The organism is Mesorhizobium sp. M0563, from assembly GCF_040321065.1.
Taxonomy (GTDB): domain Bacteria; phylum Pseudomonadota; class Alphaproteobacteria; order Rhizobiales; family Rhizobiaceae; genus Mesorhizobium.
Genome location: NZ_JAMYQV010000005.1, coordinates 1 through 114,791, shown reverse-complemented (window position 1 = coordinate 114,791; position 114,791 = coordinate 1). Strand labels below are relative to the sequence as shown.

General features: G+C 62.1%; 107 protein-coding genes and 4 pseudogenes (1 of these 111 running past the window's edge). 25 read left to right on the top strand and 86 right to left on the bottom strand.

Annotation, left to right across the window (positions count from 1 at the left end; translation table 11 throughout):
- Together NKI50_RS09505 and NKI50_RS09500 are read left to right on the top strand one after the other, a co-directional pair.
- Positions 1–1,684 carry the 3' portion of a glycine cleavage T C-terminal barrel domain-containing protein gene (locus tag NKI50_RS09505; RefSeq protein ID WP_352716326.1) on the top strand. Its footprint begins 236 nt before the window's first position, so 1,684 of the gene's 1,920 nt are visible here — the last part of the coding sequence; the start codon falls outside the window, past its left edge; the stop codon is at positions 1,682–1,684.
- Entirely contained in the window at positions 1,677–2,180 is a 504-nt protein-coding gene (locus NKI50_RS09500; protein ID WP_023717015.1) for a sarcosine oxidase subunit gamma family protein, read from the top strand. The genes NKI50_RS09505 and NKI50_RS09500 overlap by 8 nt, the downstream gene beginning before the upstream one ends.
- 66 nt (positions 2,181–2,246) lie before the next feature.
- Here NKI50_RS09500 and NKI50_RS09495 read toward each other — a convergent pair whose 3' ends face one another.
- The 10 genes from NKI50_RS09495 to NKI50_RS09450 all read right to left on the bottom strand — a co-directional run bounded on the left by NKI50_RS09495 (position 2,247) and on the right by NKI50_RS09450 (position 12,360).
- Positions 2,247–2,711, bottom strand: coding sequence for a cupin domain-containing protein (locus NKI50_RS09495; protein ID WP_352716324.1), 465 nt, complete (start codon positions 2,709–2,711; stop codon positions 2,247–2,249).
- A 214-nt stretch (positions 2,712–2,925) separates the two neighbouring features.
- On the bottom strand, positions 2,926–3,801 hold the full coding sequence (locus NKI50_RS09490) for an aldose 1-epimerase (RefSeq protein ID WP_023717013.1): 876 nt from the start codon (positions 3,799–3,801) through the stop codon (positions 2,926–2,928).
- Positions 3,802–3,806: 5 nt separating this feature from the next.
- On the bottom strand, positions 3,807–4,607 hold the full coding sequence (locus tag NKI50_RS09485) for a FadR/GntR family transcriptional regulator (RefSeq protein WP_352716322.1): 801 nt from the start codon (positions 4,605–4,607) through the stop codon (positions 3,807–3,809).
- 2 nt (positions 4,608–4,609) lie between these two features.
- The gene (locus NKI50_RS09480) at positions 4,610–5,611 is read right to left on the bottom strand and encodes an ABC transporter permease (protein ID WP_023717011.1); all 1,002 of its coding nucleotides are present in this window, start codon (positions 5,609–5,611) and stop codon (positions 4,610–4,612) included.
- Positions 5,608–7,128: a sugar ABC transporter ATP-binding protein gene (locus tag NKI50_RS09475; protein WP_352483848.1), complete on the bottom strand. Its 1,521-nt coding sequence runs from the start codon at positions 7,126–7,128 to the stop codon at positions 5,608–5,610. The genes NKI50_RS09480 and NKI50_RS09475 overlap by 4 nt, the downstream gene beginning before the upstream one ends.
- 94 nt (positions 7,129–7,222) lie before the next feature.
- Positions 7,223–8,206 carry a substrate-binding domain-containing protein gene (locus tag NKI50_RS09470; RefSeq protein WP_023717009.1) on the bottom strand — a complete coding sequence of 328 codons (984 nt, stop codon included), beginning with the start codon at positions 8,204–8,206 and terminating at the stop codon, positions 7,223–7,225.
- A gap of 32 nt (positions 8,207–8,238) precedes the next feature.
- Entirely contained in the window at positions 8,239–9,015 is a 777-nt protein-coding gene (locus NKI50_RS09465) for an SDR family oxidoreductase (protein ID WP_023717008.1), read from the bottom strand.
- Positions 9,016–9,020: 5 nt separating this feature from the next.
- Positions 9,021–10,193 (bottom strand): galactonate dehydratase, encoded by a 1,173-nt coding sequence (dgoD, locus tag NKI50_RS09460; RefSeq protein ID WP_023717007.1) that lies wholly within the window; start codon positions 10,191–10,193, stop codon positions 9,021–9,023.
- 187 nt (positions 10,194–10,380) lie between these two features.
- Positions 10,381–11,436 carry an alpha/beta fold hydrolase gene (locus NKI50_RS09455; RefSeq protein ID WP_352716319.1) on the bottom strand — a complete coding sequence of 352 codons (1,056 nt, stop codon included), beginning with the start codon at positions 11,434–11,436 and terminating at the stop codon, positions 10,381–10,383.
- A 339-nt stretch (positions 11,437–11,775) separates the two neighbouring features.
- Positions 11,776–12,360 (bottom strand): glutathione binding-like protein, encoded by a 585-nt coding sequence (locus NKI50_RS09450; protein ID WP_352716317.1) that lies wholly within the window; start codon positions 12,358–12,360, stop codon positions 11,776–11,778.
- A gap of 459 nt (positions 12,361–12,819) precedes the next feature.
- Here NKI50_RS09450 and petA point away from each other — a divergent pair, with 459 nt between their 5' ends.
- The 4 genes from petA to NKI50_RS09430 are packed head-to-tail and all read left to right on the top strand — an operon-like array spanning position 12,820 to position 17,087.
- Positions 12,820–13,296, top strand: a complete 477-nt coding sequence (petA, locus tag NKI50_RS09445) for a ubiquinol-cytochrome c reductase iron-sulfur subunit (RefSeq protein WP_352716315.1) — start codon at positions 12,820–12,822, stop codon at positions 13,294–13,296.
- 16 nt (positions 13,297–13,312) lie between these two features.
- A complete protein-coding gene (locus tag NKI50_RS09440) occupies positions 13,313–14,608 on the top strand; it encodes a cytochrome b (protein WP_352483846.1) in 1,296 nt (431 codons plus the stop codon).
- A 23-nt stretch (positions 14,609–14,631) separates the two neighbouring features.
- Positions 14,632–16,149 carry a mechanosensitive ion channel family protein gene (locus tag NKI50_RS09435; protein ID WP_023717001.1) on the top strand — a complete coding sequence of 506 codons (1,518 nt, stop codon included), beginning with the start codon at positions 14,632–14,634 and terminating at the stop codon, positions 16,147–16,149.
- A 26-nt stretch (positions 16,150–16,175) separates the two neighbouring features.
- Positions 16,176–17,087 carry a pirin family protein gene (locus NKI50_RS09430; RefSeq protein ID WP_023717000.1) on the top strand — a complete coding sequence of 304 codons (912 nt, stop codon included), beginning with the start codon at positions 16,176–16,178 and terminating at the stop codon, positions 17,085–17,087.
- Between the two features lie 66 nt (positions 17,088–17,153).
- On the opposite strand, the gene NKI50_RS09425 is transcribed toward NKI50_RS09430, so the two are convergent.
- The 27 genes and pseudogenes from NKI50_RS09425 to bglB all read right to left on the bottom strand — a co-directional run bounded on the left by NKI50_RS09425 (position 17,154) and on the right by bglB (position 46,476).
- A complete protein-coding gene (locus NKI50_RS09425) occupies positions 17,154–17,282 on the bottom strand; it encodes a DUF1810 domain-containing protein (protein ID WP_352716312.1) in 129 nt (42 codons plus the stop codon).
- Between the two features lie 16 nt (positions 17,283–17,298).
- Positions 17,299–17,583 (bottom strand): DUF1810 family protein, encoded by a 285-nt coding sequence (locus NKI50_RS09420; protein WP_352716310.1) that lies wholly within the window; start codon positions 17,581–17,583, stop codon positions 17,299–17,301.
- A 41-nt stretch (positions 17,584–17,624) separates the two neighbouring features.
- Positions 17,625–17,906: a GNAT family N-acetyltransferase gene (locus tag NKI50_RS09415; RefSeq protein WP_352716308.1), complete on the bottom strand. Its 282-nt coding sequence runs from the start codon at positions 17,904–17,906 to the stop codon at positions 17,625–17,627.
- A gap of 54 nt (positions 17,907–17,960) precedes the next feature.
- On the bottom strand, positions 17,961–18,695 hold the full coding sequence (locus tag NKI50_RS09410; protein ID WP_352716306.1) for a sensor histidine kinase: 735 nt from the start codon (positions 18,693–18,695) through the stop codon (positions 17,961–17,963).
- 128 nt (positions 18,696–18,823) lie between these two features.
- On the bottom strand, positions 18,824–19,261 hold the full coding sequence (locus NKI50_RS09405) for a CBS domain-containing protein (RefSeq protein WP_352483844.1): 438 nt from the start codon (positions 19,259–19,261) through the stop codon (positions 18,824–18,826).
- Positions 19,262–19,399: 138 nt separating this feature from the next.
- Positions 19,400–19,916, bottom strand: a pseudogene (locus NKI50_RS09400) (carboxymuconolactone decarboxylase family protein).
- 270 nt (positions 19,917–20,186) lie between these two features.
- Positions 20,187–20,834, bottom strand: a complete 648-nt coding sequence (locus tag NKI50_RS09395; protein ID WP_352716304.1) for an HD domain-containing protein — start codon at positions 20,832–20,834, stop codon at positions 20,187–20,189.
- 51 nt (positions 20,835–20,885) lie between these two features.
- A complete protein-coding gene (locus NKI50_RS09390) occupies positions 20,886–21,287 on the bottom strand; it encodes a cupin domain-containing protein (RefSeq protein ID WP_023716993.1) in 402 nt (133 codons plus the stop codon).
- Positions 21,288–21,336: 49 nt separating this feature from the next.
- Positions 21,337–22,095 carry an SDR family oxidoreductase gene (locus NKI50_RS09385; protein ID WP_352716302.1) on the bottom strand — a complete coding sequence of 253 codons (759 nt, stop codon included), beginning with the start codon at positions 22,093–22,095 and terminating at the stop codon, positions 21,337–21,339.
- 66 nt (positions 22,096–22,161) lie between these two features.
- Complete coding sequence (locus tag NKI50_RS09380; protein WP_352716300.1) at positions 22,162–22,953, bottom strand: alpha/beta fold hydrolase; 792 nt, start codon at positions 22,951–22,953, stop codon at positions 22,162–22,164.
- Between the two features lie 463 nt (positions 22,954–23,416).
- Positions 23,417–24,166, bottom strand: coding sequence for a glucose 1-dehydrogenase (locus NKI50_RS09375; protein WP_352716298.1), 750 nt, complete (start codon positions 24,164–24,166; stop codon positions 23,417–23,419).
- 500 nt (positions 24,167–24,666) lie between these two features.
- On the bottom strand, positions 24,667–25,488 hold the full coding sequence (locus NKI50_RS09370) for an alpha/beta fold hydrolase (RefSeq protein ID WP_352716296.1): 822 nt from the start codon (positions 25,486–25,488) through the stop codon (positions 24,667–24,669).
- A gap of 723 nt (positions 25,489–26,211) precedes the next feature.
- Positions 26,212–26,895, bottom strand: a complete 684-nt coding sequence (locus tag NKI50_RS09365; protein ID WP_352716414.1) for a response regulator transcription factor — start codon at positions 26,893–26,895, stop codon at positions 26,212–26,214.
- Positions 26,885–27,274, bottom strand: a complete 390-nt coding sequence (locus NKI50_RS09360; RefSeq protein ID WP_352483835.1) for a response regulator — start codon at positions 27,272–27,274, stop codon at positions 26,885–26,887. The genes NKI50_RS09365 and NKI50_RS09360 overlap by 11 nt, the downstream gene beginning before the upstream one ends.
- A 2-nt stretch (positions 27,275–27,276) precedes the next feature.
- Positions 27,277–27,918, bottom strand: coding sequence for a response regulator transcription factor (locus NKI50_RS09355; RefSeq protein WP_023716982.1), 642 nt, complete (start codon positions 27,916–27,918; stop codon positions 27,277–27,279).
- Positions 27,915–28,574 (bottom strand): annotated as a pseudogene (locus tag NKI50_RS30525) (sensor histidine kinase); the annotation flags it as partial. The gene NKI50_RS09355 and the pseudogene NKI50_RS30525, both read right to left, overlap by 4 nt.
- Before the next feature lie 30 nt (positions 28,575–28,604).
- Positions 28,605–30,377 (bottom strand): annotated as a pseudogene (locus NKI50_RS09350) (MASE1 domain-containing protein); the annotation flags it as partial.
- A gap of 404 nt (positions 30,378–30,781) precedes the next feature.
- Positions 30,782–33,907: a PAS domain-containing protein gene (locus NKI50_RS09345; RefSeq protein ID WP_352716294.1), complete on the bottom strand. Its 3,126-nt coding sequence runs from the start codon at positions 33,905–33,907 to the stop codon at positions 30,782–30,784.
- 423 nt (positions 33,908–34,330) lie between these two features.
- Positions 34,331–35,833 (bottom strand): MFS transporter, encoded by a 1,503-nt coding sequence (locus NKI50_RS09340; protein ID WP_352716292.1) that lies wholly within the window; start codon positions 35,831–35,833, stop codon positions 34,331–34,333.
- A gap of 74 nt (positions 35,834–35,907) precedes the next feature.
- The gene (locus NKI50_RS09335) at positions 35,908–37,002 is read right to left on the bottom strand and encodes an HlyD family secretion protein (RefSeq protein WP_352483676.1); all 1,095 of its coding nucleotides are present in this window, start codon (positions 37,000–37,002) and stop codon (positions 35,908–35,910) included.
- A gap of 507 nt (positions 37,003–37,509) precedes the next feature.
- The gene (locus tag NKI50_RS09330; protein WP_352483677.1) at positions 37,510–38,598 is read right to left on the bottom strand and encodes an ABC transporter ATP-binding protein; all 1,089 of its coding nucleotides are present in this window, start codon (positions 38,596–38,598) and stop codon (positions 37,510–37,512) included.
- A gap of 7 nt (positions 38,599–38,605) precedes the next feature.
- Complete coding sequence (locus NKI50_RS09325) at positions 38,606–39,658, bottom strand: carbohydrate ABC transporter permease (RefSeq protein WP_352716289.1); 1,053 nt, start codon at positions 39,656–39,658, stop codon at positions 38,606–38,608.
- Positions 39,655–40,677: a carbohydrate ABC transporter permease gene (locus NKI50_RS09320; RefSeq protein WP_023716975.1), complete on the bottom strand. Its 1,023-nt coding sequence runs from the start codon at positions 40,675–40,677 to the stop codon at positions 39,655–39,657. The genes NKI50_RS09325 and NKI50_RS09320 overlap by 4 nt, the downstream gene beginning before the upstream one ends.
- Complete coding sequence (locus NKI50_RS09315; protein WP_352494366.1) at positions 40,674–41,942, bottom strand: ABC transporter substrate-binding protein; 1,269 nt, start codon at positions 41,940–41,942, stop codon at positions 40,674–40,676. Before NKI50_RS09315 ends, NKI50_RS09320 begins: the two co-directional genes overlap by 4 nt.
- An 87-nt stretch (positions 41,943–42,029) precedes the next feature.
- Positions 42,030–44,549: a hypothetical protein gene (locus tag NKI50_RS09310; protein WP_352716287.1), complete on the bottom strand. Its 2,520-nt coding sequence runs from the start codon at positions 44,547–44,549 to the stop codon at positions 42,030–42,032.
- On the bottom strand, positions 44,546–45,379 hold the full coding sequence (gene kduI, locus NKI50_RS09305; protein WP_352716285.1) for a 5-dehydro-4-deoxy-D-glucuronate isomerase: 834 nt from the start codon (positions 45,377–45,379) through the stop codon (positions 44,546–44,548). The genes NKI50_RS09310 and kduI overlap by 4 nt, the downstream gene beginning before the upstream one ends.
- Positions 45,376–46,476: a beta-galactosidase BglB gene (gene bglB, locus NKI50_RS09300; protein ID WP_352494368.1), complete on the bottom strand. Its 1,101-nt coding sequence runs from the start codon at positions 46,474–46,476 to the stop codon at positions 45,376–45,378. The genes kduI and bglB overlap by 4 nt, the downstream gene beginning before the upstream one ends.
- Before the next feature lie 110 nt (positions 46,477–46,586).
- On the opposite strand from bglB, the gene NKI50_RS09295 reads away from it, so the two are divergent.
- Positions 46,587–47,654, top strand: a complete 1,068-nt coding sequence (locus tag NKI50_RS09295) for a LacI family DNA-binding transcriptional regulator (RefSeq protein WP_352494369.1) — start codon at positions 46,587–46,589, stop codon at positions 47,652–47,654.
- On the opposite strand, the gene NKI50_RS09290 is transcribed toward NKI50_RS09295, so the two are convergent.
- Positions 47,639–48,121, bottom strand: coding sequence for a flavin reductase family protein (locus NKI50_RS09290; protein WP_352494370.1), 483 nt, complete (start codon positions 48,119–48,121; stop codon positions 47,639–47,641). The genes NKI50_RS09295 and NKI50_RS09290 overlap by 16 nt on opposite strands.
- Positions 48,121–49,278 (bottom strand): LLM class flavin-dependent oxidoreductase, encoded by a 1,158-nt coding sequence (locus tag NKI50_RS09285; protein ID WP_352494371.1) that lies wholly within the window; start codon positions 49,276–49,278, stop codon positions 48,121–48,123. The genes NKI50_RS09290 and NKI50_RS09285 overlap by 1 nt, the downstream gene beginning before the upstream one ends.
- Positions 49,279–49,506: 228 nt before the next feature.
- Between NKI50_RS09285 and NKI50_RS09280 the strand changes: the two genes are divergently transcribed.
- Positions 49,507–50,163, top strand: a complete 657-nt coding sequence (locus NKI50_RS09280; RefSeq protein ID WP_352716283.1) for a GntR family transcriptional regulator — start codon at positions 49,507–49,509, stop codon at positions 50,161–50,163.
- A 60-nt stretch (positions 50,164–50,223) separates the two neighbouring features.
- Positions 50,224–51,297 (top strand): Gfo/Idh/MocA family protein, encoded by a 1,074-nt coding sequence (locus NKI50_RS09275; RefSeq protein ID WP_502900353.1) that lies wholly within the window; start codon positions 50,224–50,226, stop codon positions 51,295–51,297.
- A gap of 30 nt (positions 51,298–51,327) precedes the next feature.
- Here NKI50_RS09275 and NKI50_RS09270 read toward each other — a convergent pair whose 3' ends face one another.
- The 13 genes from NKI50_RS09270 to NKI50_RS09210 all read right to left on the bottom strand — a co-directional run bounded on the left by NKI50_RS09270 (position 51,328) and on the right by NKI50_RS09210 (position 65,303).
- Positions 51,328–52,386 (bottom strand): ABC transporter ATP-binding protein, encoded by a 1,059-nt coding sequence (locus NKI50_RS09270; protein WP_023716965.1) that lies wholly within the window; start codon positions 52,384–52,386, stop codon positions 51,328–51,330.
- Positions 52,387–52,425: 39 nt separating this feature from the next.
- On the bottom strand, positions 52,426–53,247 hold the full coding sequence (locus NKI50_RS09265) for a carbohydrate ABC transporter permease (protein WP_023674179.1): 822 nt from the start codon (positions 53,245–53,247) through the stop codon (positions 52,426–52,428).
- Complete coding sequence (locus tag NKI50_RS09260) at positions 53,248–54,150, bottom strand: carbohydrate ABC transporter permease (protein WP_245274609.1); 903 nt, start codon at positions 54,148–54,150, stop codon at positions 53,248–53,250.
- Positions 54,151–54,185: 35 nt separating this feature from the next.
- Complete coding sequence (locus NKI50_RS09255) at positions 54,186–55,523, bottom strand: extracellular solute-binding protein (RefSeq protein WP_023716964.1); 1,338 nt, start codon at positions 55,521–55,523, stop codon at positions 54,186–54,188.
- Between the two features lie 61 nt (positions 55,524–55,584).
- Positions 55,585–56,244, bottom strand: a complete 660-nt coding sequence (locus NKI50_RS09250; RefSeq protein WP_023716963.1) for a GntR family transcriptional regulator — start codon at positions 56,242–56,244, stop codon at positions 55,585–55,587.
- Between the two features lie 39 nt (positions 56,245–56,283).
- Complete coding sequence (locus tag NKI50_RS09245) at positions 56,284–57,168, bottom strand: dihydrodipicolinate synthase family protein (protein WP_352716278.1); 885 nt, start codon at positions 57,166–57,168, stop codon at positions 56,284–56,286.
- 202 nt (positions 57,169–57,370) lie between these two features.
- Positions 57,371–59,167, bottom strand: a complete 1,797-nt coding sequence (locus NKI50_RS09240) for an ABC transporter ATP-binding protein (protein WP_023716960.1) — start codon at positions 59,165–59,167, stop codon at positions 57,371–57,373.
- The gene (locus NKI50_RS09235) at positions 59,164–60,108 is read right to left on the bottom strand and encodes an acetamidase/formamidase family protein (protein WP_352716276.1); all 945 of its coding nucleotides are present in this window, start codon (positions 60,106–60,108) and stop codon (positions 59,164–59,166) included. Before NKI50_RS09235 ends, NKI50_RS09240 begins: the two co-directional genes overlap by 4 nt.
- Positions 60,098–61,741 (bottom strand): ABC transporter substrate-binding protein, encoded by a 1,644-nt coding sequence (locus NKI50_RS09230; protein WP_352483692.1) that lies wholly within the window; start codon positions 61,739–61,741, stop codon positions 60,098–60,100. Before NKI50_RS09230 ends, NKI50_RS09235 begins: the two co-directional genes overlap by 11 nt.
- Before the next feature lie 32 nt (positions 61,742–61,773).
- Complete coding sequence (locus NKI50_RS09225) at positions 61,774–62,694, bottom strand: ABC transporter permease (protein WP_352547582.1); 921 nt, start codon at positions 62,692–62,694, stop codon at positions 61,774–61,776.
- Positions 62,691–63,557, bottom strand: coding sequence for an ABC transporter permease (locus tag NKI50_RS09220; RefSeq protein WP_352716411.1), 867 nt, complete (start codon positions 63,555–63,557; stop codon positions 62,691–62,693). Before NKI50_RS09220 ends, NKI50_RS09225 begins: the two co-directional genes overlap by 4 nt.
- A gap of 19 nt (positions 63,558–63,576) precedes the next feature.
- A complete protein-coding gene (locus tag NKI50_RS09215; protein WP_023716955.1) occupies positions 63,577–64,179 on the bottom strand; it encodes an ANTAR domain-containing response regulator in 603 nt (200 codons plus the stop codon).
- Complete coding sequence (locus NKI50_RS09210) at positions 64,176–65,303, bottom strand: transporter substrate-binding protein (RefSeq protein ID WP_023716954.1); 1,128 nt, start codon at positions 65,301–65,303, stop codon at positions 64,176–64,178. The genes NKI50_RS09215 and NKI50_RS09210 overlap by 4 nt, the downstream gene beginning before the upstream one ends.
- 517 nt (positions 65,304–65,820) lie before the next feature.
- Here NKI50_RS09210 and NKI50_RS09205 point away from each other — a divergent pair.
- A complete protein-coding gene (locus tag NKI50_RS09205) occupies positions 65,821–66,936 on the top strand; it encodes a hypothetical protein (protein ID WP_352716273.1) in 1,116 nt (371 codons plus the stop codon).
- A gap of 54 nt (positions 66,937–66,990) precedes the next feature.
- Here the strand turns inward: NKI50_RS09205 and nadE are convergent, their stop codons facing one another.
- The 8 genes from nadE to NKI50_RS09165 form a co-directional block, all read right to left on the bottom strand.
- Complete coding sequence (gene nadE, locus NKI50_RS09200; protein ID WP_352483696.1) at positions 66,991–67,998, bottom strand: NAD(+) synthase; 1,008 nt, start codon at positions 67,996–67,998, stop codon at positions 66,991–66,993.
- Complete coding sequence (locus NKI50_RS09195; RefSeq protein WP_352483697.1) at positions 67,995–69,542, bottom strand: class I adenylate-forming enzyme family protein; 1,548 nt, start codon at positions 69,540–69,542, stop codon at positions 67,995–67,997. The genes nadE and NKI50_RS09195 overlap by 4 nt, the downstream gene beginning before the upstream one ends.
- A 22-nt stretch (positions 69,543–69,564) precedes the next feature.
- Positions 69,565–69,828: an acyl carrier protein gene (locus NKI50_RS09190; protein WP_156948004.1), complete on the bottom strand. Its 264-nt coding sequence runs from the start codon at positions 69,826–69,828 to the stop codon at positions 69,565–69,567.
- Between the two features lie 19 nt (positions 69,829–69,847).
- On the bottom strand, positions 69,848–71,785 hold the full coding sequence (gene asnB, locus NKI50_RS09185) for an asparagine synthase (glutamine-hydrolyzing) (RefSeq protein WP_352716271.1): 1,938 nt from the start codon (positions 71,783–71,785) through the stop codon (positions 69,848–69,850).
- 294 nt (positions 71,786–72,079) lie between these two features.
- Positions 72,080–73,048: an NAD-dependent epimerase/dehydratase family protein gene (locus NKI50_RS09180; RefSeq protein ID WP_023716947.1), complete on the bottom strand. Its 969-nt coding sequence runs from the start codon at positions 73,046–73,048 to the stop codon at positions 72,080–72,082.
- A 109-nt stretch (positions 73,049–73,157) separates the two neighbouring features.
- A complete protein-coding gene (gene smc / locus NKI50_RS09175; RefSeq protein ID WP_352716269.1) occupies positions 73,158–76,616 on the bottom strand; it encodes a chromosome segregation protein SMC in 3,459 nt (1,152 codons plus the stop codon).
- Between the two features lie 117 nt (positions 76,617–76,733).
- Positions 76,734–77,480: a DsbA family protein gene (locus tag NKI50_RS09170; protein ID WP_352716267.1), complete on the bottom strand. Its 747-nt coding sequence runs from the start codon at positions 77,478–77,480 to the stop codon at positions 76,734–76,736.
- Positions 77,481–77,609: 129 nt separating this feature from the next.
- Entirely contained in the window at positions 77,610–78,110 is a 501-nt protein-coding gene (locus NKI50_RS09165) for a DUF721 domain-containing protein (RefSeq protein ID WP_352716265.1), read from the bottom strand.
- A 56-nt stretch (positions 78,111–78,166) separates the two neighbouring features.
- Between NKI50_RS09165 and mutY the strand changes: the two genes are divergently transcribed.
- Positions 78,167–79,279, top strand: coding sequence for an A/G-specific adenine glycosylase (gene mutY / locus NKI50_RS09160; RefSeq protein WP_352716263.1), 1,113 nt, complete (start codon positions 78,167–78,169; stop codon positions 79,277–79,279).
- An 11-nt stretch (positions 79,280–79,290) separates the two neighbouring features.
- Complete coding sequence (locus NKI50_RS09155) at positions 79,291–79,902, top strand: HAD family hydrolase (RefSeq protein WP_023716942.1); 612 nt, start codon at positions 79,291–79,293, stop codon at positions 79,900–79,902.
- A 65-nt stretch (positions 79,903–79,967) separates the two neighbouring features.
- Here NKI50_RS09155 and NKI50_RS09150 read toward each other — a convergent pair whose 3' ends face one another.
- On the bottom strand, positions 79,968–81,101 hold the full coding sequence (locus NKI50_RS09150; RefSeq protein WP_023716941.1) for a site-specific DNA-methyltransferase: 1,134 nt from the start codon (positions 81,099–81,101) through the stop codon (positions 79,968–79,970).
- 180 nt (positions 81,102–81,281) lie between these two features.
- On the opposite strand from NKI50_RS09150, the gene NKI50_RS09145 reads away from it, so the two are divergent.
- On the top strand, positions 81,282–81,971 hold the full coding sequence (locus tag NKI50_RS09145) for an HAD family hydrolase (protein WP_352639125.1): 690 nt from the start codon (positions 81,282–81,284) through the stop codon (positions 81,969–81,971).
- 38 nt (positions 81,972–82,009) lie between these two features.
- On the opposite strand, the gene NKI50_RS09140 is transcribed toward NKI50_RS09145, so the two are convergent.
- Complete coding sequence (locus NKI50_RS09140) at positions 82,010–82,714, bottom strand: hypothetical protein (protein WP_352639123.1); 705 nt, start codon at positions 82,712–82,714, stop codon at positions 82,010–82,012.
- 128 nt (positions 82,715–82,842) lie between these two features.
- Between NKI50_RS09140 and thrC the strand changes: the two genes are divergently transcribed.
- From thrC to NKI50_RS09120, 4 genes are read left to right on the top strand one after another with little or no spacing between them, the layout of a single operon-like run.
- Entirely contained in the window at positions 82,843–84,240 is a 1,398-nt protein-coding gene (thrC, locus tag NKI50_RS09135; RefSeq protein WP_352716260.1) for a threonine synthase, read from the top strand.
- 14 nt (positions 84,241–84,254) lie between these two features.
- Complete coding sequence (locus tag NKI50_RS09130; RefSeq protein WP_352716258.1) at positions 84,255–85,547, top strand: M16 family metallopeptidase; 1,293 nt, start codon at positions 84,255–84,257, stop codon at positions 85,545–85,547.
- Between the two features lie 15 nt (positions 85,548–85,562).
- Positions 85,563–86,159 (top strand): GNAT family N-acetyltransferase, encoded by a 597-nt coding sequence (locus tag NKI50_RS09125; protein ID WP_023716936.1) that lies wholly within the window; start codon positions 85,563–85,565, stop codon positions 86,157–86,159.
- 2 nt (positions 86,160–86,161) lie between these two features.
- Complete coding sequence (locus tag NKI50_RS09120; RefSeq protein WP_023716935.1) at positions 86,162–89,050, top strand: EAL domain-containing protein; 2,889 nt, start codon at positions 86,162–86,164, stop codon at positions 89,048–89,050.
- 23 nt (positions 89,051–89,073) lie between these two features.
- Here the strand turns inward: NKI50_RS09120 and NKI50_RS09115 are convergent, their stop codons facing one another.
- The gene (locus NKI50_RS09115; RefSeq protein WP_023716934.1) at positions 89,074–89,682 is read right to left on the bottom strand and encodes a YqgE/AlgH family protein; all 609 of its coding nucleotides are present in this window, start codon (positions 89,680–89,682) and stop codon (positions 89,074–89,076) included.
- 147 nt (positions 89,683–89,829) lie between these two features.
- On the opposite strand from NKI50_RS09115, the gene NKI50_RS09110 reads away from it, so the two are divergent.
- The 3 genes from NKI50_RS09110 to NKI50_RS09100 all read left to right on the top strand — a co-directional run bounded on the left by NKI50_RS09110 (position 89,830) and on the right by NKI50_RS09100 (position 91,846).
- A complete protein-coding gene (locus NKI50_RS09110; RefSeq protein WP_023716933.1) occupies positions 89,830–90,636 on the top strand; it encodes a protein-disulfide reductase DsbD domain-containing protein in 807 nt (268 codons plus the stop codon).
- A gap of 83 nt (positions 90,637–90,719) precedes the next feature.
- Complete coding sequence (locus tag NKI50_RS09105; RefSeq protein ID WP_023716932.1) at positions 90,720–91,220, top strand: peroxiredoxin; 501 nt, start codon at positions 90,720–90,722, stop codon at positions 91,218–91,220.
- A gap of 146 nt (positions 91,221–91,366) precedes the next feature.
- On the top strand, positions 91,367–91,846 hold the full coding sequence (locus tag NKI50_RS09100; RefSeq protein WP_352483706.1) for a DUF2938 domain-containing protein: 480 nt from the start codon (positions 91,367–91,369) through the stop codon (positions 91,844–91,846).
- A gap of 5 nt (positions 91,847–91,851) precedes the next feature.
- On the opposite strand, the gene NKI50_RS09095 is transcribed toward NKI50_RS09100, so the two are convergent.
- The 12 genes from NKI50_RS09095 to coxB form a co-directional block, all read right to left on the bottom strand.
- Positions 91,852–92,445: a histidine phosphatase family protein gene (locus NKI50_RS09095; RefSeq protein WP_352639232.1), complete on the bottom strand. Its 594-nt coding sequence runs from the start codon at positions 92,443–92,445 to the stop codon at positions 91,852–91,854.
- A gap of 42 nt (positions 92,446–92,487) precedes the next feature.
- Entirely contained in the window at positions 92,488–93,015 is a 528-nt protein-coding gene (rnhA, locus tag NKI50_RS09090; protein WP_352483707.1) for a ribonuclease HI, read from the bottom strand.
- A complete protein-coding gene (locus NKI50_RS09085) occupies positions 93,012–93,974 on the bottom strand; it encodes a homoserine kinase (RefSeq protein ID WP_023716928.1) in 963 nt (320 codons plus the stop codon). The genes rnhA and NKI50_RS09085 overlap by 4 nt, the downstream gene beginning before the upstream one ends.
- A 5-nt stretch (positions 93,975–93,979) precedes the next feature.
- The gene (gene ispH, locus NKI50_RS09080) at positions 93,980–94,984 is read right to left on the bottom strand and encodes a 4-hydroxy-3-methylbut-2-enyl diphosphate reductase (RefSeq protein WP_352716255.1); all 1,005 of its coding nucleotides are present in this window, start codon (positions 94,982–94,984) and stop codon (positions 93,980–93,982) included.
- 107 nt (positions 94,985–95,091) lie between these two features.
- On the bottom strand, positions 95,092–95,847 hold the full coding sequence (locus NKI50_RS09075) for an SURF1 family protein (RefSeq protein ID WP_352547565.1): 756 nt from the start codon (positions 95,845–95,847) through the stop codon (positions 95,092–95,094).
- The gene (locus NKI50_RS09070; RefSeq protein WP_023716925.1) at positions 95,844–96,230 is read right to left on the bottom strand and encodes a DUF983 domain-containing protein; all 387 of its coding nucleotides are present in this window, start codon (positions 96,228–96,230) and stop codon (positions 95,844–95,846) included. Before NKI50_RS09070 ends, NKI50_RS09075 begins: the two co-directional genes overlap by 4 nt.
- A gap of 110 nt (positions 96,231–96,340) precedes the next feature.
- Positions 96,341–97,222 (bottom strand): cytochrome c oxidase subunit 3, encoded by an 882-nt coding sequence (locus NKI50_RS09065; RefSeq protein WP_023716924.1) that lies wholly within the window; start codon positions 97,220–97,222, stop codon positions 96,341–96,343.
- 1 nt (position 97,223) lies between these two features.
- Complete coding sequence (locus NKI50_RS09060; RefSeq protein ID WP_352547562.1) at positions 97,224–97,856, bottom strand: cytochrome c oxidase assembly protein; 633 nt, start codon at positions 97,854–97,856, stop codon at positions 97,224–97,226.
- Positions 97,857–97,863: 7 nt separating this feature from the next.
- Entirely contained in the window at positions 97,864–98,031 is a 168-nt protein-coding gene (locus NKI50_RS09055; RefSeq protein ID WP_023716922.1) for a cytochrome c oxidase system small membrane protein, read from the bottom strand.
- On the bottom strand, positions 98,028–98,972 hold the full coding sequence (locus NKI50_RS09050; RefSeq protein ID WP_352716253.1) for a heme o synthase: 945 nt from the start codon (positions 98,970–98,972) through the stop codon (positions 98,028–98,030). The genes NKI50_RS09055 and NKI50_RS09050 overlap by 4 nt, the downstream gene beginning before the upstream one ends.
- A gap of 76 nt (positions 98,973–99,048) precedes the next feature.
- Positions 99,049–100,701 carry a cytochrome c oxidase subunit I gene (gene ctaD, locus NKI50_RS09045; protein WP_023716920.1) on the bottom strand — a complete coding sequence of 551 codons (1,653 nt, stop codon included), beginning with the start codon at positions 100,699–100,701 and terminating at the stop codon, positions 99,049–99,051.
- A gap of 38 nt (positions 100,702–100,739) precedes the next feature.
- Positions 100,740–101,618 carry a cytochrome c oxidase subunit II gene (coxB, locus tag NKI50_RS09040; RefSeq protein WP_023716919.1) on the bottom strand — a complete coding sequence of 293 codons (879 nt, stop codon included), beginning with the start codon at positions 101,616–101,618 and terminating at the stop codon, positions 100,740–100,742.
- Between the two features lie 371 nt (positions 101,619–101,989).
- Between coxB and NKI50_RS09035 the strand changes: the two genes are divergently transcribed.
- The 3 genes from NKI50_RS09035 (at position 101,990) to NKI50_RS09025 (ending at position 104,829) form a co-directional block, all read left to right on the top strand.
- Positions 101,990–102,514, top strand: a complete 525-nt coding sequence (locus NKI50_RS09035) for an invasion associated locus B family protein (protein WP_023716918.1) — start codon at positions 101,990–101,992, stop codon at positions 102,512–102,514.
- Positions 102,515–102,642: 128 nt separating this feature from the next.
- Positions 102,643–104,055, top strand: coding sequence for a metalloprotease TldD (gene tldD, locus NKI50_RS09030; protein WP_352639105.1), 1,413 nt, complete (start codon positions 102,643–102,645; stop codon positions 104,053–104,055).
- 66 nt (positions 104,056–104,121) lie between these two features.
- Positions 104,122–104,829, top strand: coding sequence for an NAD-dependent deacylase (locus tag NKI50_RS09025; RefSeq protein ID WP_352716250.1), 708 nt, complete (start codon positions 104,122–104,124; stop codon positions 104,827–104,829).
- Between the two features lie 249 nt (positions 104,830–105,078).
- Here the strand turns inward: NKI50_RS09025 and NKI50_RS09020 are convergent, their stop codons facing one another.
- From NKI50_RS09020 to NKI50_RS09005, 4 genes are all read right to left on the bottom strand, one after another.
- Positions 105,079–105,612 carry an RES family NAD+ phosphorylase gene (locus tag NKI50_RS09020; RefSeq protein ID WP_502895932.1) on the bottom strand — a complete coding sequence of 178 codons (534 nt, stop codon included), beginning with the start codon at positions 105,610–105,612 and terminating at the stop codon, positions 105,079–105,081.
- Positions 105,578–105,949: an antitoxin Xre/MbcA/ParS toxin-binding domain-containing protein gene (locus NKI50_RS09015; RefSeq protein WP_023716914.1), complete on the bottom strand. Its 372-nt coding sequence runs from the start codon at positions 105,947–105,949 to the stop codon at positions 105,578–105,580. The genes NKI50_RS09020 and NKI50_RS09015 overlap by 35 nt, the downstream gene beginning before the upstream one ends.
- A gap of 75 nt (positions 105,950–106,024) precedes the next feature.
- Positions 106,025–107,266, bottom strand: a complete 1,242-nt coding sequence (locus NKI50_RS09010; RefSeq protein ID WP_023716913.1) for a class I SAM-dependent RNA methyltransferase — start codon at positions 107,264–107,266, stop codon at positions 106,025–106,027.
- A complete protein-coding gene (locus NKI50_RS09005) occupies positions 107,263–108,072 on the bottom strand; it encodes a TlyA family RNA methyltransferase (RefSeq protein ID WP_352547559.1) in 810 nt (269 codons plus the stop codon). Before NKI50_RS09005 ends, NKI50_RS09010 begins: the two co-directional genes overlap by 4 nt.
- A 174-nt stretch (positions 108,073–108,246) precedes the next feature.
- Here NKI50_RS09005 and NKI50_RS09000 point away from each other — a divergent pair, with 174 nt between their 5' ends.
- Positions 108,247–108,648 carry a GFA family protein gene (locus tag NKI50_RS09000; protein WP_352494381.1) on the top strand — a complete coding sequence of 134 codons (402 nt, stop codon included), beginning with the start codon at positions 108,247–108,249 and terminating at the stop codon, positions 108,646–108,648.
- A 3-nt stretch (positions 108,649–108,651) separates the two neighbouring features.
- Here the strand turns inward: NKI50_RS09000 and NKI50_RS08995 are convergent, their stop codons facing one another.
- From NKI50_RS08995 to NKI50_RS08965, 7 genes are all read right to left on the bottom strand, one after another.
- Positions 108,652–108,945 carry a hypothetical protein gene (locus NKI50_RS08995; protein ID WP_352716248.1) on the bottom strand — a complete coding sequence of 98 codons (294 nt, stop codon included), beginning with the start codon at positions 108,943–108,945 and terminating at the stop codon, positions 108,652–108,654.
- A 206-nt stretch (positions 108,946–109,151) separates the two neighbouring features.
- Positions 109,152–111,065 (bottom strand): 1-deoxy-D-xylulose-5-phosphate synthase, encoded by a 1,914-nt coding sequence (gene dxs, locus NKI50_RS08990; RefSeq protein WP_023716910.1) that lies wholly within the window; start codon positions 111,063–111,065, stop codon positions 109,152–109,154.
- An 81-nt stretch (positions 111,066–111,146) separates the two neighbouring features.
- Positions 111,147–112,067, bottom strand: coding sequence for a pirin family protein (locus tag NKI50_RS08985; RefSeq protein ID WP_352716246.1), 921 nt, complete (start codon positions 112,065–112,067; stop codon positions 111,147–111,149).
- Between the two features lie 9 nt (positions 112,068–112,076).
- Positions 112,077–112,343, bottom strand: coding sequence for a DUF2277 domain-containing protein (locus NKI50_RS08980; RefSeq protein ID WP_023716908.1), 267 nt, complete (start codon positions 112,341–112,343; stop codon positions 112,077–112,079).
- 107 nt (positions 112,344–112,450) lie between these two features.
- On the bottom strand, positions 112,451–112,702 hold the full coding sequence (locus NKI50_RS08975; protein WP_352716244.1) for an exodeoxyribonuclease VII small subunit: 252 nt from the start codon (positions 112,700–112,702) through the stop codon (positions 112,451–112,453).
- Between the two features lie 3 nt (positions 112,703–112,705).
- The gene (locus NKI50_RS08970; protein ID WP_023716906.1) at positions 112,706–113,632 is read right to left on the bottom strand and encodes a histone deacetylase family protein; all 927 of its coding nucleotides are present in this window, start codon (positions 113,630–113,632) and stop codon (positions 112,706–112,708) included.
- A 131-nt stretch (positions 113,633–113,763) separates the two neighbouring features.
- Positions 113,764–114,417: a TetR/AcrR family transcriptional regulator gene (locus tag NKI50_RS08965; protein WP_352716242.1), complete on the bottom strand. Its 654-nt coding sequence runs from the start codon at positions 114,415–114,417 to the stop codon at positions 113,764–113,766.
- Between the two features lie 118 nt (positions 114,418–114,535).
- On the opposite strand from NKI50_RS08965, the pseudogene NKI50_RS08960 reads away from it, so the two are divergent.
- A pseudogene (locus tag NKI50_RS08960) lies at positions 114,536–114,791 on the top strand (MFS transporter); the annotation flags it as partial.

Sequence of the window (114,791 nt, the reverse complement as noted above, 5' to 3'; positions counted from 1 at the left end):
TGTCTATCGCGACGATATCGGCGGCTTCGTGCCGGGCGCGTTTCCGGCCGGCCGGCTAGGTGCCGGCGCGATGATTGGGGCCTATGCAACTGCCGATGCCATCGAGGACGGTCATCGCGCCGGCATCGACGCGGCAGCCTCCGGCGGCAAGTCGGCGCCGGTTCCCGCTCCGGCCAAACTCGATCTCGGCGACACCGCCACGACGCTACTTCGCGAAGCGCCTTCCGTCGGACATGGAAAAGCCTTCGTCGATTTTCAGATGGATGTGACGACGAGGGATATCGAACTCGCCCATCGCGAGGGCTATGAATCGGTCGAGCATCTGAAGCGCTACACCACGCTCGGCATGGGTACCGATCAAGGCAAGACCAGCAATTTTCCGGCGCTTGCCGCGATGGCGGCGCTGCGCAACGCAACGATTCCCGAGACCGGCGTCACGACCTTCCGCCCGCCCTATACGCCGGTTGCCATCGGGGCGCTTGCCGGGCGCGCCATCGGCCATCATTTCAAGCCGATCCGCCGCACGCCAATGCACGACTGGCACATGGCCAACGGCGCCGAGATGCTCGAGGTGGGGCTCTGGATGCGGCCCTATTTCTACCGGCAGTCCGGAGATGACGTGAATGAAGCCTATGTCGCCGAAATGCGGAATGTACGTCAGGCCGCGGGGCTGATGGACATCTCCACGCTCGGCAAGATCGACGTCCAAGGCCCGGATGCGGCAATCTTCCTCGACCGCGTCTACGCCAACGGCTTTGCCAAGCTGGCGGTCGGCCGCGCCCGCTACGGCGTCATGCTGCGCGACGACGGCATCGTCTTCGACGACGGCACCACGACGCGGCTGGCGGAAAACCGGTTCTTCATGACCACTTCGACCGCCAAGGCCGCCGATGTGCTGTCGCGTCTCGAATTCCTGCTCGACACGGCCTGGCCGGATTTGCGCGTGGCCGTCACTTCGGTCAGCGACGAATGGGCGGCGATGTCGGTTGCCGGGCCTAACAGCCGCGCGATCCTGAATGCAGCGTTTCCCGCTCTCGACGTTTCCGACGCGGCGCTTTCGCATATGGGACTACTCGAAAGCGGATGGGGGGGCCGTGCGCTCCGCATCCTACGTCTCAGTTATTCCGGCGAGCGCGCTTACGAAGTCTATACCGGCGCCACTGCCGGTGAACAGCTCTGGAGCCGTCTGCTCGAAGCCGGCAGACCATTCGACCTGAAGCCTTACGGCGTCGAGGCGCTAGGTGCGCTGCGCGTCGAAAAGAGCCATGTCGCCGGACCTGAAATCGATGGACGCACGACGCTCGACGATCTCGGCCTCGGCCGCATGGCCGGCAAGCGCAGCGGCTTCGTCGGCGACGTCCTGCGACGGCGCCCTGCCCTCCGGGCGCCCAACCGGCAGCGCCTGGTCGGACTGGAATGCATCGAGGACGGAAAACGCCTGCGCGGCGGCGCCATCCTGTTCCTGCCGGATGAGAAACCCTATGGCCATGGGCGCGGTCGCATCACCTCCGTCACTTTCAGCCCCGAGCGCGGCCATTATGTCGGGCTGGCCCTGCTTGCCGGCGATGTCGCGGCAGAAGGAAGCGAGGTCGTGGCGGTCTATCCGATGAAGGCCGAAACAGTTCGCGCCCGCATTGTCTCGCCAGTATTCCTCGATCCACAGGGAGAACGGCTGCATGGCTAGCTTGACCTCTTCTCGGGATTTCAGCCTATCCGTGGCCGATTGTCCGCTTATCCAGATCGAGGGCTGGGACGGGACACTGAGACAATTCGAAAAGAGCGTCTCGGCGTCGCTCGGCACGAAACTTCCCGCTTCGGTCGGAGAGACCGTTCGCCACAAGGGGCTTCTAATCATCCGCATTGCACCTCGCCGCCTCTGGCTGGTTCTCGACGAAGGCACGCAAGCGCCCGCGCTTTCCGTCGACCCCGATCTCGGCTGTTCTGTTCCCCTCGGCGAAGGTCGTGTTCGTTTGAAAATGGCCGGCCCTGACATCGCAAGGCTTCTGTCCGGCTGCATTACCGTCGACTGGCACGCGCCGGCCGCCGCTCCGGGCCGCGCCGTGCAGACATCCTTCCATCATGTCTCCGTGCTCTTCCTGCGCACCGGCGAGGCCGCGTGCGAACTCATCGTGCCGCGAAGTTTTGCCCGCAGCCTCTCGGATTGGATTGCGGATGGCTAGCCAATGGTGGTTTCTCGGGCAAGGATCGGCTTTAGCGGCCGATCCAAGCCGCTATCACGAAACCGTTTACTCTCTTGCTGGCCAGTCTTGCAGAAGCGTAATCCCAAATTTCGGCGCGGCTGCTTTGAGCCGCTCGATATCGGCAGACGTCGGCGGCCCGACCACCTCTCCCTTGCCGAGTTCATGGCCACCTTCGGCGAGGAACTGCTCGAACACACTTGGCGTGTCTATCAGGATGTAGCGAACGGGCTGGTTGCCGGGATTCACGAGCTGGTGCGGGATGCCGCGCTTCAAAAACATGCTCTCACCGGGCGAGAGCGTTCGGACCTCGCCGGCCACAATTGCGGCCAACTGCCCTTCGATGACGTAGACTGTCTCGTCGTCATTCGCGTGAACATGGATTGGTGTTTTCGTCTGCCCGTCGCTTCGGTTTTCGAAGAGACTCAACAAGCCTCCCGTCTGTTCGCCGGAGACCAGTCGCTTCATGACGATGCCTGCGAGCACGAATTCCTTTGGGTCAACATCTGTCATTGATCCAATCTGCCAGGTACATTCGGAGTAGGCCCGTACCGTGCCGTCAAGCAGACAAACTGCGCAGCGACATCCGGCAAACGTCGAACGGGCTCACGGGTTCCCGGTCGCCGGAGTTCCCTCTTCCCAAGCTCACTTTGGACGAAAAGCCGGCTAACCGGACATGCTGGCCGACACCGACATACGCCAACTCGAGGGCGCCGCAGAGGTCCGTCTAATTGACGGCGAAGCTGCAACGGGCTGCCAGACTCTCGCCAGGGCCAAGCACCGACAGTCCATTCCATTTGTCGATCGAACCACGATTGTGAGCATCGACCGCATGACTGACCGGTTCAAAACAGAAGAAGTCGCTCTCGTCCGATGGCGAATAGACCAGGTAGAAGTTCAAGGGCGACGAAGCTTCAATCCGCAGGCTGCAACTGTGCTCCGGCCACGATATGGTAGCGACGCCGTCCCAGCCGGCAAACAGATTGTTTATCCATCCGCTCGGCAATACGGCCGGGGCGCCGAAATCCCAATCGGGACGGGTTTTGACATCCACAAACCGTTCGGGGAGATGGCTGGGCAGTTCGAGACAAACCTGCGAGGCCGGCGCATGAAGCGCGGTCCGTGCCGTTCTCGGGAACCATGGATGGATACCAAGCCCGAACGGCAGCCTGACCGAGGCCCGATTGACGATGCGAAGCTTCAGCTCGAGCCCTTGTCTGGCTAGCGCGTAGCTCACATCGGCGCGATATCGGTATGGGCCGGGTCCTTTGCTGATAAGGGACAGCTTTGCGTTATCTTGCGCTACGCTGTCGACGTCCCACTCGCTCGAAAATCCATTGCCGTGAACGGGAAATGGCTCGCCTGCAACATTGGCAGGCAGTTCGTGGAATTTGGAGTCGAATGTGAATCCGCCGCCCGAGATGCGATTCGACCACGGCAAAAGCAGGTTGCAGGCAAGGTCGAATGGGTTGCTGCTCCCGCCGTTTGGCCAAGGCCTGAAGATCGGCACGCGCCCATGGTCCAGTCTCGCAAGACCTGCCCCAAGCGACGGGACGATTTCAGCGGACAGGTCTCCGCTTCCGATTTTGATCGTTCGGACCATCAGTTTCAGACGGTATCGGCCTTGGCAGCGGCGATCGGCTGTGGATGGCGGCCTTTGCGAGCCACTGCAAAGAGGTCGTTCGACGCGATCCCGATGAGCGCCTTCATCTGATCGTGAGCGTCGTCGGCCCTGCGCATCCGGATTGCCTCCAGCACGTCGCCATGCGCGCTCAGCGTCTGCTGGTAATTAGCGGTGGCCGATGTGGTCAATCGGAAGGAGAAGCTGAGGGCGGCAGCAAGCATATTGCCGAGATTGGCGAACACCGGGTTGCGGCTGGCACGAAGGATGGCGGTATGAAACCTGACGTCGGCATCGAGACACGCAGCAAGGTCGTCCTGCGGAGCAATGCGCATGGCCTCATAGGCGGCTTCGATGACTGCGAGATCGCCTGACGTCGCCATCTTGGCCGCAAGGTGGGCGGCCGCGGGTTCAATGATCAGCCGCGCCTCGATCAATCCGCGGACGAAATCGAGATCGGGCTCGATATCGCGCATCCATTCCAGAACCTGTGCATCCAGCCTGTTCCATTCGCTCGACACGCGCACACGCGTCCCGGCCCGCTTGCGTGCCTCGATCAATCCTTTCGCCGAAAGCGTCAGAAGAGCATCGCGAAGCGCCGTGCGGCTCGCCCCGTAGATAACGCAAAGTTCAGCTTCCGTCGGCAAGACGGAGTGCTGCGCGTAGGAGCCGGCGAGGATTCGCTGTCCGAGATCGCGTGCGATGCGATCCTTGAGCGATGACGTGGCGCCATCTGCGGCAGGAATGTCCTGCTTGCCTTGGCCAGTCGAAGCGATCGCCGTGTCCATCGTCATGTCCTGTTCAAGTGGTACTCGGCAATTACCACAGCAAGTATCAGCAGCGAGCCCTTGGCAAGCAACTGATAGAAGGTTGGCACGGACGTCAGTATCATTCCGTTGTTGAGGACACCAATGATGGCGACGCCCAGTAGTGCGCCGACGATCGTGCCCTTACCGCCCTGCAAGGCGCAGCCACCCAGAACGGCCGCTGTGATGGCCTCGAGTTCCAGGCCTTGGGATCCGGATACGGGCTGCCCCGAGCCGGTACGGGCAGCCAACAGAATCCCGGCCAATCCGGCCGCCACTCCACTCATGATGTAGATGCCGACACGGTAGCGGTTGATGTTGATGCCGGAGAAGCGTGCAACAACGGGATTGCCGCCCAGGGCATAGATGTTGCGGCCAACGATCGAGCGGGCAAGGAAGAGATGGAACACGATCGCGGTCAGCAAAAGAATCCAGATCAGCAGAGGCAGGCCGAGGATTCGTCCGATCCCAATGAAGCGGAAAGTGTCGCTGAAAATCGCGATCGATTGCCCATCGGATATGATGAACGCGATGCCGCGGAAGATCGCCATCGTACCGAGAGTCGCGATGACAGCGTTGACCCGCCCGTAGGTGATGATGATGCCGTTCACGAGGCCGGCAAGACCACCCAGGACCAGGCCGGCAAGAATGCCCGCTGCCGGCGATCCGGTCGCCTGGATGGCCATTGCCGTCGATACTGTGGTCAGACCGACGATTGCGCCGACGGCAATATCAAGCCCGCCGGCGACGATGACCACGGTCTGGCTCATCGCCAGGACGCCCAGGATGGTAATGCCCAGACCGATGTTCAGCAGGTTTCGGCTCGAGAAGAACACGTCGCCTCTCAGAGTGCCGAAAATGAGCACGAGAATGGCGAGAGCAACCAGGAGGCTTATGTTGTGAATGCCGATGCGCTCTGCCATGCGCAAGGAAGGGCGTCTTTTGCCGGTTTGTGTTGTTGCTGTCCTGAGCTCAAGGCTGTTCACTGAATTTGTCCTCCGAGCGATGCTACAGATTGCGGCATGGCGTGCTTCAGGATCGTGGCCTCATCGATGTCTGGGCGGGAAAGTTCGGCCGTGATCCGGCCTCCAGCCATGACAAGCACCCTGTCGGCGAGCCCGATCAGTTCGGGCATTTCCGAGGAAATCAGGATTATGCCGATACCGCTTGCGGCGAGTTCATCGATCAGGCGATAGATTTCCGCCTTGGCGCCGATGTCGATGCCGCGGGTCGGCTCGTCGAGGATGAGAAGCATCGGCTGCCGGGCAAGCCAGCGCGCGAGAACGACCTTCTGTTGATTGCCACCCGACAATTTCGAAACCTGTTCGTCGAGGTTGGGCGCCTTGATCGACATCTTTGCTGCAAGCGGTGAGACGATCTCCAGTGCCTTGCGCCGGTTGAAGAAGCCGAAGGTCGACGTCTTGTCGGGCACGCAAAGCGAGGCGTTGTCAAGAATGCTTCGGAACAGCAGCAGGGCCTCGTGCTTGCGGTCTTCGGGGGCGAAGCCGATGCCTGCCACGATCGCTGCATGCGGACTGTTGGGGCCAACGGGCACGCCGCTCATCGTTATGGTTCCGTCGAGGCGCCGATCATAGCCGACAATCGCCTTTGCCAGCTCGGATCGACCCGCACCCATAAGGCCGGCAATGCCGAGCACCTCGCCGCGGCGGACCTTGAGGCTCACATCGGTGACGTGGTCGGTGGTCAAGCCCGCCACCTCCAGCAACGGTAGCCCCGATTGCCACGTCTCGCGCGTAAACAGATCGGCGATGTCACGGCCGACCATGAGTTTGGCTATGGTCTGCTCGCTGGCACCGTCCGCGCGGGAATCGTCGACCAGCCGGCCGTCCCGCAAAACGACAATGCGATCCGCAAGGTCGATGACCTCGTTCAGCCTATGAGAGATGTAGACGATCGAAGTGCCCTCTTCGCGCAGCCGCCGAATTACTGAAAACAGACGGCGCGCTTCGTCGTCGGTCAGCGACGAGGTCGGCTCATCGAATGCGATCAGCTGGCCGCCAGCACGTATGGCGCGCATGATTTCGATCATCTGGCGCTGTGCCGGACCGAGCGTGCTGCAGAGTTGACGCGCCCGCATATCCTGCTGCATGCCGAAGGTCGCAAGCACCTTGTCGGTCTGCTCCTCGAGCCTATGCCAGTCGAGCAGGACGCCTGCCAGCCGTGGCAGTTCGCCGACGAAAATGTTCTCGGCCACGGTCAGGTTCGGAACGATCTCCGGCTCCTGATGGATGACGCGTATTCCGGCTCTGTGGCTGTCGCGCGGTTCGCTGAAAACGATCGGCGTGGAGCCATACAGCACGGTGCCGGTGTCCGGTGCGAACACGCCCTCGAGAATTCGCATCATTGTCGATTTGCCGGCGCCATTCTCGCCAACCAGAGCGAGCACCTCTCCTGGCCGAAAGGCAATCGAGACATTGTCGAGCGCCTGCACGACGCCGAAGCGCTTCGATATCCTGTCGAGCGAGAAGAAATCCGATTGCATCAAAGCTCACTCCCGAGGATCGATCCCGTGTGCCTGCCGACGAACTGCCGGCCCAAAGAGCGTCATGCGCCCTGCGGCATGACGCATATCTGGTTCAGTGGCAGAGCTTGGCTTTGTAGTCCGACGCAAAATTTTCGGCGGTGATGTATTCCGGGTCCGTGAAGGACTGAACGGGAAGCTTCGTTCCGTCCTTGATGGAGGCCAAGAGAATCTTCACCGCCAGCGCGCCATGATTTTCCGAATTGAGCCACATCGTACCACGGAACGCCGAGGGCTTTCCGGATCCGAAAGCGTCACAAGCGCGGCTCCCGTCGATGCCGATCCCCATGCCCTGGTCTGCGGTATAGCCGGCGTTTTCCAGGGCTCGCGCACCACCCAGCACGCCATCATCGTTGCATGAATAGAATATCCAGTTCGTGACGCTGGGATTGGCCGTCAATGTGGTGGTCATCACGTCGATGGCGTTGACCATCGTATTGTCGTAGGGGACGCGAACGATATTGCCCGGCTTGAAATCGGACACCGCCTTCAGGAATGCTTCTTCCGCGCCCTTGTTGCGCTGCATGCAGGTATCCGCTTTGCGGTCCTCGATCGACGCGATGCGCACCTCTTTACCCGCCCAGCCGTCGGCCTTGTAGAGCTTGGCAAGCTCTTCGCCCACCCGCGCACCGATGTTGTAGGCATTCATGCCGACATAGGGGACCTGAGTGCCGTCCTCGTAGTAGATGTCGTCGTCGACCGCCACCAAGGGAATTTTTGCGGCCTTTGCTTTCTCGGCGATGACCGGTCCCAGCGCCTTGTCGGGGACGACAATGGCGATGCCTTTTACGCCATCGCCGACCATCGTATCGAAGGTCGTGATCGTCAAATTGGCGTCGAACTGAACGTCCTGCGACACGAACGCAGCCCCTGCCGCCTCGGCCGCTTTCTTGGCGCCGCCGACTTCGGCGACAAACCATGGATGGTCTCCCATCTTGTTGATGTAGCCGATCTTGATGTCGTCTGCGCTTGCTGCGCCACTCATCAGTCCGGCAGCCAGTACCGCAAATGTCGCCAAAGCCTTTGTTGTGGTTTTCATGAAGATCCTCCCTGAGAGCTCGATGGTCGTTGCTAGTCGTGGTAGAGAACCGAGCGCCCACCATCGATGGTGATCGTCTCGGCATTTATGAACGGCGCTTCGTCCGAAGCGAGGAAAACCGCCGTCATTGCAACCTCGTCCGGCCGGCCAATGCGCTTGGGCGGATGAAGGTCGTAGGCTCGCCGCTTCTCCTCGGCGGGGTTCGGGAATGTGTTCCAGTAGGCTTCCGCGATCGGCGTCTCGATATAGCCGGGGGCGATCGCGTTCACCCGGATACCGCGCGCGGCATATTCGATGGCCAGCGAACGGGTCAGGCCCAAAAGTGCATGCTTGGCGACCGGATACGGGAATGTATGGGGAATGATCTGGAACGCGTGACAGCTCGCTATGTTGACGATAGACCCCGAGCCCTTCGCCAGCATCGTCGGCAAGACTGCCTTGGCGCAGAACCATGCGGCCTGGAGGTCTAGCTTGAGACAGCGGTCCCATTCCTCATCCGGCATCGCCAGTGGTTCGTAGAAGACGTTGGCACCGGCATTGTTGACGAGAACGTCGACGCCGCCATAGCTCGTGATCGTGCGGGCGACCATGTCCGCGACCGCGGATGCGTCCGTGACATCCGTCTCGACGAACGATACGTCGGCGCCTCCGACACGCAGTTCGTCGGCGATCGCTTTGCCGCTTGCCGCATTCAGTTCGGCAATGACGGTCTTTGCCCCATGCATCGCAAAAGCCCGGGCGGTGGCGGCACCGATGCCTTGGCCGGCGCCTGTGACGATTGCGATCTTTCCTTGCAGCCGGCCTGCCATTGCATTCACCAGTCGACCACGGTGCCGTCCGGCATGACGGCGTTGCGGGCATGCAGCACTTCCTGCTTGAAGGGGTGGCGCGCGATAACGTCCTCCTTGACGGTGACGCCAAGGCCCGGCAGTTCGGGCAGATCCCAGCGGCCTGGCTTGCGCCGAATTGGCCAGGTAACGACATCGTCGTACCAGGCGACGGCACCGGACATCTCCTCCTGAATGACAACGTTTGGGGTCGATATGCCGAAATGAAGAGCAGCCACACCGGCGATCGGACCGAGCGGGTTGTGCGGCGCAAGGCCGATGCCTGCGGTTTCCGCCATGGCCGCGATCTTCTTTGTCTCGAGCAGACCGCCAGTGTGGCAAATATCCGGCTGGGCAATGTTGAAGGCGCGGGCTGCGATCGAGTGCGTGAATTCGCGGCGCCCGATCAGCCGTTCGCCGGACGCGATCGGCACGGCCGATCGCGCCGTGATATGCGCCAGTCCGGCAACATCTTCGGGCGGCACGGGCTCTTCCGCGAACATGATGCGGGCCGGCTCGATTGCCTTGAGGTAATCCATCGCCGCGTTAACCGATGCAGGGCGTCCGTGGAAATCAACCATGATGTCGATATCCGGGCCTACCGCCTCGCGAAGTGAGCCAACCATGTTGGCAACAGAATCGACTGCCTTCGCAGGAGACACGTAGTGGGTGTAGGGAATGCAGACGACCTTGACCGCATCGTAGCCTGCTTGCGTCACGATGCGTCCGCGTTCCACGATGGCATCCGCGGATCCGGTCTCATAGACCGCCTTCATGTCCCCGAGGCCGAGATGCGTATAGGTGCGCAGATAGTCGCGGACCCGACCGCCCAAAAGGCGCCAGACGGGGACGCCCAACGACTTGCCCAATATGTCCCAGAGCGCGATCTCGATGCCGCTGACGGCGGACATTCCCTCGACGCCAAGACGCCAAAAGCCGTGCCGCGTAAGTATCTGGTAGCACTGCTCCACATTGCGCGGATCTTGCCCGATGAGCAGGGCCTCAAGGTCCTGAAGCGCCCCAACGACGGCTCGGGTCTTCCATTCCAGCGTTGCCTCACCCCAGCCAAACAGCCCGGGCTCGTCGGTTTCGACGCGAACGAAGACCCAGTTGCGCATTTCCGCATTGCAGACGCGCGCCTTGATGGCCGTGATTTTCATTGGTCCTCCCAGACCTGCCGTCTTTTTTCGAGGCAATATGTATGATTTATTACGGATAATATGAACGAGTCAAGCGCAACATCGATGTGGACCAGCGCCTCGCCTCGACGTTCAGCGCAAATGCGCAACCATCATGTCCTCGCCACCCATCCAGCGCAGGCATCAGCAGCTCACTCAGCTTGCCTGATCAGTATTCGCTGACGTCGATGACAGCCTGGGCAAAGGCTTGCGGGGCTTCTTGAGGCAAGTTGTGGCCGATACCGCCGATGATGATCCGGTGCGTGTATCTGCCCGAGAATTTCTTGGCGTAGGAACTGCTGTCGGGATGGGGTGCACCATTGGCATCACCCTCAAGGGTAATGGTCGGCACTGTGATCACGGGAGCTTCGGCCAGCCGGTTTTCCAGAACGTCATATTCCGGCTCGCCCTGTGCCAAGCCAAGCCTCCAGCGGTAATTGTGAATGACGATGCTGACATGATCCGGGTTGTCCAAGGCTGCGGCGCTGCGCTGGAAGCTGTCATCGTCGAAATTCCACTGCGGCGAAGCGAGTTTCCAGATGAGTTTGGCGAAATCGCGCGTGTATCTCTCGTAGCCGGCGCGGCCGCGATCCGTGGCGAAGTAATACTGATACCACCATTGAAGCTCCACCTCCGGTGGCAGCGGCACCATGCCGACCTGCTGATTTCCGATGAGATAGCCGCTCACCGAGACGATCGCCTTGCAACGCTCCGGCCAGAGCGCGGCAACGACATTGGCCGTTCGGGCGCCCCAGTCGCAGCCGGCGATCGTGGCCTTTTCGATCCCCAGCGCATCCATCAGGGCAATCGTATCCGCAGCGAGAGCCGACTGCTGGCCGTTGCGCATCGTCTCGTCCGAAAGGAAGCGCGTAGTACCGTAGCCGCGCAGGTAGGGCACAATCACGCGGTACCCCTTTGCGGCAAGCAGGCGAGCGACGTCGGTGTAGGTGTGAATGTCATAAGGCCAGCCATGAAGCAGGATCACTGGGGCACCTTCGGCGGGCCCTAGCTCCGCATATCCGACGCTCAGCTTTCCGGCATTGACCTGCCTGAGCGAGCCGAATGATTTCTGCCTGGTTTGCATCGCGGATGCCTTCGCCTCGACCGTCCAAGTGGCTGCCGGTGCGTTCAAGCCGAGTTCGGTGGCGGCGAACGTCATTGCCGTTGCACCAACAATGCGTCGGCGGCGATGATCGACCGTCTCGGGAGCTTTATTCGCATTCATGATGAAGCCTCTATGATGACCAACAAGCGGGAGCGACCAGAACCCGCCGCCGTATCGGCCGACAGGAAATATTGCGCCTATTCCGACGGTGACTGCGACGAATCCAGGATTGTAACCGCTCGGCCAGGAGGCAGTGCGGCGAGTTCTGACCGGATGCCGGTAAGGTCCAGCGTTTCCTCGATTTCCCTCCTGAGAAATTCGAGACGTAGGCCGTCCCCGCGCTTGGAAGCGGCTGGATGTAGCATCCGCAGAAACGGCAGCATGAGAATGACTCCTGATCTTTGTTGGGGTGAGAGGATATATTGCGTCTGATCTTATGCTCGGAGCCACCCTCGGCTTTTAGACGAGGCCCTCACGATCCATTGCGATGCGCACGGCCGGTCGCGCAGCCATTCGGGCGCGAAGCGCTTGCAAAGGCGCGGGAACAGGGACGTGGAAGCGGGCCGCCCAAAGCAGCATCACGAAAAGATAAAAATCCGCCACGCTGGGTTTGTCGCCGAACAGATAGTCGGTCTCGAGCCCGTCAGCGAAGAACTCGAGTTGGCTCGTAATCGCCGCGCTCGCCTTGGCCTTTTCGGCATCGCTGCTTTGGTGCCACATCGGCTTGAAGCTTCGGTGTATTTCAGTTGAGACGTAGGCCAGCGCTTCGAGAAGGCGGGTACGGCCCAACGGCCCCGCCACTCCCAGTGCCGGGTATTGTGACGCAATCCAGTCGAGGACTGCGATATTTTCCGTCGGCGCTTCGCCGCTATCCAGCACGAGGGCTGGAACATAGCCCTTGCGCGTGACGGTGGTGAAATCATCCCCGGAGCTCGTTCGTTTGGTTTTGAGGTTCACGCTTTCGCGCTCGAAGGAAACACCGGCCTCTTCCAATGCGATGTGATCCGCCAGGCTACAGACGAGAGGGCTGTAGTAGAGTTTCACCGTTTTCCCTTTCTGACCCCGATTGAGTTCCGCAATTGGTCGTCGCCGGGCGAAAACCTGCCCAGCGCCACGCGAGACAACTGCTCCAAAAACTCGCACTTGGCGGGGACGACGACTACGACACCGACAGCTAGGCATGCCTATGCCGAGGTATGATCGGGCTGAAGTTCGGGATCGCCGTGCGCAATGCCGGACGGTATCTCAGCTCAGTGGCCAACGGTTACCTGGAGGAATTCAGAACCTTCCATGACGGCGTCATCGCCAGCCCGGCCAGTCCTTCGCTCAGGAAATCATAAACGAAAGTATTGGACGCACGCGCCGTTGGCACGATGGCTCACACCCGGCCACGGCCGGCATATTCCGCGCGGCATGAGCAGACTGGAAGGCGAAAGCTGTGGCCTGCTTTTGCTCGATTGCCACCAACGCGATGACGCAGCTTCCAACATAGGAGTCGCCATCATGGCCGACCTTTCCGAAACCTCCACAGCCGAGCACACATTGCACGTCGAAGCGCCCGACGCGATCGAGGTCGACGTCTCCTCGCTGAGGCCAGGAACGTCGCTGATCGTCGACTGGCACGGCAATCCGGTGGTCGTGCGCAACCGCACTGAGCAAGAGATGAAGGACGGCCAGTCAGTCAGTCTCGCCGAGCTCAAGGATCCAATCGCCCGCAACGCCAACCTGCCGGTCGACGCGCCGGCAACCGACGCTAACCGAACTATGCCGGGCAAGGAAGCCTGGGTGGTGATGGTCCAGGTCTGCACCCATCTCGGCTGCATCCCGCATGGTCAGGAAGGCGACTTCGATGGCTGGTTCTGTCCGTGCCACGGTTCACAACACGACACCGCCGGCCGCATCCGCAAAGGTCCGGCACCCGAGAACATGGCGGTACCGGTGTTCCAGTTCGTTTCCGACACCAAGATCCGCATTGGTTGAGGCAGGGGGCATTTCGATGAGCGGCGACAAACACTCGACCTATACGCCCAAAACCAGAATCGCACGTTGGTTCGATGCCCGCCTGCCGCTGCCGCGGCTGGTGCACGACAGCTTCATCGTCTATCCGGTGCCGCGCAACCTGAACTATGCCTATACGTTCGGCGGCATTCTCACGATCATGCTGGTTTCACAGATCCTGACCGGCATCGTGCTGGCCATGCATTACGCTCCTGATACGGGACTGGCCTTCAATTCAGTCGAGGAGATCATGCGCGACGTGAATTCGGGCTGGTTGCTGCGCTATCTCCATTCCAACGGCGCGTCGTTCTTCTTCATTGCCGTCTACATCCACATCTGCCGCGGGCTCTACTATGGTTCCTACAAGGCGCCGCGTGAGCTGCTGTGGGTGCTCGGTTGCACCAATCTCCTGCTGATGATGGCGACGGCCTTCATGGGCTACGTGCTGCCTTGGGGACAGATGTCGTTCTGGGGCGCTACTGTCATCACCAACTTCTTCACGGCCGTCCCACTGATCGGCGACTGGCTCCAGCAGCTTTTGCTCGGCGGGTTCGCGGTCGACAATCCGACGCTGAACCGCTTCTTTGCGCTGCATTACCTGCTGCCATTTGTGCTTGCGGGCGTGGTGACCTTGCATATCTGGGCGCTTCACGTCGTCGGCCAGAACAATCCGACCGGCATCGAGGTCAAATCGAAAACCGATGTCGTGGACTTCACGCCCTATGCCACCGTCAAAGATGCCTTCGGCATCCTCGTGTTCCTGTTCTTCTTCGCCTATTTCGTCTTCTACCTGCCGAACTATCTCGGCCATCCCGACAACAACACGATCGCCAATCCGCTGAAGACGCCGGCCCACATCGTGCCGGAATGGTATTTCTTGCCGTTTTACGCGATCCTGCGGGCCATCACCTTCAATATCGGGCCGATCGATTCCAAGCTCGGCGGCGTGCTCGCGATGTTCGGCTCGATCGCGGTGCTGTTCCTGGTGCCGTGGCTCGACACCTCGAAGGTGCGCTCGGCGGTCTACCGCCCCTGGTATAGGGTGCTCTTCTGGCTGTTCGTTGCCAATGCCCTCTTTCTCGGCTGGCTCGGCTCCCGACCGGCGGAAGGCGCCTACGTCGTCATGTCCCAACTGGCGACGCTTTACTATTTTGCGTTCTTCGTCATCGCCATGCCGGTGCTCGGGCTGATCGAAAAGCCGCGACGGCTGCCGAATTCGATCACCGAAGCAGTTCTCGAAAAAGACAAGGCCAGCGGCCGAGGCCCGATCGCCGGGCCGGAGGCCAAACATTGAACTGTGAATGGCGGTGATCGTTCATGAACTGGTGGAACTCTCCTCTGGTCTACATCGTGTTGCTCGGCCTCGCCGGGATCGTCGTTTGGACCCTCATCCCCAGACGCTTCGCCAATGCGAAGCTGGTCGTCCAACTCAGCTTTTTCCTCGCGATGTCGGCCATGGTTCTCGACCTGCGCGTCGTGCCATACGAGGCCGCAGGGGACAACGAGACAACCGGAGGAGCGATCCTCATGGGCTCGGTCAAGCTGCTCTGGTGGGTTCACCTTGCCTGGGCGCTAATCGGATTTGTCCGTATCTATCTCGTTTTTGAGCGAAAGCCGCGCGAGGCACGTCTCCTGCAGGACGTCGTGGTCGGTATCGTCTATGCTGGAATGTTCCTGTCGATCCTGGCGTTCGTCTTTGCGGTGCCGGTCGGAACGCTCATTGCCACGTCCGGCGTGTTTGCCGTCATCCTGGGACTGGCGCTCCAGAATACGCTCGGTGACGTATTTTCGGGGATCGCGCTTAACCTCGGCCGCCCTTACGTACTTGGAAACTGGATCATTCTGAGCGACGGAACCGAAGGCCGCGTTGTCGAGACCAACTGGCGGTCGACCCAACTCCTGACCCCGACCCACAATGTCGTCGCGCTTCCGAACAGCCTTCTCGCCAAGATCGGGGTAACAAATCTAAGCGGTCCGGACGAGAGCCATGGACTTGCCGTAACCGTCAAGATGGCGCCAACGAAGACGCCGGCGATCATCGTAGACCTCATGCGCACCGTCTTGCTGAGCTGCAATTCAATCCTCCAGGACCCTTCGCCTTTGGTCACAATCAGAAGCCTGGATGCGGCAGCTATCGAGATCGAGTTGTTTTTTCGCGTCGCAAATCTTGACCAGCGAAGTGCCGCTCGGAACGAAATCTTCGATCTCATTTATCGCCATTCAAAGTCGACCGGCATGCTGCTGGCGGAGCCACTTTCGGCTTCGATTGCCATGACCAACCGGCTGAGCGACGAGAAGGCAGCCTCCCAAAGCTTCACCCCGATCGAACTCATCAGGTCCATACCGGTATTCTCGGCGCTAACGGATACCGAGCAGGAGTCGCTCGCCGCAGCGGCCTCGGTTCGCACCTACCATAAGGGCGAGATCATCGCACGACGGGGAGAGATGCTGCCGTCGCTCATGATCGTACGGACGGGAGTTATCGTCCGGCAAATTGGCGAGGACGATGCTCACCTGCAGGAGATCGGCCGGCTTGCACCCGGCGATTTCTTCGGCGAGACCGGCTTGCTCGCCGGCATTGGCGAGATGTCGAGTTTGCGGGCAATGACCCCCGTCGAGGTTTACGAGATAGACCAGGAAAGCTTTGCGCCGCTGCTGCACGAAAGGCCCGAAATGGCTGAAGATCTTGCGGCGATCCTGTCGAAGAGGGTGTCGGCTCTTAATGAAAGCGGCATCGCCGGACAGAACCACGCGAGCTCCAAATTCGCGCTCCTCAAAGCCATTCAGACAGTCTTTCGCGCCGCTCCGTTCAAGCGGGTTCGAGCACCTGGCTGACAAGGCATGCAGAAGGACAGAGATCCATGACCATCCGCCAAAGCGATATCACAGGCATCGATACAATCATCCAGCCGGCTATCCGTGATTTTGCCGACGGACTGAAGATAAGGCGCGTATTGCCCTCCTCGAATCGCCTGATGATCGGGCCCTTCATCCTGTTCGACCATTTCGGCCCCGCTATATTCGACGCAGGTCACGGTTTCGATATGGGACCGCATCCGCATATCGGCGTTGCGGCCGTGACCTACCTGATCGACGGCGAGATCGTCCACCGCGACAATTTCGGTAAAGTGCAGACCATCCGTCCTGGCGAGGTCAACTGGATGACGGCCGGGTCGGGCATCGTCCATTCCGAGCGCACGCCACCGGAAGTCCGGGCGTCGGGAAGCAATCTCTTCGGCGCTCAGGCTTGGATCGCCCTCCCCTCCCGCTATGAAGAAATTGCCGCCGACGTCGCACATTTTGGCGCTCCCGAAATACCCAGGATCTGTGCCGACGGCGTCGAGCTTACGTTGATCGCCGGCGCGTCCGACGGGTTGGTCTCGCCGGTAAGGACGTTCTCCGACATGGTCTATGCCGAAATTGTGCTCACGAGCGGTGCGCGATACCAGGTGAAACCCGAACACCGTGAGCGTGCAATCTACATCGTCGCCGGTGAGGTTGGAATTGTCGGCCAGTTCGGGACGTTTCATGAGGCCGAATTGATAGCTCTGGCGCCCGGCGCTGAGATTGTGCTCCAGGCGCCTGCCTTCCATGCGGCGAGGCTGATGCTGATAGGAGGCGAGCCCTTTTCCGAGCCACGTCATATCTATTGGAACTTCGTCTCCTCTTCAGCCGAACGGATCGAGCAGGCAAAGGCGGATTGGCGCGAACGCCGCTTCTCCGGCGTGCCGGGAGACCACGAGTTCATGCCTCTGCCAGATCGCAGCGTGTGAGGGATAAGGCAGCGGATGGTGACCTCAGCGCCGCGACAGCTTTACGCCGGTGGCGTAGGCAGACCACTACGATATCAAGTAGAGATCGTTCATCGTTTCCTCGTCGAGCAAACCGTCGAACCAGACGTCGAAGATTGTCTCGAGCAGGAACTCGTCGTTGCTTGCTTCGGAAAACAGCGTGAGGGACGCGTGCAACTTCTTCGCATCAACCTCACCGAACAGCGCGAGCGATTAGGCCGGAGAGCCGCTGCAGGGTGCCAACACATTCCCGATAACGGCCTCCTAGGATCGGAAATGAGAGATAAGCGCTGGCTTCGTCGAGCGATGTGATTGAATATGGCTCAGGCGCAGTACAGCTTCGCCTGGTGGCCAACCTTGGGAAGATGAACTCCATATAGGGAGTGCACATCATTCCTTGACGGAGAATAGCCAGCGCGTCGTCGTAGACCGGATCCTGTGCGCTGACGAACCTCTGCAAATCATACTCGTCGTGCATTAGGATAGATCCCTGGGAAACCCTCAACATTCGTGCCCTGACTAGCCGTCGACGACATCTGCATAGTCCGGGTGCTTGGCGAAAAAGCGGCTCATGAAGGGACATTTCAAGATCGCTTTACGGCCGGTTTTGCGGAGCAGCTCGAAGGTGCCCTGCGCCAATCGCGACGCGATCCCTTGTCCGGAAAATTCCGACGGGACTTCGGTGTGTCTCAGCGCGACCTTCCCGCCCTCGAGCCGATAGTAGGCCGCCGCAAACATATCGCCGGCGATCGGCAGCTCGAAACGGTCCTGTTCGACGTTTTCAACGACTTGTGCATCCATCTTTATCTCTCGATTGTATGTCACGTTTGTCACCGGAGGGAGATTGGCCGGCCGCTATCGCACCGCAGGTAACCGCAGAGTGACGGTCGTGCCTGCCCCAAGTGTGCTCTGAATATCGATGCTTCCGCCTGACTGCTCGGCAAAGCGCTTCACCATCGGCAAACCGACGCCGCCGAGGCCTTCGCTTTTGGTGGTGAAGAACGGATCGAAGGCGCAGACCATCGTCTCGCTGGTCATCCCGATACCGCTGTCCGCGACACGGATATCTACCTGACCGGCGGTAGAGCTTTCAGAGGCCAAGCCGGCATCGATCGAGATGAAGCCGCCGTCAGGCATTGCATCGCGCGCGTTGAACAGAAGATTCAGAACCGCATTTTGCAATCCAAGGCGATCGCATCTCACCAAAGGCAGGTCCGATCCAACCCGAAGCTCAAGACCGAAATTGGCATCCAAGGCGCTCCGCACGAGGGTTTCGATCTCAGCCAGGCAAGCACCTACGTTTGTGTATTCGATTTCCGCGGGGCTCTCTCGGGCCAGGCTGATGGTTTGCCGGACAAGGCCACTAGCCCGTTCCAAAGCCGTTTTGGCGCCGGCAACTACAGGCCCAAGCGCCGGAGCCGCTTGGATGCTCGGATCGCGGGCCAGGTGGTTCAACGCCGACGAGGCGACCTGAATGAGATTGCCCAGGTCATGGACGATGCCGGCCGTCGACATTTGCACGGACATACCACTTCCAGGACCATCGGACAGGCTGTCGAAGACATCTTCTTTTATGTCCGGACGAAACATTTCATTACCCCGTTGGCTCAGCCGACGCCTATTTGCTTCAATACACCATAATTTATGGTATTTATTATCCATTATGTCTAAGAAGACTCCGATATATACTTCTGTATATCCAAACGCGAGACCATGATCTATTGATAGCCGATCCCGCTGATGTAGTTGGCAAGCAGCCGTTCCTGCAGTTCCTCTTGTTTGAAGAGCGCCTTCATCGCATCACGGATATCGAGGACGCCTAGCGGTTTCGAGTCAGCCCCGAGCACCGGCACATTCTGCAGGCCTTGCGCGGCCATGGTCTGCCAGACTGAATGAAGATCATCATCGGGACCACAAGACACGATGGACCGGCTCATCAATGCCGCAATCGGCGCTTCTGTTGGCCCTGAATTCGCCAGATGGCGGACAAGGTCGGACTTGCTCAGCACGCCTGCCGCCTCCCCACTGCCGTGGCACACCACGACCAGGCCTATTGCGGGCCTGGAAAGTGAGAGTGCTGCACTGCGGAGTGGAGCATCGACGTCGATCACCATGAGACGGGCCGATATTACTGGATGCAGACTGTCAATGCGCATGACGCCCTCCTGAGAGCGCCTCGCGGCCGCGGCCGGGAGGCTGGGATCGGTTCCAGGGTTTGGTCGCCGAGGTCGGCGCCTTTGCCTGGCCGGTCAGAATGGCGCGAAAACAAGCGCCATTCTGACCCATTCCAAAGATTAGCTTAGTGCTGCTTTGCTCAGGCCAAACTTCGCATCCCCCGAGCCCGGGACGGGTTTGAAGCCGATGTTCAGACGGTTCCAAGAATTGACTGCCAACGAAGGTCAGATCGGAGATTTCCTTCTCAGAAAGCTCCGACCTGACCCGATCGTAGATCTCGTCCGGGACACCCTGCTCGGGCAGCTTGGTCAAGACTTCCGTCCATGCCAAGGCTGCACGTTCGCGAGGAACGAACAAGGTCGAATCCCGCCAGGCTGCCAGGTGGTAAAGGCGCAGTTCGCGCTCGCCATGTATCTTCGCCTGTTTGACGTGCATATCGAGGCAGAAGGTGCACCCATTCAGCTGCGCGGCTCGGACTGCAACAAGGTCGCGGATTGGTTCTTCGATTGACCCCTCTCGCGTCGCACCAAGAAATTCAATAAATTTCTTCAGAAGTTCCGGCGACTGCTCCGCATAACTCGCGCGTTGGGCGACGGCTTTTCCTTTCGGAGCGACCGGTGACGCTGCAATATTCATTACTTATCTCCTTGAGGTGTTTGCAATCCATTGCAGCGTAAGGATGACCGGTGAGCTAAACTGTTGCTATCGTGCCGATGATATGTATTGCCACTCGATTGGTTTGGGGCGCCTAAACCGAAGTATAGGAGGTGGAAATTGGTACCCTGAACGCTGCCATCGGCAATTCGCTTTGCCGCAGGCATGCGACAGGCGCACAGCGTTTGGGTCATATGAAGGGCTCGGCTGAGCTGGCCAGCGTCGATCGAGAGACCTGGATCGAAACTGCGTTCACTCTTCGAAGGGAGCGTTCATCACAAGATCAACTGCCGAAGTCGCCTTGTAGCCTGAAACAAAGCGCTCGCCGAAGTCCCGGGCAAAGTTGTCGTAGGTGGTTTCCGGCCTGACCTCGGCGATATGGCAAAAGCATCGAGTCATCCGTCGCTTCATTTGGAGGCGTGGAAACTCACCGATGATCTTTGCAATCTCGGCTGACGAAACGAGGCTGTATTGCAAGCCGACGACGTCGAGGCAGATGCCGGCTGTGCAAAGCGCCACCTCAGCCTCCTTGTAGAGGCCGATCGACGGCGTCGAGTTGAGGGCGATGCTGTCCCAGATCAATTGGGCGCGCCGCTCGTCGAAGCCGCCTTCCCGAACGAAGGTGCGGGCGAGATCGGCGCCTTCCACTTCGAAACGGCGCGGCCCGGCGAAGTCCTCATTGAGCGTGACGTCATGCAACAGAGTTGCAACGGCAACAACCTCCGCGTCGTGCTGGATATTCTGAATCTGTCCGATCCGGGCCGCGAAAAGCCAGGATCGGACCACGTGGTTGAACAAGTAAGGTTCACATCGCTGGCGGGCATGCTCGATCGCCCGGCCAACAAGCGGTGTATCGGGGACCGAAATCCCCGCAAGTGTGCGGCTGGCGATCGAATTCATGTCACTGACCGTCCCTTCGCATACGCCCCGATGGTCCGGGGGGCCACGATTTCATTTCGCGTTCGTCGTCAGTTCCTTTTCGCTGGTGTCGACGACGAAAATAGCAAGCAGACGAGCGCCTTCCGTGTTGCTGGCGTTTTCGCTGACGGCATGACGGTCGCCCGGGAATTCCGAGAAACTCTCGCCGGCGCGATAAGTCTTCACCGGCCCATCGTTGACCTGGCTTCGGATCGTCCCCTCCAGGACCGTGGCATAGATGAACGCGGATTTGGGATGGGTATGGGCCGGCGACGTACCCCCCGGCGCGTACTCGACGAGCACGGCTTTCATGCTCTTGCCAGGCACGTTTGGAAGAGCCTGGTCGTAGACAAGCTTCACGCTGGCGGCGTCTTTGGCCATTGCTGCGGTGACGGAAGCGGCGGTGAGCGCGGCGCAGAGAAGTGTTTTGATCATGTCTGGTCTCCTTGTTGTAATGCGAATGGTGGGCCTATCCGATGATTGCTTACTTCGGTGGTGTGTATCGGCTGAGCCAATCATCGAAACGCACGGCGCCGATGCGCGCATTCTCGCCGGGCACAAGCGTTCGATCGTCGATTGCCACCTGGCCATAGTAGAGCGCGCCGGGATCCGAGACGACTTTGCGAGGGTCGTTGGTGGCCTTCAGGAAGCGCTCGACAAGTTCGCTCATGCGAACGCGCTCCGGGCCGGCAATTTCGATCATGCCGTTCAACGGCGCGGCAAGCGCGACGTCCGCCATCGCATCGGCAACATTGTCAGCCGCCATGGGTTGGAAGTAGGCCGGTGACATATGAATGGTATCCCCGACGGCGCCTGTGTTTGCGATGGCGGCGGTGAATTCGAAGAACTGAGTGGCGTGAACGATCGTGTAGGGAATTCCGGACTCCCTAATCAGCTTTTCCTGAAGCAATTTGCCGCGGAAATAGCCCACGCCCTGCAGCCGGTCGGTACCGACGACCGACAGCGCCACGTGATGACGGACACCGGCAGCCGTTTCGGCGGCAAAGAGATTACGCCCGGATGCCTCGAAGAACTCCAGGGCAACCTTTTCCTCGAACGACGGCGAGTTCGCGAGGTCGACGACGACCTGCGCACCGGAAAGCGCGGCGGCCAGACCCTCTCCCGTAACGGTGTTGACGCCCGAATTCGGCGACGCCGCAAGCACGTCGTGTCCTTTGTTTCGCAGTCTCTCCACGGTCTTTGAACCGATCAGCCCGGTTCCGCCTATGACGACGATCTTCATGTCTAGTCTCCTGGTGTTGCGTGTCTATTTTCGTTGCTCGATCGGATGCTGGGCGTTTCCGGCCTGCTACTGACTGACCGATGCAGCAGCATCCTCGATGAGTGACGTGACCTCGTCGGGATGCGAGACCATGAGCGCGTGGGACGCGCCCTCGATGACGACGGTCTTTACCGCGTGCGCACGCTTGGCCATGAAACTCATGACGGCTGCCGGGATGTTCCGGTCATCTGAGCCGTAGATCATGTAGGACGGCAGCGTCTTCCATGAGGCGACGCCCGAGGCTTCAGCCAGAGCTGCCTGCGCAACAGGGCGTTGAGTGGCAGCCATCAGCAAGGTCTGCTCTTCCGGAACGTCGGCGGCGAACTGGGCGCGGAACTTGGCCGGCTGGATGAAGAGGTCTTGTCCGCCGTCCGACAACGCGACTGGAGCAAGCGCGCTACCCAAGGTGCTGCCGGGAAACATGCTGGACAATGTAAGGCTCGATTCGCCGGTATCCGGCGCGAAACCCGCCACGTAGACCAACGCCTTTACATTGGGATTGCCATTGGCGGCCTCGGTGATGACAGGCCCGCCGTAGGAATGCCCCACCAGCACGACCGGCCCGGAAACCGACCGGACGATGGCTGAGACTGCTTTCGCATCGCTGGCAACGCCGCGGAGCGGATTAGCTGCGGCTATCGCTACATAACCGTCTTTGCTGAGCTTGGTGATGACTGCGTCCCAGCTCGACGATTCCGCGAAGGCGCCGTGCACCAGTACGATCGTCGGCTTGGGCTGAGAATTGGCGGCCTGCGCCATCCCGCCGCCCGACGCGGCCAGCGCTGCGGTGAGCGCCAGGGCTCGAGTTATGTTTCGCATTTGCTTTCTCCCGTGTGGCCTGTGGTGACCAATGCTCAGGAGAATGCGCCGATGCGGCCCGCCAACCTATTGTGCGGAAGGGTCTGTCATACAATGCCAAGGTGCAGGGTAGGTCACCGGGGAGATCAGGTGCCCTGCAGCATAATTGAGGTCTCTATGCCGGGTGTGCATTGTCGGCGGACGCCGGAACAGACACTGAGGGCGCGCGGCCGGAGAGCTGTGTTTGCAAGACGTCGCTGCCGCCGTGGCGAGAACCTGGCGAGCCGACTTCTCTCTTGCGCGTCGATCCCTGCAATGCGACTTGCTATTTACGTGGCTCAATTTGCGCCACGTCGACAAAACGTGTCGCCTCCGACCTATTTGGCGCGACTCGTGCGGCAGCTTCCCAAAAAATTTTTCGTGAGGAAGACCGATTGCTCAGCCGATAACCGGCGGTCTATTGGCGCGATCTCGCAGTCATGGCTCAGAGCACTGCCATCCCGCCATCCACCCGCAGATTGATGCCCGTGATGAAACTGCTCGCGTCCGAGGCAAGGAACAGGGCGGCTTTTGCCAGCTCGTCCGGCTGGCCCATCCGGCCCAGGGGTATTGCCTCCGCTATCGCCTTTTCAAACAGCCCGCGCTGCTCAAACGGTATGCCTAGCTTATCGAGAATAGCCGTATCCACCGGACCTGGGCTGAGCACGTTGACCCGGATGCCGCGAGACTTCAGCTCGATCGCCCAAGCGCGCGCAAAGGCATTTATGGCCGCCTTCGAGCCCGCGTATACAGCATGACCGTCCAGAACTTTCTCGCTGGCCAGCGAGCCTGTGAGGATGATTGCGCCGCCGTTCCGCATGATCGGAATCAGCTTCTGGACGCCGAAGAAGACGCCTCGCGTGTTGACGGCAAATTGCGCATCATATTCTGCCTCGGAGACGTCGGCCGAGTGCGTGATGGTGTTTGTGCCGGCGTTCGCCATATAGATGTCGAGCGCCCCGAACCTCTGGCGGATCTGCTGCGCTACCTCGTTATGGTGCGACACGTCGGCCACATTTCCCTGAATGCCCAGCGCGCCTGCCCCGATCTGTGCGACCGCTTCCTCGACCGCCTGCCGCCGGCGGCCGGTAATGACGACTTGCGCGCCCTCGGCCGCAAAGATTTTTGCAGCCGATAGTCCGATCCCGCTGTTTCCGCCGGTGACCACCGCGATCTTGCCTGAGAGTGCGCCCATGTCGTTCCTGCCTTCGAAAAATTGTGCCGGTGCTGCTGCGATGGTCGCAACTGCTGGCCAAGAAAATTTCACGCCGAATTGAGACCGCCAAAATGAGCGGCAATCGCAAACGGCTACCGATTGATAAACTCCCGGCGATTAGCCAGTTTGACGTCCTCGAGAGCGCTTTGGCCTTCAAGGCGACAGTGCGACGTAGTGTCAAACGCCGGCGATCGCCTCCGCGCTGCACAGGCGCAGTTGCCCGAATGGCAGCCCTGTCGCAGCCTATGTTTGCCGCCTTTGCCAGCGCTCCAACTCGATGGCGCAGTGGTTCGGTTCCACAATCCGGGACATGAGCCGACAGAACCGGCATTCAGGCCACCGCTCGGCTATGCGAGCGCACAAGGTTTGACCTGGCGCGCCACCTGAAATGCTGTTCAGGGCGCGCGAAATATTACCAAAGGTGGTCATCGGCGGCTCCAAGGAATTGCGGAGAACATGCGGTCGTGACTGAGGGCGTGCTATCCTTTGATGAAGGCGAGCAGGTCAGCATTGACCTGATCCTGGTGCGTGGCCGTAATCCCGTGGGGCGCGCCGGGGTAATAGATATCCTTTGCGCCGTTGATCAATCGGGCCGACTTGACTGCCGAGTCCTTGACGGGGACGATCTGATCGTCCTCGCCATGCAGGACCAGGGTTGGTACGTCGAACTTCTTGAGGTCCTCGGTAAAATCGGTCTCGGAAAACGCCTTGACGCTTTCGTACGCGTTCACGAGACCCGCCTGCATGCTCCAGAGCCAGAACTGATCCAGAGTCCCCTGGGAAACCGTGGCGCCTGGTCTGTTCGCGCCATAAAACAACGGTGCGAGGTCCCGGTAGTACTGCGAACGATCCTTGATGAGGCCAGCCCTTATGCCGTCGAATACCTCGATCGGCAGGCCTTCCGGATTGGCCGGCGTCTTCACCATGATCGGCGGAACAGCGGCGATAAGAACAGCCTTGGCCGCCCGCTTCGTCCCGTGCCGTCCGATATAGCGAGCAACCTCGCCTCCTCCGGTGGAATGGCCGACCAGCGTGGCGTCCCGGAGATCCAGCGCCTCGATCACGGCTGCAAGATCGTCCGCATAGCCATTCATGTCGTTGCCGGACGTGGCCTGGCTCGAGCGGCCATGGCCGCGCCGGTCATGCGCAACCACGCGAAAGCCGTTATGGGCAAGAAAGAGCATCTGGCCGTCCCAGGCGTCGGAATTCAGCGGCCAGCCGTGCGAGAAGGTTATAGCCGGGCCCTTGCCCCAGTCCTTGTAGTAGATTTCGGTGCCGTCCTTGGTCGTGATGGTGCTCATGTCTTGGTTCCTTTGGTTGAGGGGGAAGAGGGAAGGTTTTGTTTTCGGCTCGCGGCCGAAGCAGCGCGGGGCAGTCCGGCGGCAACGGTGGCGATCAGGCCGGCCAACAAGACATCGCGACGAGATCCGCCGACGGAGAAAAGTCCGTCTTTGTTCATCATCTCCATCCATGTGCTTTGAACATCCTGCTCACCGTCACGACCGTCGAGTCGGCCCGTGCGGTCGCGTTCGGGGAGGAGCGAGCGAGGAGCGGTAGAAACGCGACGGTCGTGATGGCTTGCGAGGAACAGGATGCACCGATCCGGGCCGCGAACCTATTCTACGGAAGCATCTGTCATACGATGCCAAGGTGCAGGGCAGGCACGCCGAGTATTGGGGGCGGGCCGAGGCAAGCTATATAGACATACGTCAATTTAGACTTGGGCAGCGGTGCGGGACCGACGCGGCATGGCCGGCGTCAGTTGCTGTAGCATGAAATGTTGCGAGTCTGTCGGTCAGGCTGGCGCCGCAAAAGAGCGCCGCTCAGTGGTAGCGATGTTGGCGCGAGCCTTGCCGCAAACACCCAATAGGAACCACCGATGTACATCAGGACCACCCGCAGCAGCAGCGTGCCGACGGGCAGGAAGGCCTGCGCGCGCTGAAGAAGCAATTTCCCACAGCCTGAAATGGCCGGGCGCGCTGGGCGATCCTATTGGATGGAGCATGGATCGGCTTGTGCCAATTCTAGACCTCGCGCATCGGCGCGGGCAGCGTTTCCCACGCCCGGATCAGCTCACCGATGGAAGCGGCTTCCATCTTGCGCATGACATTGCCACGGTGAAGCTTGACGGTCACTTCACTGATGCCGAGGTCGAAGGCGACCTGCTTGTTGAGGCGCCCGCGCGCCACTTCACGCAGAACCTCGCGCTCGCGCGGCGTCAGCGTCTCGACGCGCTCGATGTTGCGCTTGACGATCACCGCATCCGCCCGCCGCTTGGCGTCCACCGCAATGCCCGCGATCACGGCGTCAAGCAGCGTCTGATCCCGCACCGGCTTGGTGAGAAAGTCCACGGCGCCGGCCTTCATCGCCTGGACAGTCATCGGGATGTCGCCATGCCCGGTCAGGAAGATGATGGGTTTGGGGTTGCCGTTTTTCGCAAGATGGTGCTGCAGATCGAGACCGCTCGTCCCTGGCATGCGCACGTCGAGGATCAAACAGCCGGGGCTCTCCAACACGTCGGCGTCAAGCAATTCACGGGTCGAGGTAAAGCACACCGGCAGAAAACCCGCCGACAGGATCAATTCAGACAGCGCCTCCCGAACAGAGGCATCATCATCGACAATAATGACCAGCGGCTGCTCGGCTTCAGTCCTCCGCTGCTGTGATGACGGCGTCGATCTCCGTAAGGGCAATTGGTCAACTCTCATGTTTAGCCTCCGTTTCTGGGTTGCGTAAGGCGTCGCCGATCGCCGCAAGCAGTGCCTGGCCATCGAACGGCTTGCGGAAAAGCCTGCCAATGCCCTTGGCGCGGTGCTGATCCACTATCTCGTGGCGGCCGGTGATCAGGAACACGGGCAGATCCGGACGCGCCTTCTTGACCAAGTCGCGAAGTTCAAAGCCGTCCATGCCGGGCATCCCGATGTCGGTGATAAGCATGTCCAATCCAGACAGGCCGCTGACCAGCAACGACCTCGCCGACGAGAAGCTGCGGGCCACATAGCCGGCGGACTCCAAGAGGTCCTCCAGCGACTCGAGCAGTCTTGGGTCATCGTCGACGATCGCCACGACAGGCCTCCGCTTGCTCACCCTCAGCTCCCCCCTGCCCGGCGCGAGTGCGTGATCGGTATTCCCAATCGCTCGGCGATGCGCACGAGGTCGGCGAGCGACGCCGCGACCATCTTCTGCATGACGTTCCTTCTATGAATTTCCAGCGTAACTTCGCTGATCCCCAGCTCAGCGGCCGCCTGCTTGTTGAGCAGGCCGCTGACCACCAGCGGCAGCACCTCACGTTCGCGCGGCGTCAGTTCGAGATAACGTTGCTTCAACACGCCCAGCTCGGCGCGCTCCGATCGCTGTGCCCGATCCTGGGCAATCGCTGCATGGATTGCGGCCATGAGGTCTGCATCGCTGAAGGGCTTAGTCAGGAAATCCACGGCGCCGTGCTTGATCGCACGCACGGAGGACGGGATATCGCCATGTCCTGTCAGGAAAACGATCGGCGGATGATCGCCCTCGGCAATCTGCCGCTGCAGATCGAGGCCGTTGATATCCGGCAACTCGATATCGAGGATGAGGCAGGCAGGGACGTCCGGCTTGTCAGCGCGGATATAATCGCCCGCCGATCCGAACGCTACGGCACGCATGCCGTGCGCAGCCAGCAGCTCACTGAGCGCCTCCCGGATGCGTTCATCGTCATCTACGATGAAGACAATTTGGCCGTCCGTCGTCATGACGCCGCTTTCGCTTCAATCGGCAACGTGAAGATAAACGTCGCTCCACGTGGTTCGTTCTTCTCGACCCATAAACGCCCGCTGTGCGACTCGATGATCGAACGGCAGATCGCCAGTCCCATGCCCATCCCTTGCTCTTTCGTGGTAAAGAACGGTTCGAATATCCGGTCGGGAAACTCGACGCCCCGGCCGTGATCGCTGACTTCGGTCTGGACAACATCCCCGATATGGCGCACGCGGATTTTGATAACTCCGTCGTCCGCACCAGAGTCCATCGCCTCCATGCCGTTGCGGATGAGATTGACCAGAACCTGCTGGATTTGGACGCAATCGAACGCGACTAGCGGAATGTCGCTTCCGATATCAACGCTGATGCGAACGCCCCGCCGCATCGCTTCCTCGGTCACGAGGTCGCGTGCCTCTGCGATGACACTGCTGAGCGTCGCATTGGTTCTCGTCTCGGTGGATTGCTTGAACAGCGCGCGAATGCGGCCGACGACGTCCGCCGCCGAGTTGGCGTCCCGGATAATGCGCTCGGCCGTAATCTTCGCGCGTTCGACGTTCGGCGGTGCTGCGGACAGCCAACGGTGGCATGCATGGGAGTTGGCGACGATCGCAGCCAGCGGCTGATTCACCTCGTGGGCGATCGAAGCCGAAAGCTCGGCGAGACTTGCAGCCTGAGCCGCTTGCGCGAGTTTGTCGGACGCTTGTCGCAGCGCTTCCTGGGCGCGCACCTCTTCGTCGATGTCGAGGGAAACCCCGTACCATTGCACAACCGCCCCGTCCTCATCACGCCGCGGCTCCACCCTGCACTCCGCCCAGCGATAGCCATCTGTTTCGCGCCAGCGAAACCGCATCGCGGAACCGCCGCCTGTTTCGAAACAATTCAGCAACGTGCTCAGCACCTCGGGAGCATCTTCGGGATGAACCAGTTCTTGCAGCAATTCCTCGATGCGCGGCTCTCCGAGTGCTTCGAAATCAGCGATCACGGAGCGGAAATGGTCCTGGTACCGCTTGTTGAAGTAGACCGGCCCGCCGGTCGGCACCGCGCTCCAGATGCGGACCGGCACAGCGTCGATCATCTGCTGAAGCTGCAATTCGCTCCGCCGCAGGGCCTCTTCAGCTTGCATTTGATCGTCTATGTCGTGACAGAGGCCGTACCACTGGACGATGCGGCCAGTGTGATCGCGCATCGGCTCCGCCCGGCTCGACATCCAATGATAGACGCCATCGGCGCGGCGCAAGCGATACCTCATGGAGAAGCGCTCGCCGGTGGCGAGGCAGTGACTGAGCGTATCGCCGAATGCTGCTGCGTCGTCCGGATGGACGCCGGCCTTTATCATCGCCGCCAGCCGGCTGATGCCCGGTTTGTCCAAATCCGTTACGTCCAGGCCGAGAAAGTCGACCATGCGCTTGTTGAAAAAGGTCGGATCGCCATCGGGCCTCAGGCGCCAAACGTGGCTCGGAACCATGTCGACAAGCTGCGAGAGCTCCCGCTCCCGGTCGCCCAATGCCTCAAGGCTTTCACGCAAAGTGAGCACCGCCGCCTGATGCTGCCGGGATATGGCGGCCACGACGAGCGCCGAAAATGCCGAGATGGCCAGAAAAAGCTGCAGCATGATCTGGTTGTGCTTCTGGGACTCGGGATCGCCGGCAAATTGGCTGGCGCCGGATATCGTGAATACCGCCGTGATCAGAGCGAGAACGGTCAATGCTACGGCGGCGCCTCTGAACTCAAAGCGCACTGCGGCCCAAAGAAGAGGCGGCATGATGATGTAGGCGAAGGGCAGATAGCCGCTCAAGGAAAGGGCGGCGATACCAAGAAAGATCAGCCCCAGGACGCAAGCTTCCATCCACCGCGCTGCTGAGAGCTGCGCCTTGCCGCGCCAGTTCTGGAACACGACCAGCGCCAGTGGCGCTACGATCAGGACTCCCGTCGCGTCTCCGATCCACCACAGCGGCCAAGCCGTCGCAAAGGTTTGCGATTGTATGCCAAACCACGCAAGCGCCGCACTTCCCACCGTCGCGCTTGCAACTGGCGCAATTCCAGCGGCCAGTACGACGAATGCGAGAACGTCGCGCAAGGTTTCCAGCCGAACTGGGCGCTTGCAGGTCTGGTTCACGAGCCATGCGCCGGCCACCGCTTCAAGAGCGTTGCCGGCAAAGATCAGGAAGGCCGCGGGCAGCGGAGTGTGGAACCACAAGAAGTTGCTGAACAGTTCGGCCAGACAGGCCCCCAGCACCCACCACGGCCAGCTATACCTGGAGGCGAAGACAAGCGTAGCGATGAACAGTCCGCTCGGAGGCCAAATGGAAATCCCTGTTCCAGGTATGATTGCGAGCGACTGGGCGAAGCCGCAGCCCAGGACATAGGCCGTAATAAAAAGCCCCAGATGCAAGAATTGGGGACGGTGCGACCAGACGCGCGATAACCTGCCTCTTTCAAGATCGCTGATCATGTTGCCGCGAATCAGGCCTGGTTCACTCGTCGCCAAAGATCGGCCACTTCCTTGCAATCCCGGTCCGGATCGGTCGAAGTCATGCTTTAACGCGCCCGTTGCGTTGGAATCGGTCTCGCCAAGTGAGTTGGGCGCTGTCGTCATCGGGTGCCCCTGACGGACAAACAAACTCTGGAGATTGTCGGCGCTTGGTATAGCACTTGCTCTTGGTAGCTGGATCTGGGCTGACGGACTCACACCGTCACCCTAATCCCGCCACGCCCCAACCGCACCTCATGGAAATCCATGCATTGCGCGGGGGCAGCGACGCCCTTCACCGAAAGGAGAATAAACCAAGCGTTTGCTGAGCGCCGCCGGATACGTTCAGCATCGTCCAAGATGAGGACGATTGTCGTCGTCCGGCATCATTGCACAGCTTTCGCTTCAACCGGGAGAGTGAAGATGAATGTCGCTCCATGCGGCACACTGTTCTCCGCCCATAGGCGTCCGCCGTGAGACTCGACGATCGAACGGGAGATCGCCAGCCCCATGCCCATCCCATTCCCTTTCGTCGTAAAGAACGGCTCGAATATCTTGTTAGGACGTTCGATACCCGGGCCGCGGTCGCTGACCTCGGTCTGGATCGTGTCCTCTATCCGGCGCACACGCAGCCCGAGAACCCTGTCCGTGGTGGAGTCCATCGCCTCCATGCCGTTGCGAATGAGGTTGACCAGGACCTGCTGGATCTGGACGCGATCGAAGGCGACGAGCGGAAGATTGCTTTCGACATCGATGTCCATGCGAACGCGACGCCGTATGGCTTCCTCGGCCATGAGGTCACGCGCTTCGGCAATAACGCTGGGGATCGGCGTGCTGGTTCTCATTTCAAGCGAAGGTCTGAACAAGGCACGGATGCGGCTGACGACATCCGCCGCCGAGTTGGCATCGCGGATGATGCGCTCGGCCGTGATTTTCGCGCGCTCGACGTTCGGGGGCACGGCGGACAGCCAACGGTGGCATGCGTTGGAGTTGGCGACGATGGCGGCCAACGGCTGGTTCACCTCATGAGCGATGGATGCGGAGAGTTCGGCAAGGCTCGCCGCCTGGCTCGCACGCGCAAGTCTCTCTTGTGCCAGTCGAAGCTCCTCTTGTGTTCGCACCTCATTTTCGATGTCGAGGCAGATAACGTTCCACTGCACGATGGCACCTTCAGCGTTGCGCATCGGCGCGGCGCGCGTCTCGACCCAGCGATATTCACCATCGAAGCGCCGCAGACGGTGCCGTCGCGCATACGGCTCGCCGGTGGACAAACAATGGGCATATCTCTCCTTGACACCTGTCAGGTCGTCGGGATGAACACCGGCGTCGAGTGTGCCGGCCAGCCGGGACTTTCCCGCTTCGTCCAATTCCTCAAGATTGTATCCGAGGAATTCGCGGAGTTGCTGGCTGCGATATATCGGTTCGCCATTCGGCGCGGCGCAATCGATCATTGCCGGCAGCGTTTCAACGAGCTGCCAGAGCGCGCGTTCTCTCTCGCGCAGCGCCTCTTCGACGCGCAGCTGATCGTCGATATCGTGCGTAAGGCCATACCACTGGACGATGCGTCCACCCGGATCCCGCAGCGGCTCCGCGCGGCCCTCCATCCAGCGATAAACGCCGTCGGCACGCCGCAGGCGGTACTTCATGAAGAAGCGCTCGCCGGTGGCGAAGCAGCTGTCGAGTGCTTCCCTCAGGCTGGCGGCATCGTCGGGATGGACGACGGTGGCAATGAAGGCCGCCAGCCGGCTCGTGTCCGGCTTTTCCGCGTCCGCTATGTCCAGGCCGAGAAAATCTATCAGGCGCCTGTTGAAAAAGGTCGGCTCGCCGTTGGGAGACAGCCGCCAGAGGTAGCTCGGAACCATGTTGACGAGCTGCGAGAGCTCTCGTTCCCGGTCGTGCAATGCGGCTTGCGTGGTCACCAGATCATGGATGTCGACGCTCACGCCGTACCACTGGAGGATGCTGCCATCTTCGTCGCGCAGCGGCTCGGCGCGAGTCTCAGTCCAGCGATAGCCGCCGTCGGCCCTCCGTTGGCGATATCTCTGAACGTAAGGCACGCCCGTTGCGAATGAATGGCGGATCGCCTGCCGTGCGGTGTCGATATCGTCTGGATGGATCACGCTCAGGGACGGCGAGCCGTCCGGGGCGGTGATGTCACCGAGCGTGGCCCCGGTTACGTCGGTGAACCGCTTGTTGACGTAGGATGGCCTTCCCTCCCGTGTCGTACTCCAGATCAAAGCGGGCACGGTGTCGATAAGCTGCTGAAGGCGCCGCTCACTTTTGCGCAACGCCGCCTGCGCGCGCACCTCATCGTCGATGTCGAGAGAAACCCCGTACCATTGCACGACCGTTCCGTCGTCATCGCGCCGCGGCTCCACCCTGCACTCAGCCCAGCGATAGGTGCCGTCTTTTTCGCGCCAGCGAAACCGCATCGCGGAGCCGCCGCCAGTTTCGAAACAATTCGATAACGTGCGCTGCACCTCGGGAGCATCTTCGGGATGAATAACCTCGTGCAGCAGCGTTTCGATGCCCGGCTCGCCGAGCGCATCAAAGTTCGCGATAACGGAGCGGAAATGGTCCTGGTATCGCTTGTTGAAGTAGACCGGCCCGCCGGTCGGCATCACGCTCCAGATGCGGACCGGCACGGCGTCGATCATATGCTGCAATTGTCGCTCGCTTCGCCGCAACGCCGCTTCGGCGTGCATCTGATCGTCTATGTCGTGACAGAGGCCGTACCACTGGACGATGCGGCCGGCGTCATCGCGCATCGGCTCCGCCCGGCTCGACATCCAGCGATAGACGCCATCGGCACGGCGCAGGCGATAGCGCATGGCGAAGCTCGCACCGGTAGCGAAGCAACCACGGAGTGCATCGCCAAATGCTGCTGCATCGTCCGGATGGACGCCGGCCTGTATCATCGCCGCCAGCCGGCTCATGCCCGGTCTGTCCATATCCGTTACGTCCAGGCCGAGAAAATCGACCATGCGCTTGTTGAAGAAAATCGGCTCGCCGTCCGGATCGAGCCGCCAGATGTGACTCGGGACCATGTCCACGAGCTGCGAGAGCTCCCGCTCGCGGTCGCGCAATGCTGACTCGGCCCGCTTCTGGTCCTCAATGTCTATTGTCGTGCCGTACCATTGAATGATGCGGCTGTGACTATCGCGAAAAGGTCGTCCTGAGCTTCGAAACCAGCGATAGACGCCATCGGCGCGCCGCAGACGATGCTCGGTGTCATAGTGATCGCCGGTTTCGAGGCAATGCCGCCATCTGGCGGCGACACGATCATAATCGTCGGGATGGACGGCTCGACGCCAGCCGAACTCATCGTCGTCTTCGGAGGTGTTGAGATCCTCATGCGTGTTGCCGAAGAACGCCACGGTGGTTGGGCTGACATAGGTGAATCGTCCGGCGGCATCGGCTGCCCACGCGTGGCCGGGCATACTCTCGATGATTTGCAGCGCGAGCGTTGCTTCGGGGTCGATTTCGCCAAGTGAGTCGGACGCTGCTGTCATTGGCTTCTCCTGTCGGACAAAGAAAGCCTGGGGACGGTCAGCGCTTTATATAGCACTTGTTTTCAATATCTGGACAGGCGAACTCACCGCCTAAATCTAGTCCCGCGATGCCCCGGCTGCATCTCATGGAAATCCATGCATTGCGCGGAGATATCGCCGCTGCGGCGGCCCGGCCGCTACGGCGCGCCTAACGATCGCCTCGGGCAAGAAGCGACGCGGATCGACGCGTCAACACCCACCACTGGGAAATACGAGCCGGACAGGTAAGACGCTCGGCTGCCTCTTCGTCGGCTGCAGAGTGAAACCGGAAAAACCTCTGCATTCGTCATCCCTGTCTCGTCCGGTTAACACGGCTCATGAGATAATCTGGAAGCCTCGCCCGACCAAAACATCTGTTCCAAAGTATAGGGCCTGGACGCGGTTTTAGTTCTGCGGAGCGGCTTGGCGGGCGAGCAATTGTTTGGCGACAATGAGACAGGGCGCAGCGACCGCGAACAGCAGGACGAGCGCGAAGAAAGCTTCGTTGAACGAGATAGTGGCGACCTGCTTCTCAAGCGCGCGCTGCAGCAGCGGCAGCGCGGCCTTGGTCGCCGCGGCGCTGTCGATACTATTCGCCAGAACGTTCGCAGTGGCTCTCAAGCGCTGGTCCACGGCTGGATCGCCATTGACGAGGTGGGACGTCAGTATCGTCCGGTTGTGGACATTCTGGTGATCAATATACGTTTGCAAGAGGGCTGTGCCGGTCAGACCGCCCGCCTGCTTGCCGAAGTTGAACAGCCCGATGCCGAACGGCAGCGCATCAGGGGCAAGGCCCTGCTGTGTAATCAGCGTCAGTGCCACGAACAGAAGGCCGAGGCCGAATCCCCGCAGCAGCAGAGCAAGGGTCAGGTCCGGTGATCCGCTACCGCTCGTCGAAGCGGACAGCAGCCACATGGCGCCTGCGAAGAGCAGAATGCCAAACGGAGCAAGCGTGATCGGGCGCATCCCGGTCTTTTGGATGAGGAAGCCGGACAACAAAAGTCCAAGCGCGAGCATGGCTCCGCTTGGCAGCAGAAGCACTCCCGCGCCCGTGGCGGTAAAATCGAGCACGTTGAGGGCAAAAGCCGGAATGAGATAGGCGCTGCCCGAAAGGGCAGAGCCGGCGACGATGCTGACGAGAAGGCCAAAGCGAAAGTCCGGATTGCCAAGGGGCGAGATGGCCAGCAGTGAGCCTTCTGAACGAAGGCGGGTCTTCCAGACGGCCAGGAGGCCGGCAGCCGTCACACCGGTTGCGGCAAGGAAGGTGATGTCGGTGTCGTCGAACCAGTTGAACCTGCTGCCTTGCAGCAGGACGTAGGTCAAAAGCGCGGCGCTGATGCCGAGCAACGATATCCCGACGGCAGGAAACCTGGTTTTCCGCCAAAAGGTCCGATCGCCGTCCGCCGCCAACAGGACAAGGGAGACGATGCCGAGCGGAATGATGCTCAGGAATATCCACTCCCAAGTCAGATGGTCGACAAGCCAGCCCTGCAGGGCCGGCGTGACGGTTGTCGGAGCCATGACGGCGCCTACGGCAAAAACCGCCTGAACGACCGGCTGATGCCGATGAGGGAAGCGAAAGAACAGCAGCGTCTGGCCGGCGACGAGAATTGTGCCGCCAGCCAGCCCCTGGACAATGCGGCAGATGCAAATCCAGGTGAGGTCCACCGACAACGTCAAGGCCGCGGATGCCAGCAGAAGGGCGACAACCCCCGCGCGCAGGCAGACGGTCGGCCTGGCTGCCGTTACAAGAAGCGGAGCGACAAGGAACGCCGTCAGCTTCGCCGCGATGAAAACCACGTCGACCATCGCCAGCTCGTCCGACGTTGCGTAGGTGTCGCCAAGCATGTCGATCCGGCCGATGGACAGTGCGGTGGATGCGACCGCGTCCATGAAGGCGGCCAGCACGACGCCGGTTGCTATCAAGGAAGCGCGCAGGGTACCGGGATGGCGCTGCACAGCCGCCGTTTCGGCGAGGTGCATCATTGCGCTGAGCGCCCGTTCGCGGTCCCGCCTGTCTGCATTTCCTGCGCTACTGCCGGAGCATCCCTGGTGCCGACGGTGATGACAACACGAGCCGAGAGTCCCGGAACCAGGCGGCCGGGCAACGGATTGCGCGTCATCCTGATCTTGACCGGCACGCGTTGGACGACGCGGATGAAGTTGCCGGTGGCATTGTCCGGCGGCAGCAGGCTGAAGGCTGCGCCGCTGCCAGGAGCGAAGCTGTCGACAAGGCCGTCGATTTGCAGATCTGGATATTCATCAACCATGACGCGGACCCGTTGGCCGATCTCAACCTGCTTCAGCTGCGTTTCCTTGAAGTTTGCGACGATCCAGACATCGTTAACCGGAACGATGTCCAGGGCTGCCGTCCCTGGGGTGACATAGCGGCCGACCCGGATCTGGCGATTGCCGACGATGCCGTCGACCGGGGCCCTCACGACGGTGTTGGCCAGGTCTAGCATTGCCAGGTCGAGCGCTGCCTGTGCCTGCGACAGGGCTGCCTGCGCGCCGGACAATTGTGCATCCAGGACGCCGAGCTTCAACTTCTGAGCCAACAGATTGGCCTCTGCGCCGTCCAGCGATGCCCTTGCCTTGTCATGGCCGGCCTGCGCATCCTGCAGCTTCTGATCGCTTGCGGTTCCGTTCTTCTGCAGCGTGACGTAGCGGCTTAAGTTGGCGCGGGCGAATTGCAGGTCGGCTGCGGCAGATTGCTTCTGCGCCTCGGCCTGCGCGATCAATGCGTCCTGCAGTTCACGGGTCGCCTTGATGTTGGCGATTTCCGCCTGCCGGGCGGCGACGTTGGCTTTCGCCTGCTCCGCCTTGGCCTTGTAGTCGCTGTCGTCGATGCGAAACAGGACAGCACCTTTTGACACATTGGCATTGTCGTCTATGTCGACTTCGACGACGTAACCGGCGAGCTTCGGAGCGATGCTGGTAATGTCTCCGCGGAGATAGGCGTTATCGGTCGTTTCCTCGAACCGGCCCCTTGTAAACCACTGCCAGCTCCAAATAGCTGCCATTGGCAGCACCATAAGGGCAACGAGGGCGATCGCGATCTTGCGGGGTTGGCTCATGATTGCCTCGACCCCAAGTCGACGCGCTCACTATCGAAGGAGATCTCCGCCTGCCGAAGAGCGAGCCGTTCGGCAAGGCTGCAAACCCACGGTGCGCAATAGAGTCTCACGAGAACGTCTCCGTCGAGCTGCGGCTCTGCAACAAGGCAGAACTGAAGAACGATCGCGGATTTCACGGCCTCGCCGCTATCATGCGGACGAACATCCCATTTGCCCTGATCGGTAGTTCGTACTGAACCTCAGCACAGGTCGTATTGTCAGTCGGCCGGATTCAGGCGCGCGAACGTGGCGGCGCGGATCTCCGTATTGCCGAAGACCGTCCACGAGAAAATCCACTTTGAAGTAAATTCCGGACATCCCGTGGCAGCAATGATCGCAGAGAGCGCCCTCTTGAAGAGTTTGGTTGTCTTAACGTTCACCTATTTTGTGTTTTGACAAGCGCGCAACACGCGTTCGCTGTGCAGCAGTTGCGACAGTTCATGAAACAACCCGCTATCTTGCCTCCGGCTAACGCGGTGCGACACGCAGCCCGGCGGCATCGAAGAGATGCATGCGCTCCGGCGGCAGAGCGAGGTGGATCGGCGGCCCTTGCGATTCAACGCCCTGCTGCTTGAGAACGGCGATAAGTTTGCTGTCGCCGGCAATGGTGGCGTGGACAACGGTTTCCGGTCCCAGCGCCTCGGCCAGCGTTATCCGCGCTTCCACCGATCCCTTGCTGCCATCCGAAAGTTGGATGTCGTGTGGTCGGATGCCAAGCGTCGCGTCGTCTCCCGGTTTCAGCGCGACCCCGTCGGCGGCGACCGAGGCCGACAGCCCGCCCGGACCTTCGACACGCACCTCGGCGCCGCTTGCCGAACGCACCTTCACCGGCAGCAGGTTCATCCGCGGCGCGCCGATGAAGCCGGCGACGAACAGGTTGGCCGGCGCGTTGTAGAGATCGAGCGGCCGGCCGACCTGTTCGATCCGCCCCGAGCGCATGACCACGATGCGGTCCGCCAGCGTCATCGCCTCGATCTGGTCATGGGTGACGTAGATCATCGTGGTTGCCAGCCGCCGGTGCAGGCCCGCCAGTTCAGCGCGCATGGTGATGCGCAGTTCGGCATCGAGGTTGGACAGCGGTTCGTCGAGTAGAAAGGCGGTCGGATTGCGCACCACCGCACGGCCGATCGCCACGCGCTGCTTCTGGCCGCCCGACAATTGACCGGGCCGGCGGTCTAGATAGGAAGCAATTTCCAGCATGCGCGTCGCTTCCGTGATCCGCGCGTCGATCTCGGCTTTCGGCATACGGATGTTTTCGAGCCCGAAGGCGAGGTTCTGGCGCACGCTCATGTGCGGGTAGAGCGCGTAAGACTGGAACACCATCGCCAGACCGCGCTGCGCGGCCGAAACGTTGGTGACGTCGACCCCGTCGATCTCAATCTTGCCGTCGGTCGGCCGATCGAGCCCGGCAATCAGCCGCAGCAGCGTGGACTTGCCGCAACCCGACGGGCCGACGAGGACTAGCATCTCGCCGTCCCCGACGTCGAGGTTGATGCCGTGCAAGATCTTCATCTTGCCGTAAGCGCGATCGATGTTGGTCAGCGTTATCCGTCCCATGACATCCTCACTTCAGTCCGGTGCCGGCAATGCCGGAAGTGATGTAACGCTGCAGGAAGACGAAGACGAGGACGACGGGGATCATCGTCACCACGGTCATCGCCAGGATGTAGTGCCACTGCACGTTTAGCTGGCCGGCATAGGTGTTGAGGCCGACCTGGAGTGTGTAGAGTTCCTTGCGCGACAGCACCACCAGCGGCCACAGAAAGTCGTTCCAGCGCCAGACGACCGAGAAGATCGCCAGCACGGCGAGCGCCGGTGCTGCAAGCGGCAATACGATGCGCCAGTAGATCTGCCATTCGGAAGCGTTGTCCATGCGCGCCGCATCGAGCAGCTCGTCCGGGATGGTCAGCATATATTGGCGCAGCAGGAAGACGCCGGTCGGCGTCGCCACGGTCGGCAAGATCACGCCCCACAGCGAATCGAGCAGTCCGACGGCGCCCACCACCGAATAGAGCGGCACCAGGATGACCGACAGCGGCACCATCAGCGTACCGACGATCACAAGCATCGTCAGATCGCGGCCGCGGAACTTGTATTTCGACAAGGCGAAGGCGGCCATCGAATTGGTGAGCAGCGTGATCAGCGTCGCCATTGCCGTCACAAAGACCGAATTGCGCAGATAGCGCAGGAAGTCGAAATGGACGAAGGGCTCGGTGTAGTTCTCCGTTGCGAAGCCGATTTCGCGCACCGGCTGCCGGTCGGCGATGTTGACCTTGACGATATCGTTCGGCGCCTGCGGGTCCACCATTTGCGCCATGATGCCGATGCGCCGCACCTCGGCCAGCACCTTGGTCGAACCATCCGGAAGCTTCACCCTGTAGAGGGCCAGCGGCTTATCGTAGCCTTCGACCCTCGCCTGTTGGCTGACATAAGGCATTATGGTCGGCGGGAACTCGGCGAGCTGTGCCGGTGTCTTGAATGACGAACCCACCAGCCAAACGGCCGGACCGAACATGATGACAACGCCGCCGAGCAGCCACAGCCAGCTCACGATATCCGTCCAGTGCCAGCCGCGACCGCCGCGCCGGCGGGTCAGGAATGTCATGATGCTGCTCATTCGCGGGCTCCTTTCCGCTCACCCCGGCGTCCGACCTGCAGCTGAACTAAGGTGAGCACGACCAGCACCAACCCCATCAAGATCGAAGCCGCCGAAGCCAGCCCCGGATTGCGCAGCAGGGAGGCGAAGCCGATCTCATAGATGTACTGCGTGATATAGAGGGTCGAGGTTCCCGGCCCTCCACCCGTCAGCACATAGACTTCGTCGAAGATCTGCACGGCGCGGATCAGCGTCAGCACGATGACGACAAGCAGGTTAGGCATCAGCAGCGGCAGCGTGATGCGCCAGAACACCCGCGCCGGCTTCGTGCCGTCCATCTCGGCCGCTTCGTAAAGGTCGCGCGGGATCGCCTGCAATCCGGCAAGCAGGATAAGCGTATAAAAGCCCATATGGGCCCAGACCGAAACGCTGACGGCGGCGGTGAAAGCCCAGAAGCGGTCGGTCAGCCAGTTGTGCGGCTCGCCGCCCAGATCATGGACGATCAGGTTCAGCAAGCCCTGGCGTTGCAGGATCCAGCGCCAGATCAGACCGGTGACGACGGGCGACAGCAGCACCGGAAAGAAGAACACCGCGCGCCAGAAGCTGCGCCCGACGATCTCACGGTTGAGGATCAGCGCTGTCGCCATCGACACGACCGTCATCAGCGCCACCTGCACGACGACGAACAGGCCGGTATTGTGCACGGCCTTCCAGAAGAGATCCTCGTGGCAAGTGGCAGTGTCCAGGTAGTTGCCGCAATCGAGCAGGCGCTGGTATTGCTCGAGCCCGACATAGGTTCGGTCCTGCAGGAAGTAGGCCGTTCCTGACGTGGCCGAATAGAAGAAGTTGATGATCATCGGCACCAGGACGAAAATGCCGAAGATCGCCATGTTTGGGGCCAGGAAGAACGCGGCCATGCCGCCGGTGCCCGTCGCGCGCTGCCAGAACTTCAGCGGCACGTTGACGATCGATGCCAGCCACACGACCGGCGCCGCGAGGGCGGCGCCAATCCATGCCTTCAGTGTCGCGGCGGCGGTCACTTCGCCTCGGCAACCTTGTCGGCGATATCCTGGTCGATCCTGCCCCAGGCATCGTCGAGGCTGAGCTCGCCGGCCATCACCTGGCTGACGCGCGTCACCAGCGCGGCGAAGTAAGCATTGGCCCACTTCCACGGCGGCAGCGCATCGGCCGCCGGCAGGGTTTCACCCGCCGCCTTGACGAATTTGTCGAGCGCCGGACCGACATTCTTGTCGGCCGAGACCCATTTCAGCCCGCCCTTGTCTACGACGCCCTTGTGCGCGGGCAAAAACAGCGTGCGCTCGCTGAACTCTTCCACCACGTCTTCACGGGCCAGATAATCCATGACCTTGGCGACATCCTTGGGATTCTTCGTGTATTTGATGGCGACCAGCGCCGCGCCGCCTTTCACGCCCGAACAGCCTGTAGTACCGCAGGGCGAGCCGGTTGCCACCCAGTCGAAACTGTCGCCGATCTTGGTCGACAGATTGGCGACCTGCCAGCTGCCCGAATAGTAGAACGGGATCTGGGCGTTGATGAAGTCGTCGGCGGCCGCGCGGTAGGTCGAGCCTGCCGCCGACACCCAGGTATCCTTCAGCATCAGGCCCTTGGCGGTCCAGTCGACGAGCTTGCCGACGAACGCCTTGGTGCCGTCGTCCACTTTGGCCGGCATGCCATTGGGGCCGATATAGTTCGCTCCGAAGGAGACATTCGGACCCGAAATGCGGTGGCCGGAACGGTCGATGGCGAAGGCAGCCGGAAGCTGTTGGCTCTTCGCCACCTCGGCGGCGGCGTTGATCCAGTCGTCCCAGGTCGCCTTGTCGCCGGGCAGCGGCACGCCGGCCTGTTCGAACAACGTCTTGTTGGCGAAGCCGCCGGTGAGCGTGAGCTGGGTCATGAAACCCGGGATGGCGTTGGAGCCGTCGGGGCGCATCCAGTCCAGCGTGTCAGCGAAATTGTCCTCCCAATATTTCGGATCGGCCACCAGTGGCCTGAGATCGAGCCAGTGCTGGGCAAGCTCCTTGATGTTCGTGACGCGGGCGATGTCCGGGCCCTGGCCGGCTTCGAGCTGGATGGGCAGCTGCTCCTGGATCACCTTGTAGGCGACGTTGTCGAGCGTGACGTGGATGTCGGGATTGTCCTTCATGAAGCGGTTCAGAATGTCCTGAATGACATCGCCTTCGACACCGTCCGAATACCACATGATGCGCACGTCGCCGGCAAACGCGCTGGTCGATGCGAGCAGACTGACCGATAGCGCGGCCAGCAAAGTGCGGGACTTATTCATGCTTTCGTCTCCTCCTTTAGCGGGGCGGCGCCCCGATAGTTCAAGCCGCTACGCCCTCTCCTCTTGAGCGTCGCAGCCGATTCCTCCCTACTCTCTGTGCTTCATGCGCATCGCCTCACCGCGCACGGTCCAGTTGGCCGGATCGAGTGTACGTCCCTCGGCCACGATCCTTGCGTCGGCGAGGAAATGCACCGTGCCGTACTCCGGATCCTCGACGATCAACTCGCCGTCGGGACCCGACCGCACCGACAGGCCGGCAAAGGCGCCCGCCCAGGCGTCGAGCGCCGGCAGATTGGCATCCCTGTCACCGAGGCGAACGATCCATGTCGTCCTGCGTCCCGCCGCCCGCAACTCGTTGCCGGCCGTCGGGCCGGCCTCTACCTGCGTGAGCGGAACATCCGTCTTCAGCATGACGAAGGCGTCGCCGGATTGCGCGAACGCCCGATCGCCACCCACTCGCACGGCATCGAAGGCACGTGCGGGGAACCAGGCGTGCGTGAAGTCGGGCTGTTCATCCGAGCAGGAGAAGCTGACGATGGCGAGGTCGCGGTATTGGTGAAGCCGGGGCAACGTGCCTGAGCCACCCCAATATGATGGTCTGCCATATCCCGACTGCAGCACTTCGCCGGGGTGGTTGATCCAGATCTGCGCATCCGGATTCTTGCCCAGCCGGGCGTGAATGACGGTCTCCTGATAACCCCATTGATTCCAGCGATAGCCAGCGGCGCTGCCCATCGCATGGCCGCGCGTCTTGTAGTGGTAGAGCCGCGCGAAGCGGTCTTGTCCCTGCGCGAAAGTCCATTCCCACGCCGTATCGTCGGTGAGGGAAGCAATTGCTGCCAACCCGTCCGGAACGCTCAAATCGTGATCCCGCAGGCACAATGCCAGCTGCGGCAGCGCGTGAAAGCGCATGCCGTAATTGCCCTTGCCCCAAAGCATGCGGCAGATGCCGGACAATTCCAGGGAACGCGCGGCGCGCAGCGTGTGCTCGTAGGAGCGGCCCTGCGCCCCGGTGAGGATGCCGCGATGCGCCGAGCGGGCGACGATTTCAAGCAGGCGTATGACTGCGTTGCCGGCACGTTCGGCGATGTTCTTGTCCGGGGCCAGCGCGTAGAGCGCGCACAGGCCCTTGAGGTCGATCGGAAAATAGGGCGCCGAGTTGAACTCGGCCATCTCCCATGCCTCGAAATGATCGAGCCAGGCGCGTACCCGCGCGGCTCCCACCGCGGACTGTTCGCGGCCAAGGCGGCCCGACCGCACGAACCGCACATCAGGCAACAGGCTCCCAGCAATATAGGCGGCGGTGTGGAAGAGCAGCGCGTGGTTCTCGGAGAAGTACCACTGCACATCATTGCCGGGCTCGTCCATCCAGTAGCGATAGCCGAGGATGGCGTTGTCGATGCGCGCGCGCAGGCTCACTTCCAGCCGATCGCCATAGGCCTTGCGGCACCACAGCAGCGGCACCAGGATGAAGTCGGCGCAATCGTGACAATCCTCGATCGCCGGCAGCGTGCCGGAGATCATGGCGTCGGTCTCGGCGCCCTGCTGCCCGATCGCCAGGCGCGCCAGCGCGCGCACCGTATCGGCCTCGGCGTGATCGGCGACCTCGCGCAAAGCCTCATCTATACGCGCGGTAAGCGTTTCCGGCGCATCGCCCTGACGGTGCGCGTGGCATATCTCGACGCCGAAGACACGCGATACGGCATGGTCTGCGACCCTCAGCGACACCTTGAAATGGCGAAAGTCGGCCGGCAGCTGCTCGGTATCGGCGATCGGCAGCCGCGTCTGGCCCGTTGGCAGATCGAAGGCGAAGCGCACCGGCGTCTCGATCGACATGAAATCGCCTTCGATCTCGATCTCGACTTGCGCGTCGCGCGGCAGGGCCACGCCGGTGACGAGCGCCACCTCGCCGCCGTCATAGGCGGGACGGTCGAAATGCATGTCGTCGAGGGCTGCTTCCATCGCATCGGCAACGCCGCTCTCGACTTCGATCGGCAGTGCGACCGAAGCAGCCGGACCGGATAGATAATCGAGCTGGAAATAGTAGCGGGCGTCGCGCTCGGCGAGATCGTCGAACCATATGCGAATGTCGTTGCGGCCGACCCTCAGCACGATCTTGAAGTGCTCGGCACTTTCCAGATTGCGGCCGTAGGGCGCCATCCAGCCGGCTTCCTCGCCATTGGCAAAGAGTATGGCGCCGCCGCATGTACGCAGCCGTACCATCACCTCGCCACTCGAGGCCGCCTCGATGGTGGTCTCGGCCCAGGTCCCAAGCACCGTCGGCCGGAACCAGAAGCCCGACAGGTCGATGCGTGGCGAGGCGAAGGGCAACCAGATGCGCTCAGCGCCGAATTCGGCGCTGACCTGTGGTCGCTTGCCGCGTCGTTCCGCTGCGAACTGCGTGCGGCACGGATATTCATGGGGAATGAAATTCTTGTGCTTGGTAAGGAAGAAGAAGGGATCCATCTCGCCTTGCATGGGCTGGTCGGCCACGTCGTAGCGTTGCTCGGCGATAGACCCGAGCCGCCAATAGACGATTGGCTGCCCCGCCACGAGCGGCCGGCGCAGCGTAAAGTCCGTCCGAACGCTTTGCGCGGCCTCGCTCATCGCAAATCCTTCACGGGTACTGGATCGACATCGGTGTAGGCCTGGTTCTCGCCGGTCATGGCCCAGACGAAAGCATAGGGGCCGGTGCCGGCACCCATATGGATAGACCAGGCGGGCGACAGGACAACGTCACCGTCCGCAACCATCAGGTGGCGCGTCTTGTCAGGCCGGCCCATCAGATGGACCACACGGTCGGCCTCGGCGAGGTCGAAGTAGCAATAAGCTTCCATGCGCCGCTCATGCAGATGCGGCGGCATGGTATTCCACACACTGCCCGGCGCGAGGTCGGTGATCCCCATCAGCAAGAGGCAGGACGGGGCCACTTCGGGATGGATGTACATGCGCAGCGTGCGCCTGTTCGCGCGAGCCTCCTCGCCGAGCACAAGCGGCTTGGCTTCGCTGTTGACGATGAGACGGTGCGCAATAGCGGCGCCGGCCGGCACCGAGTTCATATAGAAGCGTGCCGGCCTCTCCGGATCGTCGCTCTCCAGCGTCACCTCGCGCGCTCCGCGTCCGATATAGACGATGTCGCGGTTAGCCACGGGAAAGCGCCTGCCGTCCACCGCGACGGCGCCATTGCCGCCGAGATTGGCGATGCCCATCTCGCGCGCGTCAAAGAAGAGCGGCGTGCCGACTTCGGCCCCGTTGCCGAATGTCAGCGGGTTGGCCAGCGGCACCGCGCCACCGACGATCATGCGGTCGACATGGGTGTAGACGAATTCGATCGCGCCGGGCCGGAACAAGCCGTCGACCAGGAACTCGGCCCTCAGCCGGTCCGTGTCCATGCCGGCAATATCGCCCGGCGACACGCCATAGAGCGTCCGCATCATGCCGCCTCCACCTTCGACTGCAGATGCCGGGTCCCTTCGGTCAAGCACAGAATGGCCAGCGCCTGTCCGTAGCCCGTCGGATGGATGGGTATATCGCGATAGAACTGCAGGTCGGCGCCCATGCGTGTGCCATAAGACACGTTCGCCACCACACCTTTGTCATCGATGTTGGCCACCACGGCTTCCAAGGCGCGGAGGCCGGCGGCGCGGCACTCTGTCGAGCCGATTCCGAGCCGCGCGGCCTTCATCAACCCGTAGCCGAAGCCGGCCGTGGCGGAAATCTCCTCGTAAGACGTCGGGTCGTCGAGCAGAGTGTGCCATGCGCCCGAACCTGCCTGCACCTCGAGCAGGGCGTTGATCTGCGTCTCCAGCACGCCGAGCAGATAGGCCCGGACCGAGGGTGCAATTTCGGCGAACTCCACCAGTTCGAGGATACCGACGGTAATCCAGGCATTGCCTCTCGCCCAACGCGCACGGGCGAAATTGTGCCGTCCCGCGAACGTCCAGCCGTGAAACCACAGCCCTGATGCCGGGTCGGCGAGATAACGGGCGTGGACCAGGAATTGCCTTTCTGCTTCCTCGACGAAGCGACGCTGACCGGCAGCCTGGCCGTAGGATGCGAGGAACAGCGCCACCATGAACAGCGTGTCGTCCCACAATTCGTCGTCGTTGACCCGGTCCGAAACATCATGCTGGAAACCGCCTTCGGGCGTCCGTGGCAAGGCGGTGACTACCTGCTCGGCCCATTCGCGCAGGACCGGCTCGAAGCGCGGCTGGCGCCGGCGCCGCCACAATTCGCTTAGCGCCAGCAGAGGCGCCGTGGTGTTGACGTTCATCGCAGGGAGACCGGCAGCGATGCGTCGGTCGTACCAGGCCTCGATCGTCTGCAGCAGCCGATCGTCGCCGGTCTGCGCCCACAGCCGAACCAGCCCGTAGAGCCCGACGCCCTGCGGCCATTCCCAGCTGTCGAAGCTGACATAGTCGCCCGGCGTGCCGTCGAGATTCGGCTCATGGAACCGCCCGTCATGACGCAAGCCGGTCATGCCGGCCACGAGGCTGGCAAGCACGGAATTCAGGCGTTCGGCCGACAGCGGCATCACTCCTCCCGTTTCTCCCGCTTCATCGGAACTGTTTCACAGCCATTTTTCTTGCGCAATCTGAAAATTTTTTGCATTAATCGGGTGACTTGGCGGAGATGACGGAGCGGATGAATATCCAGGGCAAGCGCGGGCGCCCCAGCCGCCGCATTCGACTTGAGGAGATCGCGGCGCGTTGCGGCGTGTCGGTCAGCACCGCCTCCCGTGCGCTGAGCGGTGTCGGCGGCGTGAGGGACGAGCTTCGCACCAGGATCATCGAAACGGCGAAGTCGATGAACTATGCCATTCCCGCCTCGGTTGCCGGCCGCAAGGTCATCCTGGCCGCAAGCAGCGTGGCAATGGTGGACAGTGCCCGCAATCAGTTCACCTACCATGTCCTTGATGGGCTCAACGAGCGCGCCCGGTTGCTGGGCGTCGAACTGGTGACCCGGCCGGTTTCGGCGCCCGAGGACGAAATCGCGCTGCTGCGTGAATCCGAGCGCGACGACACCGTCGCCGGCTGCCTGTTTCTGACACTGGACGATGACGATGTGCTGACGCTGACAGCCGGATTCGCCAAGCCGATCGTGCTCGTCAACGGCGACGATCCCTCGATGCGCCATTCGAGCGTGACGCCCTGCAATCGCTCTGCCGCCATGCTTGCCGCGCAGCATCTGATCGGCCTCGGCCACCGCCGCATCCTGTTCCTGATGCGGCGTGGGCGGCGCACGATCGAGCGGCGCTACGAAGGTTGGCGCGACGCGCTGATCACGGCCGGCATTGTCGGCTTCGACGACTTCGTGGTCGAGGTGCAGGACTGGCTGCCGGAACTTGCGAGCAGGGCCGTGACCGAGCGCATCGCGGCCCGCGGCCTCGATTTCACCGCCGTGCTGACGGCCGGCGACAGCCTGGCGTTTGGTGCCATCGCCGGCGTCCAGGAGGCCGGATATTCGGTGCCTGGCGATGTGTCCGTGGTCGGTATGGACGACTTGCCGCTCGCTGCCTTCTGCAATCCGCCGCTGACGGCGATGCACATTCCCATGCGCGAGATCGGATCGGCGGCGCTTAGCCTGCTGCTCGACGACATGGCCCATTCGGGGTCGCCGCCGCGTCGCGTCGAACTTGCCTGCAATCTTGTGGTGCGCCAGTCGACGGCACCAGCCCGGAGCGGCGCCGGCGGTCATCAACTGGCCTCTTGAGGGCGCGACTTGCCGCCAGCAAAGAGCAGCGGCAAACCCTCTTGCGTCTCCAGTTCAAGGACACGTCCAAGCAGGATCATATGGTCGCCAGCCGGAAAGCGTTCGGCGACGCTGCATTCGAACCGCGCCAGTGCGCGCGGCAGCAATGGCACGCCGTGCTCGCTCCATGACAGGTCAAGATCGGCAAAGTCCGTCCCCGACTTCGAAAAACGCCAGCACAGATCGATTTGATCTTCCGCCAGCACGTGAATGGCGTAGTGCGCGGAATTAGCGAAGGCTTCGAACCGGCGCGAGTGGCGGCCGATCGACCAGAGCACCAGCGGCGGGTCGAGCGACACGGATGAGAAGCTGTTGGCGGTGATTGCGACCGGGCCGTCGGCCGTGCCGGTGGTGACGACCGTGACGCCGGTGGCGAAACGCCCGAAGGCATTGCGCAAAAGGCCTGGATCGCACACGACATGCTCCATCAGCGGCGCTCCCCCGTTCCCAGTGGTGTCGCCGGGATCCGTTCCGGCACCCGGCCATAGGCGTGCGGGAGCGAGCATGTCTTGAGCTGGGGCAGGACCTTGGTGCCGAAATGACGCGCCTCGTCGAGATGCGGGTAGCCGGAAAAGATGAAGGCGCGGATCCCCATCTTCATATACGCCTCGACTTCCGACAGAACCTGATCGGTCGAGCCCACCAGCGCCGCGCCGCAGCCAGAGCGCGCCCGCCCGACCCCCGTCCACAGATGCGGCTCGACATAGCCTTCGGCATCGGCGATCTGGCGGTTCCTGGCCTGGTGCGATACGCCGAGCGATCGGGCGTCGAGCGCGCGCTCGCGGATCGCCCTGCCCTGCTCGTCGTCCAGCCTCGAAACCAGCTCCCGGGCATATTCCTTTGCCTCTGCCTCGGTATCGCGCACGATCATGTGGACGCGCAGGCCGTAGTCGAGCGTCCGCCCATGACGCTCGGCGCGCTCGTGGACTGCTCTCATGCGGTCGGCAAGCTCCTCCCTGGTTTCCGGCCACATCAGGTAGATGTCGCACTGTTCGGCGCAAAGCTCGAGCGCGTCGGGCGAATAACCGCCGAAATAGAGCAGCGGGCCGCCATTCTGCTGATAGGGCTTCGCCGGCGCCGTCGAGAGCCCTTTATAGCGATAGACCTCGCCCTCGAAATCGATGCTGTCCCTGGTCCAGGCCTGGCGCAGGATCTGCACCACCTCGCGGGAACGCTGATAGCGGTAGGCGCTGTCGGCTGTCTCGCCCGGAAAGTCCGACGAAATGACGTTCACCGTCAGCCGGCCTTCCAGCATGTGGTCCAGCGTCGCAATCGTGCGCGCCAGCATGATCGGCTGCATCTCGCCGCAGCGCACAGCGGCAAGCAGATTGATCTTCGACGTGATCGGCGCGCAGCCGGCAACGAAGCTCAGCGTGTCCTGGCCGACCTGATAGGACGACGGACACAAGATGTTGCGGAAACCGAGTGCCTCGGACGTCTTCACGATCTCGGAGCAATGCGCCCAGTTCGAGCGCAGTGCGCCGTCCGGAACGCCGAGATAACGATAGTCGTCCGAGCAGAGTGCGGCGAACCACGAGACTTCGGCAGCATCGAGATCCGGCGAGGTGATTGGGACGATGCTCATTGCCACTCTTCAGAAAAGACGTCCGGGCCACTCTTCAATGACGTCCGGAGCTGCGAATAGGGCTTGCGTAGCATTCGTTTTGGTGTAGATCAATACTGTATCAATTTTGGAGCCAAACCCGAAACCGGGATGCGATTGGAACACCGGATGCATTTGACAAGGGCGGACCCCGGCCACCGATCCAGCCAGATGCGCGGGCCCTTGCCTGTGCACTTGCAGACCAGCGAAATGCTGATCCGCGAAATCGCGGCCGGACGGCTGGCCGACGGGGCGCGGCTGCCGCCCGAGCGCGAGATGGCCGCGAGCCTCGGGATTGCCGTCGGCACGCTCAGGCGCGCGCTGGCAGATTTGACCGAAAAGGGCCTTCTCGACCGCATCCAGGGCTCGGGTAACTATGTGCGAGCGCGCGGCGACTTGCTCGGGATCTATGCCTTCTTTCGCCTGGAGCGCATCGGCGGTGGCGGCCTGCCGAGCGCCGACGTGCTGTCCGTCGAGCGGCTGCCCAAGCCCGCCGACCTGCCGCAATTCGGCAGCGCCGGCGAAGCCCACCGTATACGCCGGCTGCGGCGGCTCGACGGCGAGCCGGCCGCGGTCGAGGAGATCTGGCTCGACGTCAGCCGCGCCGAGCGGCTCAAGCGCGAGGACCTGTCGGAATCCCTCTATCTCCACTACCGGCTCGCGCTCGGCTTTACGATCGTTCGGGCCGAAGACCATGTTGCCGTCGCACCCGCGCCGGACTGGGTCCCGCTCGAGTTCAGGCCACCGCCGGGGACGGTCGTGGGTTTCATTGAACGTATCGCCTGGGCTGGCGACGGCGCCAGCGCGGAATATTCCCGCAGCTGGTTCGATCCGGGCGCGGCGCGCTACGTCACGCGTTTCAGATAGGCCGGAGGAAGTCGCAGCGTGACCAGATCATCGATCGGCTACGGCATCATCGGCTGCGGCATGATGGGCCGCGAGCACATCCGCAACATCGCTCTGTTGCCCGACGCGCATGTGGCCGCGATCTTCGAGCCGGACCCCGGCATGTTGGCGGCGTCGCTGGCGACGGCGTCGGGCGCGCGATCGGCGGCATCGATCGCCGAACTGCTGGCCATGGACGAGGTAGACTGCGTCTTGATTGCCAGCCCCAACCACCAGCACCTCGGTCACATGGAGCAGATCGCCGCACTTCGACCACTGCCGGTGCTGGTGGAAAAGCCGCTCTTCACCGACGCCGGTGGCGAGGGGCGGATCGCGGCGCTGAAAGCTCGGCTTCCGCTCGTCTGGGTGGCCATGGAATACCGCTATATGCCGCCCGTCGCCGCATTCGTCGAGCAGGCCCGCCACGCCACCGGCGGCATCCGCATGCTGACGGTCCGCGAGCACCGCTTCCCGTTTCTGGCCAAGGTCGGCGACTGGAACCGCTTCAACCGCAACACCGGCGGCACATTCGTCGAGAAGTGCTGCCACTTCTTCGACCTGATGCGGCTGATCCTCGGATCCGACCCCGTCCGCGTGATGGCGAGCGCTGGACAGGCCGTAAACCATCTCGACGAACGCTACGGCGGTGAGAGGCCGGATATCCTTGACCATGGCTATGTGCTGGTTGATTTCGCGAGCGGTGCGCGCGCCATGCTGGAACTCTGCATGTTCGCCGAGGGCAGCCGCTACCAGGAGGAACTCTGCGCTGTCGGCGGCGACGGAAAGATCGAATGTCTGGTGCCGGGTCCCGGTCGCTTCTGGCCGACCCACCTTGGCCCTGCGCCAGTGCCCCAGTTGATCGTCAGCCCGCGCAATCCGCCTGGACCACGCCTGCTGGAGATTCCCGTCGACCCCCGGCTGCTCGAGGCAGGCGACCATAACGGTTCGACCTATTTCGAGCATGTCCGCTTCACCGCTGCGGTGCGCGGACAAGGCAAAGTGGAAGTGACCTTGCAAGACGGCTGGTGGGCCGTCGTCATGGGTCTCGCCGCCCAGAGATCGGCCCGCGAAGGCCGCGCCATCGAACTTGCCGTTGAATTCGCGTTGCCGACCTGAGGCCGACCACGCATTCACCAGACCATAGGGTCAGATGCGCCGACCGGTTGCTGCGTCGAACAGATGCGCACATGCGCGGTCGATCTCGATCCGCACCCCTTCGCCTTGCTTGAGCGCAAGCCGCTCTCGGAAGAGGCAGGAGATTTCTTCACCGGAGCAGTCGACCCTGGCGAAGATTTCGGAGCCAGTCGCCTCGAGAAGAGTGACCGTGCCCGGCATGCCCTGCCCGGTTGCCCGGATATGTTCCGGGCGAATGCCGTAGACGAGTTCACGTCCTGCGGCATCCGCCGGCTGGGTGCCTTCCGGCAACGGCAGGATCAACCCGCCGGCGCTGCGGAACACGCCCTCCTCGATGCGGCCGGCGATGAAGTTCATCGCGGGCGAGCCGATGAAACCGGCAACGAAGAGATTGGCGGGATGGTCGTAGAGGTCAAGCGGCGCGCCGATCTGCTCGACCAGGCCGTCATGCAGCACGACGATCTTGTCGGCCATGGTCATGGCCTCGATCTGGTCGTGCGTGACATAGATCGTCGTGGTACCCAGCCGCTGGTGCAGGGCCTTGATCTCGCCGCGCATCTGGACGCGCAACTTGGCGTCGAGGTTGGAGAGCGGCTCGTCGAACAGAAAAACCTGCGGGTCGCGTACGATCGCGCGGCCCATGGCGACGCGCTGGCGTTGGCCGCCGGAAAGCTGGCGCGGATAGCGGTCAAGCAGCTTTTCCAGGCCAAGAATGCCGGCTGCCTTCCGGACCCGGCCAGCGGTGTCGGCCGGGTCGGCTTTCTTGATCTTCAGGGCAAAGCCCATATTGTCGGCCACAGTCATATGCGGATAGAGCGCATAGTTCTGGAACACCATCGCGATGTTCCGGTCTCGCGCCCGCAGATTGTTGACCATGCGCTCGCCGATTGCGATCCTCCCGCCCGAGATCGTTTCAAGTCCGGCAATCATGCGCAGCAGCGTCGACTTTCCGCATCCCGACGGGCCGACCAGGATGACGAACTCGCCGTCGGCGATATCGACACTGACGTCGTGAATAATCTTGGTGGCCCCGAAGGCCTTCTGCACGTTGTTGATCGTTACCGATGCCATTGGATCTTTCCTGGAAAAAAAGTGATGTCCGGACGCGCCTCAGCCGCCCTTGACGGCGCCGGCGGTCAACCCCGCGACGATCTGCCTTTGCGCGAACATGGTCAGGATCAGCACCGGCAGCGTCACCACCAGCGCCGCCGCGGCGAGCGGCCCCCAGCTGACCTGCTCGTAGGACAGCATGTTGTAGACGGCGACCGGCAATGTGCGCGTCTCCCGGCTGGCGAGCACCACGCCGAAGACGAAATTGTTCCACGAGAAGATCACGGACAGGATGAAGGCGACGACGATGCCCGGCTTGGCGATGGGCAGGGCAACCAGCCGGAAAACCTGCCAGGAGCTGGCGCCGTCGATATTGGCTGCCTCTTCCAGTTCCATCGGCGTGGTCTCGAAATAGCCGATCATCACCCAGACCACGATCGGCACCGTCACCACCAGGTGGATGATGATCTGCGGCCAGAGCGTGCCGAGAATCCCGATCCATTGGAACAGCAGAAACAGCGGGATGAGATAGGATAGCCCAGGCGTCATGCGGGCGATCATGATGACGACGGCGGATCGCTCGGCCTTGAGCCGCGCGATGCCATAGCCGGCCGGTACGCCGATCAGCAGCGCCAGCAAGGTCGCCGTGCCGGTCACCAGAACCGAATTCCAGAGATAGAGCAGGAAATTGTTCTCCTCGAACACCTTTACATAGTTCGACCAGGCGAAACGTTCGGGGATCAGGATCGGCGGATAGGCACCGTTGTCGATTTCGAACTTCAGCGACAGCGAGATCATCCAGAGGAAGAACAGGATCGCCGGCGAGACGAAAACCAGGGCAGCGAAAAACAGACCGATCTGGTTGAGCAGCCGTGAACTCATCTATTTGCCCTCCGTATCGATCCACTGCGAGCGTTGGCGCAGCATCAGCAGGACAAAAGACAGGGCCACGATGACAATGAAGAACACCACGGCCATGGCCGAACCGTAACCGATATCGTAGTAGGAGAAGGCGGTGTTGTAGAGATAGATGTTGATGGTTTCCGAGGCCGTGCCCGGCCCGCCCTGGGTCATCGCGTAGATGATGTCGAAGCTCTTCAGCGCATCGATGGTGCGGATGATGACCGCGATCATCAGGAACGGTGCGATCATCGGCAAAGTGAGATAGCGGAATTGCTGCCAGGCATTGGCGCCGTCGATCTCGGCGCTTTCGAAGGGCTCGCGCGGCACCGAAGCCAGCCCACCCAGCACAATCAGCATGACCAGCGGCGTCCACTGCCAGGTCTCGACCGCAACCAGCGACGGGATGACCGTGTTGGCATTGAATATCCATTCCTGAGCCGGGATGCCGACCAGCGACAGCAAGTAGTTGAGTACGCCGAGCTGAGGATGGAACATCATGGTCCAAACCAGTGCCACAGCAACGGGCGTCGCCATCATCGGCATGACGAAGACGCCGCGCAGCAGACCGCGCAGCGGAAACCTGGCGTCGAAGATCAGGGCGGCCAGGGTGCCCAGGAGCATCGGCGCTGCAACCGAGAGGAAGGTGTAGGTCAACGTATGAACAAGGGATTCCCAGAAACGTGGGTCGCTTGCCAGGCGGAGGTAGTTCTCCATCCCGGCAAAGCTCCGCGACTGGCCGAGCGTCCAGCGGTTGACGCTCATCCAAAGCGTGAAAGCCCAAGGAAAAACGATGACGGCGCCAACGACGACGAGTGCGGGGACAACGAAAGGCCAGTAGTTGGGAGCCAGCCGGATCGTCTGGCTCCCGTCGATAACCGGCATCGTCACCCCGGTCTGTTCTGGAGTGGTGGCCGACATCAGCCCTGCTCGCTCCTGTCGAGAACCGGCTGGAACTGCTCGGTGGCCTTCTTCAGCTCGGCGGCGGGATCGGCGCCGGCAATCATGTTGGTCAGCGCCACGCCATAGATGTCGCGGAATTCGGTGACGGGAATGATGACCGGCAGCGCCAGCCGGCTGATATTGCCTGAGCCGATCACGGCATCAAGCCAGCTTGCCGGCATAGTGACGCCTTCGCGCACCTTGGGATCCTCCAGCACGGATTTGCGGAACGGAACGCCGGCGCCGGCCTGCAACAGCCTCGCGCCCATGGCTGGCGATACCGCCCACTGGCAGAACAGATAGGCGGCCTCCTTCTTCTCGCTGGCGGCGGTAACGCCAATCCCGTCGCCAAAGGTGCCCGAGGCATGCGCCTTGGGACCCTTGGGCATGACGCCGTAGCCGACCTTGCCGACCACCCTCGATTTTTCCGGGTTTTCCATCGGCGGTGCAAAACCCACGCCGTCGAGCCACATGCCGATCTTGCCTTGCAGGAAGGCAGACTGTGCTTCGGCCCAATTGAACCCGGTGACGCCCGGAGGGGCGGACTTGGTCATCAATCTTTGATAGAGCGCGGCAGCCTCGATCGCCTCGGGAGCCTCGGTGCGCAGCTTGCCCTTGTCGTCGAGCGGCGTCATGTCGTAGCCGAGCATCAGCGATGTCCACACCGGCGTATTTGCGTTCTTGAGCCCGCGGGCGACGAAGCCGTATGTATTGGTCGACGGGTCGGTCAGCGCTTCGGCGGCGGCCACCAGTTGCTCGAAGGTCTCGGGGTATTTGAGGCCCTTGGCCTCGAACAGCTCCTTGTTCCAATAGAGTATCCAGTAGTCCACCGAGAAGGGTAGCGAGCGCAGCACGCCCTGGCCGTCCTTGGCAAACAGCATGCCGGCCTCGGCGAAGTCGCTTTCGACCAACCCCGGGTCGGTGAGCGACGGGTCGGCGAGGTAGCCGGCGATGTCAGCCAGCCAGCCACCTTTCTCGAACTGGCGCTTTTGCACGTGGTAGCTCAGATGCACGACGTCGAAGCTGGGCTTGCCCGAGCTCAATTCGATCACCGTCTTCTGGCGCTGCTGCTGCTCGGGCGTGGCCTCGGCATTGACCTTGATGCCGGTCAGTTCCTCGAACTCGGCGAGATATTTCAGGATGGTGTCGCTGCGCGGGCTTTTCACCAGATTGACGTCAAGCGTCGTCCCGGCAAAGCGTTTCCAGTCGACGCCTGCGGCAAAGCTAGGGCGGAGCCCCACAAGGCCGGCGGCGGTGAGCGCCGCGGTTCCGGCAAGGAGTTGCCTCCTGGTTGGGTTGAACAGATTGGACGACATTTCTTCCTCCCGGTTGCTGTCGTTGTGGATGCGCCGCGAACCGCGGCGCGGCTATATTTCCTCAGATCTGGAGCGCCAGCCGGCGCGCATTGTCGATATGCAGACTGATCGCTTCAACCGCCTTTTGCGAATTGCGGCTCTCCATGGCTTCGATGACCGCCAAATGTTCGCGCATCACCGGCACCACGCGACCGTCGATGCGGAAACGCTCCTGGTGGATCAGCCGGATTTTCACCGAGTTGACCAGATAGGCCTTGGCGATGATCTCGTTGCCCAGCGCATTGATAAAGGTATCGTGCATGGCCCAGTCGATGGTCTGGGCCTTGGCTTCCATTTCCGGCGTCGGCGCCTGCCCCAGAGCTTGAGCCAGCATCTCCTCGTGTTCGCGCCGCATGCGGGCAAGTTCGGCATCTGAAGCGCTGGCCGTGAATAGCGCCACCGCCTCGCGTTCCATGAATAGCCGAAACTGAAAGGCCTCGCGGATCAGATTGATGTCGATGTGCGCGATTTGCATGCCGCGCTGCGGGATGGTGGTCAGCAATCCCTCGGCCTCGAGACGCGGGACGATCTCGCGAATAGCGCCCAGCGGCAGCCCGGTGAAAGCGACCAGTTCGCGCTGTGACACGAACTGCCCCGGCCGCAGATCACGGGCCAGCAAATGCCGCGTGAAGCTGGCATAGGCTTTCTCCCGGAGAGTGATCGGTTCGCTGCCGTCTTCCACTTCAGCTCGCTTCCTTGTCGGCCAGCCCGGCCTTGTCGGTCAGGCCGCCTCTGTCGCAAACAGCCTGTCGTAGGCCGCGCCAAGCTGCCGCCGTCCTTGTGGGCCGATCACCTCCAGGGGCGGGCGGACCGCCAGCCAGCGCTCGTCGCCGGTCGTGCGCGCGACCATGACCTTCACCGCCGGTGTGACCGGGTATTTGAGCAATTCGAGCACGAAGTCCTCGACGCGTGGGTCGTCGCGGCCGTCTTCGACCATTGCGAGGATTTCGCCGGTAACAAAATTAGCCATGCCGGAAATCGCACCCTGTCCGCCGCGGCGCACGCTTCTCGCCAGATGCCGTTCGTCGCCGATCAGGATCACCAGATCGCCATGCGCTTCAAGCAGCGCCTCACTGTAGCTCCAGTCCCCGCCGGAATCCTTCACCCCGGCCACCACAGCGGGAAAGGCGGCGCGCAACCGGCCGATCAGCCCAAGCGGGAGCGGCACCATGGTGACAGAGGGGATGTTATAGAGGAGCACATCACGCGCCAGCGGGCCGAGTGCGGCGAAGACGGCGGAAAACCATCCGAACAGCCCGTTCTCGCCGACATTCTTGAAGTAGCTCGGCGGAGCGAGCAGAATGTTGCGAACGCCGCGCTGCAAAGCGTGCCGAGCCTGATCGGCGGCATCTTCGATTGCATCGACCAGCACGCCGGCGACGAGCTGATGTGCCGGTATACCGGCCGCCAACATGGCTTCGGTGACGATCCGCCGCTCGTCGGTGCCCACCGAGGCTCCTTCCCCGGTGGTGCCGAACAGCGTCGCGCTGCTGCAGCCGGCGCCAAGGCAGGCTCGGGCGTGCGCGATCATCGGCGCGAGCGCTATCTGCCCCGACGGGTCGAAGGGTGTGGCTAAGGCAACCGAAAGACCAAAGCGGGAAGCCAATGCGATCTCCGTTGAAATCAATGTGCACGTAGCGTTAGCACGCTAACATGTCAGATGTAAACTGGCGATCTTGCCAACTCGGCATCGCCGATTGGCGCTGCCGCGGCAGCGCCATCACCGATCACATCCTGCCGCCCGAGCATCACATATGCTGCTGTCCCGGAGCGTCTGCGGATTGGCTGGACGAGGCGGCCTAAGCTGATCAAGTGGCGACGAGGTGGCCGTCGCCAACATCTTCAAGCTTGAGTTTCCGGGGCTCGTCACCGATGCGCCGCACAGCGCTTGGAATTTCGCTGTCCAAACGGGCGAACCGGGCGCGGCGCCGGCCTGGATCGGGAACCGGAACGGCTTCGATCAGCCGCTTTGTGTAAGGATGGCGCGGGTTGGAGAAGATCTGGTCGCGGGTGCCCATCTCGACGATCTGCCCCAGATACATTACCGCCACGCGATCGGAGATGTTCTCTACCACCGCCATGTCGTGCGAGATGAAGAGATATGCGACGCCGAATTCGCGCTGCAGTTCCTTCAGCAATCTTAACACGCGCGCCTGCACCGACACATCGAGAGCAGAGACGCTCTCGTCGGCAATGATCAGCTTTGGTCGCAGCGCCAGCGCCCGTGCAACGCAGATTCGCTGGCGCTGCCCGCCGGAGAATTCGTGGGGATAGCGCTCCATCTGGTCAGCGGAGAGGCCGACGCGTTCGAACAGTGCGGCGATCTGGGCGTGCCGTTGCTCTTTGTCGCCGAGGCCGTGGATCAGCAGAGGCTCGGCGACGAGATCGCCTACTCGCATGCGCGGGTCGAGGGACGCGAAGGGATCCTGAAAGATCATCTGCACATTGCGGCGTACAGCCTTGCGCTCCTTGCGGCTGAGCGCCGACAAGTCGTGGCTGCCGATTGAAATGCTGCCGGTGTAGGGCACCAGCCCGGCGATCGCCTTGGCCGTCGTCGACTTGCCGCAGCCCGATTCGCCGACCAGCGACAGCGTTTCGTGCGGCGCGATCGAGAAACTGACGCCCTCGACCGCGTGCACCCTGCGGTCAACGCGACCGAAGAAGCCGCCGCGCAGGTCGAAGCGGACGTGAAGATCGCTGACGGATACAAGCTCGGCCGGCATGTGGGCGGCGTCTTGTCGGTCTTCGGCCGGCCGTCCGCCGCCGATGCGTGGCACGGCGGCCAGAAGCTCGCGCGTATAATCTGCCTGCGGGCGGGTGAAGATGTCGGTCGCGCTGCCCTGCTCGACCATCCGGCCATCGCGCATGATGATAACGCGGTCCGCCATCTCGGCGACGACACCCATGTCGTGCGTGATCAGGATAACACTGGTGCCGTGCTCGCGCTGCAGGTCACGCAGCAACTCCAGCACCTCGCCCTGAACGGTGACGTCGAGGGCGGTCGTCGGTTCATCGGCGATCAGCACATCCGGGTTCAGGGCCAGAGCCATGGCAATCATCACACGCTGGCGCATGCCGCCTGAGAGTTCGTGCGGATAGTGCTCGAGCCGCCGTTCGGCATCCGGAATTCGGACTGCCTTCAGCGCCTCGAGCGCCCTCAGCCGCGAGTTGGAGCGCGACAGCGAGGCGTGTGCCTCGATCGCCTCCGTGAGCTGCCGGCCGATGGAAAGAACCGGATTGAGCGATGTCATCGGTTCCTGAAAGATCATGGCAATGCGGTCGCCGCGGATGCGGCGCATACCACTCTCGCTAAGAGCCGCGAGATCCTGATCGCCGAGCCGGATGGAGCCTGATCTGATGCGTGCCGCCGGCTGCGGCAGCAAGCCCATGATGGCCAGCGCCGTCATCGACTTGCCGGAACCGGACTCGCCGGCGATGCAAAGCGTTTCGCCGCGCATCAGGTCGAATGTCAGGTCGGAAACGACGTCGCGGTCGCCCTCTTCGCCGCGCACGGCGACGCTCAGACCTGAGACGCTGAGTACCGGCCTGACAGAGCCACTCTCCGCGGCGGCCTGCCCGGATCGTTTGATGTCCTCCACCTTCATTCAAAGACGCAGCGCGGGAAGTAGAAAGAAACCACCCAGTTGGGCATGTCGACGATCTCGCTGATGCGCAGGTCGCCGCAAACCGACACAAGCATATAGGCGTCTACCGGATCCATGCGGTAGCGGCCGGAGAGCAGGTCTATCATCTGCGAGACGGCGCTCCTGGCGCCGTCCATCAGATCCGGCCCGATACCGGTTGTCACCTCATAGCCCTTGGCGTCGAGATGTCGCGACACCGGACCGGGCGTCGTGAAACGCGGCGTCCGCAGCCGGGCATCCTTGACCAGATCGAGCGTCAGCACGGCGTTCATGGGGCTCTCGATGGCCGTGCCGCAGACCTCGCCGTCGCCTTGCGCGGCGTGCGTGTCACCGACCGAGAACAACGCTCCCGCGACCTCTACGGGCAGGTAGAGCACCGTGCCGGCAGCGAGATCACGGATGTCCAGATTGCCGCCCACCCGCCGCGGCGGGACCACCGAATGCAGACCCGGCTCAGCCGGGGCATTGCCGATGGTGCCGGCGAAGGGCTTGAGCGGCACCCAGCCGCTCTTGCCGAACAGCGCCGGTTCGAGCGAGGCGGCGTCGTACTTCCAGATATTCAGTGCCGGTTGAGTGAAGTCATCCGCCAACAGACCGAATCCCGGGATATTCGCTGTCCAACCGAAGCCGGACGGCTTGAACGCCTCGATGGTGATTTTCAGGGCATCGCCGGGCTCTGCCCCGTCGACATAGATTGGCCCGGTGACCGGGTTCACCTTGGCAAAATCGAGCAAAGCAACGTCGTCAACGGTGCTCTCCATCGTCAGCTGCCCGCCGGACGAGTCCAGGCACTGGAACTCGATCGTCGACCCTGGCGCCACCCGTTCGGCCGGGACAAAGGAATTGTCCCAGCCGAAATGATGGTGGCGCCCGTGGATGGTGTAGTCGCAGTTATTGCACATCGGTCACATACACATTGTCGTAGTTGATCGGGATGTGGACCGGGTCGACATAGAGGTTGTCCGCGCCACCCATGCGGGTTGATTTCATGGTGAAACGCTGCTCGTTGAACACCGGTGCCCAGGGCGCGTCGTCCATGATCTTGCCGTAGATCTCGCTCCACATCTTGGCGCGTTCGCCAGCCTTGGCCGGGTCGACGATGGAGTCGGCTTCGGCCGCCTTGGCGTCGAGCTCCTTGTTGCAATACCACGACCAGTTCCAGCCGCCCGGGACGGCACCAGCGCAGCCGAGGATCGGGCCGTAGAAGTTCGACGGATCGGGGAAGTCGGCGATCCAGGCCATGCCGCCGGACCAGATCATCGGCGCACCGGCCTTGTCGCCGCCGGCGGCGATGACGTTGGCCTGCGCGAGCGACTGGATGCTGGCCTTAATGCCGACCGCCGCCAGATCCTGCTGGATGGCCTGCGCGATACGCGGGTTGGGATCGGTATTCATTGCAAACAGCTGCGTGTCAAAACCACCGGGATGCCCCGCCTCGGCAAGCAAGGCCTTGGCCTTGGCTACGTCATAGGGATAGCCCTTGAATTCTTTGTCGTAGCCAGGCATCGACGGCGGCAATGGCTGATTGGCCGGCACCGCACGGTTGTTGATCAGCTGGACGATGCGGTCCTTGTTGATCGCCATGTTGACCGCCTGCCGCACCTTCAGATTGTCGAACGGCGCCATGGTGGTATTCATGGTGATATAGCCGGTGTGCAACTGGCCGCCCTCGACGACACGGGCCTTCTGCTCGGGATCGGCCATCACCTCCTGGAATTTCGCTGGCGGAATGCCGTCGCCGGGAACGTCGATCTCGCCTTTCTGCAGCCGCAGCAGCGCCACTATCGGCTCCTGGCCGATCTCAAAGGTGATCTTGTCGAGATGCGGCAGGTCCTTGTGCCAGTAGTCCGGGTTGCGCTCGAAGACCACGCGCTGGCCGAGCGTCCATTCGGCGAGCTTGAAGGCGCCGGTTCCGACCGGGTGCTTGCCGAAGTCCGCGCCATATTTTTCGACCTCTTCCTTCGGCACGACATGCGAGAAGTTGATCGCCATGACATGCAGGAAGGTGGCGTCGGGCCGGGTCAGCTCGAACTTGATCGTGTAGGGATCGACGACGGTTATGCCGGCCAGGCTTTCCGCCTTGCCGGCAGCGACATCGTCATAGCCTTTGATCGACCCGAAGAAGCCGGCACCAGGGCTCTGTGTCTTTGGATTGGTGACCCGGTCGAGCGAATATTTCACGTCGTCGGCGGTCATCTCACGGCCATTGTGGAACTTCACTCCTTGGCGCAGCTTGAAGGTGAAGGTCTTGCCGTCGGGCGCAATCTCGTAGCTCTCGGCAAGGTCGGGCCGCAGGTTGGTGGTGCCCGGCTCGTAGTCCATCAGCCCGTCGAACAGGCTCTTGATCATCGACCAGTTCTGCCAGTCATAGCCGATGGCCGGATCGAGCGTAGCGACGTCGTCCTTGTAGGTAATGGTGATCGCGCCGCCCTGCTTGGCATTCGGATCGACGGCGTCTTCGGCGCGTACGCTCGTCATGCCAAGCACCAGCGCAAGCGCCGATGCCGCCACGGTCGATATCAGATATTTTCTCATGTCATGTTCCCTTTCTCTGGTGTTCTTGGTTTTCATCTGAGCTTGATGCGTGGATCGATGAACGGTGCGACAGTGTCGGCCAGGAGATTGCCGAGCACGATGGCAAAGGCCGAAACCAGGGTGACCCCCATGATGATCGGAATGTCGATGCGCTGAATGGCCTGCCAGGCTAGCTGGCCGATGCCTGGCCAGCCGAACACGCTTTCGACAACCACGATGCCGCCCATGAAGATGCCGATGTCGATGCCGATCATGGCAATGACCGGCAGGATGGCGTTGGGCAGCGCGTGCCGGAAGATAATGGCGCTGCGTGCAAGACCCTTGGCACGCGCGGTACGCACGTAATCCTGGCGCAGCACGTCGATCATCGACGAGCGCATCATGCGGGCGTACCAGCCTGCGCCGAGAATTCCCATGGTCAGCGACGGCAGCACCAGATGGCGCCAAGTGCCGTAACCGCCGATCGGGAACCAACCGAGCCGCACCGCGAACACATAAAGCAGCAGCAGGCCGACAACGAATTGCGGCGCCGAGACGCCGACGAAGGAGGCGACCATCAGCGACTGGTCGGTGGCGGTGCCGCGCTTGACGGCGGCGATGAGGCCCATCGTAAGCCCGATCACGACTTCGCAAGTAATGGCGCCGACCATCAGCAGCAGGCTTGCCGGCAGCCGCGAGACGATCAGCTCCGTGACCTCCGAGCGCTGAATGTAGGAGCGCCCCAGATCGCCGCTGAGCAGGCTGATCAGATAGTGCCAATACTGGACGACAAAGGGCTGGTCGAGGCCGAGCTGCCGGCGGATGTTCTCGACCGTCTCGGGCGTGGCGCTGCGGCCGGCGATCTGGCGGACGGGATCGGCGGGTAGCAGATAGAGCAGCGCAAAGGTGATCAGAGAGACGCCGAGCAAGATGAGCACGGACTGGACAACGCGGCGGCCGAGATAGGCGATCATCTTCGCCCCCTTTGCGTCGGATCGAGAATGTCGCGCAACGCATCGCCGACTAGGTTAAAGGCTAGCGCTAGCGCCAGGATCGCCGCACCCGGAAAGAAAACCAGCCAGGGCGCTGCCTGAAAATAGGTTTGGTTTTCGAAGATGATGTTGCCCCAGGAAGCAGTCGGCGGTTGCACGCCGATGCCGAGATAGCTGAGCGTCGCTTCCAGAAGCACCGTGGTCGAGATGCCGAGCGTGCCCCAGACGATGATCGTCGGCAAAAGGTGCGGCAGGATATGACGAAACAGGATGCGTGGAGCGCTTGCGCCGATGGTGCGCTCAGCATCGATGAACTCGCGCTCGGAGAGCGAACTTGTCTCGGTGTAGATGACGCGGGCGGTCTGCACCCAGTTCACCAATGCGATCACCATAGCGACGATCCACAGGCTCGGCTGGAGCACCGCCGCCAGGCAGATGGCGAGCAGCAGCGCCGGGAAAGCCATCATCAAATCGGTGAAGCGCATAAGCGCGCTGCCGATCCAGCCGCGGAAATAGCCGGCCGTGATGCCGACCAGCGTGCCGATCAGAAGCGCCACGCCATTGGCGACGATGCCGATGATCAGCGACGTGCGCGCGCCGAAGAGAAGACGGGTCAGCAGGTCGCGGCCAAGCAGGTCGGTGCCTAGCCAGAATTGGGCTCCCGGCGGCAGTGGCGCGCCTTCAAGCGTGAGCCCGTCAAACATCTGCTCGTTCGGATCGTAGCCTGTCAGCCACGGTGCAAGAATGGCGCCGGCCAAGAGAAGGGCAATAATCCCGAGGCCGAGCAATGCGAGAGGCCGTTTTAGCAGACGTCGCCAGACGCCGGCGCGAGGCTTGGCTGGCATACGCCCCGCGGCTGAAAGCTCAGGCGCGATCGGATTGGTCATCGTCGCCTTCTTCTTGTGTCATCGCCACGATCCTGCGCGCGGCGTCCTCGACGCTGATTTGCCAGCTCATCGCCAGCGAGCGAAGCTGCGCATAGGCACGGCCGTCCTCGGCGCCCTTCGACAAGACCTCCACCGCGCGTACGATGGTCTGGCGCTCCGCGACCCGCTGACGAAGCGAGGCGATCTCGCTGGCCAGAAGCTTGCGCGCCTCGAAACTCTGCCTTGCGATCAAAAGCGCGCTATAGACGCCGGCGTTGCCGACCGGTTTCAGCAATTGGGCATCGGCCTTGTGCGACAGTGCCCATTCGACACGCCCCGGCGCCTCGGAGCCGATCAGCGCTATCAGCGGCATCGGTGCCTCGCCCGGCTTCCACGGAAATTGCTCGTCAAAGCCGAGGTCTACGTCGAAGAAAACGAAGTCCGCCGCCAAGGCTTCGGCCGGCAGTTCCGGCCAGAAGCCAATCGCCTCAAGGCCGATGGCCGACAATTGCCTTGTGATCGCCTGCACGGTCGGATGTGGACGATGCAGGACAAAAGCCCTGGCGCCTCCAAGGTTCGGGATACGCGCCATCTTGCTCACGACACCACCCGCAGGCGTGGCCGCCCGAACGTCTCCGTCCGGTCATAGCGGGAAAGGTAGGGATCGGGTGCCACGCCCTTCGTCAGCGTGACCGTTTTGAACGATGTCCCATCGATACGTCCGATCTGCACCGGCAAGGTAGCGTGCTGGGTTTGCGGATCGATGGCGATGTCGCCCAGCGGTGTTCGAAATGATGTTCCGGCAAAGACCTTGGGCAGGTCCGTCCATTGTGCACCGGGGTTGCGGGTGAGGATCTCGGCGAGCGTGCGCACCGAGGCATAAGCCGCCGCCTCGAAGGATGAGGCAGGCATGACGGAAGACACTGAAGCCGCTCCGCGATCCGCCCCCGAGGTGTCGTGAAAATAGGGCCCAACGGAAAGATGACCATCCCCTGCCCCGTTGAGCGCCGGCAATTCGCATTCCGTGAGATTGCAGGACAGGATCGGGCAACGCTCCGGCCTGAAATGCGGGTCGCGCCGGCCAAGCTCGGCATAGGCGGCGATAAACGCATAGGAAGAAGGGCCGATGAGATTGTTCAGAATGAAATCAGGTCTCGTCGCCTGTACCTCCGCGATCAGCCTCGCAACATCGACCTCGCCAAGCGGCAGATAGCGTTCGCCCAGCACCTTGCCGCCGGCGTCCGCAATCAGGTCGCGCGCCACACGGTTGGTCTCCCAACCCCAGATGTAGTTGGAACCGAGCAGGAAGCCGTCGGCGCCGAAACGAGGCACGACATAGGCAAGTAGCGGTACGAGATGCTGATTGGGGCAGGCGTGGGTGTAGACGACATGCTCATTGGCTTCGAAGCCCTCGTACGGGCAGGCATACCACAGCGTGCCGCCTGCCCTTTCCAGGATTGGAATGACCTCCTTGCGGCTCCACGAGGTGACGCAGCCAATGATGTGACGCGCGCCGCTGTTGGCGAGAATGTCCGCGCAGCCGCTTGCATACCGATCGATGTTGCCCTGCGGGTCGCGCTCGACCGGGATGAATTCGAAGGGGACAACGGGATCGGCGTTGACGTCGGCGATGGCGTTCATCGCGCCCGCACGGCAGGATTCGGACACCAGCCGGTAGTTGCCGGACCGCGAATAGAGAATGCCGATCTCGATATGCCGTTTCAAGCAAAGCCTCAAAATGACAATGCCCCGCAGCCACCGCCGCAAGGCGAGGCATACGAGGCATTCTTGCCGCCCGGCGGCCAGAGCCGGTATTTGTCTCACCGTATTACGCCCGCGCCCCCAGTCAAGAGCCGCCACACGAAACTTTGGCCAGCCGAAACGGTTCGACGCGGAGCACGCAACTCATGCCGCTGGTCGTGTAGAGTCCGCCGGGAACCAAAATTGCTGATGTCCAGGTATGAGGCCGGACAACCTGGTTCGCTACCATTCAAAGCAACGACTTTAATATCGGTTTACCTGAATCTGCTAGCAGCAATGACGCCGGTTTTCGTCGGTCAAGCAAAGGGTCCACCTTGCCGCAGCAATTCAGCACTCCGTTCAGTCACCGGGGCGACCGCAACTGGTCGAGGTTGCACGGCTTCATGGGCGTCGAGTTGGAACTCGCGTCCGATGTTCTCGTGCCTCGTGTCGCCTTGGCCCGGAAGCTCGGCGGACGGGACTTCGGTGCCGGGAGCCGGGCTTGAGCATCATTCGCGCCTTGCAAGGCGCCGACCTCCCGGCAGTCGCGGACATGTTTCAGCGCGTGCTGCTGAAGGAAGGGACGAAAGCGCCGGCCTCTCTCGTCGAATACATGAGACGGTTTTATCTGGATGCGCCCGGTTGCGGCGGCGACCTCCGGTCGCTTGTCCATGTCAACGACGCCGGTCGCGTCTCCGGATTTGTCGGTGTCCACGTGCTGCCGATGACGTTCAACGGCCGACAACTACGCGCCGCCATCTGTAGCTCGCTCATGGTCGAGGACCATGAGCACGATCCGCTGGCCGGCGCCCGCTTGCTGAAAGCATACCTTGATGGTCCGCAGGACATCTCCTTCAGCGAGACGGCCAACGATATCTCCGTGAAATTGTGGACCCGGCTGCGCGGCGCGGTCCTGCCGCAATACAGCCTTGACTGGGTCCGCGTGATGCGCCCCGCGGCCTTCATGCTCAGCCTTTCCGCCAATCGCCTGACGCTTGCCCGAATGCTCAATCCGTTGGCGCGTGCCGTCGACCGATTTTATTGCAGGAGGATGACGCCCAGCGAACGACGCTGGTCAGGTGTGGCGGTGGAAGGGGCAGGCCACGGAGCATTTCGGATATCCGAAATCGACAGCCACACATTTGCCAAGCTCATCGAGCCGTTTACCGCTCAATTCGCCCTGCGCCCGGATTGGACGGAAGGCCAACTCGACCACATCCTGACCGATGCGGCACAGAAGCCGGATTTAGGCGAGCTTGTCTTCGGTTGCGTGACATCGCCAGTCGGCAACAATGTCGGCGCTTTCGCCTATTACGCACGGAAGTATCAAATTGGTCGCGTGCTGCAGATCCTCGCCCTCCCCGGCCAGGCGGGCTCGGTGATAGACTGCCTTATCGATCATGCCGCCGCGCGCGGCGTCAGCGGCCTGCGCGGACGTGTTCAACCTGCACTTCTGGGGGCGATGCTTGGACGACGCATCGCTTTCCTGACCGTTGCCTCAACGGTGGTGCATTCACGTGATCCAGAGCTGTTGGACGCCATGAAGAACTCGCAAGTCTTCCTGAACGGTCTTGCGGGCGAGCAGTGGAGCCGGCTGATCGGGAGCCGTTTCAGCTAGAGTCGGGACACGTTCAAATCGAACCGCCCATCCGTGGCCCGGTTTCGAGGCGGTTCAGGTGCCGATTTCCTCGACTTCATCAACGAGTTGCGGACGCTGGTGCAGATAACGCGTCGCCTTGCGTTTGGCGATGATATCGGCCCAGACGCGTTCCACTTGTGAGGCGGCCAACCCCGCCGCCTGCCCCACCAGCTCAGCCGCCACGCCGTTGTTGAGGCCGTAAAGGCAAATATCCATACGGTCATAAGGAAGCGAGAAGTAGAACTCCTCCTGGGTCTGCGCCAGCGAGTAGGTATCGGTGGTCGGCGGCCGGTTCCGGATTTCCTCCGGAACACCGAGATGGGCCGCCAGCGCATAGACCTGCGTTTTATAGAGGTGCGCGATCGGCTTGACGTCCGCTGCGCCGTCACCGTTCTTCACGAAGAAACCCTGATCGTATTCCAGCCGGTTCGGCGTTCCAAGGACGGCGAAGTTCAAGCGGTCGGCGTGATAGTATTCGATCTGCTTGCGGGTGCGCTGTTTCATGTTGGTGGCGGCGACGATACCAAGATAGACAGGCAACGGCATTCTCAGTTTCGTCTGCTTGCCTTCCGGATCCTGCACCACTAGGGATGAGATATTGTAGCCCTTGCCCTCGAGGGCGTTCGCGATCACGATCTTCGAGGCCCAGCCTTCGGCGTATTCCGGGACCAATTCGCGGATAAAGGCGTCGCGACGCTGGTAGCAGCCCATCGCGCTCAGGGTCGGCCCGATATCCTCTACGATAGCCTCGACGCCAAAAGTTTCGGCGACGAGGCGGCCGAGCCGCAGACTTTCGGGATCGGAATCGCTTTCCGGCATGAACAGGCAAAGCACATTCCGCGGTCCGACGGCTCGCGCGGCCAACGCGACCGACACGCTCGAATCGATCCCGCCCGAAAGACCGAGCACAAGGCCCCGCTTGCGAAACCCGCGCAACTGCTGGCGCAAAGCCGTTACGACACGGTCCGTTTCGGCGGCCAGGTCGATCGCCAGAGCCTGCGCCAGAAAGGTCCGCGCGTCCTTGGCGGGGCGAACATTCATTGAGCGGCCTCCATGGTTTCTGCCGCAAGCCGACGACTGACCTTGCCGGTATCGGTCTTCGGCAGTTCCCGGCGGAACTCGATGACCCTGGGGACCATAAAGTCCTCAAGGTGGCGTGCACAATGACGAATGATATCCTTTTCGCTAAGCGCCGGGTCGGACCGTACGATGAGTGCACCGATCGCATGCCCGAGCACGGGATCCGGCACACCGACAACCACTGCTTCCGCGATGCCCGGATGCGCGTGAAGCACGGCTTCCACTTCCTTGGGCGCGACTTTCTCCCCCCGCGACTTTATGATGTCGTCCTTGCGGCCGACGAAATAAAGAAAGCCTTCCTCATCGGCCCGGAACAGATCGCCGGTGTAGAGAACCATCTCCCAAGGATTCGGACCTGGGCGAAGGGCTTGTGCCGTCGCAGCTTCGTTTCGCCAATAACCCTGCATGACGTGCGGCCCGCGAATGACCAACTCACCTGCTACGCCCGGCGGCACTCGTTGCCCGTAGTCGTCGACGACAAAGGCCTCGGTGTTCGGAATGGCTATCCCGACCGACCCCGGCCGGTGGTCGAGTTCCTCGGGTGGCAGATAGGTGCAGCGCTTGCATTCCGTCAGGCCATACATCGAATAGAGCCTGACATCGGGGAAAAGAAACCGCAGGCGTTCTATGTGAGCCGGCGGCAAGGCAGCCGCCGTGTTGGAAATATAGCGAAGGCTGGGCAGGAAGCCCGGCGCCAGGTCACGCATCTGCAGGATCATCGCTGCCATCGTGGGCACGAGCGGAAGACCGGTGACGCCTTCCTGGCGGATACGTTCAAAGACCGCCTGGGGAAAAGCGAAGGACTTCTCGAGCACGAGCGTGGCGCCGAGCCTGACAGCCATCAGCAACTGATAGAGCCCGTAGTCGAAAGCCAGGGGCAGAACATTCAAGATGATGTCGTCCGGCGAATTGCGCAGATAGGTGGTGATTGAGTCGGCCGCCGCGTCGCAATTGCGGTGCGTCATCATCACGCCCTTGGGCCGGCCGGTCGAGCCCGAGGTGTAGATCAACATCGCAAGATCGACGTCAATGCCGCGGTGGTCAATCTCCCTGGCTTGGAACGTCAAGCAATCCGCCAGGGATGTGGCGCCTGCCGGGCATTGGTTATCCGCACCAAGGGTGGAAGCCACGAAGATGCCGGTCTTGCCGGAGGATCCGGACGCCTCGGCGACCAAGGGCATCAGTTTTGCTTGCGTAAGGATCGCAGCTGCGTCGCAATCGGCGATGATGTAGGCAAGCTTTTCGGCCTTGGTAGATGCGTTGATCGGACTGAAAGTCGCGCCTGCCTTAAGAACTGCGAAAATCGAAACCGCAGCCTCCCAGCAATTGTCCATGAAGATCAGGACGCGGTCGTCGCGCCTGACGCCATTCGTGAAAAGGGCGGCGGCCAGGCGGCTTGAGAGATCGTCCAGCTCTTCGTAACACAGCCTTTTGTGCTCCGTGATCAATGCCGTTTTGGCTGGATGGGCAGCGGCCTTGGCAGCCAGAAAATGTTCGATCCGCACGGACGCTCCTCGCCAATTGCGCCTACGCTGCCAGCGCTTCTGCTTTCGCCTTGATGAAGGCGGAGATACGGTCAATTGAATCCAGATTGGCCGGTACGATGTCGGTATCGACCATCGCGATGCCGAAATCATCCTCAATGAAAGCTACGAGTTCCAGCACGGCCGTCGAGTCGATGATGTCGTTCTCGATCAGTGATGCCGTGTCTGCAAGCTCGTAGGACGAGTCGCCGAACAGGAAGTTGTCGACGATAAAGGTTTTGACCTTGTCCTTGATTGTTACCATGATGTTTTCTTCCCTCGATTTCTCAGGCCGCTCGTGCTGTACCGACCTTTTGGCCGGTGAAAATCTTCTGCCACAGTTGGGTCGACAAAATGCCGACGAAGGCAGCATTGTCGCGGAACCCGGACGCTGGCTGCAAGCGGCATTTCTCGTGCAGGTTCGCCACCGCCTTGGCGTTGAATAGTCCTCCGGCGGCGATGCTCGCCTCGCTGAGCGAGTCGCGCACGTAGTCCAGTTCTCCGGCTCCAACGAAGGAGCGGGCTTCCGGCGCCCGGTAAGGCTGTTTGGTGCGCTCCCCGATGGCCGTCGGGAGCAAGTGCTTGGCAACTTTGCGCAGTATGTGTTTTTCCACCAGTCCCTTCAGCTTCATTTCCGGCGGAAGTCTTGCTGCAAACTCCACCAAACGATGATCGAGGAAGGGGAAACGCCCTTCAATACCGTGCGCCATGGCCATCCGGTCGCCCTGGCTCGAGAGGATGTAGCCCGGCAGGAGAAAGCGGGTTTCGAGATATTGCCCCTGATGCAGCGGATGCCACCGGGAAAACGCCTCAGGCAACCGGCTGGCCAGTTCCTCGGCTGCGTCATAGCCCTTCAATGTCGCGCGCAGGTCACCGGAAAAGAACATCTTCGCCGCTGATGTGGTCTTGAAACGCGGCCGATGCGAGAACAGCGGATCGTCCAGGGCAGCGCTGCCGGTGCCGAAGAACGCAGCCAGGTACTCCACGGACTGCTGTTGCAGCCCCGGCAGATAGGGATAAAGCTTGCGGAACAGCTGTGGCCTGCTGCGCGATGCCGGCTGTCGTCCGCAGAAACGGCGAACCCGCGCTTCCTTGAAGACATCATAGCCGGCAAAGACCTCGTCGGCGCCTTCGCCTGTCAGCACCACTTTCAAACCGGCCTGGCGAACGAGGCCGGACAGTTGATAGAGGGGGGCCGGGGCGGTGCGGATGATCGGCCGCTCGGTAAAGCGGATGACTTCGGGAAACACACCGGCGATATCGCCGGCACGGCAGGCGATGGTTCGATGATGCGTGCCAAGCGCCGACGCCATTTCGGTCTGGAAGGCGCTTTCGTCATACTCGGCGCTGTCGAACGTCACGGAAAATGTCTGCAGCTTAAGAGGAGTCATGCCGGCCGCGATTGCCGAAACGAGGGATGAATCGAGCCCGCCCGAAAGGTAAGAACCGACCGGAACGTCGGCGCGCATGCGAAGCTTCACCGCGTCGGTCAAAAGGGCCTGCAGTTCTTCGGCCGCATCGTCCTCATTGCTAATTTTTGATGGCGCGTCGAGATACGGGTAGTCTAGGTGCCAATATGGTTTGACCGTGACTTGCCCCAGTGTCGCGATCATCACGCTTCCCGGCTCCAGCTCGTGGATGTTGCGGAAAGCCGTGCGTGGAGCGATCGGCGCCCACAGCGTAAAGATCTGGTCGAGTGCGATCTGATCGATTTCGGCCGAGACGCCGGGCACCTTCAGCAGGGCTTTTATCTCCGACGCAAAGTAGAGCACCCCGTCCCTGCTGGTGTAGAACAGCGGCCGAACACCCATGCGGTCTCTTGCAAGCACCATCCGCCGACGCCGATTATCCCATATCGCGAAGGCGAAATCACCGTTCAGGAGCGACAGGCAGTCCTCGCCCATCTCGTCATACAGCTGCAGGAGAACTTCTGTGTCGCTCGACGTGCGGAAGCGTCGGCCCTTGGCCAGCAGTCCTTCGCGCAATTCCACGTAATTGAAAATCTCGCCGTTGAACGCAATCGTCAAATTGCCGGTCTCGTCGGACATCGGTTGCTGGCCATCACCAATCCCGATCACCGACAGCCGCGCATGCCCAAGTCCAGCTTCGGGCGCTACGAATTTCCCTTGTTCATCCGGCCCGCGATGGGCGATCGCAGACGTCATGCGCGCAAGCAAAGCTTCCGCATCCCGGACTGAACCGAAATAGCCCCCGAATCCGCACATCTACACAGCTCATACTGAACAGCAAGCCACAGAACATAGCGTTCATAAGCGCCTCAAAGGTTAATCAGATACTTTTCAGCGAGCATGTGGTTAACAGGATGTTAGGACAGTATGATGCTTTTTGCAGTCCGACTTGTACCCACTCCAGGTCACGCTTGATGGTGAGCTACTGTCGCACGAGCACCATGGGCCAGGTTCTTCAAAGCTTCGCGCCGGATCAGTTGCGGATTTGGGCCGAATGCCAGTGATATCGGTTCGCATCGAGATAGGAGATGTCACAGCGAGCGGTGCAAATTACTGCTTCGAGTACGGCCGGTACCAATCGACAAACTTCTTCAGCCCGTCCTCTATCGAAACGCTAGGCCTAAAGCCGAAATCCCGCTCCAGCGCGGTCATGTCAGCATAAGTCTTCTCGACGTCGCTCGCCTGCATCGGCTCGTTGTGGCGGATTGCCTTGACCTCGAGCAATCTTTCCAGAATGTCGATGAAGTCGCCCAGCCGCACCGGCCGGTTGTTGCCGACATTGTAAAGCCTGTTCGGCGGAACGTCCGTGGGGGGCTTGTCGAGCACAGCGACAACCGCCTTCACAACATCGTCTATGTAGGTGAAATCGCGCCACATTTCGCCATTGTTGAAGACCCGGATCGGCTTGCCCTCGAGCATCGCCTTGCTGAACATCCAATAGGCCATGTCGGGACGGCCCCACGGACCGTAGACCGTGAAAAACCGCAAGCCGGTCTGCGGTATGCCGAACAGATGGGCGTAGGTATGGCTCATCAACTCATCGGTTTTCTTGGTGGCGGCGTAAAGCGAAACGGGCTTGTCGACCTGATCGGCCTCGCTGAACGGCACGCTGCGGTTGCCACCATAGACCGAGCTCGACGAGGCATAGACCAGATGCTCGAATGCCGGTTCGGCGCGACAGAATTCGAGCACTTCGAGGTGGCCCATGACATTGGAACGGATATAGAGCCGTGGATTGTCGAGTGAGTGACGCACGCCGGCCTGCGCTGCGAGATGCACGATCCTGACGATGCCTTTCCCGGCCAAAGCGGCCGCAAGCGCGCCCTGTTCGGCAATATCGATCTGGTGGAACGAAAAATCCTTACGGGGCAGAAGGCGGGCAAGCCGCCCCTTTTTGAGCGCCAGGTCGTAATAGTCGTTCATGTTGTCGACGCCGACGACCGCTTCTCCCCGGTTGAGCAGATGGTGGCAAACATGACTGCCAATGAACCCCGCGGCTCCGGTGACAAGTATAGGCAACAAGCTTCTCCGCGCGCACAGCCGGGCGGGTATCTGGAGAGGCAGATCCAGCCCATTTCGTCGTGCTATAGTCGAAAGCCGAGGTGGAGACCACCACTAAGCTGATGCTTCAGCTTGCCTCGCGCATGGCTTCGGCAGCCTGCAGGTCGACCGACACCAGTTGGCTGACGCCTTGCTCGGCCATGGTTACCCCGAACAGCCGGTCCATGCGCGCCATGGTGATCGGGTTGTGTGTGATGATGACGAAGCGCGTTTCGGTGGTTGCGGCCATTTCGTCCATCAGATTGCAGAAGCGTTCGACATTGTGGTCGTCGAGCGGGGCGTCGACTTCGTCGAGCACGCAGATCGGCGCCGGGTTGGTCAGGAACACGGCGAAGATCAGCGACATCGCCGTCAATGCCTGCTCACCGCCGGACAGCAGCGTCATCGTCTGCGGTTTCTTGCCGGGCGGGCGCGCCAGGATCTCGAGCCCGGCTTCGAGCGGATCGTCGGACTCGATCAGTTGCAGCTCGGCGGTGCCGCCGCCGAACAAATGCGAAAACAGCCGCTGAAAATGGCCGTTGACCACCTCGAAGGCGGCGAGCAGCCGCTCGCGGCCTTCGCGGTTCAGGCTGTGGATCGCCTGCCGCAGCTTGCGGATCGCCTCGATGATGTCGTCGCGCTCGGAGACGATGGTCTCCAGCCGGTCCGATAGTTCCTTCTGCTCTTCCTCGGCGCGCAAATTGACGGCGCCCAACCGTTCGCGCTCGACCTTCAGCCGGTCGAGCTGACGCTCGATCTCGGCCATTTCGGGCATCGGGCTGTCGGGTTCGAGGCCAGTGTGGCGGATCACCAGATGCGGCGGCGTGTTCAGCGTTTCCTGGATGCGCGCCTCGACTTCCAGCCGACGCTCGTCGGCGGCGGTCAGCCGCTCTTCGGCGCGAACACGCGTTTCGCGCGCTTCGGCGAGCGACTGAATGGCAGCGGTCGCAGCCTTGTCCAGCTCGGACTGCCGGTTCTCCGCTTCCTGCAAGCGGTCACCTGCAGCTTTTCGCAGGCTTTCGGCCTCGGCGAGTTGCGACAGCAGGGCGCGCCGTTTGCCGTCGATCTCGTCGGGTGCGTCGGCCAGTTGCTCGCGCTCGGCCTCAGCCTCTGCCTTGCGTTCGCCGAGTGCCGCGATCTGCGTCGAGGCGTTTTCGGCGCGCTCCACCCAATTGCGCCGTTCCGCGCCGATCGCGTCGAGCCGGCGCGCACGTGCCTCGGCTTCTCGCCTCAGGCCCTCGTGAACGGCACGCGCATCGGCAAGGGCGGCGCGGTCGCGGGCGACGTTGGCCGCCGACTGCTCGAGCCGCAGTTGCAGATCGCCGAGATCGGGAGCGTCTTGCAGCAGCATTTCCGCCTCGACGAATGCCGCCGCCGTCTCCTCATGGCTGTCGACGATACGCGCGCGCGCCTCGTCAAGTGCTGCACGCCGGCTCGACAGTTCGCCGCCGGCTTTTTCGGCCTCAGCCAGCGTATTGCGGGCAGCATCCAGCCCATGCTGGGCGTCGCGCCCGGCCTGTCGGGCATTGCGTTCGGCCTCGCTCGCCTGGGCAAGCGCCTGTTCGGCCTGCGCAAGCGCCTGTTCGGCTTCGCGCAGGATGCGCGTGGCATGAACCGCTTCGGCATTGAGTTCGGCCAGCCGGTTTTTCTGCGCCAGCCGCTGCGCGGCGGCGGTCGGCGCATCGGCGCTGGCGGTGAAGCCATCCCAACGCCAGAGCGCGCCTTCGCGGCTGACCAATCGTTGACCGGGAGCAAGCAGCGTCTGCAACTTTCTTCCGTCGGCGGCATCGACAATGCCGATCTGGGCCAGCCGGCGGGCCAGTTGCGCCGGCGCGCGCACCACGCTAGCGAGGCTCTTTATGCGTTCCGGCAAAGCGACATCGCCGGGCTGGATTTCGCTCTGGCCCCAATGCACAGGCGCGCTACGATCAAGCGGCACGTCGAGATCTTCGCCAAGCGCGGCACCCAGCGCCGTCTCGTAGCCACGCTCGACGCTGATCTGCTCCAGCACCGAGGGAAACAAATCGCCGCTCGCGGCGTTCAGGATCTTGGCGAGCGTGCGGGCCTCGGTTTCGATCCGCGCCAGTTCGGCCTTTGCGTCCTGAACCGGTGGGCGGGCGGCACTTTCGCTTGCGCGTGCCTCGGCGACCGCCTGTTCCGTGGCAATCGCGGCTCGTTCGGCCCCTTCGAGCAGCGCCTGCGCCTGTTCGACCAGCAGCCGCTTCTCGGCGGGGTCGGGCAGGCCGGCGACCCTGGAGACGATCTCCGACAGTTCGCGGTCGACATCGGCAAGCTGGCGGGCAAAGCGGTCGCGGCGCTCAGCGGTATCGCGCAGCGTCCGTTCAATCTGGTTGCGCGAGGCGGCCGCCTCCGCCCGTTCGGCGGTCAGCGAGGCCAGCTTGGCCTCGCTCGAGGCAAGCGTCGATGCCGCCTGCTCGAAAGCCGCGCGGGTGCTGGCCTCGCGCTCGGCGGCGCCGGCGTTTTCGATATCGAGCGCGGCTTCTTCGGCGGCGAGGCGTTCGAGGATATCCGCATTGTCGCGGACCATGTGCTCCTCGCGGGCAAGGTCGCCATCGAGCTGTTGCAGTCGGCGGTCGAGCTCAGCCTGGCGGGCGCGGATGCGGCCTGCTTCTTCCTCGATCTGTGCCTTAGCGATCGACAGACGCTGGAAGGCGGCGGCGGCGGCGGCTTCCGCATCGCGCAGGTCCGGCAGCCGGTGGGCGTTGATACCTTGTTCCCTGGCGGCAGCCATCTGGGCGGCAGCACGGTCGCCGACCAGCGCGGTGGCAATCGCCAGTGCCGAACGCGCTTCGCCTTCCTGCGTCTTGGCCAGCGTCCAACGCAGATGCAGCAGCGTCGCTTCGGCCTTGCGGATGTCGGCCGACAGGTTCTTGAAGCGCGAGGCCTGGCGGGCCTGGCGTTTCAGGCTTTCGATCTGGCTTTCCAGCTCGCCGACGACGTCGTCCAGCCGTTCGAGGTTCTGTTCGGCCGCCTTCAGCCGCAGCTCGGCTTCGTGGCGCCGTGTGTGCAGGCCGGAAATGCCGGCCGCCTCTTCCAGCAGTGCGCGGCGCGCCTGCGGCTTTGCCTGGATCAGCTCGCCGATGCGGCCCTGGCCAACCATCGAGGGCGAGCGGGCGCCGGTCGACTGGTCGGCGAACAGCAGCTGGACATCCTTGGCACGGGCTTCCTTGCCATTGATGCGGTATAGCGAGCCGGCCTCGCGCTCGATGCGGCGCGAGACCTGCAACTCATCGGCGTCGTTGAAGGCAGACGGCGCAGTCCGGTCGCTATTGTCGAGGAACAGCGTGACTTCGGCGGTGTTGCGGGCCGGACGCGTTCCCGAGCCGGAAAAGATGACATCGTCCATGCCGGACGCACGCATGTTCTTGTAAGAGCTTTCGCCCATAACCCAGCGTAGCGCCTCGACCAGGTTCGACTTGCCGCAGCCGTTCGGCCCGACGATGCCGGTCAGGCCGCGTTCGATGACGAACTCGCCGGGTTCGACGAAGGATTTGAAGCCGAGGAGGCGAAGGCGCGAGAACTTCATTCGCGCCGACCCATAGCCAAGTTTCGCAAAACTGTTCCGCGGTTTTGCAAGGAGAACCAGCGGCAAGACAAAGAAGTGCGCACGCCGAAGCGCAGCCGCTTCGGCGCTGCCAAAACGTCAGAGCAGAGGGTCGATGATGGCCGACATTTCCGCAATCGACATCGCCCCTTTGTAGGTCTTTCCGTTGATGAAAAAGGTCGGTGTGGAATCGACCTTGAATTCGTCGGCGCCGCGCTTCTGGACGGATCTCACATCGTCCAGAAGTTTCTGGTCCGTCAAGCAGGCCTCGAAGGACTCCTGTGTAAAACCGGCAAGCTTGGCGATTTGCAGCAGTGCGTCCTTGGTATTGTTCACACCAACCCAGTTCGCCTGCTGCCTGAACAGCACGTCGACCATCGGGAAATAGTTGTCCTTGGAGCAGCGCGCCAGCATGAAACCGGCCTCGGCGCTGGGGTCGAACGGAAATTCGCGTAGGATGTAGCGGGCCTTGCCGGTGTCGATATATTTCGTCTTCAGCTCCGGGAAAGTGGTCTCGGCGAAATGCGCGCAATGTGGGCAGGTCATCGATGCATATTCGACGATGGTGACCTTTGCGTCGTCCTTGCCAAGCTGCATGTCGGGCAGCGCGCCCGGCTTCAACAAGGCCGTCATATCCACGGTACCCTGAGCTTCCGGCGCCTTGGCGGCGGCTGGAGCGGCCGGCTTCGCAGGATCGGCCGGTTTCGTCGGATCGGAGGGGGGCGCAGGCGTCACATCCTGCGCCTCGGCTTTCTCGCCGGAATCGCTGCAGGCGGCAAGCAGCGCCATCGCCGGTATGGCGGCCAGCGACGACAAGAGATTTCTGCGGGACAAGGAACGGATCATACGAATCACCTGGCAATAGTTGGATTTTGCAATGCAAAGGCTACAAAAAGCGAGAGTTGGCGCGAATTAAGGCATTGCCACCCCTATTCCAATCGGCAAATTCGAGCATGCCATCACGATAGCGCGAGATTACGGCTTCCTTTGGCCTAGAATGGTGGCGCCAAGCCGCTCCAGCGAGGCGCGCAGCCCGTCGTCCTCGATCAAACCGACAGTGCCCGACAGCTTCGCCTTCTCGGCCACGGTCAGCGGCCGCAAACTGGGTTTCGGCTTTTCCTTGCCCGCCATTACCGGTTTCTGCACGATCCTGATCCGGCCGATCGCATTGAAGCCGAGAAACGCATTGACCCGGTTGATGATCTCGCTGGTCTCGTGCTGCAGATGCAGTGCCGCCACACCCTCGCAGGCAATCACCAGCACCGCCGGCTCGAACGGATCGTCTTCGTGCATGCGGCGCGGCCACTGGATCTTTTCCGGGCGCGAGCGGCCGGCAAGCCGCGGCCCGGCAATCTCTTCCCACGACTGAACCAGCCCGATCGACATGCCGGCCCGCTTGCGCAGCACCGGGTCGAGGATCTCGGTTGCGAGATCGCTCACCGGAACGGGATTGCCGAAGGGCCTTTTCCCTGCCATGTGCGTTCTCCAGTCACCAGCTTCAGCACCAGTGGATTAGGGCCGACCCTCGATCAATGGCACTGCACGACCAGACCCGCAAGGCCGTATCCGGAGACAATGGCGAGATCGCGTTCCGGCTGCTTGGCTGGTACGACGCGCATCACCGCGACCTGCCCTGGCGTGTTCCGCCGCACGCGCTGGCAAGCGGCGCGCAGCCCGATCCCTATCTGGTCTGGCTTTCCGAGGTGATGCTGCAGCAAACCACGGTCGAGGCGGTAAAATCCTATTTCCGGGCGTTCGTGCAGAAGTGGCCAACTGTCGAGGCACTGGCGGCGGCACCGATCGAAGACGTCATGAAGGCCTGGGCCGGGCTCGGCTATTATTCTCGCGCCCGCAACCTCAAGGCTTGCGCCGATCTCGTCGCGCGGCTAGGCGGCCGCTTTCCGGACAGTGAGACCGGCTTGAAGGAACTGCCCGGTATCGGCGCCTATACGGCAGCGGCGATCGCGGCGATCGCCTTCGACCGACCAGCCGCGGTCGTCGACGGCAATGTCGAACGGGTCGTCTCACGGCTGTTTTCGATCGCCACGCCGCTGGGCGAAGCCAAGAGCGAGATACGCAGCCATGTCGAGCACATGGTTCCCGGGACAAGGCCCGGCGACTTCGCGCAGGCGATGATGGACCTGGGCGCGACGATCTGCACACCGCGCCGGCCCCGCTGCATGCTTTGCCCCGTCAGGCAGGATTGCAGCGCCACAATCTCGGGCGATCCCGAGCGCTTTCCGGTCCGCCTGCCCAAGGCCGAGAAACCCTTGCGCCGCGGCGCCGCTTTCGTCGCCGTCAGGGGCGACGGCGCCGTGCTTTTGCGCAAGCGCGTCGAAAAAGGCCTGCTGGGCGGCATGACCGAAGTGCCGACGACCGGCTGGACCGCGCGCATCGACGGCGCCACAACGGAAGCGGCAGCCCCGTTCCCCGGCGACTGGCGGCAGGCCGGACGCATCGGCCATGTCTTTACCCATTTTGCGCTCGAACTCGACGTGTTCAAGGCGGAGACCGACAGCGCCGCCCCGCCCGGGCATTTCTGGTCGCTGGCCCATGAAATTTCCGGGGAAGCGCTGCCGAGCGTCATGAAAAAGGTAATCGAAGCGGCGATACCGGGCGCGACGAAGAAGCAGCGGCCGCATTGAAAGAGAGAAGAATGTCCGAAATCCGCCACATCGTTTTCGACATCGGCAAAGTGCTGATCCACTATGATCCGAACCTGCCCTTCAGCCGCCTGATCCCCGATCCAGACGAACGGAAATGGTTCTTCGACAATGTCTGCACGCATGATTGGAACATCGAGCAGGATCGCGGCCGGACCTGGGAAGAGGCAGAGACGCTCCTGATCGCCCAGTACCCGGATCACGAACAGAATATCCGCAATTTCCGCCGCCATTGGCACGAAATGGCACCGCATGCCTATAATGACAGCGTAGCCATCATGGAGCGCCTGATCGACACTGGCCATGACGTGACGCTGCTGACCAACTGGGCTGACGATACGTTCCGCGAAGCGCGCGACCGCTTTCCGTTCCTGGAGCGCCCGCGCGGCATCACCGTGTCAGCCGAGATCGGGCTAATCAAGCCGGATCGCGCCATCTATGATCACCACGTCACCGCGTTCGGCCTCGAACCGTCAGCCACGCTATTCATCGACGACAGCCAGAAAAATGTCGACGGCGCCAAGGCGGCCGGCTGGCAGTCGGTGCTGTTCACCGATGCAAAGACGCTCAGGGCGGACCTTGCGCGTCTTGGGATCAAGGTGTGATTTGAATCGCTTCCAGGGACTGGCTGAGCCTTCGCATTAACTGATCTGTCGCAACTCAGAAACCGTCAGGCCCCTGCCCGTTCCATGCCTAGCCGCGCAATGCGGCGAAGCTCGTCAATCGGGGTCAGGCCTCCGCTGCGCTCATAATGCCAGAAGGTCCATCCGTTGCAGGCGTCCAGCCCCTGTACCTCAGCGCCGATCTTGTGGATCGACCCGGCACTGTCGCCGATCGCCAGGGTGCCGTCGGCACGCACCTTGGCCGCCCAACGCTTCTTGGCGTCGTAGAGCGTAGCGCCGGGTGCCACCAGGCCATTGTCGAGCAGCGTGACGAAGGCAACGCGCGGCTCGGCGCGCTTGCCGGTCAGCACTGTCAAATTGGCGCCGTCCAGCGGCCGGACCGCATCGATGCGTTCCATGGCGGCATCGATATAGGCTTGCTCACGCTCGATGCCGACGAAGTGGCGGCCAAGCCGTTTGGCCACCGCACCGGTGGTTCCTGAACCGAAGAAGGGATCGAGCACGATGTCGCCGGGCCTGGTCGATGCCGTCATGACGCGGGCAAGCAACGCTTCCGGCTTCTGCGTCGGATGCAATTTGTCGCCATTGTCGTTCTTCAGGCGCTCGCCGCCGGTGCAGATCGGAAACAGCCAGTCGGAGCGCATCTGAATGTCGTCGTTCGATGCCTTCAGCGCCTCGTAGTTGAAGGTGTAACCTTTGCCCTTCTGGTCGCGCGATGCCCAGATCATCGTCTCATGCGCGTTCTGGAAGCGACGGCCACGGAAATTGGGCATTGGATTGGTCTTGCGCCAGACGACGTCATTGAGGATCCAGAAGCCCAGGTCCTGCATCTTGGCGCCGACCCTGAAAATATTGTGGTAGGAGCCGATGACCCAGATCGTGCCGTTGGGCTTCAACACGCGGCGCGCCGCCAGCAGCCAGGCGCGGGTGAAGGCGTCGTAGGCCTCAAAACTGTCGAACTGGTCCCAATGGTCGTCGACGGCATCGACCTTGGATTGGTCGGGCCGGTGCAGATCGCCATCGAGCTGCAGATTGTAAGGCGGATCGGCAAAGATCACGTCGATCGATTTTTCCGGCAGCCGTTCCAGCGCGGCGACGCAGTCGCCCTTCAGGATCGTATCCAGCCACTCGGATTGCTGGGGAGCATCGGAAAGCTCGTCGAGAAGACGCACGGCAGACATTATGACACCCAAGGCACGCGTTACTGTTTACTGTCCGTTATGGTTACCGATCAGCGTAAATATTCAGTGAAGGATACTGCCGAATTTGCGAAGCCCGGCCTGTTGGTGTATGCCGCGCCGCCTGAGCCGTTTGGACCAAAGGCCTCTTGGCATTCCCTTCATCCCGCTTTCCGGATCACCATGCCCCAGCCAGACCTTGTCATCTTCGATTGCGACGGCGTGCTCGTCGATTCCGAAATCATCGCCGCACGCATCGATGCCGAGCTTTTGACCTCGGCCGGCTATGAGATATCGGCGGAGGAGATTTCCGAGGTCTATGCCGGGCTGACTTTCAAGGACATCATGATGCGGGTCGAGGAAAAGTCCCGGATCCCGTTCCAGGCCTCCCTGATCGACAAGGAGGAACAGCTGGTCGATCGCCGGCTGCGCAGCGACGTGCGTGCCATCGACGGGGCGCACGAGGCTGTCGCCGCGGTAACGGTGCCGCGCTGCGTCTGTTCGAATTCGCGTTCGGAGCGGATCGAATTCATGCTGGAGAAGGTGCAGCTTTTGCCGTTCTTTGCCGGCCGTATCTTTTCGTCGCTGGAAACGCCGACCGGGAAAACCAAGCCGGCGCCGGACGTGTTCCGGTTCGCCGCGGAAAAGCTCAAGGCCGATCCTGCGAACACCTTCGTCATCGAGGATTCCGTGCATGGCGTCACCGGCGCCAAGACGGCGGGAATGCGCGTCATCGGCTTCACCGGCGCGGCGCACAGCTATCCCGGCCACGCCGATGCGCTGACCGAAGCCGGTGCCGAAACGGTCATCCGCCGCTGGGCGGAACTGAAAAGCGTGATCGCCGCGCTGTCGGAATGGTCGGCGGACGCCTGAGAGGCCGCCTCCAACCGCCGTGGCGCGAATGCACCGGCTCAGTTGGTCGCGGCGGCTTTCTTCTTCTTCGGCTTGTCCGACGCCCCTTTCGGAGCGCCCTCGTCATACCCGGCAAATGCCTGGTAGTCCCGCGCCGTCGGCTCCGGAACGACGACGTTGGAATCGGTGAAGACGAACTGCGTGGCACTCGAGGGATCGGTAACCTGGACCTGATAGGAGTGAAGCTGCGAATAGAGAACTTCGGTGCCGTGCATCACCGCGATACGGATCGGCATGGTGATGGTACCGGGGGCGAACATCGGACCAGGCACGACCTTGCCGGCAACGGCTATCTTCATCGACAAGGAGCCGTTGGCGCGGCTGCAGTCGCGGGTCACATCGGTGATCGAAGCCTGATAGATGATCTTGGCGGAATCGTCCGGCTGATCGACGCCTGCCGCGTCCGCTGCCGGCTGGGCGGCTTGGGCATCCTCGGCGGCAACATCGGTTTTTTTCTTCGGCTTCGGACCGCTCTTGGCGTAGATATTGAAGAAGGCGGTGCCGTCACGCAACGTCACTTTCGGGCAATAGGCCTGCAGCTGGCTGGAAAGCACCTTGGGGTCGGGTGGCGGTGGTGGCGTCGTATCCTTCTTGCCGAAGCCGAGAATGCCATTGTCGCTCGATTGGCAGCCTGCGGCAGCAAGCATAAAGCCGGTGAGCGCCAGACCCGCGACAAAACGACCGTTGAATGAATGAAACGCCATGAACTGCACTTCCCTCTCGCAAAGCCGGTGACGTATATCAACCGCGCGGCAAAAATGCGACTGAGCCAGCGCAGAAATCCACCACCTTACGGCGGGCGAAGATTCCCGGCAGCAATGGAAACGTGACGATGCAATATGTGAGTACCCGCGGGGAAGCGCCCGCGCTTGGATTCTCCGACGCGGTGCTGGCCGGGCTGGCCCGCGACGGCGGGCTCTATCTGCCGAGCGCCTGGCCGCATTTTTCCGCAGCAGAGGTCCGCGCCATGCGCGGCCTTGCCTATCCCGATCTTGCAATCCGCGTGCTGTCGCCGTTCCTCGGTGGCGAGATCGCGGCGCCGGTGTTCGAACGGCTGGTGCGCGAAGCCTACGCGACCTTCCGCCATGGGGCCGTCTGCCCGCTGGTGCAGAGCGGGCCGAACAGCTTCGTGCTCGAGCTGTTCCACGGCCCGACGCTCGCGTTCAAAGACGTGGCGATGCAGCTTCTCGCGCGGCTGATGGACCATGTGCTGGCCGAGCGCGACCAGCGCGCCACCATTGTCGGCGCCACCTCCGGCGACACCGGAGGGGCCGCCATCGATGCCTTTGCCGGGCGCAACCGCACCGACATCTTCGTGCTTTTCCCGCACGGCCGCGTCTCGCCGGTGCAGCAGCGGCAGATGACGACCTCGACCGCCGCAAACGTCCACGCATTGGCGATCGAAGGCAATTTCGACGACTGCCAGGGCCTGGTGAAGGACATGTTCAACGACCACGGTTTTCGCGACCGGGTGTCGCTATCCGGCGTCAATTCGATCAATTGGGCCCGCATCATGGCCCAGATCGTCTATTATTTCTCCTCCGCGCTGTCGCTTGGCGCGCCCGACAGGCCGGTTTCCTTCACGGTGCCGACCGGCAATTTCGGCGACATTTTCGCCGGCTACGCAGCCAAGAAGATGGGATTGCCGATCGAGCGGCTGATCATCGCCACGAACGACAACGATATTCTGGCGCGCACGCTGGCGACCGGCGAATACCGCATGAAAGGGGTCTTTTCGACCACGTCGCCCTCGATGGACATCCAGGTGTCTTCGAACTTCGAACGCTTGCTGTTCGAGGCGTCCGGCCGCGATGCCTCGACCGTGCGGCGCTACATGGACGGGCTCAAGCAGTCCGGCGCCTTCACCATCGAGGCCGGCGAAATCGCCAAGATCCGCTCCGAATTCGACGCCGGCCGCGCCACCATGGACGAGGTCGCCGCCACAATCCGCACCACACTTGCGGTGAGCGGCTATCTGCTCGACCCGCACACCGCCACAGCCGTGCACGTGGCCGCCGGCAAAGCCGCCGGTGAGGTGCCGATGGTTGTGCTGGGCACTGCGCACCCGGCAAAGTTTCCGACGGCCGTCGAAGCTGCCAGCGGCGTGTCGCCTGCCCTCCCCGCATGGCTGGGTGGGTTGATGAGCGCCGAGGAAAAATACACGGTACTTCCATCCGACCTGAAAATGGTGGAAGATTATGTCGGCCGCCACACGCGGGCGGCGCGTTAGGGAGTAATTGCCATATGGGTGTTGAGGTAAGCCGTCTGTCGAACGGCCTGACAGTCGCCACCGAAACCCTTCCAAGCCTCGAATCTGTTGCCCTTGGTGCCTGGGTCAAGTCGGGCGCACGCAACGAGCGTGACGAAGAGCACGGAATGGCGCATTTGCTCGAGCACATGGCTTTCAAGGGCACCAGGCGGCGAAGCGCCTTCGAGATCGCCTCGGAGATCGAGGACGTCGGCGGCGAGATCAATGCCGCGACCAGCGTCGAGACGACCTCCTATTATGCAAGGGTTCTGAGCGACGATGTGCCGCTGGCGGTCGATATCCTTTCCGACATCCTGCAGGACTCCGAATTCGATCCGCAGGAGCTGGAGCGCGAACAGCATGTGATTCTGCAGGAGATCGGCGCCGCGCACGATACGCCCGACGATGTCGTTTTCGATCACTTTACCGAGACCGCCTTCCGCCACCAGACTATCGGCCGCTCGATTCTCGGCACGCCGGAAACCGTCAAATCCTTCACTTCGAAGCAACTGCACGACTTCATCGAACGGCAGTACGGCGCCGAGAACATGGTGATGGTGGCAGCCGGCGACATCAAGCACGACGATTTCGTGCGCGAGGTCGAAAAGCGTCTCGGCGGCTTCCGCGGCAAGGCCGACGGCACCATCCCGCAATATGCGCAATATGTCGGCGGCGATTTTCGCGAAGACCGCGACCTGATGGACGCCCAGATCGTGCTGGGTTTCGAGGGCCGTGCCTATCACGTCCGCGATTTCTATGCCTCTCAGGTCCTGTCGATGATCCTCGGCGGCGGCATGTCGTCGCGGCTTTTCCAGGAAGTCCGCGAAAAACGCGGCCTGTGCTATTCGGTCTATGCCTTCCACTGGGGTTTTTCCGACACCGGCGTCTTCGGGGTCCATGCGGCAACCGGACAAAGCGATATCGCCGAGCTGGTGCCTGTGATCATCGACGAGCTACAAAAGGCCGGCGAAAACATCCTGCAGGAGGAGCTCGACCGGGCGCGTGCCCAATACCGCGCCGGGCTGATCATGTCGGCCGAGAGCCCGGCCAGCCGCGCCTCGCAGATCGCCAGGCAGTTGCTTCTGTTCGGCAGGCCGATCGCCAAGGAAGAGCTGATGGAGCGGCTGTCGGCGCTGACGGTCGAGCGGCTGACGGATCTGTCGTCGCGGCTTTTTTCGACGAAGCCGACGCTTACAGCCGTCGGGCCGGTGGGTACGCTCGCGCCCTATGAAGCGATCCTCGATTCGCTTTCGGGCTCGCAGACCACTGCCCGTAAGCTTGCCGTCTAAGCTTATTCGAGCGTCGTGTTCGCGCTCCCTTTCTTTCGCCGCGACCTGCCGGCACTGAAGGGCGACCTTGTCACGCTGCGTGTGCCGCTGACCAACGACTATCGCGAGTGGTCGGTGCTGCGCGGCGAAAGCCGCGCCTTCCTTGAGCCGTGGGAGCCGCGATGGACCCCTGACGAGCTCGACCGCACCGCATGGCGGCATCGTATCGGCCGCTACCGCGAGGACTATGCGCAGGGGACGGCGATCGCCTTCTTCATCTTCGAGAAAAGCAGCGGCAAGCTTGCCGGCGGTATCACCCTCGGCAATATCCGCCACGGGGTCGCCCAAAGCGGCCATATCGGCTACTGGATCGGCGAGCGCTTCAGCGGACGCGGCCTGATGACCGATGCCGTCAAGGTGGTGACGCGTTTCGCCTTCGAAACGCTGCGGTTGCACCGGATCGAAGCTGCCTGTATCCCCGATAACGCCCGGTCGATCCGCGTGCTTGAAAAAGCCGGATTCCGGCGCGAAGGACTGCTACGATCCTATCTCAGGATCAACGGCATCTGGCAGGACCATTACCTATACGCCCGAATCGCGGACGATCCGCCGGGCGTTGGAACAAAGGGCTGATTTTGACGAATTTTCTGCGCAACGGGTCGCTGCTTGCCCTTATGCTGGCGGCAATCGTCACGCTCTGCGCGGCATCCTCGGCGTTTGCGGTCGAACCGATCAAGATTGCCCGCGACGACGTGGCGCTCGACCTTTCGGGTGCCGTTGAAATCTACCGCAACCAGGGCGAGAATTTCCAAGTCTCAACGGCACCCGGCCCGGACGGCATCGTGCGGCGAATCGAGGTCGAGGCCAATGACGCGCGCTCGACCGGCGACTGGGCGGTGTTCGCGCTCGCCAATACCACCGATCAGCAGCTTGACAGGCTGATTGTCGCACCGCACTTCCGGCTGGTGAATTCCGGCCTGTTCTGGCCGGATCTCGGCTCGACCCGTATCGCCGCGATCACGCCCAGCGAAGGCTTTGCGCTCGACCGCCAGACCAGCCCCGACGCCGACGTGTTCCGGGTGACGCTGAACCCCGGAACGGTGATTACCTTCATCGCCGAGCTCGCCTCGCCCAAGCTGCCGCAGGTCTATCTGTGGGACCCCGAATCCTACAAGGACTCGGTCAATTCCTACACGCTGTTTCGTGGCATCGTCATCGGCATCGCCGGCCTGCTGGCGCTGTTCCTGACCATTCTTTTCGTCGTCAAGGGGACCTCGATGTTCCCGGCGACGGCGGCCCTAGCCTGGGCGGTGCTTGCCTATATCTGCGTCGATTTCGGCTTTCTCAACAAGATCATAGAAATATCCCCGGGCAATGAGCAGATGTGGCGCGCCGGAACGGAGGTGGCGCTTGCGGCGACCTTCGTGGTGTTCCTGTTTGCCTATCTCAACCTCAACCGGTGGCACGGCCATTTCAGCTACGGCGCACTGGTCTGGATCCTCGGGCTGGTGCTGATCGCCGGCGTTGCCATCGTCGATCCGGCGGTTGCCGCCGGCATTGCCAGGCTGTCCTTCGCAGCCACCGCGCTGACCGGGCTCGGCCTGATCATCTTCCTCGGTATACGCGGTTACGACCGCGCCATCATGCTGGTGCCCAGTTGGGTGATGGTTCTGCTGTGGCTATGCGGATCGTGGATGGCAATCACCGGCATGCTGGACAACGATATCGCCCAGCCGGCGCTCGGCGGTGGGCTGATCCTCATCATCCTGCTGATCGGCTTCACCGTGATGCAGCACGCTTTTGCCGGCGGCGCCCTGCATCAGGGCCTGTTCTCCGACCTCGAGCGGCAGGCGTTGGCGGTTGCCGGATCGGGCGATACTGTGTGGGACTGGGACGTGCTGCGCGACCGCGTCGTCACTCGTCCCGACGTCAGCATTCAGCTCGGCCTTGCGCCGAACAGCCTCGGCGGCCCTGCCCGCAACTGGCTGCCGGTGCTGCATGCCGACGACCGCGACACGTTTCGCACGACGCTCGACGTGGTGCTCGAGCACCGGCGCGGCCGGGTGTCGCAAAACTTCCGCCTGCGCGGCGCCGACGGGCACTATCACTGGTTTTCGCTGCGTGCCCGGCCGGTGATCGGCTCGGACGGCGAGGTCATCCGCTGCGTCGGCACCATGGTCGACGTGACGGAGCAGAAGAAATCCGAGGAACGGCTGCTGCACGACGCCGTGCACGACAATCTGACCGGCTTGCCCAACCGCGAGCTGTTCATGAACCGGCTGGAGGCGATCATCTCGATCGCCCGTACCGAAGAGAAGGTGCGCCCGACCGTCTTCGTCATCGACATCGACCGCTTCAAGCAGGTCAATGACGGGCTCGGCATCTCGGCCGGCGATACCATCCTTTTGACCATCGCGCGGCGGCTGCACCGGCTGCTCAAGCCGAAGGATTCGCTGTCGCGATTTGCCGGCGACCAGTTCGCGCTGATGCTTTTGTCGGAGCAGGATCCGGCTCGCATCGCGGCCATTGCCGATGCCATCAAGCACGCCATCAACAACCCGATCACCTTCGCTAAGCGCGAGATCGTGCTGACTGCCTCGATCGGGCTGATCACCTGGACCTCCACGCAGACCTCGGCCGAGGACATGGTCAAGGATGCCGAGCTTGCCATGCATCAGGCCAAGCGCTTCGGCGGCGACAGGATCGAGCCGTTCCGGCCAGCCTTCCGCACCGTCGGCACCGACCGGCTGCAGTTCGAGTCCGATCTGCGCCGCGCTATCGAACGACGCGAATTCACGCTTGCCTACCAGCCAATCGTGCGGCTGGAGGACGGCAGCGTTGCCGGCTTCGAAGCGCTGCTGCGCTGGGACCATCCGCGTCGCGGCATGATCCCGCCGGCAGATTTCATCCCGGTCGCCGAAAACTGCGGCCTGATCGTGCAGCTTGGCCTGTTTGCCATGCAACAGGCTGCCGAAGACCTGGCAGGATGGCAAAAGCAGATCGGCGATGCGCCGCTGTCGGTCTCGGTCAATCTGTCCAGCCGTCAGCTCATCCGCCGCGACCTGGTCAGCGACGTCCGCTCGGTGATCGCGCGGGCCAATCTGAAACCGCGCTGCTTCCGGCTCGAACTCACCGAATCGCTGGTGATGGACAATCCCGAGCAGACCGCCCATGTGCTGACCAAGCTGAAGCAGCTTGGCATCGGCCTGTCGCTGGACGATTTCGGCACCGGCTATTCATCGCTGGCCTATCTGACGCGCTTTCCATTCGACACCATCAAGATCGACAAGAGCTTCGTCGACGACGCGACGCCGAAACGCGCGGTGCTGCTCAAATCCATGGTCAACATGGCGCATGAACTCGGCCTGTCGGTTGTCGCCGAAGGCATTTCGGACGAGAGCGATGCGCTGGAGTTGCGGCAGATGGGCTGCGAATACGTGCAGAGTTTCATGTTCGGAGCGCCGATGCCGGGCGACCAGGTGCTGAAGACGCTGAAGGAACAGTATCCGCTCACTCAGGCGTGACAAATTTCGGGACGTAATGAGGTTCAGGCGTGACCGGCAGCCAGGCTGAGATGCGCGAGATCGATGCCGATCGAGGCAAGGATCCGGTCGTATTTGCGGTCGATGTCGGCGTCGAACAGAAGCTCGGCACTAGCCGGGCAAGTCAGCCAGCCATTCTCGACGATCTCGTTTTCAAGCTGACCCGCACCCCAGCCGGCATAGCCGAGCGCCATCAGAGCCCGCCGGGGTCCGCGGCCGGAGGAGATGGCGCGCAATATGTCGACGGTCGCAGTCAGGCAGACGTCGTCGGACACGGCGAGCGAGGATTCCACCCGGTAGTCGCCCGAATGCAGGACGAAGCCGCGGCTGCGATCCACCGGTCCGCCATTGCGCACGACGAAGTCGCGCGCCGGCGGCGGCAGGCGAATTGCCTCCAGTTCGTTCATGATCCCGAGTTGCACGAGCAGGTCCGGAAACAGCATCTGCTGCGTCTGGTTGATGATCAACCCCATCGCGCCTTCGTCGCTGTGCGCGCAAATGTAGATGACGGAGCGCGTGAAGCGGTCGTCCTTCATGCCGGGCATGGCAATCAGGAACTGGTCGTCGAGAAAGCCGGGTCCTGCGGCCGTCTTTTTATGACGCAACAAATCCATGACCACAGCGTAACGCGTTTCCAGGGCGCCGAAAAGATGGGCGGCGCCCGATTTGATCAGGCTCATAAGTCAAAGGTCACGCAAATATGATGCCGGCGGCGTCATGAAATCATTGTGCGGCCATCAACAGACGATCAAATCATTGCCATGCAAAGCTTGAAAATCCTGCTGCTTGGCGTGGCCATTGGGTCGGCGACCTGCCTCCCCGCCTCAGCCTCCTCGTCGGCCTGGTACAATAGCGAAGGCGGCCGGGTGCGGCTGGTGACGAGCGGCAAAGCCGACGAGGCCGGGCGTCTCCAAGGTGTCCTCGACATTGCGCTGAAGCCAGGCTGGAAGACCTATTGGCGCGATCCGGGCGATGCGGGCGTGCCGCCACAGATCGACATCTCGGCCAGCACCAACATTGCCGACGCGACGCTTTCGTTTCCGCCGCCGCAGCGCCACGATGACGGCTATGGCAAATGGGCCGGCTACGACCACCCGGTTTCATTGCCGGTGACGTTCACGCTTGCTGCACCCGGCCAGCCGGCCGTCATCGATGCGGACATCTTCCTCGGCATTTGCGAAACCATCTGCATCCCGGTGCAGACAAGGCTGACCATCGATCCCGGCGCCGATCCCGACAACGCCGAGGATGCGGCACTGGTCAAGGCAGGCCTTGCAACTCTGCCCGCCACGGCAACGCCCGATTTCGGAATAAACGTACTGCCGGGCGATCACGAAACCCTGATTGTCGAAGCGAGCTTTCCGGGCACTCCCGAGGCCGCCGACTTCTTCGTTGCCGGCGAACGCGACTACATGTTCGGTGCCCCGACCCGCAGCGAAAAGGATGGCAAGCTGATCTTTACGGTGCCGATCCTCGACAGGCCGTCGACAACGCCAACCGATGGCGGCCTTCACTACACACTGACAAGTGCCGCTGGCGCGGTCGAAGGCCTGCTGCCTTTTCCGTGATGCCAACGTCTGGACGGTTGCCGGGCGCGCCTTAGTTCGCTATCGCAAGGACACTCCCTTTCCATTCTCAAGCGAGGACCATCATGACGATCTCCGTTGGCGACAAACTGCCGGGTGCGACCTTCAAGACAATGACCGCCGACGGTGCAAAGCCGATCACGACGGGCGAGATATTCTCAGGAAAGACGGTCGTGCTGTTTGGCGTTCCAGGCGCTTTCACGCCGACCTGCAGCAATAATCACCTGCCGGGCTACCTGGATAATTACGACGCCATCCTGGCGCGCGGCGTCGACACTATCGCCGTCGTCTCGGTCAACGATGTTCACGTCATGGGAGCCTGGGCTCGCTTCAGCGGCGGTGAAGGCAAAATACTTTATCTTGCCGATGGCAATGGCGATTTCGCCAAATCGGTCGGCCTCGACGCCGACCTCTCCAGCGGCGGCATGGGGCTGCGCTCGAGGCGTTTTTCGATGATCGTCGATGACGGCAAGGTCACCGCACTCAATGTCGAGACAAAGCCCGGCGTCGACGAGTCCGGTGCGGCTCACATTCTCGGACAGCTTTCCGTCTTGGCGACAGCCTAGGCCAGGGATGACAAAGGGCGCCTTCGAGCGCTACGCGTTCAAAGGATGCCGCCTTTTCATCGGCGCATGATCCTTCCGAAAGCCGACCCGGTTTTCGGGGCCATGCGTCGGCGCTTCGGGACTGCTTGCTTTTGGGGACCTCGGTTATGTCTGACATCTTTTGGCGCGCTGTCGCGATCGGTATCGGCGCAACCGCGCTTATGGATATCTGGGCGATTTTCCTGAACAAGGCGTTTGCTCAGCCGCGGCCGAACTGGGGGCTGGTCGGCCGCTGGGTCTGGCATCTCAGGGAAGGCAAGGTCTTCCATGACGACATTGGCGAGGCCTCGCCCTATGCGCATGAATCTGCACTTGGCTGGGCCTTTCATTATGCTGTCGGCATCGTCTACGGCATCATACTGGTCGTGCTGGCCGGAACGGCCTGGCTCACCGCGCCGACCTTCCTGCCGGCCTTTATCCTCGGCATCGTCACCGTCGGCGCCGGTTGGTTTCTGCTGGCGCCCGGCATGGGTGCCGGCTGGGCCGCTTCGAAGCGCCCCAATCCAATGCAGGTCCGCGCCCTCAATCTGGTGTCGCACACGGTGTTCGCGCTCGGACTGTTCGGCACCGCCCTGCTCATCCGATAGCCAAGTCAGCCGTCGCGGCGCTGCGCCGGCCTGTCGATCGGCTGCCATCCATGGATAACGCGACGCGCACCGGTATCGTATGCGAAGTAGTTCCCGCCGCCCGCTGGCTGATCCGCCTCGCGGCTGATTTCCCGACCGCTCAAAGAGAGCAGCAGGAGCGTTCCGACACCTCCGTGACCTATGAATGCGACGTCGACAGCGGCGTCGGTGCCTAGCACAGTGTCTACCTCGCTTAGAATACGACGCTGGGCATCGATAGCTCGCTCCCATCCACGAATGCTGCTGTTTGGATTGGCGAAGAATTGGTCGGCGACCGCTTCGAACTCGGAAGGCGGCAGGAAACCGGTTGCCGATCGGTCATTCTCATGCATCCCTTCCCTCACCTCGATCGCAAGGCGGAGATGCCTTCCGAGTATCTCGGCGGTTTCTATCGCCTTGCGTTCACCCGATGACACGATCCGCCGAATCGACCCAACCCACGGCTGATCGAGCATTGCCGATGTTCTCGCTCGCCCGACGTCGGATAGTCCCCATTCCGCCACTGGAACGTTGGCATCGACCTGAACCTGGGGATGCGTGATGTAGTATGCGATCGGCATGATAGAGCTCTTCCTGCCAGAGAGCGGACCCGCAGCCGGAATTCAATAGCTTTGGGTCGAGCGCCGCGCCTTTGTGGTCGTCGGCTGCTTTGACTGCGAACCTGGTACTGGTGCCACAGTCTTGACGAGCCCTTTCTTGAATGGCGCCATGCCGAGCCGCGCCAATTCATCGGCGCGCTCGTTCTCGGGATGGCCGGCATGGCCCTTGACCCAATGCCAGGTGACCTGATGGCGGTTACGCGCTGCATCGAGCTGCTGCCACAGCTCGGCATTCTTCACCGGCTGCCTGGCGGCCGTCTTCCAGCCGTTGCGCTTCCAGCCGTCGATCCAGCTGAAAATACCGTCCTTGACATAGTTGCTGTCGGTATAAAGATCGACGGCGCAGGGCTCCTTGAGCGCATTAAGCGCCGAGATGGCCGCCAACAGTTCCATACGGTTGTTGGTGGTGGCAGCCTCGCCGCCCGACAGTTCTTTCGTGACACCGTTGAAGCGCAAGACCGCGCCCCAGCCGCCAGGCCCGGGATTGCCCGAACAGGCACCATCGGTGAAGATTTCAACGCGCTTGGTCATGTTAGTCCATATTCGGAAGGAGAGTTGATCGCCCGATGGAAGCGCATCCGGCGGATATATTCGGTCGGGTCGCGTTTCATCACAAGCCCGCCGTCCGGGACCGTCAGCCAGTCGTAGAGCCGGGTCAGCATGAAGCGCAGCGCCGAACCGCGCGCCAGCATCGGCAGCGCCGCTTTCTCGTCGCTGCTCAGCGGCCGCACGCTTTGGTAGCCGGCAAGCAACGCCGTGCCCTTGGTCAGATTGAAGGAAAAATCCTTCTCGAAGCACCAGGCGTTGAGGCACGTGGCAACATCATAAGCGTAGAGGTCGTTGCAGGCGAAATAGAAGTCGATCAGCCCGGACAGTTTCTCGCCGAGGAAGAATACATTGTCCGGGAAAAGATCGGCATGGATGATGCCCTGCGGCAGACCGTTCGGCCAGTTCCGCTCGAAATCGGCGAAATCGGCATCGACCTCGGCCGCCAATCCCGGCTCGACCTCATCGGCGCGGGCGTGGGCGGCGTTCCACAGCTTGCGCCAGCCATCGATGGCAAGGGCGTTGGGGCGGGTCATCGGGAAATCCGCGCCGGCGAGATGCAGTGCCGCCAGCGCCTTGCCGACCTCGCCGCAATGCCCAGCTGTCGGCCGCCGCAGCGATAGACCCTCAAGGAAGGTGATGATGACCGCCGGCCGGCCGGCCAGCGTTCCGATCACACCGCCATCCTGCGCGGTGACCGGGAGCGGGCACGAAATGCCCTTTCTGGCGAGGTGGGCCATGAGGCCCAGAAAGAACGGCAGGTCAGCCTTGTCGACGCGCTTCTCGTAAAGCGTCAGTATGTAGGAGCCGCTGCTGGTGTGCAGCAGAAAATTCGAATTTTCGGTGCCTTCGGCGATGCCCTTGTAGGACAAGAGATCGCCGACCGGATAGTTCCTGAGGAACGCGCCGAGCTCGCCCTCATTGACGTCGGTGTAGACCGCCATCGTTGCTACGCAGCCCCGTTGACGAAGGCCATGTCGGCTGCCGTCAGTTCGACATCGCGCAACACCCGCATCACCGGAAAATCCTCCGTCTCCGTCGCCGTCACGGCCAGCTCGATGGTCACGTCGAAGCGCTGCCGGAAGGCATCGACAATCTCGTCGACGATGATCTCCGGCGCCGAGGCGCCCGCCGACAGCCCGAGCGTCGAGATGTTGGCAATGTCATTCCACGGAATTTCGGAGGCGCGCTGCACGAGAAGTGACATCGAGGCGCCGGCGCGCTCGGCCACTTCGACCAGGCGTCGCGAGTTGGAGGAGTTGGGCGCACCGACGACCAGGAAGAGATCGGCGCCGGCCGCTGTTTCCTTGACCGCCTCCTGGCGATTGGTGGTGGCATAGCAGATCGATTCCGCCGCCGGCGCGTGCAGCTCGGGAAAACGTTGCTGCAGGGCGCGGATGATGCCGGCGGTGTCCTCGACCGACAGCGTTGTCTGGGTGACGAAACCGAGCGCTTGCGGGTCTGCGGGCACGAAGCTTGCGGCGTCGGCTTCGGTCTCGATCAGAGTGACCGCGCCGTCCGGCAACTGGCCCATTGTGCCGATCACCTCAGGATGCCCGGCATGGCCGATCAAAAGCACGTGGCGGCCAAGCCGCTGATGGCGCATTGCCTGCTTGTGGACTTTCGAGACCAGCGGGCACGTCGCGTCGAGATAGAACAGGTTGCGGGACCGGGCGTCGGCCGGCACCGATTTCGGCACGCCATGCGCCGAAAAGACGACCGGGCTCTGGCGATGCTCGGGCGGGATCTCGGAGAGCTCCTCGATGAACACCGCGCCGAGGCTTTGCAGCCCTTCGACGACGTAGCGGTTGTGCACGATCTCGTGGCGGACATAAACCGGCGCGCCATATTTCTTGAGCGCCAGCACGACGATCTGGATGGCACGGTCAACGCCTGCACAGAAACCGCGCGGCTGGCAGAGCCGGATGGTCAGCGGTGGCTTTGTCTGAAGCATGATTGCGTCTTACGCTGATTGTAGGCCGGTTGATCGGACTATGACTTCTGAGCTCAAGGCGCGAAATGAGGTGTGCGGCCCTGCCCTGTCAAGGGTAGTGGCGGCGATCATTGGTCTTTCGCCGGGCGGCGGAGCCAGGAGATCAGGACACCGGCAAGGGCGACGGCAAGGCCGTACCAGGTTATCGCATATTGCAGATGGCTGTTCGGCAGGTCGATGACGGTGACGCCGCCGACGGGCAGCCCGCCGGGGTTGGCGGCGGCGTTCGCATCGATGAAGATCGGCACCAGCGCCGCACCTGCCGTCAGGCCGGCGCTCGAGGCCATCGCGTCACGATCTTTCCAGTAGAAGATGTTCTTCTGCGGATCATTGTCGGGAAGCATCATCGAGGGCTTGGCCGGCAGCGGGTTGCGGGCGAGCCCCGTCACCGTCACTTTGCCCGTCACCTGCCCCTGCGGCCGCTTGGCGGGGTCCTTGAAATCGTAGGGCACGAAGCCGCGGTTGATCAGCACGAAACGGCCATCCTCGAGTTGCAGCGGCGTGAAGACATCGAAGCCGGACTGGCCTTCCCAGGTGGCGAGGAAATGCCGTTCGCCTTGATGCAGGAAAGTGCCGGTCACTATCACCGGCGTGTAGTCCACGTCGCCGGTGGCAGCAAACCGCTTTTCGACCTCGGCCAATGGCACAGGCGCCGAATGCGTGCGCTGGTCGATCGTCTGGAGAAGGCCCTCTTTCCAGTGCAGGCGCTGAACCTGCCAGGTGCCGAGCGCCAGCAGGATCAAAGACACGACGATACCCAGGCCGAGCGCCAATGCGCGTTTCGGCCGCGACCGGCCGGCCACCAAACCTGATGCCTCGCTCATTCGCCGCGGTCCAGCCGGCCCTCGGCCGCCTTGTTGCGGTATTGCAGCGTCAGCAGCACGCCCTTGATCAGCCTGAGCGCCGCCAGGCACAGCACCAGCGTCAGCGGAATCCACAGCAACAGATGCAGCCAGAGCGGCGGATTGAGCGTCACCTCCATCCACAGCGCCAGGCCGACGACGATGAATCCGATGATCAGAATAACGAACACCGCCGGCCCGTCGCCGGCATCGGCGAAGGAATAATCGAGGCCGCAATTGGTACAGCGATCGCCGACTGTGAGGAACCCGGAGAACAGCTTGCCCTCGCCACAGCGGGGGCAGCGGCCATGCAGGCCGGCCGAGATCGGATCGATTGGTGGCCAGATCGCCTTGTCGTCGCTCATGGGTCATCCTAGGAGCATTCGCCGCAAAAGATAAGGCGGCCACGTCGCCGCAGCCGCCTTGTCTATTTCCTCGGCCCCATTTTCCTCGGGCCTATTTCCTCGGGCCAATGTCAGTGCGGTTCGATCATTGCGCCGTTCGATGCCCAGACATAGATCGAGGCAAAGAGGAATAGCCACACCACGTCGACGAAATGCCAGTACCAGGCGGCGGCCTCGAAGCCGAAATGCTGCTTGGGCGTGAAGTCGCCCTTCATGGCGCGGATCAGGCAGACCAGCAGAAAGATCGTGCCGATGATGACGTGGAAACCATGGAAGCCGGTCGCCATGAAGAAAGTGGCGCCGTAGATTGAATCCCGGAAGCCGAATGGCGCGTGCATGTACTCGTAGGCCTGCACCATGGTGAACAGCATACCGAGGCCGACGGTCAGCACCAAGCCATTGATCAGCCCCTTGCGGTCGCCATGGATGAGCGAGTGGTGCGCCCAGGTCACCGTGGTGCCCGACAAAAGCAGGATGACGGTGTTGTAAAGCGGCAGATGGAAAGGGTCGAGAACTTCGAGGCCCTTGGGCGGCCAGACGCCACCGGTGAAGGCGGTACGGGCGTATTGATGGACCTCGCCGGGGAACAGGCTGGCGTCGAAGAACGCCCAGAACCAGGCGACGAAGAACATCACCTCGGAGGCGATGAACATGATCATGCCGTAGCGCAGATGCAGCGACACGACACGGGTGTGGTGCCCCTCATGCGCTTCCTTGATCGTATCCGACCACCAGGCGAACATCGTGTAGATGACGATCAGCAGGCCGATGAAGAACAACCATGGATTGGCGATGTTGAAACCGAAGATGGGGAAATCGCCGCCCTTGAGATATTGCATGTAACAGACGCCGCCGATCGCGGTCACCAGCGCCCCGACGGAGCCCAGGAAAGGCCATGGGCTCGGGTCCACGAGGTGGTAGTCATGTTGCGGTTTTGCGTGTGCGTCTGCCATATCAACCCCCGAGGCTTGCTTCGGTATCTGAACTCTTGTTGCGGCGGCCGTCGGCCGGCACCGATGATGCGACCGGCTTGGTCTTGTCGACCGGGAACATCGTGTAGGACAGGGTAATCGTCTTCAAATCCTTCAATTCCGGCGCGTTGACGATGTCGGGATCGACATAGAACACGACCGGCATGTCCAACGTCTCGCCCGGCTTCAGCGTCGTGTCGGTGAAGCAGAAACACTCGACCTTGTTGAAGTAAGGTCCGGCCAGTTCAGGCTGTACATTGAAGGTGGCGCGTCCGGTGATGGGCCGGCTGAATTTGTTGGTCGCGCTGAAATGCGCCTCGGCTGTTTCGCCGATCTTGATGGTGATCGAGCGGGCGACCGGCTGGAATTGCCAGGGAATGCCGACGGTGTTGGCATCGAAGCGGATGGTGATGTCACGGTCGAGCACCCGATCGGCATATTGCTGGGTCGCCCGTTTTACGGTGCCGCCGTAGCCTGTCGCCTGGCAGAACATCGCGTAGAGCGGCACCGCGGCATAGGCCATGCCGATCATGCCGCCGAAGAACGCGATGCAGACGCCGGCGACGACGCGGTTCGTATTCTTCTTCGTGGGGTCGGTGACTGTTTGCCTGGTCATGTTCAGCTCACATCGAACCGGTGACGCTGTGACCAAATTTCACGATGGTCGCGACGTAGAATATGACCACCAGCGCCGCCAGCGCGAAGCCGATTGCGGCCGAGCGATTGCGGCGGGCCTTCTGCTGACGGTCGGTCAGCGTGACCAGTTCAAGCTTCTTTTCGGCCATGCTCATGCTCCACCGATGGTCAGCGCGCGCGCGACGACGCAATCGCCAAGGTAGGCGGCGAAGATGGCGAAGAGATAGAGCAGCGAATAGCCGAACAGGGCCTTGGCCGGCTTCATCGCCCGGTCGTCATCGGCCATTTGCAGCACCTTCCACGCATACCAGACGAAGCCGGCGCCGAGCAGCAATGCAACGACGCCATAGGCTGGCGTGGTGAAGCCGAGAACCCAGGGCAGCACGCCAACCGGCGCGAGGACCAGCGCATAGGCAAAGATCTGGCGTCTGGTCGCGGGATGGCCGGCGACATTCGGCATCATCGGAATGCCTGCCTTGGCGTAGTCCTCCGACTTGAAGAGCGCGAGCGCCCAGAAATGCGGTGGCGTCCACAGGAAGATGATCAGGAACAGCACCAAGCTTTCGAGGCTGACCGATCCGGTTACCGCCGCCCAGCCGATGACCGGCGGAATGGCACCGGCAGCACCGCCGATGACAATGTTCTGTGGCGTCCAGCGCTTCAGCCACATCGTGTAGATGACGGCATAGAAAAAGATGGTGAAGGCCAGAAGCGATGCGGCCAACCAGTTGACCAGCACGCCGAGCGTCATCACCGACAGAACCGACAGCACCAGCCCGAAGCTCAATGCCTCGCCAGGCCGTATGCGGCCGGCCGGCACGGGACGGCCGGCGGTGCGCGTCATCACCGCATCGATGTCTGCGTCATACCACATGTTGAGCGCACCGGACGCGCCGGCACCAATGGCAATAGCCAGGATCGCGATCACCGCCAGCAGCGGATTGATGGTCACCGGGGCGGCGACCATGCCGACAAACGCTGTGAACACCACCAGCGACATGACGCGCGGCTTCAGCAGGGCGAAGAAATCGCCCGCCGTCGCTTCCGACATGCGGAAGCCCGGCTCGTCAATCAGTCTGTCTTCGGCAAGGGCCATGCGTACTTAGAGTCCATCATTCCGTTGGCCAAAACCGCCGGACGGCCGGCGGTTCTGTATTAAAGGAGGCAACCGCCTACTTGATCTTCGGCAGCTGTTCCCATTGGTGGAACGGCGGCGGCGAAGGCAGCTGCCATTCCAGCGTGGTCGCACCCTCACCCCAAGGATTGGCGCCGGCGACCCGCTTCTTCTGGAACGCCTCGAAGACGCCGAACAGGAAGATGACGACGCCGACAGCCGAGATGTACGAGCCGTAGGACGACACCATATTCCAGCCGGCGAAGGCATCGGGATAGTCGATATAGCGACGCGGCATTCCGGAGAGACCGAGGAAATGCTGCGGGAAAAAGACCAGGTTGACGCCGACGAAAGTGACCCAGAAGTGGGTGTTGGCGATCACCGGCGAATACATGTAGCCGGTCATCTTCGGGAACCAGTAGTACCAGCCGGCGAAGATGGCGAAGACCGCGCCCAGTGACAGCACGTAGTGGAAGTGCGCAACCACGAAATAGGTGTCGTGCAGCGGGCGGTCGAGGCCGGCATTGGCCAATTGCACGCCGGTGACGCCACCAACTGTGAACAGGAAGATGAAGCCGATCGCCCACAGCATCGGGGTCTTAAGCGAAATCGACCCGCCCCACATAGTGGCGATCCACGAGAAGATCTTCACGCCCGTCGGCACCGCGATGACCATGGTGGCGAAGACGAAATAGCGCTGGGTGTCGAGCGACAGGCCCGTCGTGTACATGTGGTGGGCCCAGACGATGAAGCCCACCGCGCCGATGGCAACCATCGCATAGGCCATGCCGAGATAGCCGAACACCGGCTTCCTCGAAAAGGTCGAGATGATATGGCTGATGATGCCGAAGCCCGGCAGGATCAGGATATAGACTTCTGGATGGCCGAAGAACCAGAACAGGTGCTGGAACAGGATCGGGTCGCCGCCGCCGTCCGGGGCGAAGAAGGTAGTGCCGAAATTGCGGTCGGTCAAAAGCATGGTGATGCCGCCGGCCAGCACCGGCAACGACAGCAGCAGCAGGAAGGCGGTGATCAACACCGACCACGCGAACAGCGGCATCTTGTGCATGGTCATGCCGGGCGCGCGCATGTTGAAGATGGTGGTGATGAAGTTGATGGCGCCAAGAATCGAGGAGGCGCCGGCGATGTGGATTGAAAGGATCGCCAGGTCCATGGCCGGTCCAGGCTGGCCCGATGTCGAGAGCGGCGGATAAAGCGTCCAGCCGCCACCGACGCCATAGGCGCCCGGCGCACTCGGGACGAAGGCCGAGATAATCAGCAGGATGAAAGCCGGCGGCAGCAGCCAGAACGAGACGTTGTTCATGCGCGGGAACGCCATGTCCGGCGCGCCGATCATGATCGGCACCATCCAGTTGGCAAAGCCGCCGATCAGCGCCGGCATCACCATGAAGAAGATCATGATCAGCGCATGCGCGGTGGTGAAGGCATTGTACATGCTCTTGCCGCCGTCGATGGCGGCGTCACCGTTCATGCCGTAGACCATCTGTGCCAGGCCAGTGAATATCTGGATGCCCGGCTCCTGCAATTCCATGCGCATGACGACCGATAAGGCGCCACCGATGCAGCCCGCCATGATCGCGAAGATCAGATAAAGCGTACCGATGTCCTTGTGGTTGGTCGAATACACCCACCGGACCCAGCCATGATACGGCTTGTGGTCGTGGTCGTCGTGAGCTGCAGCGTCTGCCATGGTCGGCTCCGTTCCCTGAATCTTTTCTGGTCGCGGCATCAGTTGCCGGCGGCCGCTACCTTGTTCGTGCCATCGACCTCGGCCATCAGCGCCTTGTTGGCGCCGGGAAGATCGGTCTTGGCTGCCGCCAGCCAGGTCTTGTATTGCGCATCGGAGACGACGCGAATGGCGATCGGCATGAAGGCGTGGTCCTTGCCGCAGAGTTCCGAGCACTGGCCGTAATAGAGGCCTTCCTTGTCGGCCTTGAACCACACCTCGTTGATGCGGCCCGGCACCGCGTCGGTCTTGATGCCGAAGGACGGCATGGCAAAGGCGTGAATGACGTCGGTCGCCGTCACCAGCACGCGAGTCATGGTGTTGACAGGCACCACCATCTCATTGTCGACGGCGAGCAGGCGCGGATAGGCGGCGCGATCTTCCTTGCCGGCAGCAGCCCTGTCGGCATCCTGAAGGATCGCGGAATTGAAGGAAAGCGTGTTGTCGACCTGGTATTCGTAATCCCAGTTCCACTGATTGCCTGTCGCCTTGACGGTCAGCTTGGCTTCTTCCGGCGGCGTGTATTGCGCGGTCAGCAGCTGGAACGAAGGAATGGCGAGACAGAGCAGGATGACGACGGGACCGACAGTCCAGATGACCTCGATCAGCGTGTTGTGGCTGGTGCGCGACGGGGTCGGGTTGACGCTCGCCCGGAATTTCAAAATGCAGTAGGCGATCAGAAAAAGCACCAAGGCGGTGATCACAATGATGAACGCGAACGAATAGTTTCCGAACCACTCGATCTGCCTCATAATATCGGTCGCCGGAGGCTGAAAACTGGTTTCCCAGGGTTGAGGCTGGGCTGCATGAGCGGATGCAGCGGCAAACAACGTGGCGGCGGCACTAGCTACGATTTTGGCGGTTGCCAGGAATTTTCTCATCGCCCTCGTCATCTCCCAGTTCCTCGCGATCGGACCGCAAGAATGCCGAATAATGCCGGGACGGGAATCCCGGACAATTCAAGGCTGGTTCAAACCATACTCTATTTGCCTCCGCAAGAAAGGAGCGGCGGAACCCGTGCGGCATTTTTGCGCGCAAGCGCGGCTGTAGCTTCGTGCGGTGACCGCTCGTCGCGAATCACCGGAGCGGCATCCCGGCAGAATGAGCCGCGCGGCGCGCGAAACCGTCGCAATTAGGGCGAAATTGGCACGGAAAAGCGCATTGTCGCCTATGTCGGGGCAGACCGCGGGGGTCTCGTCCTTTACTTGGGTTTAGTGCGGCTTAAAGTGCCGTGATTCGCAATGGAGCCGTCATGAACGCTTGGCTTTCGAGAACCTTGGCGGAGGTCATCCTTGTTGCCGCCGCAATAGCCTTGTCAGGCGGCGGCCTGGCCAATGCCGCGCAGCCAAGCGGCACGGTGAAGTCGACGCATGGGGCGTGGTCGATCATCTGCGATACGCCGGCCGGTGCTACGTCCGAACAATGCGTGATGATGCAGAACGTGGTCGCCGAGGACCGCCCGGAAATGGGTCTTTCCGTTGTCGTGCTGCGTACAGCCGACAACAAGGCCGAAATCCTTCGTGTGCTGGCGCCGCTCGGCGTGCTGTTGCCCAACGGCCTCGGCCTCAATGTCGACGGCAAGGATATCGGCCGCGCCTATTTCGTGCGCTGTTTCCAGGACGGCTGCTATGCCGAGGTCATCCTGGAAAAGCCGCTGCTCGACACGCTGAAGACCGGTACGTCGGCGACCTTTATCGTCTTCCAGACGCCCGAAGAAGGCATCGGCATTCCCGTCGACCTCAAGGGTTTTGCCGACGGCTTCGCCGCCCTGCCTTGAACGCGGTCTTGTAGCACGATCCAGTGATTGTTGACCGGCCGCGGTCACGGCAAATCTCATTTCAGATTGTCTGTGCAGGCCTTCGCGCCTACATCGTGGGAAACAATCCTCCTGCGAATGGACCTGCCATGAACAGCCTGATCGGCCAATTCGACATTTCCGACGATCGCATCAAGCAGATCGTCGCCGAGACCATCAACGGCGCCGACGACGGCGAACTGTTTCTCGAATACAGCGAAAGCGAAGCGCTGATGTTCGACAATGGCAAGCTGAAGACCGCGAATTTCAACACCGACCAGGGTTTCGGCCTGCGCGCCGTCGCTGGCGAGGCCAGCGGCTACGCCCATTCCAGTGATCTCTCCGAAGCCTCGCTGCGGCGCGCCGCCGATGCCGTTTCGACGGTGAAGAGCGGCTATTCCGGCACGCTTGCCGCAGCGCCCGCCCGCACCAACCGCCATCTCTACGGCGACGGAAACCCGATCCCCTCGCCTTCCTTCGAGACCAAGGCCAAGTTGCTTCAGGAAATCGATGCATGGCTGCGGGCCGAAGATCCGCGCGTCAGGCAGGTGACGGCGTCGCTCGCCGCCTCCTGGCAGCATGTCGAGATCGTGCGCGCCGATGGCCAGATGGTCCGCGACATCCGCCCGCTGGTCAGGATCAACGTATCGGTGGTGGTCGGCGACGGCGACCGCCAGGAGAGCGGCTCCTACGGCATGGGAGGCCGCAAGGATTTTGGCGAATTCCTGGTCGAGGACAGCTGGCGGCACGCGGCCAAGGAGGCACTGCGGCAGGCGCTCGTCAATCTCGAAGCGGTTCCAGCACCTGCCGGCACTTTCGACATCGTGCTGTCGAGCGGCTGGCCGGGCGTCATGTTGCACGAGGCCGTCGGCCACGGGCTGGAAGGCGATTTCAACCGCAAGAAGACGTCGGCCTTTGCCGGCCTGCTTGGCCAGCAGGTGGCGGCGAAAGGCGTCACCGTCGTTGACGACGGCACCATGCCCGAGCGGCGAGGTTCGCTGACCGTCGACGACGAAGGCACGCCTTCGGCCCATAACGTGCTGATCGATGATGGCAAGCTGGTCGGCTACATGCAGGACCGCCAGAATGCACGGCTGATGGGCATGAAGGCCACCGGCAACGGGCGGCGCCAAGGTTACGCGCATGAGCCGATGCCGCGCATGACCAACACCTACATGACGGCAGGCGACATGGAGCCGGAGGAAATCATAGCCTCGGTCAAGAACGGCATCTATGCCGTGTCGTTCGGTGGCGGCCAGGTCGACATCACTTCGGGCAAGTTCGTGTTCGGCTGCACCGAGGCCTACATGATCGAGAACGGCAAGGTGACGCAACCGATCAAGGGCGCCATGCTGATCGGCAATGGGCCGGATGCCATGCATCGCGTTTCGATGGTCGGCAACGACATGAAGCTCGACACCGGCATCGGCATGTGCGGCAAGGCCGGACAGGGCGTGCCGGTCGGCGTCGGCCAGCCGCATCTCAGGATGAACCAGATGACGGTCGGCGGCACCAGGGTTTGATGCGGCTGCCGCCTTCCGGTAACATCGCCTTCCAAATGATGTTTCCGGATGCCGGTGTCTTCGACCATGTCCAAAGCCAAAATCGTCATCCTGACAGGCGCCGGCATTTCGGCGGAATCGGGCGTCGCCACGTTCCGGGATCCCGACGGGGTCTGGGCGAAATACGACCTGCAGGACGTGGCCACGCCGCAAGGTTTTGCGCGCGACCCCGTAAAGGTGCAGGATTTCTACAATATGCGCCGGCGGCAGATGGGCAGCGTCGAGCCGAATGCGGCGCACGCCGCGCTGGCCAAGCTCGAGCAGAAATTCCCAGGCGACGTCCTCGTCGTCACGCAGAATATCGACGACCTGCATGAGCGCGCCGGTTCGCGCAAACTGATCCATATGCATGGAGAACTGGGCCATGCCCTTTGCCTGACCTGCGGGCAAAGCAGCACCTGGGCCGACGACATCGCTGCCCATTCGGCCTGTCCAGCGTGTGGCGCAAAAGGTCAATTGAGGCCTGACGTGGTCTGGTTCGGCGAAATGCCTTACCGCATGGAGGAGGTCGGCGAGGCGCTGACGCGCTGCGACCTATTCGTGGCCATCGGCACCAGCGGGAGTGTCTACCCGGCAGCAGGTTTCGTGGAGGAGGCACGCGCGGCCGGAGCCGTAACAGCCGAACTCAATCTGAAATGCGCCGGCTGGGCCTCCCGTTTCGACGAGCAGATGGAAGGGCCGGCGACACAAGTGGTGCCCGCCTTCGTCGAGCGCGTCCTTTCAGGCGCAGGCTAGCACCGTCTGGCTATGCAGCCTTGAATTCAGCGCGCGATCAGCATCTTTGTTATGTCGGGAGAGGAAACTGTGATCGCTGCCGGAGAAAAGCTAGAAGTCACCAGTTCGACCGACGATCAAGTCGCACTGCCTGTTCCAGTCTTGCCTTTAACACGGCCAGAGGACGTATTTGGATCCCTGCCCCACATAGGCAGGCCGAAGACGTTGGAAGAGATGGAGGCGGGTGTGCCCGCCGCAGCTCGAACTGCCCTAAAGCCATGATGCCGCTGTTTTCGGCAGGCGATGGTCGGGATCGATGATTTCAAGATCCGGAGCATCGTTTTCGTTCCAGCGCCACAGCGCGACGCATGTGCCGCCAGGCGACATGAAGGACGGGTAGATCACGCCGTGCAGCCCGTCGCCAAGCAAGCGGTCTCTCAGTTGGTGCGTCTCGGGCACAAAGCCTCCATCCACGATGTCACGCCATTCGCACCGGTGAATGTCGGCCGTTACACCGAGCTTCGACAGCGTATCAGCCTCTGTCAGGTCGGCCAGCCGGGCGCCTGACAGTTTCAATTGTGCAATCAGCGCCGGGTGCTGGACAAAACCCTGATTGTACTCGGCCCAAGCCGTGGACAGTTCCCGGGCGGCGTAGATCGCCGGCGTGCCAATCGGATTCCAGCGGCCGCCGAAGCGGGCCGCGCCCTCACCGGAAAGCGGCAGATGGGCCCAGCGCGGCACAAAAGCGCGCCATAGAGTCAGCCTGGGTTCAGGCATAGATGCCGGAGCGGACTGCCTCCAGATAGGCAAGCACCTTGTCAGTCTTGCCTTCGCGAACGAGATCGTAGGCGGTCTTTCCCGCCCAGCCGGGGATCGGCTGATGTTTGAACCAGATCGCGGCACGCTGTTCATCACCGGCCATCTCGCCGGCCATCGCCAGGATGCGGACGATGGGACTCAATGCGGCGTCGACCTTGCGCGCACCGGACTTGGCGGCAAGCGTGTTGCGCGCGAGACCGGTCAGGCCGGCCAGTTCAGTCATATTGACCCCTAGCAGTGCGGCTACCCGCCTCGGCGAGAGAAACGGCGCCCGCTCCTCGCCGAAGCGCGATGCCGAATTTTCAAAGGCTGCGGTGCTCATGGCAATTTCCTAGCCCAGTTTGAACGACGTACACTCAAAATGTGCTTTTTTGGTGCGCATTTCAAGCCCTAGCTGCTAGCGCCTTCGTCTCGGCTTCTCCAACAGCGCGACGGCCTCGACATGCGGCGACCACAGGAACTGGTCGATCGGGATTACGCTCTTCAAGGCGTAACCGCCATCGAGGAGGATGCGAAGATCCCGCGCCAGCGTCACCGGATTGCAGGACACCGCGGCGACGAGCGGCACGTCGGAGCGCGCGATCTGCTTCGACTGGTCCTCGGCGCCGGCGCGGGGCGGGTCGAAGACTACGCCGTCAAAGGCATTCAACTCCTTGAATGTGAGCGGCCGCCGGAACAGGTCGCGACGTTCGCCGGTCACCCGCTTCAGGCCGCTGGCGAAACGGAAGGCCCGGTCAAGCGCCGAGAGTGCTGCCGCATCGCCTTCCACCGCATGAACCTCCGATCTTGAGGCCAGACGCAGTGCGAAGCTTCCGCAGCCGGCGAAGAGATCGGCGACCTTTTTGGCGCGCGCGAGATGCTGGCCGACAATGTCGGCCATCGCTTCTTCGGCGGCCTCGGTCGCCTGCAGGAAAGCGCCTGGCGGCACTGCGACAGCGACGCCACCAAACAGGACGACCGGTTTCTTTGGTTCGATAATGATCTCGCCGTCGACCGACAGCCTGGCTAGCCTCTCGGCAATGACAAAGTTCGAGGCGACGCGGCGCTGGTTCTCGCCAAGCTTACCGGAATCGTGAACCGCGACATCGAGGCCGGAACCGGTCACCGTCACCGCCATGTGGAACGATTTGGTCGTGGTGCAGATCAGTCCGGCAAGCATCCTCAAACGGTCGAGCGCAGCGACGATCTGCGGCAGCGAGATCGGGCATTCCTCGATGGAGATGATTTCGGACGACAGCGCGCGAACGAAGCCGAACTGCATTCCCGCCTCGCTCCGCCGGGCAGTGAAGACGACGCGGCGGCGCGTGTGCGGCGCGCACGGCACCAGCGGGCCGACATCGCAGGCGATGCCCTTGCTCTTCAGCGCATGCACGACCCTTTCGCGCTTCCATTGGTGATAGGCTTCAGTCTCGAGATGCTGGACGGCGCAGCCGCCGCATTCGCCGAAATGGCGGCACGGCGGATCGACTCGCAGCGGCGAGGCCTCAAGCACCGACATCAAGGTAGCGCGATCTTTCTCCCGCCCGGCGGTGACGACCTCTCCCGGCAGCGTAAACGGAATGAAAACCTCGCCGGTCTCGGTCTCGGCGATGCCGTCGCCCTGCGAGCCCAATTTTGCGATCGTGAAACGCGTGGTCATCGCTTCTCAATCCCGGCCCGCCCGATCTTGGCAGGCTTGGTCGCGACGGCCTTGATGCCGCCGAGCAGGAACTCGCGGTTGCCGTCGCCGCCCTCTATCGGCGACAGATGAAGTCCCAACGAGCGCCAGCCGGGAATGGCATCGAGCCAGTCCTGCATCAGGCCGGCAATGCGCGCCGCATCATAGGGGTCCTTCAGCAGGCCGCCCTTGCCGATCGCCTCGCGGCCGGCCTCGAATTGCGGCTTGACCAGAAACACGGCTTTTGCGCCGTTCCTGGCCAAGGCAAGCGCCGGCGGCAGCGCCAGTTTCAGCGATATGAAGCTGACATCCGAGACGATGAAATCCGGCACACGGCCGCCGAGATCGGCGGCCGACAGTTCGCGCGCATTCAGGCCTTCAATCACCGTCACGCGCGGATCGCCGGCAATGTCGGAGTGGATCTGGCCGTGCCCGACATCGATCGCCGTGACATGCGCCGCGCCGCGTTCGAGAAGTACCTGCGTGAAGCCGCCGGTCGAGGCGCCGACATCGAGCGCTTCGCTACCGGTGGGGTCGAGGCCGAAATGGTCGAGACCAGCCTTCAGCTTCAGTGCGGCGCGCGAGACGTAACCTTGCGCCGGATCGTCAACGACGATGTTGCACTCAGGCAGAACGGCCTGGCCCGGCTTGTGGGCGACGATGCCGTCGACCGTCACGGTGCCGCGCGCCACCGCATCGCGAGCACGCGAGCGGCTGGCAAACAGGCCGCGCTGGACGAGTAATTCGTCGAGCCGCTGGCGAATGCTGGCTGGCGGAAGGGAAGTCATCGGCCTTCATGGCGAATGCCAACGATGATGGCAAGGATATTGGCGATGAGACAAGGCATAGTTGGAAAAGCGGGTGAACTCATCAGCCGCTCCGCTGTTTGTCGAACCTCGCACGACACCCGACGCAATGCTAAGAAGAGATGCCGTTTAGCCGTCGAAACGTGGAGGAGGAACATGCTGACGGGAACCTGCCACTGCGGCGCAGCCCACTGGACCCTGGAGGGCGATCCCGGTTCGATCACTGCCTGCAACTGTACGCTTTGCCGTCGCTACGGCACGCTCTGGGCGTATGACTATGTCGACGAACGCATCCGCCTTGCGGGGCCCGTGAGTGCCTATACGCGCGTTGGAAGGGCTCACCCTTCGCTTGAGATTCTGTTCTGTCCAACGTGCGCTTGCGTCCTGGCCTGGCGCGGATTGCGTGCCGATACCGCCGGTCGCCACCGCATCGCCGTCAATATGAGGCTTGCGCCGCCGGAGGCTGTCGCCGACCTCCCGATCGATCATTTCGACGGTCTCGACACATTCGAGGATTTGCCGAGGGATGGTCGCTGTGTGCGGGATATGTGGTTCTAGTTCCTAGAATATGGTCCGCGAAACCCGCCGTTCAACGGCCGGCGTCAGACCGTCGCTGCTGTCGCCGGACACCTGCGGGCGCGGCCGGTCAACGGAAATGGACGCCTTCGGCAAGGTATCTGGCACGACGACGAATTGCGGCGCCTCCTTGTAGGAGAAGCCGCCACGGATTTGGCCGATCTTGCCGGCGACGATGCCCATCACCGCCTCTTCGAGTTTGCGGTCGTAGCGCGTTTCGGCCACGGCCGACGCGGCGAAGATGGCCGTTAGCGCGATGCCGCCCAAAGGCGATCTCATTGGTCTTCTTTCCCCTGCCGGTCGCTTTCTAGCAGGGCGGCGTTGAAAAACAGCCAAAGGACACGGTAAGCAAATCGCCAAATGGCAGCGTAAACAGTATCTTACGACTGTTCGCCGGTAATTTGATTCAAGCAGTTGAGATCTTGATTCAGACTGGCATTTGCAGCCAAGCAGAATCTTTTGGCGTTGCAGAAACGCGGAAACAACTAGGCGCGCTGGGCCTGCGCGGTATGCCCCAACGCCACGAACACTGTGCGCACGATGCCGGCGCTGTCCAGCCCGGCATCGGCATACATCTTTTCCGGCTTGGCATGGTCGACGAAAGTGTCGGGCAGCACCAGCGGGCGCACCTTCAGGCCGCTCTCCAGCAGCCCTTCGTGGGCCAGGAACTGCAGCACATGGCTGGCGAAGCCGCCGACCGCGCCCTCTTCCACCGTCACCAGTATCTCGTGCGAACGGGCCAGCCGCCGGATCAGATCCTCGTCGAGCGGCTTGGCAAAACGGGCATCGGCGACCGTGGTCGAAAGCCCCGCCGCGCCAAGCTCCTCGGCCGCGGCCAGGCAATCCTGCAGCCTGGTGCCGAAGGAAAGCAGCGCAACCTTGGTGCCTTCCCTGACGATCCGGCCCTTGCCGATCTCCAATACCGAGCCGCGCTGCGGCATCTCGACGCCAACGCCGTTGCCGCGCGGATAGCGGAAGGCGATCGGGCCGTCATCGTAGCTTGCAGCGGTGCGTACCATGTGGCGCAGCTCGGCCTCATCGGCCGCCGCCATGACGACGAAACCGGGCAGCGTCGCCAGGAAGGTGGTGTCGAAAGCGCCGCAATGGGTGGCACCATCGGCGCCGACGAAGCCGGCGCGGTCGATCGGAAAGCGCACCGGCAATTTCTGGATCGCCACGTCGTGGACGACCTGGTCGTAGGCGCGCTGCAGGAAGGTCGAGTAGATCGCCGCGAAAGGCTTGAAGCCTTCCGTGGCAAGGCCGGCGGCGAAGGTCACCGCATGCTGCTCGGCAATGCCGACATCGAAGGTCCTCGCCGGAAACGCTTCGCCGAAGAGGTCAAGCCCGGTGCCGTTCGGCATGGCGGCGGTGATGGCGACGATGCGGTCGTCCTCTCGGGCCTCCTGGATCAGACTGTCGGCAAACACCTTGGTGTAGCTCGGCGCGTTGGCGGGCGCCTTGGCCTGGGCGCCGGTAATGACGTCGAATTTGTTGACGCCGTGATATTTGTCGGCGGCCGCCTCGGCCGGGGCGTAGCCCTTGCCCTTCTGGGTCACGACGTGGATCAGCACCGGGCCGTCGGCATTGTCGCGGACGTTCTTCAGCACCGGGATCAGGTGCTCGAGGTTGTGGCCGTCGATTGGGCCGATGTGGTAGAAACCCATTTCCTCGAACAGCGTGCCGCCGGTGACGTAGCCGCGCGCGTGCTCGACCGCCCGCTTGATGGCGCGATCGGCGCGCTCGCCGAGATAGGACGTCAGCTTCTTGCCGAAATCGCGCAACCCCAGATAGGTCTTGCCAGACGCCAGACGGGCCAGATAGGCGCTCATTGCGCCGGTCGGTGGAGCGATCGACATATCGTTGTCGTTCAAGATGACGATTAGCCGGGCATCGAGTGCGCCGGCATTGTTCATCGCCTCATAAGCCATGCCGGCCGACATGGCGCCGTCGCCGATGACGGCAATGACATTGTTGCGGCCATCGGACAGATCGCGCGCCATCGCCATGCCGAGGCCGGCTGAAATCGAGGTCGAGGAGTGGGCTGCGCCGAACGGATCGTATTCGCTCTCGACGCGACGGGTGAAACCGGACAGCCCCCCCTCCTGCCGCAGCGTGCGGATGCGGTCGCGGCGGCCGGTCAGGATCTTGTGCGGATAGGCCTGGTGGCCGACGTCCCAGATCAGCCGATCGTCCGGCGTGTTGAAGACGTAGTGCAGCGCGACGGTCAACTCGACCACGCCAAGGCCGGCGCCGAGATGCCCGCCGGTGTGGGAGACGACGTCGATCAGTTCGGCGCGAAGCTCGGAAGCCAGCTGCGGCAGGTCGCCTTCGGCAAGCGTGCGCAAATCGGCTGGGACGCGGACCTTGTCGAGAAGCGGCGTATCGGGCTTTGCGTTCACTGTTTGCGAGCCTGGTCAGATTTTCTGTTCATCGTGAAATATGCCGCTGGCCGGCGAATGTAAATGTGGCGGTAACGCGCATCAGCTTTCGGGCAGCGGGATGAACTCTTGCTCGTCTCCGGGAACGATATCGAAGCGGCCCGTCTTCCATTCTTCTTTCGCCTGTTCGATGCGTTCCTTTGAGGACGATACGAAATTCCACCAGATATAACGTTTCGAACCGAGCGAAGCGCCGCCAAACAGCATGAAATGAGCGCCGCTCTCCGATAAAACAACGATCTCATCGCCGGGCCGGAAAACCAGCAGCCGCTCGGCCGGGAAGCGGTCACCGGATATCGAAACCTCGCCTTCCAGCGTATAGATGGCGCGCTCCTCGGCATCGGCCGGGATCTTCACGCTGGCACCCGGCGCCAGCCTGAGATCGGCGTACAGTGTGTCCGAAGCGGTCGCGACCGGGGAGCGCATTCCGGAAAACGCACCGATGACGATATGGCCGCTGACCCCCTCGGCATCGATTTCGGGCAGGCGCAGCGCCGCGGTGTTTTCGAAGATCGGCGCGACCTCCTCCTTGCCGTCCGGCAGCGCCAACCATGTCTGCAGGCCGGAAACCGACATCGGCGCGCCGCGCAGTTCTTCTGGCGTGCGCTCCGAATGGACGATGCCGCGGCCGGCGGTCATCAGATTCACGTCGCCGGGCTGGACCACCATCTCGGTGCCGAGCGAATCACGGTGCCTGATCTTGCCGTCGAACAGGTAAGTCACCGTCGACAGTCCGATATGCGGATGCGGACGGACGTCGAGCGCCTGGCCGGCCCGAAGAACTGCCGGACCCATACGATCGAAGAAGATGAAAGGTCCGACCAGCCGGGGCCTGGCCGTCGGCAAGGCGCGGCGAACCTGAAATCCGCCAATATCCTTGGCGTTCGGAATGACCATCAGCTCGATCTGATCGCTGGCGAAGGCATCGCCCATCTGCGGATCGTTTCCGGGAAAGAAGCTCACGCGGTCCCCTCAGGCGAAGCGAAGTGCAGATTTGGCCTTCGCCTTGGCCGCCACCTCTTCGCGATTGCGCGGATGCTGCGTCGTTTCGAGGCTGTCGAGCAATTCGCGCGCCGAGGCGGCAATGGCCTCGACGGCATGGTCGAACGCATGCTGGTTCTGTTTTGACGGTCGCGTCGTTCCGCTCAGCTTGCGGACAAACTGAAGTGCGGCATCGCGGACCTCGTCATTGGTTGCCGGCGGATCGAAATTGAACAGGGTTTTGATGTTTCTGCACATCGTTCGCAATCTCCTCTCGTCCTGGAGCCGTTTCAGACGGGATGAGTTTTATCCTCAATCATGGTGATGTCCAAAGCCGGCAAGCACAATCGTCGTTCGAGGCCGCCTCAATCCGCGTCCAACGGCTCTGTCCCCACCGGCCTGCCGTCACGCGACAGCCTGATTTTCTCGACCTTGTCCTCGGCCGCCTTCAACAGCCGGTCGCAATGCGCCTTCAGCGCCTCGCCGCGCTCGTAGATGCGGATCGACTGGTCGAGCGGCACGTCGCCGCGCTCCAGATCGTCGACGATGCTCTCTAGCGCGTCGAGCGCCTGCTCGAAGCTCATCGCCTTGACGTCCTCGTTGGTCTCACCAGCCATCGTCTATCCCTTCATCAGCCGCCCGACATGGGCGGCGACTGAAAATGCCAATCCCTGCAGATCGTAGCCGCCCTCGAGCAGGCTGACGACCCGATTGCCGCTAAGGCGCCCGGCGCGTTCGAGCAACTGGCCGGTCGCCCAGTCGAAATCATCCTCGGTCAGGTTGATCTCGGCCAGCGGATCGCGGTGGTGGGCGTCGAAACCGGCGGAGATGATGATAAGATCGGGCGCAAAATTGTCGAGCGCCGGCAGGATGCGCGACAGAAAGGCGTCGCGGAAAACATCGCTGCCGCTCTGCGGCGCCAGCGGCGCGTTGACGATGTTGCCGGCGCCAGTTTCGCTCACGGCCCCGGTGCCGGGGTAAAGCGGCATCTGGTGCGTCGAGCAATAGAGCACCGACGGATCGTCCCAGAAAATGTCCTGCGTGCCGTTGCCGTGATGCACATCCCAGTCGACGACGGCAACGCGGTCGGCGCCATGGTTCTTCTGCGCGTAGCGTGCCGCGATCGCCGCGGTGTTGAACAGGCAAAAACCCATGGAGGTGGTCTTTTCGGCATGATGGCCAGGCGGCCGTGCGGCGACGAAGACATTGTCGGCACGGCCGGTGAAGACGTCGTCAACAGCAGCGTTGGCAGCCCCGATCGCAGTCACGGCCGCCTGCCAGCTCTTTGGGCTGGCGGTGGTATCGGCGTCGATACGGGCGATGCCGGTGTCCGGTATCGCTGTGCGGACACGTTCGACGAATTCGGGCGGATGCGCGTAAAGGATGGTTGCCTCGTCGCCTTCCGGCGCCTGGACGCGATCGAGCGCCGCGAAGGCCTCGTCGTCAAGCACACGCTCTATGGCGCGCAAACGGTCCGGCCGCTCCGGGTGACCGGGCGGGGTTATGTGCTCGAGGAAAATCGGATGGGTGTAAAGTCTCGTGACCATGCCCCGATATAGGCGCGCCTCGACGCTTTGGCCATGTTTTAGCGTCTCGCTGGTGTGATGTTCAACAGGGTTTAAGCGGGCGGGGCCGGCTGGTTCCAGCGCGAGCCGCCAGATTGCTGGAAAGAACAACCTCAGGCCGGTGACTGGTCAATCTCGGGGTGCATCGACGATAGTCGATCAGGCTGGTGCAGCCTGCCGGTGCGATTGAGAAGCCCTTCCAGAAGAACCTTGAACGCCTTCACTGCCTTCTTCGACGTCGCTTCGGGATCGTTCGAATTTGCGATCCACTGCGCCGCATGCAACGAGGCGCCGCTGACCAGCCTTGCCGCGGCTTCGGGATCGACGGCAAGAATGGTCCCCTCGTCGCTCAGTCTTTGCAGGCTCTCCGTCATCGAGCGGATGCATGTGCTCTGGCTTGGCCATTGCGATGGATCGCCGAGCACCGCCGGGCCGTCGCGAAGCACAATACGCTGGATCTCCGGCTCCAGCGCCATCTCAATATAGGCGGTGCATTCGTCGACAAAGCCCTGCCAGAGATTGTCCGGCTTGGCCGAAACGACCTTCAGCCGGGCCGACATTTCGGCGTCGATCTCGGCGATGACCGCCTGGAGAAGGCCCTTCTTGTCGCCGAAGTGATGATAGAGCGCACCGCGCGTCAGCCCGGCCGATGCCGTGAAATCATCCATCGAGGCTTCGGCATAGCCGAGCGTCCCGAAGGCCTGGCGTGCCGCGGCAATCAGCTTGGCGCGGGTCTCGGCAATCATCTCCTTGCGTGGTCTGTGCATGCTCTGGCCCTATTAACATACGCTTCGTATGCCAATTGACATACGCGGCGTATGATCTATTTAAACTCATACGTTACGTATGTAATCGTCGAACCGTTCGTTGTCGAGGAGCCAGACCATGCAAAATCCCTATACCCAGATCTTTCGCCCGCCTGGCGCCATAGGCTTCGCCGCAGCCGGGTTCGTTGCCCGGCTGCCGATGGCCATGGCTCCGATCGGGATCGTTGCGATGCTGTCACAGACTGATGGCGAATACTGGCTGGCCGGCGCTGTCTCCGCGACATATGCGCTTGCCAACGCTTTCGTCGCGCCACAGGTATCGCGACTGGTGGATCGCCTCGGCCAGACGCGGATTGTGGTGCCGACCACCGTGA

Excerpts from the sequence above, each read along its gene's own strand:
- NKI50_RS09500 (WP_023717015.1), top strand. The coding sequence starts at position 1,677 with ATGGCTAGCTTGACCTCTTCTCGGGATTTCAGCCTATCCGTGGCCGAT.
- NKI50_RS09495 (WP_352716324.1), bottom strand. The coding sequence starts at position 2,711 with ATGACAGATGTTGACCCAAAGGAATTCGTGCTCGCAGGCATCGTCATG.
- NKI50_RS09490 (WP_023717013.1), bottom strand. The coding sequence starts at position 3,801 with ATGGTCCGAACGATCAAAATCGGAAGCGGAGACCTGTCCGCTGAAATC.
- NKI50_RS09485 (WP_352716322.1), bottom strand. The coding sequence starts at position 4,607 with ATGGACACGGCGATCGCTTCGACTGGCCAAGGCAAGCAGGACATTCCT.
- NKI50_RS09475 (WP_352483848.1), bottom strand. The coding sequence starts at position 7,128 with ATGCAATCGGATTTCTTCTCGCTCGACAGGATATCGAAGCGCTTCGGC.
- NKI50_RS09470 (WP_023717009.1), bottom strand. The coding sequence starts at position 8,206 with ATGAAAACCACAACAAAGGCTTTGGCGACATTTGCGGTACTGGCTGCC.
- NKI50_RS09465 (WP_023717008.1), bottom strand. The coding sequence starts at position 9,015 with ATGGCAGGCCGGCTGCAAGGAAAGATCGCAATCGTCACAGGCGCCGGC.
- dgoD (WP_023717007.1), bottom strand. The coding sequence starts at position 10,193 with ATGAAAATCACGGCCATCAAGGCGCGCGTCTGCAATGCGGAAATGCGC.
- NKI50_RS09455 (WP_352716319.1), bottom strand. The coding sequence starts at position 11,436 with ATGAATGCGAATAAAGCTCCCGAGACGGTCGATCATCGCCGCCGACGC.
- petA (WP_352716315.1), top strand. The coding sequence starts at position 12,820 with ATGGCCGACCTTTCCGAAACCTCCACAGCCGAGCACACATTGCACGTC.
- NKI50_RS09440 (WP_352483846.1), top strand. The coding sequence starts at position 13,313 with ATGAGCGGCGACAAACACTCGACCTATACGCCCAAAACCAGAATCGCA.
- NKI50_RS09435 (WP_023717001.1), top strand. The coding sequence starts at position 14,632 with ATGAACTGGTGGAACTCTCCTCTGGTCTACATCGTGTTGCTCGGCCTC.
- NKI50_RS09430 (WP_023717000.1), top strand. The coding sequence starts at position 16,176 with ATGACCATCCGCCAAAGCGATATCACAGGCATCGATACAATCATCCAG.
- NKI50_RS09420 (WP_352716310.1), bottom strand. The coding sequence starts at position 17,583 with ATGCACGACGAGTATGATTTGCAGAGGTTCGTCAGCGCACAGGATCCG.
- NKI50_RS09415 (WP_352716308.1), bottom strand. The coding sequence starts at position 17,906 with ATGGATGCACAAGTCGTTGAAAACGTCGAACAGGACCGTTTCGAGCTG.
- NKI50_RS09410 (WP_352716306.1), bottom strand. The coding sequence starts at position 18,695 with ATGTTTCGTCCGGACATAAAAGAAGATGTCTTCGACAGCCTGTCCGAT.
- NKI50_RS09405 (WP_352483844.1), bottom strand. The coding sequence starts at position 19,261 with ATGCGCATTGACAGTCTGCATCCAGTAATATCGGCCCGTCTCATGGTG.
- NKI50_RS09395 (WP_352716304.1), bottom strand. The coding sequence starts at position 20,834 with ATGAATTCGATCGCCAGCCGCACACTTGCGGGGATTTCGGTCCCCGAT.
- NKI50_RS09390 (WP_023716993.1), bottom strand. The coding sequence starts at position 21,287 with ATGATCAAAACACTTCTCTGCGCCGCGCTCACCGCCGCTTCCGTCACC.
- NKI50_RS09385 (WP_352716302.1), bottom strand. The coding sequence starts at position 22,095 with ATGAAGATCGTCGTCATAGGCGGAACCGGGCTGATCGGTTCAAAGACC.
- NKI50_RS09380 (WP_352716300.1), bottom strand. The coding sequence starts at position 22,953 with ATGCGAAACATAACTCGAGCCCTGGCGCTCACCGCAGCGCTGGCCGCG.
- NKI50_RS09375 (WP_352716298.1), bottom strand. The coding sequence starts at position 24,166 with ATGGGCGCACTCTCAGGCAAGATCGCGGTGGTCACCGGCGGAAACAGC.
- NKI50_RS09370 (WP_352716296.1), bottom strand. The coding sequence starts at position 25,488 with ATGAGCACCATCACGACCAAGGACGGCACCGAAATCTACTACAAGGAC.
- NKI50_RS09365 (WP_352716414.1), bottom strand. The coding sequence starts at position 26,895 with ATGAGAGTTGACCAATTGCCCTTACGGAGATCGACGCCGTCATCACAG.
- NKI50_RS09355 (WP_023716982.1), bottom strand. The coding sequence starts at position 27,918 with ATGACGACGGACGGCCAAATTGTCTTCATCGTAGATGACGATGAACGC.
- NKI50_RS09345 (WP_352716294.1), bottom strand. The coding sequence starts at position 33,907 with ATGACAGCAGCGTCCGACTCACTTGGCGAAATCGACCCCGAAGCAACG.
- NKI50_RS09335 (WP_352483676.1), bottom strand. The coding sequence starts at position 37,002 with ATGAGCCAACCCCGCAAGATCGCGATCGCCCTCGTTGCCCTTATGGTG.
- NKI50_RS09330 (WP_352483677.1), bottom strand. The coding sequence starts at position 38,598 with ATGGGACGGATAACGCTGACCAACATCGATCGCGCTTACGGCAAGATG.
- NKI50_RS09325 (WP_352716289.1), bottom strand. The coding sequence starts at position 39,658 with ATGAGCAGCATCATGACATTCCTGACCCGCCGGCGCGGCGGTCGCGGC.
- NKI50_RS09315 (WP_352494366.1), bottom strand. The coding sequence starts at position 41,942 with ATGAATAAGTCCCGCACTTTGCTGGCCGCGCTATCGGTCAGTCTGCTC.
- NKI50_RS09310 (WP_352716287.1), bottom strand. The coding sequence starts at position 44,549 with ATGAGCGAGGCCGCGCAAAGCGTTCGGACGGACTTTACGCTGCGCCGG.
- kduI (WP_352716285.1), bottom strand. The coding sequence starts at position 45,379 with ATGATGCGGACGCTCTATGGCGTGTCGCCGGGCGATATTGCCGGCATG.
- bglB (WP_352494368.1), bottom strand. The coding sequence starts at position 46,476 with ATGCCGCTGTCGGCCGAACGCCTGAATTCCGTGCTTGCCAGCCTCGTG.
- NKI50_RS09295 (WP_352494369.1), top strand. The coding sequence starts at position 46,587 with ATGAATATCCAGGGCAAGCGCGGGCGCCCCAGCCGCCGCATTCGACTT.
- NKI50_RS09290 (WP_352494370.1), bottom strand. The coding sequence starts at position 48,121 with ATGGAGCATGTCGTGTGCGATCCAGGCCTTTTGCGCAATGCCTTCGGG.
- NKI50_RS09285 (WP_352494371.1), bottom strand. The coding sequence starts at position 49,278 with ATGAGCATCGTCCCAATCACCTCGCCGGATCTCGATGCTGCCGAAGTC.
- NKI50_RS09280 (WP_352716283.1), top strand. The coding sequence starts at position 49,507 with ATGCTGATCCGCGAAATCGCGGCCGGACGGCTGGCCGACGGGGCGCGG.
- NKI50_RS09275 (WP_502900353.1), top strand. The coding sequence starts at position 50,224 with ATGATGGGCCGCGAGCACATCCGCAACATCGCTCTGTTGCCCGACGCG.
- NKI50_RS09270 (WP_023716965.1), bottom strand. The coding sequence starts at position 52,386 with ATGGCATCGGTAACGATCAACAACGTGCAGAAGGCCTTCGGGGCCACC.
- NKI50_RS09265 (WP_023674179.1), bottom strand. The coding sequence starts at position 53,247 with ATGAGTTCACGGCTGCTCAACCAGATCGGTCTGTTTTTCGCTGCCCTG.
- NKI50_RS09260 (WP_245274609.1), bottom strand. The coding sequence starts at position 54,150 with ATGCCGGTTATCGACGGGAGCCAGACGATCCGGCTGGCTCCCAACTAC.
- NKI50_RS09255 (WP_023716964.1), bottom strand. The coding sequence starts at position 55,523 with ATGTCGTCCAATCTGTTCAACCCAACCAGGAGGCAACTCCTTGCCGGA.
- NKI50_RS09240 (WP_023716960.1), bottom strand. The coding sequence starts at position 59,167 with ATGAAGGTGGAGGACATCAAACGATCCGGGCAGGCCGCCGCGGAGAGT.
- NKI50_RS09235 (WP_352716276.1), bottom strand. The coding sequence starts at position 60,108 with ATGTGCAATAACTGCGACTACACCATCCACGGGCGCCACCATCATTTC.
- NKI50_RS09230 (WP_352483692.1), bottom strand. The coding sequence starts at position 61,741 with ATGAGAAAATATCTGATATCGACCGTGGCGGCATCGGCGCTTGCGCTG.
- NKI50_RS09225 (WP_352547582.1), bottom strand. The coding sequence starts at position 62,694 with ATGATCGCCTATCTCGGCCGCCGCGTTGTCCAGTCCGTGCTCATCTTG.
- NKI50_RS09220 (WP_352716411.1), bottom strand. The coding sequence starts at position 63,557 with ATGCCAGCCAAGCCTCGCGCCGGCGTCTGGCGACGTCTGCTAAAACGG.
- nadE (WP_352483696.1), bottom strand. The coding sequence starts at position 67,998 with ATGAATGTTCGCCCCGCCAAGGACGCGCGGACCTTTCTGGCGCAGGCT.
- asnB (WP_352716271.1), bottom strand. The coding sequence starts at position 71,785 with ATGTGCGGATTCGGGGGCTATTTCGGTTCAGTCCGGGATGCGGAAGCT.
- smc (WP_352716269.1), bottom strand. The coding sequence starts at position 76,616 with ATGAAGTTCTCGCGCCTTCGCCTCCTCGGCTTCAAATCCTTCGTCGAA.
- NKI50_RS09170 (WP_352716267.1), bottom strand. The coding sequence starts at position 77,480 with ATGATCCGTTCCTTGTCCCGCAGAAATCTCTTGTCGTCGCTGGCCGCC.
- NKI50_RS09165 (WP_352716265.1), bottom strand. The coding sequence starts at position 78,110 with ATGGCAGGGAAAAGGCCCTTCGGCAATCCCGTTCCGGTGAGCGATCTC.
- mutY (WP_352716263.1), top strand. The coding sequence starts at position 78,167 with ATGGCACTGCACGACCAGACCCGCAAGGCCGTATCCGGAGACAATGGC.
- NKI50_RS09155 (WP_023716942.1), top strand. The coding sequence starts at position 79,291 with ATGTCCGAAATCCGCCACATCGTTTTCGACATCGGCAAAGTGCTGATC.
- NKI50_RS09150 (WP_023716941.1), bottom strand. The coding sequence starts at position 81,101 with ATGTCTGCCGTGCGTCTTCTCGACGAGCTTTCCGATGCTCCCCAGCAA.
- NKI50_RS09145 (WP_352639125.1), top strand. The coding sequence starts at position 81,282 with ATGCCCCAGCCAGACCTTGTCATCTTCGATTGCGACGGCGTGCTCGTC.
- NKI50_RS09140 (WP_352639123.1), bottom strand. The coding sequence starts at position 82,714 with ATGGCGTTTCATTCATTCAACGGTCGTTTTGTCGCGGGTCTGGCGCTC.
- thrC (WP_352716260.1), top strand. The coding sequence starts at position 82,843 with ATGCAATATGTGAGTACCCGCGGGGAAGCGCCCGCGCTTGGATTCTCC.
- NKI50_RS09130 (WP_352716258.1), top strand. The coding sequence starts at position 84,255 with ATGGGTGTTGAGGTAAGCCGTCTGTCGAACGGCCTGACAGTCGCCACC.
- NKI50_RS09115 (WP_023716934.1), bottom strand. The coding sequence starts at position 89,682 with ATGGATTTGTTGCGTCATAAAAAGACGGCCGCAGGACCCGGCTTTCTC.
- NKI50_RS09110 (WP_023716933.1), top strand. The coding sequence starts at position 89,830 with ATGCAAAGCTTGAAAATCCTGCTGCTTGGCGTGGCCATTGGGTCGGCG.
- NKI50_RS09105 (WP_023716932.1), top strand. The coding sequence starts at position 90,720 with ATGACGATCTCCGTTGGCGACAAACTGCCGGGTGCGACCTTCAAGACA.
- NKI50_RS09100 (WP_352483706.1), top strand. The coding sequence starts at position 91,367 with ATGTCTGACATCTTTTGGCGCGCTGTCGCGATCGGTATCGGCGCAACC.
- NKI50_RS09095 (WP_352639232.1), bottom strand. The coding sequence starts at position 92,445 with ATGCCGATCGCATACTACATCACGCATCCCCAGGTTCAGGTCGATGCC.
- rnhA (WP_352483707.1), bottom strand. The coding sequence starts at position 93,015 with ATGACCAAGCGCGTTGAAATCTTCACCGATGGTGCCTGTTCGGGCAAT.
- NKI50_RS09085 (WP_023716928.1), bottom strand. The coding sequence starts at position 93,974 with ATGGCGGTCTACACCGACGTCAATGAGGGCGAGCTCGGCGCGTTCCTC.
- ispH (WP_352716255.1), bottom strand. The coding sequence starts at position 94,984 with ATGCTTCAGACAAAGCCACCGCTGACCATCCGGCTCTGCCAGCCGCGC.
- NKI50_RS09075 (WP_352547565.1), bottom strand. The coding sequence starts at position 95,847 with ATGAGCGAGGCATCAGGTTTGGTGGCCGGCCGGTCGCGGCCGAAACGC.
- NKI50_RS09070 (WP_023716925.1), bottom strand. The coding sequence starts at position 96,230 with ATGAGCGACGACAAGGCGATCTGGCCACCAATCGATCCGATCTCGGCC.
- NKI50_RS09065 (WP_023716924.1), bottom strand. The coding sequence starts at position 97,222 with ATGGCAGACGCACACGCAAAACCGCAACATGACTACCACCTCGTGGAC.
- NKI50_RS09060 (WP_352547562.1), bottom strand. The coding sequence starts at position 97,856 with ATGACCAGGCAAACAGTCACCGACCCCACGAAGAAGAATACGAACCGC.
- NKI50_RS09055 (WP_023716922.1), bottom strand. The coding sequence starts at position 98,031 with ATGAGCATGGCCGAAAAGAAGCTTGAACTGGTCACGCTGACCGACCGT.
- NKI50_RS09050 (WP_352716253.1), bottom strand. The coding sequence starts at position 98,972 with ATGGCCCTTGCCGAAGACAGACTGATTGACGAGCCGGGCTTCCGCATG.
- ctaD (WP_023716920.1), bottom strand. The coding sequence starts at position 100,701 with ATGGCAGACGCTGCAGCTCACGACGACCACGACCACAAGCCGTATCAT.
- coxB (WP_023716919.1), bottom strand. The coding sequence starts at position 101,618 with ATGAGAAAATTCCTGGCAACCGCCAAAATCGTAGCTAGTGCCGCCGCC.
- NKI50_RS09035 (WP_023716918.1), top strand. The coding sequence starts at position 101,990 with ATGAACGCTTGGCTTTCGAGAACCTTGGCGGAGGTCATCCTTGTTGCC.
- tldD (WP_352639105.1), top strand. The coding sequence starts at position 102,643 with ATGAACAGCCTGATCGGCCAATTCGACATTTCCGACGATCGCATCAAG.
- NKI50_RS09025 (WP_352716250.1), top strand. The coding sequence starts at position 104,122 with ATGTCCAAAGCCAAAATCGTCATCCTGACAGGCGCCGGCATTTCGGCG.
- NKI50_RS09015 (WP_023716914.1), bottom strand. The coding sequence starts at position 105,949 with ATGAGCACCGCAGCCTTTGAAAATTCGGCATCGCGCTTCGGCGAGGAG.
- NKI50_RS09010 (WP_023716913.1), bottom strand. The coding sequence starts at position 107,266 with ATGACCACGCGTTTCACGATCGCAAAATTGGGCTCGCAGGGCGACGGC.
- NKI50_RS09005 (WP_352547559.1), bottom strand. The coding sequence starts at position 108,072 with ATGACTTCCCTTCCGCCAGCCAGCATTCGCCAGCGGCTCGACGAATTA.
- NKI50_RS09000 (WP_352494381.1), top strand. The coding sequence starts at position 108,247 with ATGCTGACGGGAACCTGCCACTGCGGCGCAGCCCACTGGACCCTGGAG.
- NKI50_RS08995 (WP_352716248.1), bottom strand. The coding sequence starts at position 108,945 with ATGAGATCGCCTTTGGGCGGCATCGCGCTAACGGCCATCTTCGCCGCG.
- NKI50_RS08980 (WP_023716908.1), bottom strand. The coding sequence starts at position 112,343 with ATGTGCAGAAACATCAAAACCCTGTTCAATTTCGATCCGCCGGCAACC.
- NKI50_RS08975 (WP_352716244.1), bottom strand. The coding sequence starts at position 112,702 with ATGGCTGGTGAGACCAACGAGGACGTCAAGGCGATGAGCTTCGAGCAG.
- NKI50_RS08970 (WP_023716906.1), bottom strand. The coding sequence starts at position 113,632 with ATGGTCACGAGACTTTACACCCATCCGATTTTCCTCGAGCACATAACC.
- NKI50_RS08965 (WP_352716242.1), bottom strand. The coding sequence starts at position 114,417 with ATGCACAGACCACGCAAGGAGATGATTGCCGAGACCCGCGCCAAGCTG.